This is a genomic window from Gordonia sesuvii, from assembly GCF_036350415.1.
Lineage (GTDB): Bacteria > Actinomycetota > Actinomycetes > Mycobacteriales > Mycobacteriaceae > Gordonia > Gordonia sesuvii.
This window is the reverse complement of record NZ_JAZDUF010000004.1, coordinates 115,344-230,409: the sequence shown is the minus strand read 5'-3', so window position 1 is coordinate 230,409 and position 115,066 is coordinate 115,344. Positions and strand designations below refer to the sequence as shown.

The window sequence follows — 115,066 nt, the reverse complement described above, 5'->3', positions numbered from 1 at the left end:
CACCGCGGCCCTCGCTCCCGCATCGAACTTCGAGGACCTGATCCCACTGATGCGGCCCGGCATCCCCCTGCTGCCGCGGGCGATGTCGGGACCGTTCGCGGCGATCCTCGCCGGGCTGTCCGCCAATCAGCGTGACGTCGACGTCACGTCCTACCTTTCCTCGTTCGGCAAGCAGGTCGTGGCGGAGGTGGGCCGGTCGTGTGGTCCGGAGTGGGAATCGATCCTCGACGGCGCCCGACCGGACAAACTGGTGTCGAAATCGCTCGGCGACGACGCGTTCCGGTCGGCGCTCCGCAGCTACATGGAGGTGCCGGCGGCCGACCAGGGCGGCCCGATCCTGGTCGTCCACGGCCTGCGTGACGTCACCGTACCGATCCCGATGACCTATCGGTTGCTGTCCGAATTCCGCGAGGCCGGAACCGATTACGAGTTCGAGACGATCAACACCGATCACACCGACCTGCGCGCCGACGGCGGTATGGACGACGTCCTGCGATTTCTCGAGCGCGTCATCCCGTCGGGCTGACGTCAGCGCAGCGCCTTCGCCTTGAGCGCCGCGTACTCCTGCTCGTCGATGACACCGGAGTCGAGAAGGGACTTCGCGTCGGCGATCTGTTCGGCCGACGACTTCCCCGCCACAGACCGGATGTAGTCGTCGGACTGTTGCTGCATCTCGACGCGGGTCACCTCGGCGCGGCGCGACATACCCGGTCCACGGGCGATCAGGTACACCAATGCCGTCAACCACGGGACGAAGATGAGAAACACCATCCACACGGCCTTCCACCAACCCGACAGCTCCCGGTCCCGGAACAGGTCGGCGATGATCCAGAAGAGCATCATCAGGTAGGCGACGAAGATGAAGATCACCACCGTGTACCAGATGAAGTCCCAGAACGAATCCCACATGTCATCTCTCCCTTCGCCGGCGGGCCTCGACACGGCGGCCCGCACCTCAACGGTTGGCAACATCATGCGCGACGACCTGTGACCGTGGCTCACCTGGAACGGATGACTTCGCCGTGGCCTCGGCATTTCATCCCGACCGGATGATGCCGCGGTCGACGACATGTGCGACGGTCAGGGAGTTCGCCGACGAGTCCCGCCGCGCCGTGCGAAGATTCGCGGTGGCGTCGAGAAGATCGGAGGCATGGGGTGAGCGGACCGACCGAAGGTGATGACATCCGTCCGGCGGAGGCGAGTGACCCTCGTCCACTCGACGCGGACGAGCGCGCCGAGCTCGAGCGCCTGCGGGCCGAGGTCGCCGCGCGGTCCGCGCAACCGGAACGGAAGATGCTGGGGCGCCGCATCGTCGCCGTCACGCTGGTCGTGCTGTGCGCCGTGCTCACGTTGCTGTCGGTGACGACGAGGTATGTCCGCGGTGAGCTGCTCGACACCGAGCACTACCTCACGACGGTGGCGCCCCTCGCATCCGAACCGGCCGTGCAGGAGCAGGTCACCGACGCCATCACCGACGAGATCAACGCGCAGGTCGACATCCAGCAGATCACCGAGCAGGCGCTGCAGCAGATCGTCGACCTCACTCCCGCCGAGCGGCCGCGCATCGACCAGACCGTGGTCGGATTGGCGCCCGTCCTGGCGAACCAGGCGGAATCGTTCATCCAGCAGACGGTCAGTCGTTTCGTGGAATCCGACCAGTTCCGCGAACTCTGGGTGACGGCCAACCGTGCCGCGCACCGGTCGGTGGTGGCCGCGCTGACCGGCGACACCGAGCGCGGGGCCATCGAGATCGACCCCGACGGTTCCATCAGCATCCAACTCGGACCCGTCATCGACCAGGTCAAACAGCAACTCGCGGATCGCGGATTCGCGTTCGCCGACAAGATTCCCGAGGTCGACAAGGAATTCGTGGTGTTCCAGTCGCCGCAACTCGCCGACGCGCAGCGGTGGGTGGGTGCCCTCGACAAGATCGCCGACGTCCTGCCGTGGCTGGCCCTGGCCGCCGCGATCGGTGCGGTGCTGGTGATCGGCGCGGGGCGACGTCTGCGGATGACAGCGGCCGTTGCCATCTCGATCGTGGTCGCGATGCTGCTGTTGGCCATCGGGCTGCTCATCGGACGAGCGGTGTACATGAGCGAGATCCCCGCCGACGTGCTCGCGCCGGACGCCGCCCGCGTCATCTTCGACACCGTCGTCAACCCGTTGCGACTGGCGTTGCGTGCGGTGGCGGTGCTGGCGCTGGTGGTGGCGATCGTGGTGTTCTTCGCCGGTGGGTCCCGGTCGGCCAAGGCGGTCCGGCGCGGCTTCACCGGTGGCGTCGGTGCCCTCGATGCGCGGCGGAAGCAGCGTGATCCCAACGCGTTCGAACTCGCGCTGTATCAGGCGCGGATACCGGTGCGGATCGCGGTCGTCGTGGGCGCGGCGCTCATCCTGATGTTCTGGTCGTATCCCACCGGGCTGGTGGTGATCTGGACGGTGGTGATCACCTGTGTGGTGCTCGCTGCGCTGGAGATCGCGATGCGCCCGGCGCGTCGGGAGGTGGCGGGAGCGGCACTTGTCGATGAGGCGCCGAGCGCCGGGTGATCCGGGGTCAGTGATCCGGGCGGTCGGCGGCGCGACCGTCCCGATCCTTCCGTCGCGCAACCCCCTGGGCCAGCAGCGCCGCGGAGTCGGCGGGGGCGGGCGATCGAACCACCGGATGACCGATGACCGCCCTCCGGCTGATTCGGCCGTGTCGCATCGGCATGAGCACACCTTCCGGAGAATTCATCCTGCAGCCACTTGCTGTCCTCGATGGTGACAGACGTGCGCGACACTGTCGTCCTCCGAGCCGGATGACCGACTGCCCGATGGTCGCCGGGCCATTATCATTCTCGGAGATCTCCCGAATCGGGTCGGGAACGTCGCAAGGTGGGTACCGGGTGAACTCGACGAGCGGACGGCTGGCGCCAAGCCTTCGGTTACGGGCGTCGCGACCCGTCCTGCCTCCCGGGTACGTCCACCTTTCCCGGGTGGGTGCCGCGCTGGATCGATGCCCGCCCGGTGGGCTCGCGGTGGTGTCCGCCGGCGCCGGGTACGGCAAGACGCTGGCCGTTGCGGGCTGGGCCGGCGCTCACCGTCCTGCCGGTGCCACCGCCTGGCTGACAGTCGACGATGCCGATGGCCTGCGGTCGTTCTGGAATGACGTGCTCGGCGCCCTCGCCGCCGCGGACGCCCTGTCGGAACCGAGTGGACTGCGGGACATCGCGCCGGCATCGGGATTCGCCGAACCCGAGGTCGACCGGATCATCGACGGACTCGCGGACTCGCCCACACCGATCACCTTGGTCCTCGACGACGTCCACCGCATCACTGCCCCGGAGGTGCTGAGCAGCATCCGGCGCCTGATTCGCCGACAGCCCCCGACGCTGCGACTGATCGTCATCACCCGGACGGCGGCGGCCCTGCGCCTACAGAAGCTGCGGCTCGACGGTCGGCTCGTCGAGATCACCACGGAAGACCTGCAGTTCACCCGCGACGACGTCGTCGAGTTCTGCGACCGCGCAGGTGTCGACCTGCGCGACGACGACATCGATGCCCTTCTGGGGCGGACACAGGGCTGGCCGACCGGCCTGCGGCTCGCGGTCCTGAGCGGCCGCGGCACCTCCGGCGATGTCATGCATCGGGTGACCGGACAGAACGAACTCGTGGCGGCATACCTGCTGGAGGAGGTGCTCGAGGAGCTCGCTCCGTCCGACCGGCGGTTCCTGCTCGCCACGAGCATCGTCGACACCGTCAGTGCCCCGCTCGCCCGCGCGCTGGCCGGACGCGCCGACAGTCGCCGTGTGCTCGACGATCTCGTCGCGAACAACGTGCTGACCGTTCGGCTGTCCGATCGGCCCGACTGGTACGCCTACCACCCATTGTTCCGTGAGCTGCTGATGGACCGGCTGGACGCCGAGAATCCGGACGCCGCAGCCGAACTGCACCGTCGGGCGGCGGAATGGTTTGCCGCGAACGACGACCCGGTGGCGGCGGTACGCCATTACGGCCGGGCACGCGATTGGCCGGCGATGACCGACCTGCTCGGCGGCGTGGCCGCGCCGTTGGTGCTGTCGACGCAGGCATCGGCGCTGGCCGCTGCGCTCGAGCCGGCGGCCGCCGAGGCGGAGGCGCGGCCGACCGCGGACACGCTGGTTGCGGCCGCGATACTCTGCTACCACCGCGGCGACTTCGTCGCGATGGATCGCAACGCCGAGGACGCCGCCCGGGTTCTGGACCCTGATCGGCCGTCGGCGACCATCGGCTCGCGCATCCTGATCGCGTTGCTCCGCATGGTCACCGCCCGCACCAGCCGCCTGTCCGACGTCGTCGATCGATGCGACGACATTCTCGCGCTGGTGGCGCAAGCGCCCCGCACGGTGATCCCCGCCGCGCCCGCCTATGCGATCATGGCGCGCAACAACCGCGCCATCGGCCTGTTTCATCGTGGTGAGATCGACACGGCAGCAAGGGAACTCGTGGTCAGCCGGGCCGGAGCGGAGGAGGTGGGGCTGAGCCTGGTGGCGATGGCGGCCGATACCTACCTGGCCCTGACGGACCTGGTACGCGGTGATCTGCCCGAGGCCGCCGTGCGGACCGCCGCCATCGGGGTCCTCGCAGAACGCCGGGGCTGGTCTCGTCAACCACAGACGTTGGCGCTCTACGCCGCTCGAGCGCTGATGTACCTCGAGTGCAACGATCTGGAGGCGGCAGATCGTGCCGTCGACATGGGGCGTCGTGCGGTGGCCCACGGGTCGGACACGGCGGCGTGGCTGATCATCGAGGCGGCGGCGGTCGGCATTGCGGTCGTGCGCGGCGACGTCTTCGCCGCGCGCACCGAGTTTCGGCGATTGGAGGCCGCGCGGCGGTCGTCGACCACGCTGCCGGCGTTGCTCGCCGGCCTGTACGACGCGACGGCAGCCGAGGTTCAGGTGCTCTCTGGCGACGCGGAGGCGGTGATCGCGGTCGGCAGCGACCGAGCGCTGCCGGCGCCGTACGCCACTGCGCTGAACCGCATCGTCCTGGCCAAGGCGCACCTCGCCGCGAACAACCCGGCCGACGCGATCGAGGCCCTCGGCATCACGGCAGGCTTTGCGCCGTACCGACTCCAGGCGACCGAGGCCGAGGTACTGGCCGCGGTGGCGTCGGCGCGGCTGCATCGGGACTCCGCGGCGCTCGAGCATCTGGCGTCCGCGGTCCGGCTGGCCGCGCCGGTGGGGCAGATCCGTCCATTCGTCGTGGCGGGTCCGGTGGTCGGTGTACTGCTGACACGACTGCTCCGGGTGACCGACGGTGATCAGGCTTTCGTCCGCGACCTGCTGGCCGCGTGTGGAGGCGAGCAGCCCGGAGTGGCGGCGACCCCATTGCTGCCCATCGAGTCGTTGACCGACCGCGAACTGATGGTGCTGCGCTACTTGCCGACGATGTACAAGGCGGCGGAGATCGCCGCGGATCTGTTCGTGTCGGTGAACACCGTCAAGACCCACCAGCAGTCGATCTACCGCAAGCTCGGGGTCACCACGCGTCGCGACGCCGTTGACCGGGCCAGGGAACGACACCTCATCTGAGGTGCACGCCGGGTCCCGGTGCTCCGACCCTCAGCGATCGGGTTCGTCGTCCGCGCGCAACGTCGCGACGATGGCCTGTGTCGGAATCCGCCCCTGCGCGACCAACTTTCCGCCCGAGGCACGTGCCGCGGCAGCGAACGATGCCGCGCTCAGGTACTCCCAGACGATCACCGCGGCGCGGCGTCCGGGCGTGATCGCGCTGGACAGGTTCTCCACATCCTCGGCGGCGAGGATCTCCACGAGCTCCGCATCCATGTTGTGCAGCCGCGGATCGGGGAGGTCTTCGAACTCGGTGACCGCGAGTTCGCCCGACTCGGCGCGCTCGATGATCAGAAGATCGAGCAGCCGAAGCGTCCCGCTCTCGACCGACACCCGAATCTGATCGGCCATGTCGACGGTGAGAGATGTTGCGCCATCAGGGAGTTCGACGACCACATAGTCGATGGGGCCCAGCTCGGTCAGGTCCGGCCCGGTCGGGTCGCCCATCGGTTCTCCTCGCGTCGAGAACGGTCCACGTCTGCGGTGGCGTGGTTCATTGTCGACCGGGCATGAGTGCGTGGAGTCATCCGGTACGGGTGATTGGTGCGAGACGTGAGAATGGGCCGGAACCCAGTGGCAGGGATCGCCCGCCGAGCGTGGGTTCCGGCCCAGTCTCTGACACGATGCACGCGGAGGTCGTCCGGTGATCGTGAGTCCGTGCACGGCCCGGGCTGCGGCCGTGTGTGAGGGAGGAAGTGCGTGGTTACGGCGCCCAGGTGCGCGGCGCCGTCGCCCCGTCGTCGGCCGCGAGATCCGCTCCGGCGACGCGGTGGGCGCGGTTGACCGCGGAGACCACGGCGCGCAGGCTGGCCGTCGTGATCGACGATGCCACGCCCACACCCCAGACCGTCTCGCCGTTGACCTCGGTCTCCACGTAGGCCGCCGCGCTGGCGTCGCCACCGGAGGTCAGCGCGTGCTCGCTGTAGTCGAGGACGCGGACGTCGAAGCCCACCGTCGACAGCGCGTCGACGAACGCTGCGAGGGGCCCGTTTCCGGAGCCGGCGATCTCGCGCTCGGTTCCGTCCACCTTGACCACCGCGGTGATGCTGTCCTCGCCGCCGTCGATCTCCGCGGCGTCCACCTTCTGGCGCATCCGCTCGAGCGGCCGGATCGGGTTGAGGTATTCGTCGGCGAAGACGTCCCACATCTCCTTCGGATTGACCTCACCGCCCTCGCCGTCGGTGATCTTCTGGATCTCCTTGCTGAACTCGATCTGCAGCCGGCGCGGTAGGTTCATGCCGTGGTCGGCCTTCATGATGTAGGCGACACCGCCCTTGCCGGACTGGCTGTTCACGCGGATCACGGCCTCGTAGGTGCGGCCGACGTCCTTGGGGTCGATCGGCAGATACGGCACCTGCCACAGGATGTCGTCCATGTCCTGGTCGGCCGCGTCGGCGTCGTACTTCATCGCGTCGAGGCCCTTGTTGATCGCGTCCTGGTGGCTGCCGGAGAACGCGGTGTACACCAGGTCGCCGCCGTAGGGGTGGCGTTCGGGCACGTTGAGCTGGTTGCAGTACTCGACGGTGCGACGGATCTCGTCGATGTCGGAGAAGGTGATCTGCGGGTCGACGCCCCGGCTGAACAGGTTCATGCCCAGGGTGACCAGGCAGACGTTGCCGGTCCGCTCGCCGTTGCCGAACAGGCAGCCCTCGATGCGGTCGGCACCGGCCTGGTAGCCGAGTTCGGCTGCCGCGACCGCGGTTCCACGGTCGTTGTGCGGGTGCAGGCTCAGGAGGATCGAGTCACGGCGCGCCAGGTTGCGGTGCATCCACTCGATGGAGTCGGCGTACACATTCGGCGTGGCCATCTCGACCGTCGCCGGGAGGTTGATGATCATCGGGTTCTCCGGTGTGGGAGCGATGATCTCGGTGACGGCGTCGCACACATGCTTGGCATAGCTCAGCTCGGTGCCGGTGTAGGACTCCGGCGAGTACTCGTAACGCCACTGGGTGTCCGGGTACTTCTGCTGCTCTTCGAGGACCTTGTGTGCGGCGTCCGTGGCGATCTTGGTGATCGCGTCCTTGTCGGCGCGGAACACCACCCGGCGCTGCAGCACCGACGTCGAGTTGTAGAAGTGCACGATCGCCTTGTTGGCGCCGCGGCACGCGTCGAAGGTGCGCTCGATCAGTTCCGGTCGGCACTGGGTGAGGACCTGGATGGTGACGTCGTCGGGGATGGCGCCGTCCTCGATGATCTCGCGGACGAAGTCGTAGTCGGTCTGGCTCGCCGACGGGAAGCCGACCTCGATCTCCTTGTAGCCCATGCGGACGAGGAGTTCGAACATGCGCCGCTTGCGGGCGGGGCTCATCGGGTCGATCAGCGCCTGGTTGCCGTCACGCAGGTCGACGGCACACCACAGCGGAGCGGTGGTGATGGTCTTGTCGGGCCAGGTGCGGTCGGGAACCGACACGTTCTCGACCTCGTCGGCGAACTGCCGGTAGCGGTGCACGGGCATCGCCGAACTGCGCTGGGTGTTCCAGACCGGCTGTCCGGTGGGGATGGGTCCGGCGGGCTCGACGATGCGGCTCGTGCCAGAGGTGAAAGAGTCTGCTGCTGCCATGATGGTCATTCTCCGTGGGTGGGAACTCGGGGGAAGATGACCGGCGCGTGAAGGCCCCGCGACGGAGGGCCGGTCGAATCAGACCCCGCCGCGGCAACCGAGAAGGAGTGCACGCTGCATGTGCTGGACTGTACTCCCCGCACCGAGCGGCGATCAAATGGCGTCGGTCTGTCGGCCGACGCGTGGGCGAGCGTGTCAGCCCTGGTCGCCGACCGTCTGATCGTCGGGCATTCGGGGGTTTCCCCAGCGCTCGGCGAAGGCCACCTCGCGCAGAGGGAGGCGGGTACGGGGCCGCTCGTCGCGCTCTCGGATCTCGGGCGCCACGGTCTCCGGGTCGGCGATGCGTCCGATGCCCAGGAGGACGAGGGGCCGGTGATCGTCGGGGATGGCGAAACGCTCCCGCGCGCCGTCCGGGTCGAAACCGGCCATCGGATGGCCGTTGTACCCGGACGACGCGGCCTGCAGGATCATCTGCGACACAGCCAATCCCACGTCCACAGCCGAGTAGGTGCGGGCCTTCTCATCGTCGGCCTGGGTGGTCGTGCAGACCAGGACGAGCGCCGCCGACGCCGGAGCCCAGCCCGCGTTGCCGCGGGTCAGGATCTCGGTGAGGCCGGTGAACGTCGCGTCTCCCCGCACGCCGACGATGAAGCGGACCGGCTGCATCCGACCCCACGTCGGCGCCCACCGGCCCGCCTCGAGGATCTCGGTCAGGACGTCGGCGGAGATGGTGGCGTCGGCGGCGTAGCCACGGGCACTGCGTCGTCCTTCGATGAGTTCGTGCACGCGGCCAAGGGTAGTGCGGACCCCGGCGCCGGTTCCGTTGGCGAGGTCGGCGTCTCGGCGATCGGCCGGGGCCGCAGGACCACGGTCAGCACGACCGCGAGCACGGTGAGTGCGATGGCACTCGCGAGTGACGCGGCGTGCACTCCGTCGACGAAGGCGCTGCGTGCGGCACCCGCCAGTTCGGTTCCGCTCTCACCCATCTCGAGTGCCCGGCGCAATGTGTCACCGAGTGTGTCGCCGAAGCTCCAGCCCTCCGAACGCGCCCGGAACACCACCGTGGCCAGTGAGCCGAGCAGTGCCAGCCCCATCGCGGTGCCGAGTTCGAAACTCGTCTCCGAGATCCCGGAGGCCGCACCCGACCGTTCGACGGGCACCGATCCGACGACGACGTCGGAGACCAGGCTGAACACGATGCCGTAGCCGACACCCGCGATCGACGTGAACAGCAGGTAGATCCACAGCGGACTGGTCGTCGACAGCAGCAACAGGCCCAGGTTGCCCAGCGCCGCGGACGACACCGCCCCCACGAACGCGAACCGCAGTCCGACCATCGACACCACCCGCGAGGCGCCGATGGAGAACACCGCCACCGCGACCGCCATCGGCAGACCGGCCAACGCCGCGGTCAGCACGTCGAGCCCGCGTGCGGACTGCAGGTAGACGCCGGTCAGATAGGACATTCCGCCGAGCGCCATCATGCCGACCAGCGCGGCGGACACCGCCGCACTGAACTGCGGATTGCGGAACAGGGACAGATCCAGCAGTGGTGCGGGCGTCCGGAGCTGGTGCGCCAGGAACATCGCCAGCATCGCCACCCCGAACAAGCCGATGACGACGATCGATGCGTCGAGGCCGTCGGCGGCGACCGTCTTGACCGCGTACACGACCGGCAGGATGCCGAGCAGCGAGAGGACGACGCCGAGGACGTCGAACGGCGCGACGTTGGGCGCCCGGTACTCGGGGACCAGTCGCGGGCCGGCGACGAACAGGACGGCCAGCACGGGGACGTTGATCAGGAAGACGACGCCCCACCAGAACTGGTGCAGCAGCAGACCGCCGACGACCGGCCCGATCGCGCTGCCGCCGGCGAACGCCGCCGTCCACACGCCAATCGCCTTGGCCCGCTGGCGGGCGTCGGGGAACATGTTGGCGATCAGGGACAGGCTCGACGGCAACAGGGTCGCGCCGCCGACGCCCATCAGCGCACGGGCCGCGATCAGCACTGCCGCGTTCGGGGCGAAGGCGGCCACGACGGACGCGACGCCGAACAGGGCGGCGCCGGCCAACAGGACGCGGCGTCGGCCGATGCGGTCGCCGACGTTGCCCATGGTGATGAGCAGGCCGGCGATCAGGAACCCGTAGATGTCGAGGATCCACAGTTGTTCGGCGGCGGTCGGGGTGAGTGCGTCGGTGATCGCGGGGATCGCCAGATAGAGCACCGAGAAGTCCATCGAGACCAGCAGCACCGGCAGGGTCAGCACCGCGAGTCCCCACCACATGCGTCGATCGGCGCCGGCGGGGGACCGGTGCTGATCGGGCGATGGTGTGACGACGGACATGACGGCTCTCCTGGCTTCTGGTGCGGACGATGCTTCGACGGCGGTGGCAGCGAGGCCGCGTACGCCGTACGCATCGACGGTACGGACATGGGTACGCTGTACGCAACCGAAATATTCCCGCAGGTCCGGTGCGTGCGGACGATCGACGAGAGGAGTGGCGGGTGGCGCCTGCCGACAGGGGCTCTGCAGGCCTGAGGCTGACCCTGGAGGCGATCGTCGATGCGGCGATCGCGGTGGCCGACCGTGACGGCATCGGTGCGTTGTCGATGCGCCGGATCGCCGACGATCTCGGCGTGGGTGCCATGTCCCTGTACCGCCACGTCGACGACAAGGACGCGTTGCTGCAGGAGATGTCCGAGGAGATCGGCCGCCGCTTCCCCTATCCGGTCACCGACACGAGACCGTGGACGTGGCGGGAACGGGTGCAGGTCGTGGTCGACATCGACTGGGAGTTGTATCAGCGCCACCCCTGGGTGGTCCTGGCCTACTCGTCGCCGCGGCACAGTTTCGGCGACGAATCACTGCGCTGCCTGGACTGGTTCGCGGCCGGCTTCCTCGACCTCGGTGTCGACCTCGTCGAGGCCACCGGTATGGCGCTGACGGTGTGGAGTCACGTGCACGGCGTCGCGCTGGTCGCGGTCAGCGACGACCTGCTCCGCGCGGAGAAGCCGTCCGAGGGCCCCGACGGGTTGGCGGATCTGATCGGCGGACGATCCAAGGATCTCGCTCCGCACCTCTCCGCACTGTCGCAGACGACGGCTGCCGCACGGCTGGTCGATCCGCGAGCCCGACTCGACGATGGCATCGCCTACCTGTGTGACGGGTTCGAAGCGCGAGGCCACGCGAACGGTGACTGAAAACCGCACCGTGAGGGCCAACCGAGGGGTTTATCCCCTCGGAGTCGCCTGAGGATGCCGATTCTGGTCACCGACGCCGATCACATCGCGTGCGGATACACCGTCAGCATGTGCGCGCCGAACCAGGCGCTGCCCATGACGATCGGCACCAGCGTCGCGATGGCAACTCCTCGACGCCACCGGGCCATCGCCATCGCCAGCGGAATGAGCAGCACGAAGGCCGGCAGCAGCAGACGGGCCCGGGACATCATCAGCCCGCTGGACAACACGATCGAGGCGACCACCAACACGCCGTACAACAGCACCGGCCATGGCATCCGCGACCACACCGCCACCATCAACATCCCCAGCGTGGCGATGATGATCCACGCCGTCGCGACCGGGGCGACCTCGCCCGAATGCACCAGTGCATCGTTGACGAAGTCGAACGTGGCCCGGCCCATGTCGAACTCGGTGCCCCAGCCCTCGGTCTGGATGCGGAACCACCCGGTCGGTGACCCGGTGTGGGCCCACACCACCGCCAGGTAGCCGAGGTAGCCGAGCGGACTGATGGCCACCGCAGCCCAGGCCCGCCATCCGTCCCGCCGCGCGAGGATCGCGGCCAGCATGACCACGCCGATCACCACCACCGCGGTCGGCCGGCTCGCCCCGGCCAGGAGCGCGCAGATCCCCGCGAGCAGCCACCGTCGTTCGAGAACACCGACCAGAGCCCACGCCGCCAGTGCGCAGAACAGCGCCTCGGTGTAGGCCATGTTGAGGACCACCGACATCGGGGTGGCGGCGAAGAGTGCGGCGAGCAACAGTCCGGTCCGCCGCGGATCGGCCGGCCCGATCGGCGACCGATCGGCCATCATCCGGGCGCAGATCGCGCCGATCCGGGCGGCGCCCACGGCCGCCACACAGCCGAGGACCACGTTGACCGTGATCGCCGCCCCGTACGGAGTGATGAGCGGAAGTTTCGCCACCGCGCCGACCAGCATCGGGTAGCCGGGAAAGAAGGCGTAGGCGGTGTCGGGGGTGTGCAGTCCTCGTGCGTCGGTCTGGGTGAACGGAACGTGGCGGTAGCCGTACTCGGCGATCGCGATCATCCACTGGCCGTCCCAGAGCCCGAGGGAATCCCCGAGCGTGGTCTCCCGCAGCTGGGCGAATCGCGCGAGCATCGCGATACCGATGGCGCGGATCACCAGGAAGACGACGATGGGTTCGACCCACGCGCGCACCGCCGGGCGCGCGCTCAGGTCGCGGATCCTTGCGCCGACGGTGGCCGGCTCGGCAGGTGCAGTCCGGGTGCGCCGCGGCGCGCGCCCGTCGCGTGCGGATGCACCGACGTCGGTTCCGGTGGCCACCTCAGCGATGGTAGGGCGACGCGTGTAGTTGCGACCACCACACCCGCCGGGCGGAGGAGAACCGGTCACATCCGGCCCGAGGAAATCGCCGTCGAACCGCGTCCTCCAGGCCCGCGAAAATGTGGCCACCGTCACCGCGCAGCCGGTGGCCGATTCGGGCAAGAAGGTCACCGACGGTAAGGTGATCCCCGCTAAGGTTCGCCCCGACGCTCAACGTCGAGCGACCCCGAACTGGGGCGATGCACTTTCCGACAACCCCCGAAAGGTGGTCGACGTGGCACTCGTTGTGCAGAAATACGGCGGTTCCTCGGTCGCTACGGCCGAGCGGATCCGCCGAGTCGCCGAGCGCATCGTCGAGACCAAGAAGCAGGGCAACGATGTCGTCGTGGTGGTCTCCGCCATGGGCGACACCACCGATGAACTCCTGGATCTCGCGCAGCAGGTCAACCCGACCCCGCCGCCGCGGGAGATGGACATGCTCCTCACCTCGGGTGAGCGCATCTCCAACGCTCTGGTCGCGATGGCGATCAGCTCGCTCGGCGCGCAGGCGCAGTCGTTCACCGGTTCGCAGGCCGGTGTCATCACCACCAGCAGCCACGGCTCGGCGAAGATCATCGACGTCACGCCGGGCCGCGTCCGCAGCGCGCTCGACGAAGGCAAGATCGTTCTGGTCGCGGGCTTTCAGGGCGTGGCGCAGGACACCAAGGACATCACCACGCTCGGGCGCGGTGGGTCCGACACCACGGCGGTGGCGCTCGCGGCGGCCCTCAAGGCCGATGTCTGCGAGATCTACACCGACGTCGACGGTGTCTACTCCGCCGACCCGCGCATCGTGCCCGATGCCAAGCGTCTCGAAACCGTCTCCTTCGAGGAGATGCTCGAACTCGCCGCCTGCGGCGCAAAGGTGTTGATGCTGCGTTGCGTGGAGTACGCGCGCCGCTACAACACCCCTGTTCATGTGCGCTCGTCGTACTCGACAAAACCCGGCACACTGGTGGCCGGATCGATGGAGGACATTCCCGTGGAAGAAGCCATTCTCACCGGCGTCGCCCATGACCGCAGCGAAGCCAAGATCACCGTGGTCGGTCTCGACGACAAGCCCGGCTACGCGGCCAAGGTCTTCCGCGCGGTCGCCGACGCCGAGATCAACATCGACATGGTTCTGCAGAACGTGTCCAAGGTGGACACCGGCAAGACCGACATCACCTTCACCCTGCCGCGCGAGCTCGGCCCGCTCGGCGTGGAGAAGCTCACCAAGCTCAAGGACGAGATCGGCTTCACCGATCTGCTCTACGACGACCACATCGGCAAGGTGTCGCTCGTCGGTGCGGGCATGAAGAGCCATCCCGGCGTCACCGCCACCTTCTGCGAGTCGCTGAGCAACGCGGGCATCAACATCGAGCTCATCTCCACCTCGGAGATCCGCATCTCGGTGCTGTGCCGCGACACCGAACTCGACGACGCCGTGCGGGCTCTGCACGCCGCCTTCGATCTCGGTGGCGACGAGGAAGCCGTCGTCTACGGCGGAACGGGGCGATAGACATGACCACCATCGGAGTTGTCGGCGCGACCGGTCAGGTCGGTGGCGTCATGCGAACCCTGTTGGCCGAGCGCAAGTTCCCCGCCGACGAGGTGCGGTTCTTCGCGTCGTCGCGGTCGGCGGGCAAGAAGCTGCCGTGGGGCGACGGCGAGATCGTCGTCGAGGATGCGGCCACCGCAGACCCCTCGGGACTCGACATCGCGCTGTTCTCGGCCGGCGGGACCATGTCCAAGGAGCAGGCACCGCGATTCGCGGCCGCCGGCGCCACCGTCATCGACAACTCGTCGGCGTGGCGCAAGGATCCCGATGTGCCGCTGGTGGTCTCGGAGGTCAACGGTGAGCTCGCGAAGAACCCGCCCAAGGGCATCATCGCGAACCCGAACTGCACCACGATGGCCGCGATGCCGGTGCTCAAGCCGCTGCACGACGCGGCCGGACTGCAGCGCCTGATCGTGTCGAGCTACCAGGCGGTGTCCGGTAGCGGACTCGCCGGTGTCGAGGAACTCGCATCGCAGACCCGCGCCGTGGTCGGAGACGCCGAAAAGCTGGTCTACGACGGCAGTTCCGTCGACTTCCCGGCGCCCGACAAGTACGTCGCGCCGATCGCGTTCAACGTGCTCGCGATGGCCGGCTCGCTGGTCGACGACGGTTCCGGCGAGACCGATGAAGATCAGAAGCTGCGCAACGAATCCCGCAAGATCCTGGGGCTGCCGGAGCTACTGGTGAGCGGCACCTGCGTGCGCGTGCCGGTGTTCACCGGACACTCGTTGTCCATCAACGCCGAGTTCGCCAACCCGATGTCGGTGCAGCAGGCGCAGGAGATCCTCGGCGCTGCAGCGGGAGTGGAACTCTCCGACGTGCCGACCCCGCTGGCGGCGGCCGGCAAGGACAACTCGCTCGTCGGCCGAATCCGGCAGGATCCGGGTGTTCCGGACGGACGTGGTCTCGCACTGTTCGTCAGCGGCGACAACCTCCGAAAGGGCGCTGCGCTCAACACGATCCAGATCGCCGAACTGCTGGTCTGACGCCCACTGCCGCTCCCTGAGGCGTCACGAAGGGCCACAACCGCTCCCTGAGGAGCCTCGTGAGGAACGAGCGAGGCGTCACGAAGGGCAGCCCGAAAGGTCGACGATGACCACGCCCATCACGACACCTGTTGTCGTGATGGGCGTTTCGGGTTCGGGCAAGTCGACCGTCGGTCGGGCTCTGGCGCAACGCCTGGCCGTCGACTTCATCGACGCCGACGATCTGCATCCGCCCGCGAACGTCGCGAAGATGAAGGCGGGCCACCCGCTCGACGACACGGACCGATGGCCATGGCTCGACGATGTCGGGCGCAGGCTTGCCGAGCCCGGAGGAGGGGTGGTGGCGTGCTCTGCCCTGAAACGCGCCTACCGCGACCGACTGCGCGCCGCCGCGCCGACGACATGGTTCCTGCATCTGTCGGGGTCACGGGAACTCATCGGCCGACGACAGGCGGACCGGACCGGGCATTTCATGCCGACAGGTCTGCTGGCCTCACAGTTCGACGATCTCGAACCCCTGGCCGCCGACGAGCCGGGTCTGACCCTCGACGTCGCGCTCGACGTCGGCGAGATCGTGTCGGCGGCACTCGAGGCACTCCTCACTGATTGAGATTGTCGAAAGCCATGACCCCGGTCACGCGTCCAGGTTACTGTGCGGTAGCTTACTGACTCATGAGACAAAACTGGGGGAACATTTCTTTGGGTCGGCGCCGACCCGGAACGGTTCGGCGCCTGGTTGCCACGGCGACCGGGATGGTGCTCGTCGGGGCCGGCCTGGTGGCCATGGCTCCGACAGCCGGCGCCGCAGGCGATTTCTACACACCGCCCGCGCGATTCGCTTCCGAGCCCGGATCGGTCATCCGCAGCGAAGCCAGCCCGCTGCTGCTCCAGATTCCCGGTGTCGGCAATCAATGGCCGGGCACGGCGACCCGGGTCATGTACACATCCGAGTACCAGGACGGAACACCCGCTCCGGTGACCGGCACGCTCGTCGAGCCGACGGCGCCCTGGCAGGGCGGCGGGCAGCGCCCGACCGTGGTGCTGGGCCCCGGAACCGTGGGCCAAGGTGATCAGTGCGCCGGATCGAAGATGATGAACTTCCCGCTGGCCATCGATCCCACCAAACCCAGTATCGCCGTGAATTACACGGCTCTCGAGCTCAATCTGATGCTGATCAACGGTGTGCGGGTGTTCATCACCGATTACATCGGCATGGGTACCCCGGGCGTCCACACCTATGTGAACCGTCGCGAATCCGGCGCCGCGATGCTCGACGGTGCCCGCGCGGCGTTGCGTCTGTCCGGCGCCCCGGCTGATGCGCCCGTTGGATTCTCGGGCTATTCGCAGGGAGGCGGCGCGGCCGCATCCGCCGCCGAGATGGCCGAGACATACGCACCCGAATTGAACGTGCGGGCCACGTACGCGGGTGCACCGCCCGCCGATCTGGCGAAGGTGACGAAGGGCATCGACGGCACCTTCATCGTCGGCGGCATCGGGTACGCGATCAACGGCCTGACGGCGCGTTACCCCGCCCTGCGACCGGTGCTCGACCGCGAGACCACGCAGGAAGGCCGGCGGGTGCTGTCGCAGGTGGCGACCCAGTGCATCGGCGACACGGGACTCGCCTTCGGGTTCCAGAGCACCACCCGGTGGACGCGCACCGGCGAGTCGCTGTCGGCGGTCATCGATCGGACACCCATTGCGAAGAAGGCGGTGGCCGATCAGCGGATCGGTCGGCTGAAGCCGAACGCGCCGGTGTTGCTCGAGGGTGCCATCAGTGACGACGTCATTCCGTACGGCCAGGTCAAGCAGCTGTATCAGGACTGGCGTGCCCAGGGTGCCGACGTGGCAATGGTGACCAATGAGATCCCGCCGATCTTCCCGGGCCTGGTCGTCAATCATGCGCTACCCATGCTGACCACACTGTTGCCGGCGACCAACTTCCTGCTGGGCGAGTTCCACCGGTAGCCACGGGCCGATCGTCCCCGGCCGGTTCCACGCGAGGGATATCTCGGTGTGGACCGCCCGGGGACGAGTCGTCGGCGGGGCCGGCTATTCGGTGATGAACATGCCCGACACCGTGCACCACTTGTCGTTCCCGGTACCCGGGCACGCGTAGCGCACTACGTAGATTTCTCAGTTTTTTCTCAGCGAGAGAAGAAAGCCCGGTTCGGGCTCGCGTAGTCGCGGGGACGTGATGGGATGACCGGGTGGGGTGGATGCGTCGTGGGGCGGTTGTCGGTGTAGTGGTCGGGGCGGTGGCGGCCGCAGCGTTGTGCCTGGTGGCGGCGCCGGCGCAGGCTCAAGGCGCGCTTGGCCCTCCCGGAACGAGCCTGATGCACGGCGACCTCGCCTCGACCGATTCGACGCCGTTCCCCGGACCGGGACGGCAGGCACATCTGGCTGCATCGTCGGTGCCCGGCGGTGCGTGCGCTGCAACGTTTGTCGGACGTGACGGGATGCCGGTGTCGTTGTGCACACAGTTCGTCGGGACGTCGCCGCCGCAGGTCGTGGTGCCGACGGTGACGTTGTTCGACCCGGCCACGGCGGCGCCGCTGGCTCGGCTGCAACTGGCCAAGGGCGGGTTGCTCGGCGGCGTGTACGGCTACCTCGACGGTCGCGACCGGGTCGTCGTCGCCGACGGTTCGGGCGCGATCCTGCGGGTGGCGCATCGGCGGACCGCCGAGGGGTGGCAGGTGTACGTCGACGACCGGGTCGATGTCGGCAGGCACATTCCCGAGGGGGACGCGATCACCGGGCTCGCTCCCGACGAACGGGGACGGGTGTGGTTCGCGACCACCCGGGGCGTCGTGGGAACGGTGGATGCGGCGAAGCGGGTCAGGTCGGCGCGACTGCCCGCGGGTGAGGAACTCGGCAACGGGCTGTCCATGCGCGGCGACAACGCGTCGGTGCTGACGACGCACGCGCTCTACGAGATGACGGCCGCCGACGACGGTGTGCCGCGGACGGTGTGGCGACGCACCTACGACCGGGGCGACGCGCGCCGACCCGGCCAGCTGACCTGGGGTTCGGGAACCACGCCCACCTATTTCGGGCCGGGTGGCGATGCGTGGGTGGCCATCGTGGACAACGCCGATCGGCCCGATCTGATCGTCTACGACAGCGACACAGGCGCGACCGTCTGCCGAATGCCGGCGTTCGGCACATCGGGGCAGGGCACCGAGAACTCGATCATGGCCTGGGGCGATTCCCTGGTCATCCCCAGCACCTACGGCTACCAGTACCCGCCGATGGCGGTGACCGGCCCCAGCGTGCCCGCAACCGCGCCGTTCACGGGTGGCTCGACCCGCATCGACGTCTCCGAGCAGGGCTGTCGTCGGGTCTGGGAGAACTCCGACCGCATCTCGACGCTGCCGCGCCTGTCGCGCGCCGACGGCCTGATCCACGCGCTGGGATATGGGCCCTACGTTCCTGGTTCGATCCAGCAGGTCGGCCCGATCTTCTACGTGGCCACCGATTTCGCCACCGGCAAGCGGGTCAGGACGCTGAAGGTCGGCGACGGCCCGATCGACGAACCGCTGGAGCTGACGGGGACGATCGCGCGCGACGGCACTCTGTGGCAGGCGACGGTCGGGCGGATGCTGAAGATCGCCCGGTGAGGTCCGTGGGACAATCGGGCACATGACCGACCCTGACGACCCGGATCGGATCCCGACCCAGGCCGAACTCGACGCCGAGGACATGGCGGCCATCGAGCGCACCTCCCGCGACCGCGACGACACGAATCTGTACCCGCCCCGGCCCGGAGAGCCCGGCCCGCCACCGGTGGCGCTGAGCCTGCACGCGCGGGTGGCGTGGTGGGGTGCCGCGGCCGCGGGGCTCGTCAGCGTGGTCTACGGCTTCGTCAACCTCGGGATGATCACGGACCTACTGCGGGCCCGACTGCTCGAGGGTGTGGTCGCCGACCCCAACAATGCGAGCCCCGAGGAACAGGTCGACTCGCTGGCCGGCTTCTTCCCGCCGTTCATGCTGGTCATGATCGTGGTGTTCCTGGCGACCGAGTACGCGCTGCTGGTCGCCGCCGCGACGCAGCACAGTCGCACTTGCCGCAACTTCTTCCTCGCCGCAGTGGTGATCAACCTGCTCTGCATCCCGATCGGCATCGATCTGCTCTTCGAGTACCCGGAGGTGTGGTCGGCGATGCCGGTGATCGCCTGGCTGCAGTTCGGGCTGCTGATCATCGCGGGGCTGTTCACGGTGCGGCGCGGCGTGAATCAGTGGTTGCCCGATTCGACGCGCATGCGCCCGACGAAGATGTTCCGCGCGCGGTAGGTTTCGATACGCGTCGCTACTCCGTGGATCGAGTAGCGGCGAACGGAGTGAGTCGCGTATCCGCCGGATCGAGCTTGTCGAGATTGAGATCAACCAGCGGAGGAACCCCCGAGTGCGAGAAGCTCCTTCGTGAACTCGGCCTCGTCGATGCGCGTGCTCCGGCCGTCGGCGACCACCACCTCGCCGCCGACCATCACGGTGTCCACGATCCGCGGCGAGCCCGCGGTGAGCAGGGACGCTCCCGGATCGCGGACCGGCAGGGTCGCGTAGTCGCGGTCGAACCGGACGAGCGTCAGGTCCGCGGGAACACCGGTGCACACCCCACCGATCACCTCGGGCAGGCCGAGCGCGACGTTCGCGCCGCCGCAGGCGATGTCGAGCATCTCGCCGAAGCCCAACAGATCTGCCCGCTTGTGCACCGCCCGTTGCACATAGGCGGCGATCCGCAATGTCTCCAGCATGTCCTGGGTGTCGTTGCTGGCCGCGCCGTCGACCCCGAGCCCGACCATCATGCCCCGGTCCAGCATCGCCGGGACGGGGGCGACCCCACTGCCGAGCCGCATGTTCGACAACGGGTTGTGCGAGATCGCCACACCGCGATCGGTGAGGATCTGTTGCCCGACGTCGTCGAGTTCCACACAGTGCACCGCGAGCACGCGGTCCCACAGGAATCCGTTGCCGTCCAGGTACTCCACGGCGCCGACACCGGCGTGTTCCAGGCACATCCGGTCGTCGGTGGGGGTCTCTAGCAGGTGGATGGAGACCGGGAGGTCGCGGCTCTGGGCGAACTCGCGCAGTGTCGTCATCCCGTGCTCGGTCACCGACCGCGGGTTGGGGACGGCCAGCGCCATCGCGATGCGGGAATCGGCGACCTGGGCACGCAGATGGTCGACGTGCTCGAGGACGTCACCGAGCGGCTGCATCAACCGGGGCTCGAATCCCCACTTCCGGGTGGCGTCGGGTCGGTCGGCGACGCCCCGGCCGAGCAATGCCCGGATTCCGGTGTCGCGCAACGCTTGGACGACCGCGCCGTGCACCTCTGGGGACGGGTGCGGCCACATGTGCTCGACGACGGTGGTGGTGCCCGACCGCAGTGCCTCCAGCGACGCGGCGACCGCGGCGAGATAGGCCCGCTGCGGGGTGATCGCCACCGACTCTTCGCCTACCGCGAGAAGCCATTCGAGTAGCGGCGTGCACTCGGCGATACCGCGCATCAGCGACTGCTGCAGGTGAGTGTGGGTGTTGACGAAACCGGGGATCAGGTAGCCGTTGCCGTCGCCCGGGTGGGCCGCGTCGGTGATGGCCGTGACCACCCCGTCGGCGACATGGACATCCTGATGAGCGAGCCAGACGCCCCCGGTGTACACCGTGACGTCGGCGAAGGCCGGGGATGTGGACAGGTCGGTACGGACAGGGGTGGTCACGGTGTCCACCTACTTGCCGTAGTTGGCCGCGACGCGCTGCGCGATGTAATCGGCTGCGGTGATGGGTGGGTAGGTGCCGGCGGCGCTCTCGATGAGCACGTCGGTGTTCGCCTGCGCGAAGTAGGCGATCGTGTAGCGCGGTCCGCTGTACTCGCCGCGACGTGGCGCCCGCACGCGGTGGAAGTTCGACGGCAGTCGGTCGTCGGACCAGCGCATCAGCATGTCGCCGATGTTGCAGGTGATCGCGTCGTCAGAGGGCTCCACCGGCGTCCACGCCTGGCCCTGTGCCTCGGCGCCCGGCAACACCTGGAGTCCACCTTGGCCAGAGCGCTGGAACAGCAGCGTCAGGGCATCGAAATCGGTGTGTGCGCCGGCCCGCCAGGCGGTGTCCTCGTCCAGCAGTTCGTCGGGGAACGCGTAGTAGTGCAGCAGCCGCAGGGTGCTCTGGTAGGTGCTCGACGACGGGTCGTGTGCGCGGGTGAAGAAGTCCCGGTCGAGGCCGAGATTGTCGGCGAAGCAACTCAGCAGATCCATCGCGAGACGCCAGCACTTGTGCTCGAAATCCTCGATGGTGGCGCGGAATCCGGCCAGCTCGTCCTCGCTCGGCCAGAGGCCTTCCATGCGCGGCCGGGTGAGCTGGTAGGACTCCTTCTGGTCCGGGGTGCCGACCGACGGGCGGACCTGACTCATGTACTCCCAGCCCGCGTTCTGCCCCTTCTTGAGCGGATACTGCGCCTTCGTGTCCGTCGGCAGGGCGAAGAACTTCGCCGACATCTCGAACGCATGGTTCACCTCGGCCAGGTCGATCCCGTGGTCGACGACCTGGAAGAACCCGATATCGGTTGCCGCGGACCAGAGCTCGTCGGCGATCTGTCCCCGCCGGGCATCGAAGTCGGCCAGGCTGATGCGGCGCACCTCGCGGTCGGTGGTCTCGGTTCCCAATCCACCCATGGCGCGCTCGCGGTGCAGCTCGGTCATCTCCGCTGCGCCCTCGGAGCGGTCGTCGGTGACGGTGGTGATGTCGGACATGGCTATCTCTCTCGTGACGATGAGCCCGCATGCGCTTTTCGACGCGACACCTGAGAGAGAGGACATCGCGGACGCGAACAGCGGGACTCTGACCCGCTGCTACATACGGCCTCGTGCAGTCGAGCATAGGCGACACCCACCGACCGCGCGAACCGAGCGCGCAGGTCAGGCTCACCTAACTTTTCTGGAAGCCCTCCATTTTCTGGACTAGTTCCAGAAAAGGCGTTATGGTGGAGCCATGTCGGACAGCCATCAGTTCCATCGACGGCTCCGCGAGGCGGGGATGCGGGTCACCGCGCCACGCCTGGCGGTGCTCGAGATCCTGGATGCGCATCCGCACTCGACGGCCGATTTCGTCGCTACCGGGGTGCGGGAGCACCTGGGCGGGGTCTCGACGCAGACCGTGTACGACGTTCTGCGTGCATGCACCAATCGTGGACTGCTGCGCCGAATCGAGCCGGCGGGTTCGCCTGTCCGCTACGAAACCCGGACCGGCGACAATCACCATCACCTCATCTGCCGGGAGTGTGGCGAGATACTCGACATCGATTGCGCTGTAGGAGAAACCGCGTGCCTGGTGCCTGATCGCGATCACGGCTATCAGGTCGACGAGGCGGAGGTCATCTTCTGGGGCCGATGCCCGAAGTGTCTGAATTCAACACTCGCCGAAGCGAGTTCGGCGTCCGTCTAGTCGACTCACGGAGAGGATGTGACCAAGGAGACTGTTCTCGGAGGAATCATCGAATCATCTAAGTCGTTGTAGAGACAGTAGATCCGAAGAACCAAAAGCATCGGCGTGACCATCGCCGATCCGCTACCTGAGGAGACACCACATGGCAACAATCGATCCCGTCTACACCATCGCTTCCACCGCGACCGGAGGCGGCCGCGACGGACAGGTCGTGTCGCAGTCCGGCCAGATCGACCTCGACCTGCAGCCGCCGAAGGAGATGGGCGGCAGCGGAGACGGAAGCAATCCGGAGGAACTGTTCTCGGCCGGATATGCCGCGTGCTTCCTCGGAGCGCTGCGCGCCACCTCGAAGCAGGCCGGTTCGCCGGTCCCCGATGACTCGACGGTCACGGTCGCCGTCGGGATCGGCAAAGACGACTCGGACGGCGGATTCGGGCTCGTCGCGACGATCGAGACGTACATCCCCGGCGTCGACGAGGCCAAGGCCAAGGAACTGACCGAGAACGCGCACGCCTTCTGCCCGTATTCGAAGGCGACCAAGGGGAACATCCAACACAACATCACGGTGCGGGTCTGACCCACGCCGTCGCGTACAGCCCACGCAACGAAAGGAGTGGTTTTTCGATGACCACCAGCACACCCATCACCAGCACCCTCACCGAGGAACAGAAGACGGTCACCGGAAAGGCCTTGCAGGACACCGTCGTCGACCTCATCGACCTGACGCTGATCGCAAAGCAGGCCCACTGGAACGTCATCGGGCGCCAGTTCCGTTCGGTACACCTCGAGCTCGACGAACTCGTCGCGGTGAGCCGTGAGTTCACCGACGCCGCGGCCGAGCGCGCCACCGCGATCGGTGTGAGCCCGGACGGGCGCGCCGAGACCGTCGCGAAGACGGCCAACACCAAGGGCTTTGGTGAAGGCTGGACCAAGGACGACGACGTCGTCACGGCGGTCATCGACAACCTCCAGGCCGTCATCGCCGGACTTCGCGAGCGGATCGAGGCCACCGAGAAGACCGACCCGGTGAGCCAGGATCTCCTCATCGAGATCGCCTCCAAGCTCGAGCAGCTCCACTGGATGTGGCAGGCCCAGTCCGTCTGACCTGCCCCGCGCAACGCCGACACGACCGACAGCCCCGGTCGTGTCGGCGTTGTCATTTCGAGCTTGCGAGCATTCTCCCTTCGTGACGATCCTCCGCTAGCGCTCCGGATCTCCTAGTAATAGGGCGTGGAGGTTGTTGCTGGAGGGACATCCTTCTTGCTGTGGTTGACGGGCTTGGTGTCCCAATGCACAGAAAGAAGGATGTCCGTGTCTCAGAGTAGAGGGTTGAGTCGTGGCGATCGGCGCCGCAATGAGCAGTTGAAGCGGTTGCGGTCGATCGTCTCGCGTGAGCGTGCGGTGTTGGCGGTCGATCTGGCCAGCGACAAGCAGGTGTTCGTGTTGACCGACCATGACAGCACAGTGTTGGCGCGTAAAACGTTTCGGTGTAGCCCCTGGAAGCTGGACGCCGCGATCTCCTGGGGCGCCACCCAGGCGGCCGCGGCCGGTCACCGCGGGATCGTGCTGGCCTGTGAACCCACCGGCAATCGGTGGCTGATCGTGGCCGAGTTGGCGGTGGCCGCGGGGGTGGAGTTGGTGTGTGTGCAGCCGATGCTGGTCGCGCGGGCCCGGGAGGCCGAAGACTTCACCCGCGACAAGTCCGATGACAAAGACGCCCTGATCATCGCTCGGCTGACCACCCAGCTGCACGTGTACCTGCCCGAATGTCCCGATCAGCGATGGGCCCGGCTACGGCATCTGGGTCGACGCCGCGTCCAGCAGATCGTCGCGGAAACCGCAGCACGCCAACAGGTTCGTGACCTGCTCGAATACGTGTGGCCGGCCGGGCTACGCGCGGCTGCGGATCCGATGCGCGCCAAGACCTGGCTGGCCGCGATGAGCGTGGTGGGCTGTGACCCGGCCGCGGTGCGCGGCTACGGCACCGGAGCGGCCGGTCGGGCCGCGTTCGGCCGGGCAGTCAGCGCCGAGATCGGCCAGTGGGGCGCCACCCGAGTGTGCTGGCGGATCATCGATGCCCTCATCGCTGCTGCCGACGATTCCCACGCGGTGGCCGCTCACCGTGCCGGTGCGCTCGAACGAGCCGCGTTCGCCCTCGGCGACCTGCGCTTGGCGCGTGCCGGCCGCGCCGAGGCCGACACCCGCATGCGCACGGTGATCGACGAGTTGGGCTACACCGAGTTGATCGACACCATCCCCGGAGTCTCGGTGATCTCCGCAGCAGCGATCCTGGCCGAAACCGGCGACCTGACCCGTTTCGACTCGGCCCGCGCCCTGGTCAAACACGCCGGCCTGTGCCCCCGAGAGAACTCCTCAGGCCGCTACCGCGGCACCACCACCATCAGCGGCCGCGGCCGCCCCCTGCTGCGGGTCGCGACCTGGCGTGCAGTGTGGGGAGCATTGGGCCACAACGAGATACTCACCGCCCGCCACCACCACCTCACCCACCGCGACCACAACAAACTCGCCGACAACCAAGCCCGCGTCGCCGTGGCCGGCTCGCTGCTACGTCAACTGCACGCCGTGCTGACCACCCGCACCCCCTGGGACCCCACCATCGCCGCCGGCGGTCTCACCCACACCCGACAGGAGGCCGCCTAACGACCCACACCCACAGGACCGGGGACAAGCTCGCATCTCCTGGGGAACAACCCGCACCTGAGCATGAGCAGTCCCTGCCACCGCGTGAACAAGCTCGAATGAAGGCCGTTGGGCACCACAGCCCGATTGAACGCTAGGTAGAGCACACGCGACCGGCACGACCCCCGCGTCCACCACCCACCGAACACCCCGAACAACCCGCGGAGCACGCCACATCGAAACACCGCCCGCGGGCAAGTACCCCATGCCCCAACCCGCAAAACACCCCCTTGACAACAAACCTCATAGGCCGCTCAGGGATCGGGGGTCCCCCCGCTGGTCGAGTAGCCACGTGCGAGCTTGCGAGCCCGAGGCGTATCGAGACCCCCGCACCCGCGAATGTGACCGGGCACACTCGGCCACGACGGCCGCATGTAGCGTGTCAGCGTGGACAGTTGGGCAGTGGTAGTGGGGTTGGGACTGCTCGCGGCGGCCATCGCGGTCATCGCGTTCGTCAGATACCGGCAGGGCGAGACTGCGACGCTGCAGCGCGACGCCGCCCTCGCCCGGGAACTGCGGGAGCTCGCCGGGGGCGACGAGGTCCGCCTGGCGTCGGTGGACGAGTTCGAGCTCGCCATCTATCAGCGACTCTTCTATGCATCGGTGGTCGGCCCCCGGATTCGTAGCGCCGCCTGGGCGCTGCTGGGCGTCACCCTGTCGGTCGCCGCCGCCGTGGCGGCCGCGGCCGGCGACGGTGTGCTGCACACCGTGGTGCAGATCGCCGCGCTCGTCGTCGCCGCGATCTTCGCGCTGGCCACCCTCACCTACGTGGGCATGGCGATCGTCCACGCTGCGACGACACCTCGTGTGTCGTTTGCCGAGTCCTACGCCGCCGCGGAGGAACGTGCCACCGAGGCCTGATGTCGCGAATGATCGGCGGCGCTGATCAGCGCGCCGCGAAGCGGCGTCGATACGCGGTCGGAGTCACCCCGACGGCGATGTTGAAGTGATGGCGGAGCAGAGTCGCCGAGGCGAACCCGACGCGGGCGGCGACGTCCTCGACCGGCAACGTGGTCGTCTCCAGGAGTCGACGCGCGTGCAGCACGCGCTGTTCGGTGAGCCAGCGGTGGGGTGACACCCCGACCTCGTCGACGAACCGCCGCGCAAAGGTGCGCGTCGACATGTGCATCCGTTCCGCCAGCTCGTCGACCGTGATGTCGGAATCGAGGTGTTCCACCATCCAATCCAGCACGGCGGCGAAGCCGTCGGATTCGCACGCGGGTATCGGCGCCTCGACGAACTGCCGCTGACCACCGTCGCGATGCGGCGGCACGACCATCCGGCGAGCGATCTTGTTGGCGACCTCGGGCCCGAACTCCTCGCGCACGAGGTGTAGCGCGGCGTCGATCCCGGCGGCCGTTCCCGCGCTGGTGGTGATCGGACCGTCGTCGACGAACAGGACATCGGTGTCGACGATCGCCTTCGGATACATCCGCGCCAGTTCGGGACCGAATCGCCAGTGCGTGGTGCACCGGCGGCCGTCGAGGAGGCCGGCCGCGGCGGCGGCGAACGCCCCCGAGCACACGGTGAGCACGCGGCCCCCGTTGTCGACGACGGTGTTCAGGGTCTTGAGCACCTCGGGTGGGAAATCCGGGCCGACACTGCCGCCGGGGATCGCGACCAGGTCGGCGTCGAGGCAGTCGTCGAGCGAGTGCGGCGGCACCACGGACGCTCCATGCCCGATGCTCAGTGCGACCCCGGGTTCGGGCGACGCGATCAAGAACTCGAACGGCGGGACCCCGTCGTCGGTGCGATCGAGGCCGAACACCTCGTTGATCACGCCGAACTCGAACAGCGCGACCTTGCGATAGAGCAGCACGGCCACCTTGGAAAGCACGTTCACCAGTATGGCGGAAATTTTGCGAGCATTGTCAATCAAGCCACTTATGGCGCGAAGTTTTCGGGAACATACTTTCTGTCATGACAGCTCTCATGCTTCTCGCACTCCTGATCCTCGTCCTCTCGCCGATCGCGATCCGCATCCAGCGACCCGCTTCGCGGCCGGCGGATCTCCTCCACCCACGGTTCGACCGCGCTACCGGGGCGCAACAATTGCACGACGACGTCGTCCTGCATCATCTGCAGCACCGCGACAGCGCCTGATCGGCGGATCCGGCTGCGAACCGCCTGTCGGGGTGCAAGAATTCGGTTCACCCAGGACACCCCGACGTTCACCCCGGTGTAGCGCAGCAATGCACTGCCGTCGTCGCGCGTCTTCAGATGACCAGGAGGACCGCGATGACGATGGCCATGGACGATCTGGCGACCGGCCCCAATCCGGCGAACCGCGCCGACCCGATCGACATCCTGCTTGCTCAGGCGCAATCGCGTGTGGCCGAACTGATTCCGGTCCGCCATGCCCGGATGTCGGCGACGCCCTTCACGTTCTATCGCGGTGCGGCAGCGGTGATGTCCGCCGACCTCGCGGCCACCGCCCACTCGGGGGTGATGACCCAGCTGTGCGGCGACGCGCACCTGAGCAACTTCGGGGTGTTCAACACGCCCGAACGACGGATGATCTTCGACCTCAACGACTTCGACGAAACGGCGCCGGGGCCCTTCGAGTGGGACGTCAAACGACTCGCGGCGAGTTTCGTGGTCGCCGGACGGCAGAACGGGTTCGGCGAGAAGGCCACCCGCAAGCATGCGCGCGAGGTCGCCAAGTCCTACCGGAAGTGGATCGCCGCGAGCGTGCAGCAGTCGACCATGGACTGCTGGTACGCACGGATCGACACCCAGGAGATGATCACCGAGATAGGTTCCATGCTCGACACATCGCGTGAGGAACGCGCGGTGCGCGGACTCCGGAAGGCGCAGCACCGCAACAGTGTGCGATCAGTGAGCAAGCTGTGCACCATCGGCGACGACGGCACGGTCCGGTTCCGCAGCGACCCGCCACTGCTGGTCCCGGTCAGCGAGATCTTCAACGGCCCACACGCCGACGTCCTCGCCGACCGAGTCGATCAGCGGCTACGGGACTACCGTTCGATGTTGCCCGACCACATCCGAGCGCTGTTCGACCAGTTCGCGATGGTGGACGTCGCGCGAAAAGTGGTCGGGGTCGGCAGTGTCGGCACCCGGTGCTGGGTCGTCCTGTTCCACGGCGCCCGCAATGACGATCCATTGTTCCTGCAGGTCAAAGAAGCGCAGAGGTCGGTGCTGGACGACTTCATCCCCACGCAGCAATACCCGAACCAGGGTCAGCGCGTCGTCGAGGGACAACGGCTGCTGCAGGCCGCCAGCGACCTCTTCCTGGGCTGGACATCCGGGTTGGACGAGAACGGCGAGAAGCGGGACTTCTACGTCCGGCAGTTGCGGGACGGCAAGGGTTCGGTGGTCATCGAGGCGCTCACCGAGGAGGAGATGAAACTCTACGCGCGACTGTGTGGTCGCACGCTCGCACAGGCGCACGCGCGCACCGGCAGTCGCCTCGACATCGCCGACTACCTCGCCGGGGCGAAGGCCTTTCCCGACGCGATCGCCGACTTCTCGCTCGCCTACGCCGATCTCAACGAGCGCGACCACGCCACGATGCTCGACGCCATCCGCAGCGGCCGGATCGAGACACGCGACCTCGTCTGAGTCGTGACAAGGTGTGGTGGACAGCTCCGCCACGAGAGTCCGACACCGAGAGGCGCACATGACCGACGATGCTCTCCGCGAACGGGTCCAGGGTCTGATGCCGCAGGCGCAGTCCGAACTCGCCGAGATGGTGGCCTTCGAATCCGTCTACGACCCCACCGGGACACCCCCCGAGGACTGCGACCGGATGGTCGACTGGCTCCTCGACACCTTCGGCGAACTCGGTTTCGACGACGTCGAGTCCCACGTCACCGCCGACGGCAGCAAGGCGGTGACCGGGCATCTGGCGGGGCCCGACGACGCGCCGACGGTCCTGCTGTACTTCCACCACGACGTGCAGCCGCCGCTCGGGGCCGACGAATGGGATTCGCCGGTATGGGAACTCACCGAACGCAACGGTCGCTGGTACGGGCGCGGCGCCGCCGACTGCAAGGGCAACATCGCGGTACACCTCACCGCATTGCGCGCCCTCGGGGGTGACCTGCCGGTCAACGTGAAGATCGTCGGCGAGGGCTCGGAGGAACAGGGCAGTGGCGGGATGGAGGACTTCGTCCCCCGCAACCCCGACCTGCTACGCGCCGACGCCATCATCGTGGCCGATTCGGGCAACTTCGAGATCGGGCGGCCGAGTCTGACGACCAGCCTGCGTGGTGTCGCCAATGTGATCGTGACCGTCGAAACCCTCGCCTCGGCAATGCATTCGGGCATGTTCGGCGGTGCCGCGCCGGATGCACTCGCCGCCCTGATCGCCATGCTGGCCTCCCTGCGTGACGAGAACGGCAACACGACGGTCCGCGGTCTGGATTCCACGGAGACCTTCGACGGTGTCGAGTACCCGGTCGACGCCTTCCGCAGGGACGCCGGCGTACTCGACGGTGTCGACGTCATCGGCTCCGGGAAAGTGGCGGACATGGTGTGGGCGCGGCCGGCAGCGACCGTGCTCGGCATCGACTGCCCGCCGGTCGTCGGGTCGTCGGCGGCGGTGCAGCCCCGGGCTCGTGCGCGCATCAACCTGCGGGTGCCGCCGGGCATGGACGCCAAGGTGGCTCAGCAGGCGCTGATCGACCATCTCACCGCGGTGGCCCCGTGGAACGTCCGGGTCACGATCGAGCCGGAGGCCTCCGGTTCGCCGTTTTCCGGGACGACGTCGGGGCCGGGGTACGACACGATGGTCGACGCGATGCAACGAACCTATGGTTCCGAGGTCCTGCTGATGGGTCAGGGCGGGTCGATCCCGCTGTGCAACGTCTTCGCCGAAACCTACCCCGAGGCGGAGATCATGCTGCTCGGTGTGGAGGAGCCGTCGTGCCTCATCCACGCGCCGAACGAGAGCGTCGATCCGGGCGAGATCGAGAACATGGCGATCGTCGAGGCGATGTTTCTCAGGGAGTATGCGCGTCGGGCCGCGCGCTGAATCGTTCGACGAGAAGGTCTTTCAACTGCGGGCGGCTCGCCGCCACCAAGGTGAACATCGCCTCGCGGGCCAGCCGCTCGGGGTGAGCACCGCGGAGCAGTCCGCGCCCGCCATCGGCCGCGATGAGGGCCGCTGCGGCATCGACGGCGAGTTGAGCACCGGCGGCGCGTGCGTCGATCAGGGCGTCGTGGTCGGTGATCGCGGCATCGAGGCGGACGCGCACCGCGCTGCCGCGTTCCCGCAGTCCTCGAGCCGCGGTCGAGTGCCCGATCTCGTCGAGGATCGCGGTGCAGCGCCGCACGAGGCCCAGCGGTAGCGTGCCGTTGATCCGGAGCCCGATGTTCTGGGTGGCGAAGAAATCAGCGTGGCCGACCCGGCTGACGATCCGGTCATCGGGCACCACCAGGTCGTCCACCGCGAGCGCCACCGTTCGGGTCGCATCCGCGACACCGAGATGCAGGGGAGTCATCGCGATCTCCGGCGACGGCTGGTCGACCGGCAGGATCGCGGCGATCACATCGTCGGAGTCGACATCGCGTGCGGAGATCTGGAGCAGATCGATGACGCCCCACCCACTGACGAAGGGCGCATACCCGTTCAGTCGCCACCCGCCGTCGACCCGCGTGGCGCGCATGCGCGGTGGGGTCGGCACCGCGCCCGCGTAGGCGACCCCGGCACGCAGCTCGCCGGTCATCGTCGGCGCGAGCAGTTCGTCACGCAGCAGGGCGTTCGGGGTGCCGGCCAGCGAGATCACCACGCCGTGATGCTGCAGCCAGGTGAACACGGTGGGCAGGCACCCGCTCGCCATCACCTCCTGGATCTCGAGCACCTGATACAGCTCGAGGCCGGGGCCGCCGGACTCCACCGGAGCCGCGATGCCGAACAGCCCGGCGTCGGCGATCGCGGTCCAGTGCGAGTCCGGGATGGACCCGGTGCGGTCGACCTCGGCGGCGGCCGGGAAGAGCACGTCATCGGCGATGCGGTACGCGCTCTCGACGAGCTGCGCGCGGCGCGCCTCGGGGTCGATGCTCACCCGGCCAGCCTACGGGCCGGGCAGGGTCAGATCGTGCAGAGCGGCGAGTAGTCGGTGCGGCCGCCGGTCGTCGGGGAGACCAGGAAGATGCACGAGTTGAACCCGGCCTTCTCGACCTCACCGCGCAGCATCTTCAAAGTCGCCGTGGACACGACCGGCTCGCGGGAGAGCACGAAACCGGACAGGCGTGACGGGTCGCCGACGATCGCGAACTCATACGGATCGGTCGGGGTGTCACCCTCGCCGACCCAGGTGACGATGTAGTTCGGGGCGCCACCCGGATTGATGCTCACGGGAACCTGCGGGAACGACACCGACAGCTGGGCGTTGGTCACCGGGTCGACGACGTCGGCCTTGCCCTTGACCCCGTTGGTCTGGCCGGTGAACGTGGTGCAGGTGTTCTCCACGCCGATGGTCGTCGCATCGATCACCGTGTAGTTGGCCTTGGTGTCCTTGGCGCAGTTCAGATTGAAGAACGCCGGGATCGCCGCGAGCTGCCACCACGAACCGAGATACCGCTCGGTGTCGAGTTTCGGAATCGGCTGCAGCGGGGCGGCCGACGCAGCGCCGCTGCCGGCGACCAGCGCGCCGATGGCGAGGCCGATGGTGACGAGCACGGTGAACAGGGGTCGGATCGTGCGGGTGATGCGCATCTTGCGGCTCCGTTCGGTCAGTGGATGAACGCTGGCCATTCGGAGCGACCCTGTTGTCGGATGGGTCTTCTGTTCCTCGGTGATCGAGTAGGTGACGAGCGGCAGCGAGGAGCCGTATCGAGATCTCGTACGGTGCGCCGCTACTCGATCAAAGGGAGGGCGTCAGTCGACGTTCGACGGCTTCCAGGTCGCGACCGCCCAGATCACGATGAGGTCGAGTGCGATGATCAGGATCGCCCACAGCGGGTAGTAGGGCAGCCACAGGAACTGGGCGATGATCGAGATCGACGCGATGACGATCGCCGAGATCCGGGCCCAGTCGGCTCCGACGGCGAGACCGCCGGCGACGATGATCGCCAGGATGCCGATGATCAGGTGAATCCAGCCCCACGTGGTGAGATCGAACTGATAGACGTACTCGGCGCCGACGACGAACAGCTCGTCGTTGGCCAGTGCGGAGATCCCCTGAAACACCGCGACGAGGCCGGCGACGAACAGCAGCGCGGCCGCGACGATGGAGATGCCGAACGCAAAGCCTTCCTTGACGCCGTAGTCGATGTCCTGGTCAGGCGTGCTCATGGCGTTTCCTTCCGATACGGGTGATGAACCTGAGGCCGATGTGTCGGAAGACAACTGTAGTGGGCTGAGTTCGACGGAAACCCAAAAACGCGCATACGGGGCGTAACGGCTTCGTCACGGTGTGATGCCCCCGATGGCCCGCTGACCAGCCGATTTAGCCCCGCAGGGGGCGTGGGGGTAAGCTATCGCAGGCTACACACGGGGTGTGGCGCAGCTTGGTAGCGCGCTTCGTTCGGGACGAAGAGGTCGTGGGTTCGAATCCCGCCACCCCGACGCAAGGTTGAGATTGCAGAAGAAGCCCTGACCAGGGATTACCCGGTCAGGGCTTCCTCGTCTGAGCGGTCAGGGACGGATCTCGTACACCGCGTTGAAACCGGTCTGCGCCGCCTGTCGGAAGCGGGTGAATCCGGCGTCGACGGCGATCTCTCGAACCGCACTCTCCCCGGCTTGTGCCCCGAGGGTGTATCCGCCCGGCTGGGACAGACTGTTGGGCAGGCACAGGAAGGTCGATGCGCTGTAGAACAGCCGACCGGCCGGGTTGAAATTCTCCTCCACCACATCGGATGCGTACGGCTCCACCAGCAGCCACGTGCCGTCCGGCGCAAGAGCCTCCCGCACGCGACGGGCCGCGCCGAGCGGATCGCCCATGTCGTGCAGGCAGTCGAACATCGCGATCAGGTCATAGCCGTAGCCGGTGAACTGCTGTGCCGTGGCGATCTCGAAGCTCACCTGGCTGGCGAGTCCGGCATCGGCGGTTCGTTTGCGCGCCAGGGTGATCGACTCGGTGTGGTAGTCGAAACCGACGAATGTGCTCATCGGGTACGCGGCGGCCATCAGCCGTGTCGACGATCCGAGGCCGCAACCGATGTCGGCCACTCGCGCGCCCGCCAGCAGCTTCTCCTCGACACCGTCGAGGGCCGGAATCCAGGTCGGCACCAGGTCGGCGACGTAACCGGGGCGATAGAAGGCGTCGCACCCGACGAAGACGTCCTCGTGGTGCTCGTGCCATCCGACCCCGGCGCCGGTGCGGAACGCCTCGGTGATCTTCGGTTCCGCGCGCAGCGTTCCCATCGCGGTGAGGAAGGCCGCAGGCACGTTCGGACCGTCCGGGTCGGCCAGGCAGAACGCCTGTTCGGCGGTCAGCGAGAACCGGCCCGAGGGCGGGTCGTAGCTGACGTAGCCGCCGGCCGCCTGCCCGCGTAGCCATTCGGTGAGATACCGCTCGTGACAGCCCGTCCGCGCGGCGAACTCGGCCGGGGTGGCCGCGCCGTCGGCGAGTGAGCGGTAGAGGCCGAGCCGCTCACCGATGACGACCGATCCGGCAGCATCGGTTGCCGCCATGTCGGCAACCACTTGATTCATGAATTCATGCACCTTGTCGGGGTCCATGTCCTTCTCCCTTCGCGTCGCCGATCGTTGTGGGTGGCGACGGAATGCAACGATGCGCACCGCCCCTGTCATGGCGCTGCCATCCGCTATCGTCAGACTCGCACCAAGGCATTCGCCCTGGTCAGTGGATCGCTGAGAAGTGGGGCCGTGATGGCAGGCGGACGCATCGGGTCGCTGCGCGTCGGGCTGCTGGGTCCCCTGCGCGTGATCGTCGACGGCGACGTGGTCGACATCGTCGGCCCGAAACGCCGCGCCGTCCTCGCGATGCTGGCGGTGGCGGAGGGGCGCGTCGTCCCCGTCGGGGATCTCCTCGACGCGCTCTGGCCCGCGGACCTACCGGAATCAGGCCGACAAGCCCTGCAGAATCACGTCTCTCGGCTTCGTGGACAACTCGGTCCGGCCGCCGACCGCCTGGAGACCCTGCCGTCGGGCTACCGGCTGGTCCTTGCCCCAGACGAACTCGACGTGACGCAGGTCCGTGCCGCGCTCGAGTCCGCTCGCGAGACGCCGGCCGAAGGCTTTGCGGTCCTGCGAGTCGCGGACGAACTCTGGCGGGGACCCGTGCTGACCGACCTCCTCGACGTCGAGCCGATCGCCACCGCGGCAACAGGTTACGAGCTACTTCGCCGTGACATCGGTGACGCACTGGTCGCCGGTGGCCTCGCAGCAGACCGGGCCTCCGACGTCCTGTCCCGCGCTGCGGCCGCCGCCGCAGCCGAACCCCTCCGCGAGCCGACCGCAATACTGCACATGCGAGCCCTGGCGGCCACCGGCGATGTGCCCGCTGCACTGGAGGCGGCCCGCTCGTTCCGACGACGGCTTGTCGACGAAACCGGTCTCGACCCATCGCCCGCCCTGCGCGAGGCCGAGAACGAGATCATCTCGGCAGCTGCCGGTTCCGCCGAGTCGCAGCCGAGACCGCCGCGAACACAGGCGCGACTGATCGGGCGGACTGCACAGGTGAACAGCCTGCAGACATTGCTCGGTCGAGAGCGGCTGGTGAGCATCGTCGGTCCGGGCGGGATCGGCAAGACCAGTGTGGCAAGAGAAATCGTCGCGCACAGAACCGATGCCGCAATCGTTCTGCTGGCGTCGGTCACCGACCCGACATCCATTCCGTACGCGTTGGCGGAGGCGTTGAACGTGAAGGTGGAGCGTGGCGACGTGCTTTCCGCATGTCTCGCCGTGCTCGGGCAGCAACCGGCATTGCTGGTCATCGACAACTGCGAGCATCTGCTCGATCCGGTGCGTGACACGGTGTCCCGAGTCCTCGAGACATGTCCCGAGACAACGGTTCTCACCACCAGCCGGGAGGCGCTGGGCCTCCCGGTCGAGTATGTGGTGCGACTCGCACCCCTGACCCTGCCGAGGCCCGACGAGGATCCCACGGCCGCACCGTCGGTTCAGCTGTTCATCGAACGAGCGCAGCGGGTACGTCGCGGCGCCACACCGACATCCGAGCAGGCTCGCACCATCGCCGACATCGTCGCGCGCCTCGACGGGATGCCCCTGGCCATCGAGCTCGCGGCGGGGCGACTGTCGACGTTCTCCCTCGACGATTTGTCCGCACGACTGGACCGGTCGCTCGATCTGCTGGGTGGCGGTCGTCCCACCGTCGACGCACGCCACCGGACCCTGCGCGCCACGGTGGCGTGGTCCTACGACCTGCTCGGAGAGAATGAACGTGCGTTGTTCCGGCAGCTCTCCGTCTTTCCCGACGGGGTGGGCTTGGAGACAGCGGAACAGCTGGCAGACGACCTCAACCTGTCGGCAGGCGCCGACGAGGTCCTCGCCCGGCTGGTCGAGACATCGATGCTGGAGGTGTCCTTCGACGGCCCGACGCGGTACCGCATGCTGGAGACGTTGCGCGCCTACGGCATCGACCGCCTCGACGCGGAAGGGGAGATGGAGACGGCCGTCGAGAGTTGTCGGCGCTGGGCGGTCGAGCTGTGCGCGAGGATCGGGAGCCTGATCGCGTCGGACCAGGAGAGCGCCGGCGACGCGACGTTACGTCGTGAGCTGGCCAACCTGCGGGCCGCCTGGCAGTCGGCGCGCACGTCGTCGACGGTGGACGACGCCGCCGCCATGGTGATCCCTCTCTACGATGCCATCGCCTACCGCGACCTGATGGAGCTGCGGCAATGGGCTCTGGAACTCGCGGATGATCCTGCGCTGTCCGGAAATCCACGCGCCGGGGTCGTGGTCGCTGCTGCCGCCGAAGCCACCTACCACCAGGGTGACTTCGTGCGCGCCGAACAACTCGCCACGTCGGCGCTGACGGCCGCAGACGGAGCCGACAAGTGGGTCGGACTCGCGGTGCTGTCCGTCGTCGATCTGGCCCGGGGAGCATGGGATGACTGTGTCGAACACGCGCTCGCCGCGGCGGCGCTGACCGACGGCAGAGATCTGCTGGGAATCGCCGCGCTGGCACGGGCGTACTCCGGTGACCTGGCCGGCGCCCGGCGACTGAACGCACGCGGTGCGGCCAAGGCCGTGTCACCGTCGATGCGTTCCTGGGCCGCGTACGTCGACGGGGAGATCGCCGGGTGTGCGGGTGACGGCGACGCCGCGCAGGCGTACTACCTGACGTCGATCGACCTCGCAGAACAGTGCGGCGCAACGTTTCTCGTCGGAGTGGCATCGGTGGGGTTGCAGTCCGCGCGCGCCACATCCGGGCGCACCGACGAGGCCCTGCGCGGATACCGCGACGTGATCGACTACTTCACCAGGACCGGCAACTGGACCCATCTGTGGACCACGCTGCGCAACCTGGCCGGACTGCTGCACGACCTCGGCGACGCGACCACCGCATCCCTGCTCCTCGACGCCGCCGACACCGCACCCGATGCCCCGACCGTGGCCGGTGCCGAGCAGAGAACCGCACCGCCGAAAGCAGTTACCGACCGTACTGCAATTCTGCGTGCTGCCCGCGAATCCATCGATCGGCATCTGCGTCACTCGTGACCGGCAGATCGGGGATGGTCCCCGCCCCGTATACACGGTGGTCGACATACGTCTCCTCGGCGATCCACGCCGCGTACTGCGCATCACCCAGTTCCTCGATGAGAGCGGACGTCTGGGTCTCCTGCGCCGCCAGCGCCCGGACCTTCAGCTCCAGGACGTCGTCGTCGAGCGGCAGGTCCACGGCGAGGCTCTCGGAGGGGTGAACCACCGGAAAGCCGGGCAGGTAGACACCGAGCCGCTCGTTGAGCTCGCCCCAGCGCGCGTTCCGGTTCTCCGACACCGCCGCATACATGAGTCGTGTACCCGGTGCAGCCGCGCGGTCGAAAGCCGCAGTCGCCCAGGATGAGACGGTGCGGTGATCCGGATGGCCGGTGAATCCGTCCGGCCCGAACGTCAGGATGGTGTCCGGCCGGACATCGTCGATGATCTCGCACAGTCGTGCCACCGCTGCGCCCTGATCTGCCGCGGCGCAGCCACCGTCGCGGTAGGCAAGCCAGTGATGTTCGGTGACCCCGAATACTGCCAGGCAGCGGACCAGTTCATCGGTTCGGGTTCTTGCGAGTCGGAGTTTGGGCCATCGCAGGTTGTCGGCGGTGCCGAGCTCGCCGCGGGTGGCGGTCACACAGACCACCCGGGACCCGGCGCGTCGTGCGATGGCCATCAGGCCGCCGGCCAGGTAGGCCTCGTCGTCGGGGTGCGCCCAGATCCCGAGAATGGTGCCGAGTTCGGTCACCCGGGAAGTCGTGTCGATCATCGTTCCTCCTCGATCAATCGGATGCCCCGATCGTCGAGGTGCGTGCTCGCACGGTGCTAACGCTGCGCTGTCATCGTCACATCGAAACGATCACCGGGGTGATCCGCCGATGACGGATCACCCCGGTGATCGCGATGCTGTGCCGGCGCGTTCAGGCGTCGGCGGAGGGATTCGTGTTGGTGCCGCCGTCGGAGACCTCGAAGTTCTTCCACTCCCCGTCGTCGAGGACCTGCATCGCAACGCCCAACTGGTCGTCGGGCGCCTCGACGGTCTTCAACCAGTCGTACGCGCCGGTCGCGTCGGCGAACTCCTTCGACTCGATGACGTCGCCGTCGGCATTGACCACTCGGTACTGCGCCATGTGCATGCTCCCATCGACCTCGGTTGTCACTCGCCACGGTGTCGACATCACCGCGTCCTCGTCGCGTACCCACTTCAGGAGGCGGTCAATCACGCCGGCGTCATCTCGGCGACCGGCGCGGGTGTGTACTTCTCCCGGTGGATGTGACGTCCCGGCATGCGTCGTCGCTTGCAGGCCTTGACGCCAGCTTCGACCATCGCGGGAGGCCCACACAGGTAGGCCACGTACCCGCGCAGACTGTCGAAGTCCGCGACCACGGCGTCACCGACATAGCCTGACCGTCCCGGCCACTCTTCGCGGCTGACGCACGGGTTGTAGTGCACGTTCGGATGGGACTCGCGCAACTCCGACCAGAAGTCGACGTCGTAGAGGTCACCTCGATGTCGGACCCCGTGGTAGAGGTGGATCTCGCGGTCGGGTGTCTGATCCAGTGCCTCGAGGGCGATCGACTTCAACGGAGCCAGCCCGGTGCCGCCGGCGAGCAGGATCATCGGCGCGTCCGTGTCGGCGCCGTGGACGAAATCGCCCCACGGCCCGCGCATCTCGATGGGATCGCCGGGTTCCAGGGTGTCGAAGATCCAGCGATCGGTCGCGGCGCCGTCGGGGACGCGCCGGACGTGGAACTCCAGACGGTCGGCGCTGCTCGGCGGATTTGCCATCGAGTACTGGCGAATCTGCCCGCTGCCGGGCACCACGAACTCCAGGTACTGGCCCGCCGAGAAGCTCAGCGGCTCATCGATGCCGACACTCAGCGCCACCGTGTCGTGTGCGAGTTCGCGGATCTCGTGCACGGTGCCCTGCAGGTCCCGCAATGGGTGCGCGGGCCCGGAACCGGCGTCGAGGGGAACCTCGATCTCCGCGTCTGACGTCGGCGACGACTGGCAGGCCAGCACGAACCCCGATGCCTGGTCGTCGGCGCTGAGCACGGTCTCCGACACCGCGGGCTGATCCACGGTTCCGCTGCACAGCTTCACCTTGCACGTCCCGCAGGTGCCCTGATTGCAGGAGTTGGGCAGGTAGACACCACTGCGCAGGAATGCGTCGAGCAGGGTCTGCTCGGCACCGCAGTCGACGGTCTTGTCCGCAGAGCCGACGACCTTGACCGAATGCTGCGTGGTCATGTCACACCTCCCACGTCACGTGCAGCGACGTCGGGCCGCGGAAGCCCCAACCCCAGAACTCGACGTCGTCGGAGGTGTCGCGCTCGAGGTTCGGGATGGAGTCGAACAGTTCCTCCAGCCCGATCCGGCACACGTGGTTGGCGAAGTAGATCCCGGCGCACGCGTGGTTGCCTGCGCCAAATGCCAGGTGCGGCAGCGGAGGTCGGGACAGGTCGTAGTCCGAGGGCGCGTCGTAGAGTGTGTGATCGTGGTTGGCCGATCCGTAGGACATCAGGACCACCGACCCCTCCGGTAGGGACACTCCGGCCACCTCGACATCGGTGGTGCTGATGCGTGCGGTGGCCGACCAGATGGGTGAGGTCCAGCGCATGCCCTCGGAGATCGCGCGAGGGATGAGACCAGGCTCGTCCACGACCTGTTCCATCTGGTCGAGCCGGGTGAACAGTCCGACGAGTGTCGAGGCCATCGCGTGGCCGGGCTCCTGCATGGCACCGAGCAGGTACACGTACAGCGTCGGGTAGATGTAGTCGCGGTCGCGGGTTTCGCCCTCGGGCATACCGTCGTGCAGCCAGTGGCTGATGGCGCTGTCGTCGGGGTGGGTGATCCAGTGATCGATCAGCGGGTCGACGATGGCGCGGATCTCCTCCTTGGCCTCATCGCCCTCGCGAAAGCCCTCCGGGTTGGTGAACTCGCCGTTCTCGTCGACGCCGGCGTTGGTGAACGACCGCGACAGCTTGTGGAACCATTCGCGCAGCTTGTCGGAGCTGACATTCTGCAGCCCGAGGAGATCGCCGAGTGCACGGACGGACACCGGTTCGCAGTACTGCGCAACGAGTTCGGCGCTGCCGTCGTCTTCGAACTGCTCGAGGTAGCGGCGGGCGATCGGGCGGACCAGATCGTCGATCCAGCGGTCGACCTCCTGCGGTTGCAGGGCCGGGTCGACCATCGATCGCAGATCATCGTGGATGTCGCCGTTGACGCCGATGACCGCCGGGTGACCGAAGGTGCGACCGCCGGCTTTGGTGATGATCGCCTCGAAGTCATCGCTGGTGGCGACCTCGCGGCATATCTCGGCAGTGCTGGCCACGTAGGACCCGAGAACGGGCACGTAGGCGAGCGGCGCCTCGCTGCGGAGTCGTTCATAGACGGGGTAGGGATTGCGCTCGAGTTCGGTCATGGTGATGTCGTCGAGCCAGGAAACCGTGGTGGTCATGAGCTGCTCCTTCGCGGTCGGATGTCCGGTGTCGAGACACGTTAGGAGTCGTGGATGAGCTGATCGACACCGATTGCGCGGCGGCGACACCGATCGCGCGGAAGAAATGTGAGCTACATCGCACAAGATGTCGGCGATGCGGTAGAACACAAGAATCATGGCCGGATCGAAGCAGCTCATGGACACACGGGACTGGAACACAGCACATCAGGCGGTCGCCGATGTGTACTTCCCCCACGAACTGCGCGCCCTCGATGAGCGTGACGACGTAAACCTCACCATGCGCACCGTGGAACTCGGTGGGGTGACCATCGGTCGGCTGAACTGGGGGACCTCGGTGTCCATCGCCTGCGACTATCCCGGCGCACACGAGGTGAACATCCCGGTGTCCGGGCGGCTGCATTCACGCAGCGGATCCACCGAGATTGTCTCGGTTCCAGGAACCGGGACCATCTTCACGGCCGGACGGCCGTCGCTGATCAGCGAGTGGACGGCCGACTGTCACGTCATCGGGGTGAAATTCGACGAAGAACACCTCGAGCGCGAGGCCGACCGGATTCGCGTCGCGCCGGTGCGAAGCCGGCTGCGCCTGCCCGATCAGATCGACCTCACCAGCGAGCAGGGCGCCGCTTGGCTGGGTTTGCTGACGGCGTTGTCTGCGCAGATCCGTGACCCGGTGGACCTCTTGGCCAATCCGCTCGTCGGACCGCAACTCGCCAGCGCGGTGACCACCGCGTTCCTGCTGGCCGTGACGCCCGAGACCGCCGAGGTCGACGGTCGGCTGCGACCCGGCATGGTCAAACGAGTACTGGATGCTCTCAACGACGATCCTGCGCACCCGTGGACGCTGGCCGAGATGGCGGCGATCGGCGACACGAGTGTGCGCCGTCTGCAGGAGGCGTTCGCCGACTATGTGGAGACCTCGCCGACGCGAGCCCTCGCGGACATCCGGTTGGATCGTGCTCACGCCGAGTTGGCGCGCGGCGCGACCACCGTCGCCGATGCCGCATCGCGCTGGGGGTTCAGCAGTCCCAGCCGGTTCGCCGCGGCGTATCGGCGCCGGTACGGTTCGAGCCCGTCGCACACGCTGCGCGGCCGCGCCTGACGATGCGCGACCGCGGCGCGTGTCGCGTCGTCAGACGTTCCGCCAGGTCGCCACGGCCCAGATGATGACGATGTCGACGGCGATCACCAGGATCGACCACCACGGGAAGTAGGGCAGCCACAGGAAGTTCAGGATGATCGACAGGGATGCGATGCAGATGGCCCCGACTCGGGCCCAGGCGGCGCCGGTGAACATGCCCACCGCGATGGCGATCGCGATGATGGCGACGACGATGTGGATCCATCCCCAGGTGGTCAGGTCCATCTTGTAGACGTATTCGGGTCCGACGACGAACAATTCGTCCTCGGCCACCGCCGAGATGCCCTGGAGTAGTTCGATGATGCCGCCGACGAGCAGCAGGATGGCGGCCCCGATGGTGCCGAAGGCGGCAAACCCCTGCTGCACCCGGTGCTCGGATTGTTGTGCGGTCATGCGCGTTCGCTTTCTCTCAGACGATTTCCACCACGCATCGTCGCCGTGACCATGAGGCCTTCACATCACCCTTTGCGGGTGATTGACTGTGCCCGTGAGCATCACTTCCACATTGCTGCATACGCGATGGTTGGTGAGGGCGCCGATCTGGTTGTTCCGGGCGCGCCTGGGATTCCTGTTCGGCGGCCGCATGTTGCTCCTGGAACACACCGGCCGGACCACGGGCCGGCCACGATATGTGGTGCTCGAGGCGGTGGAACACCCGGCGCCGACGCGAGTCGTCGTCGCCTCCGGCTTCGGAATCCGGTCCCAGTGGTTCCAGAATCTCCAGGCCGACCAACGGTGTCGCGTATCGATCAGGCGTCTACATCAGGTTCCCGCCATCGCGCGCACGGTCACCGACGAGGAGCGGGCCGCCATCGTCGCCCGCTATCGCAGTCATCACCCGCGCGCGTACGCCGAGTTGTCCGGTGTCACCGAGGAAACCGTCGGTCTCCGAATCGACGAGGTGCCTTACGTGGAACTGACGCTGCGCTGACCGGAGCAGCCCAGTTGTTCGGCCAGATCCGTGAGATCCGTCGCGTGGATGTCGTTCTCGGGTGAGCCGGTGTCGTCCTTGCGATCCGGTCCCGCATCGGGGCCCCACTCCAGCGGTCGCTCGACGAAAGCCGTTCGCAGACCGAAGCTTCGGGCGGCATCCAGGTCGCTCTGATGGGTGGCGACCATCATCACCCGTCCCGGTTCGACCTCGAGCAGATCGGCCAGGCCGCAATAGGTTTCGCGGGCCGGCTTGTAGTGGTGCCACAGGTCGGAGCCGCCGATGACGTCCCAGTCGAAGCCGTTGTGCTTGGCCATGTCGGTCAGCAGGGCCACCGAACCATTGCTGAGTGCGCAGACGATGAAGTCCCGTTTGAGGCGACGGATGCCGGGGGCGGCGTCGGGCCAACCGGGGATGGTGCGCCACGCACGAACGAGCGTCTCCGTCTCGTCGTCGGTGAGCGTCACGCCGAAGGCCTTCGCGACGCCGTGCAGGGTATCGGTCTGCAACTCGTCGAGCCGCCGCCAACCCCACTCGCCCGATTCCACGCGGGCGAGGGCGGGCGCGTAGCGGCGTCGCCAGTCCCTGGCAAAGGCGCCGGCGTCGACATCGGGGACCGTCGTTTGAACCACCGAGGAGATGCCGGTGAACCAGTCGGTGACGGTGCCGAAGGTGTCGAACGCCAGCACTCGGACCCCGGCGATCGACGACGAGGTCACGTGATCTCGGTGGCCAGCTGGGGCAGCGAATGATCCTCGGCGAAGGCGGCGTCGCCGTGGGACACGGGCGTGAGGGTCAACAGACTGGCTTCCGGGCGGCAGCAGAACCGTGCCGGCGCATACGGCGAGGTACCGAGACCGGCGCTGACGTGCAGCTTCATCGCCGATCCCCAACTGGAGACGCCCTTGACCCGCGACCGGTCGAGGTCGCAGTTGGTGACGAGCGCGCCCACGAGCGGCAGGCACAGCTGGCCGCCGTGGGTGTGGCCGGCCATCACCAGGTCGTAACCATCGGCGGCGAAACGGTCCAGCACACGCGGCTCGGGGGAGTGGGTGAGGCCGAGACGCAGATGAGCCAGCGGGTTGGGCCGGCCGGCGACCGTGTCGTAGCGGTCCCGTTCGATGTGCGGGTCGTCGACGCCGGCCGCGACCACCCGTACTCCGCCGACCTCGAGTTCGCGGACGGTGTGCGTCGCGTCGAGCCACCCGCGTTCGGTGAACGCCGCGCGCAGATCCTGCCAGGGCAACGGCTCACCGAAGGTGCGGGTGTGGTCGGTCTTGAAGTACTGGAACGGGTTCTTCGGCTTGGGGCCGAAGTAGTCGTTGGACCCGAACACGAACAGTCCGGGCCGCGACAGCAGTCCGCCGAGGGACTGGATCACCGCCGGGACGGCCTGCGGATGAGCGAGGTTGTCGCCGGTGTTGACGACCAGGTCGGGTTCGAGGGCCTCGAGCTCCGACACCCAGGCCTGCTTGAGCCGTTGGTTGGGCGTCATGTGCAGATCGCTGATGTGCAGGACCCGCAGCGGTGCCGCACCCGGTTCCAGCACGGCGAGAGTGTTGTGCCGCAACGTGAACGCGTTACGTTCGATCACCGTCGAGTAGAAGAGGCCCGCGGCCGCCAGGCCGGCCAGGCCCCCGACTGTCCGGGTGGCCGCGACGCGGCGGGTGAGGGCGTTGTCGAGGTGGACCATTCACCCAGGATACGCAGATCCCGGCGTGGTCCGCCTCCGGGTTTCGCCCCCTACCCGCCGGTCACCCCGGAAGTTGGATGACCACCGGCCCGACACCCGGAACCTGCACGGTCGTCTCCGTGGGACCAGGGTTGTCGTCGTCGCCTCGGCGGCCGTTGCTGACGTAGATGGTCACCACGCTGCCGGGCATCGCCGAATCCGACGGTGCGGTGAACACCACCGTGCCCTGCGGGCGGGCGCTGTCGACGTCGAGCTGATTGACCTTGAAGCCCTCGGCCTGCAGCCGTGACGTCGCGGCGCTCGCGGGCATGCCGCTCACCCGGGGGATGCGGCCGCTGTCGGTGCCGCGCATGTACCGCGGATCGGTCGGTGGTAGCCGGACCGGTCCGAACTCGGTGGCCACCGGTTGGACGGCCTGGAACCAGGTGCGCGCCGGTTCCATACCGCCGAACAGTGTGCCGTCATAGCACTGCCGCAACGGGCTGCTGCAGATCCCGGTCGGGTTCGGGCCGTCGTTGTAGACGTAGGACGAACCGGCGATCTGGTTGGTGAACCCGATGAACGCCGACGAGCGGTGCGACTCGGTGGTACCGGTCTTGCCCGACATCGGCAGGGTCCAGCCGGCCGATCCGGCCGCACCGGCCGCGGTGCCGGCACCCAGGTGATCCTGGCCCATCGCAACCGCCAGGGTGTTCGCGAGACCCTCCTCGACGACCTGTTCGCACTTCGGCGGGTCGAACGGGATCGCGGTCAGTGCGGGCTCGTCGTTCTCGGTCATCACCGGGTTGCCGTAGGCATCCCGTTTGATGCGGCTGATCGACGCGATCGGATTCGGCGGGCACCACATGCCGCCGGACGCGAGGGTGGCCCCGACGTTCGACAGCTCCAGGCCGTTGACCGGCAGCGGACCGAGGGTGAACGAACCGAAGTTCCCGTCCTTGACGTACTGCGCCATGCTCTTCTCGCCGTAGCCGGATGAGCCCGGCACCGTGTAGGACCGCAGTCCCAGCCGGACGGCCATGTCGACGGTCGGCTTCACCCCGGTCTGCTGCAGGAGCTGGACGAACGCGGTGTTCGGGGACTGTGCCAGGGCCTGTGTGACGGTCATCGACCCGGGGTAGCGCCCGGCGTTGCGAACACAGTAGGCGTTCTCCGGGCAGCCGGGGGTGCTGCTGTTACCCATGCCCTGAACGGCGACGGACCCGGGCACGGGGAGGTTCGACGCGACGCCGAGCCCCTTCTCCATCGCCGCCGCGGTCGTGAAGATCTTGAACACCGAACCGGCGCCGTCGCCGACCATGGAGAACGGCTGTGGCTGCACCGTCTGGCCGGCCCTCAGGTTCAGCCCGTAGCGACGGCTCGACGCCATCGAGAGGACGTCGTGCGATTGCTTGCCCGGCCGGATCGTGCTCATGACGTTCGCGACGCCCTCGGCATCGGGGGAGGCCTGGGTGCGGACCGCGCGGATGGTGGACCGCTGGGCCTGCGGGTCGAGGGTGGTGCGGATGATGTAGCCGCCGCGCATCACCGAGTCCCGCGAGATCCCGTTCTCGGCGAGGAACTGCAGCGCGTAGTCGCAGAAGAATCCGTTGGCGTCGGCGCCGATGCAGCCCTGGGTCGGCGTCTGGGGGTCGGGGATGACACCGAGCGGCGCCTCCTTGGCCGCGACGAGTTCCTCGCGACGCTCCGGGAAGTTCTCGATCATCGTGTCGAGCACGGTGTTGCGGCGGCTCGTCGCCGCTTCGGGATTGGTGTACGGATCGAGTGCCGAACTCGACTGCACCATCCCGGCGAGCATGGCTGACTCGGCGACGTTCAGGTCGCGTGCGGGCTTGCCGAAGTAGGTCTGTGCGGCGGCCTCGATGCCGTAGGAGTTGTTCCCGAAGGGCACCACGTTGAGGTAACGGGTGACGATCTGCTTCTTGGCCTCCTGTTTGGCGGCGGCGTCGTCGAGCCCCTTGTCGCGCTTGGCCTGGTCGATGAGCGACTGCTCCATCGTCAGGGCCATCCGGACCTCACGCAGTTTGCGTGCCGGGGTGACCTCGATGGCTGCCTGACGATCGGCCTCGGTCCGCGCCAGGACCAGGAGCTGATAGTTCTTGATGTACTGCTGGTCGAGCGTCGACGCACCCTGCTGCACCTCGCCCGACGACGAGTTGGTGAGGGCGGCGCGGATGGTGCCTCGCCAGTCGACGCCGTCGTGCTCGAGGAAGCGTCGGTCCTCGATCGAGATGATCGCCCGGATCATGTCGGGAGAGATGTCGTTGTAGCCGACCTGATAGCGGTACTGGTCGAAGAGACGCGCGATCGGGTTGCCGGCTGCGTCGGTCATGGTGGTGACCTCCGGCAGCGTGCCGTTCAGCAACTCGGATGACACGTTCTCAACCGCGGCGGCGGCGCGGTTGGACACCACGCCCAGTCCGCTGGCCACCGGGTACAACAATCCGGCCACGAGGACGCCGGCCAACAGGCAGGCGCCGCCCAGCGACCACAGCTTCTTCGACTTCGGCACACGGACAGGATACGTGCGCATGCGCCGAGAACGTCTGAGCGCGCGCAACGGGAAGGTCACGATGGCCGAGGTTCCCTCCTCGCGCTTCTGACCTGCGCAGACACGGGAGGTTTGGACGATGGTGCCATTTTCTTTGCTCCAGGGCTTGCGCCGTCATGCACAGATCCTTAAATTGAGTGCAGAATGTGACTCACTTAACAATGGGCCAGCGAATGTGAACCGTGGCTAGCGAGCCGGTGAACACAGGTCGGTTGCACGACCAGGTGAGCGCATTCGGGTCAGGACCGCCGGACCGGTGCGGAAACGCCGGTGGGTCCGGCGAGACGCAACGACAGACAGGGGTCGGCGGAATGGCGATGGCGGCAGTGTCCACCGGAGACGATGCTCGATTGATGTGGGTGTCACAAGCTCGATGCCGGGGCGGAGACCCCGATGAACTGTTCGTCCGAGGTGCGGCGCAGCGCAAGGCCGCGACCATCTGCCGGCACTGCCCGGTACAGCTCGAATGCGGCGCCGACGCCCTCGACAACCGCGTCGAGTTCGGCGTCTGGGGCGGAATGACGGAGCGTCAGCGGCGGGCGTTGCTCCGGCAGCATCCCGAGGTCACCTCGTGGGCCCAGTTCTTCGAGGCCCAGCGTCGTCGGCAACGCGCCGACGCGGTGTGACCTGACACGCACGAACACCAGGCATGGCCGACCCGATGGGTCGGCCATTGTCGTTGCGGGGGCGGGATCTCGATACGCGCCGGGCTCGCAGGCTCGCACGCCGCTACTCGATCAGCGGTTGGGGACGCGGCGGGCTCGCAGGCTCGCACGCCGCTACTCGATCAGCGGTTGGATACGCCCCACGATCCGGCCGTTCCCCAACCGCTGGTCGAGTAGCCGACGAGCGGCAGCGAGGAGGCGTATCGAGACCCCGCAACCCCACGACGGCCCCGCGCACCGACCGCTGGACCCTCAGCCGCGCCCGGTGATCTGCTCGGCCACCGCGCGCAGGGCGACGACGTCGGCGACCTCGAACGGCAGGGACGGCACGCCGACGATCGGCACCGCGGGATGCGCGGCGGTGAATCGTTGCAGCAGGTGGAGCTCGCGTTTTCCGGTCGACGCACGTTCGGCGTGGATCTCCAGGACCCCGCGGCTCAGTTCGTCGTCGATGTGCTCGAGCGCGGCCCGCGCCGACGACTCCGAGATCGAGGTCAGGTTCGGATGGGTGCGATTGAGGATCAGACCCGCCAGCGGCATCTTCTCCTCCGACAGCCGATCGACGAAGAACGCCGCCTCGCGTAAGGCATCCGGCTCGGCCGCGGCGATCACCGCGAACTGGGTGCCCGGCTGTTTGAGCAGCTCATAGGTCTTGGTGGCGCGATCCTGGAACCCGCCGAACATCGAGTCCAGCGACTGTACGAAAGTCGCGACGTCGCGCAGCATGTCGCCGCCGATGATGGTGGAGACACCACGCATCGCCAGGCTCATCGCGCCGGTCACCATCCGCCCGACGCCTCGGCCGCCGCCGACGAGCATCTTCATCAGACGTCCGGACAGGAACGAACCCAGCCGCTGCGGCGCGTCGAGGAAGTCGAGGGCGTTCCGCGACGGCGGGGTGTCGACGACGATGAGGTCCCACCGGTCCTCCTCGATCAGTTTCCCCAGCTTCTCCATCGCCATGTACTCCTGCGTGCCGGAGAACGACGACGCCATCGTCTGATAGAAGGAGTTCTCCATGATCGCGGCGGCACGGTCCGGCGACGAGTACTCGAGCACCATCTCGTCGAAGGTGCGGCGCATGTCGAGCATCATCGCGTCGAGCGACCCCGGACCGCCCTCCCCGAGTGAGCCGAGTTCCACCGGCTGCGGATCGTTGGTGAGTTCCGACATCCCCAGTGACTGCGCGAGCCGGCGGGCCGGGTCGATGGTGAGGACCGCGACCTTCCGGCCGTGTTCGGCGGCGTACATCGCCATCGCCGCGGCGGTGGTCGTCTTGCCGACACCGCCCGCACCGCAGCAGATCACCACGCGCGTGGCGGGGTTGGTGAGCACCGAACCCATCTTGAGGTCGACCGGCATCGTCAGGCACCTGCCTTCTGCAAGAGGTTGGCGAGCTCGTAGATCGACCCGAGATCGACGCCGTCGCCCAGCGCGGGGAGCTCGAGGATGGGCAGTTCGGCCTCGTCGAGCTGAGCCTTCGCGACCTGCTGCGCCTGCAGTCGGGTGGCGTGCTCGATGGTCTCCGTGAGCAGCCCGGACAGGTCATCGTCGGACAGGGTGAGGCCGGCCCCGGACAGGTGCTCGACCACCCGCGGTGCGTCGATCCGGCCTTCGGCGATGTCGTCGATCGAGCCGACGGGCAGGTGCGTCGGACTGACCCGGTTGATGATCAGGGTGGCGACGGTGAGGCCCTTGGCGTGCAGTTCGTCGATGGCCTCGATGGTCTCCTGGATCGGCATGGCCTCGAGCAGGGTGACCAGGTGGACGACGGTGTCCTCAGAGTGCAGCAGCTTCACCACGCCGTCGCTCTGGCTGCGGATCGGGCCGGTCTTCGCCAGGTCCGCCATCGCCTTCGTCACGTCGAGGAAGCTCCCGATCCGACCGGTCGGCGGGGAGTCGACCACCACCGCGTCATAGACGCGACGCCCCTGCTTGTCGGTGTGGATGATGCGTTCCTTGATCTTGCCGGTGAGCAGGACGTCGCGCAGGCCCGGCGCGATCGTCGTCACGAAGTCGATCGCCCCGATCCGCTTCATCGCCCGGCCGGCGAAGCCGAGGTTGTAGAACATGTCGAGGTATTCGAGCAGGGCATGCTCGATGTCGATGGCCAGCGCCGACACCTCGCCGCCGCCGGATGCGGTCGCGATGCGGGTGTCGGTGGGTGGCAGCGGCGGGATGTCGAAGAGTTGCGCGATGCTCTGGCGCCCTTCGCATTCCACCAACAACACCTTCTTGCCGTCGGCGGCGAGGGCGAGCGCGAGAGCCGCCGCGACGGTGGTCTTGCCGGTGCCGCCCTTTCCGGACACGAAGTGCAGTCGTGCACGTCCGGCGGCCTGCGGCCATTCGTTGGTGTGCCCGGAATCGTCGGGCGGTGTCACGTTCACCACTGCATCACCATATCGACAACGGTGTACCCACTACTCTCTAGACCATGAGTGAAACGACCGCATGGGAATACGCGACGGTGCCGTTGCTGACGCACGCCACGAAGCAGATCCTCGATCAGTGGGGTGCCGACGGCTGGGAGTTGGTGACCGTCCTGCCCGGCCCGACCGGTGAGCAGCACGTCGCGTACCTGAAGCGTCCGAAGGGCTAGGCGATGGCAACGTCGTGGTCGCAGCGGTTGGTCGAGTTGGGCATCACGCTGCCTGAGGTGGTCGCCCCGGCCGGCAGCTATGTCCCCGCCGTCCGCACCGGCAATCTCGTCTACACCGCAGGTCAGCTGCCCATCATCGACGGCAAGCTCGAGGTGCCCGGCAAGGTGCACGAAGGCGCCGAGGGGGTTGTGAAGCCAGAGCAGGCCAATCGCGCCGCCCGTCAGTGCGCGTTGAACGCGCTGGCGGCCGTCGACGGGCTCGTCGGTATCGACGCGATCGTGCGGGTCGTCAAGGTCGTCGGGTTCGTGGCCTCCGCACACGGGTTCACCGGTCAGCCCGCCGTGATCAACGGCGCCTCCGATCTGCTCGGCGAGATCTTCGGCGATGCCGGTGTGCATGCGCGGTCGGCGGTCGGTGTGGCGGAACTGCCGCTCGGATCGTCGGTCGAGGTCGAGCTGATCGTCGAGGTCGCCTGACCGCGACCACGCGGTAGATGGACATCGCGCTGCTGCTGACCGCGGCCGCTGCAGCCGGATGGGTGGACGCCGTCGTCGGCGGTGGCGGCCTCGTCCTGATCCCGGCGCTGATGATCGCGTACCCGGGGCTCGCGCCGGCCACCGCTCTGGGCACCAACAAACTGGCCGCGATCTTCGGGACCGCGTCGGCGGCGTTCGCCTACGCCCGTCGGCTGACGGTCGACGTCCGACGGCTGATGCCGGTATTCGTCAGCGCCGTCGTGTTCGCAGGCCTCGGCGCCTTCACGGCGAGCCGACTGCCCGCCGAGGTGTTCACTCCGATCGTGCTGTGCCTGCTCGTCGCCGTCGGGTTGTTCGTGGCGCTCAATCCCGGGTTCGGCTCGGGTCTCGCGGTAGCCAGGCCGCGATGGTCGGTGCTGCTCGGTCTGGTTCTGGCCGGGGTGGTCATCGCGTTCTACGACGGGGTGATGGGGCCTGGGACGGGCACGTTCCTCATCGTCAGCCTCACCGCGCTGGTCGGAACCGGGTTCCTGGAGAGCTCGGCGATGGCCAAGGTGATCAACACCGGCACCAATCTGGGGGCGCTGGCCGTGTTCGCGTGGCAGGGAAACGTGCTGTGGCTGTTGGGACTCGGCCTGGCGGTCGCCAACATCGCGGGCGCGCAGGTCGGCGCGCGGATGGCCATCGGCCGCGGCAGTGTGTTCGTCCGGTGGGTGCTGCTCGCGGTGGTCGTCATGATGGTCGCCAGCCTGGGCTATGACCTCGTCTCCGACGGAGTGTGACGGTCAGTGCGAGCGAGGCCGGAAGTTGCTGCGGTAGGCGCTGGGCGACAACGACATACGTTTGTGGAAATGGGTCCGTAGCGACTCCGGTCCGAGCCCGACCGCGGCCGCGACCTGATCCACGGGGTCATCCGTGCGTTCCAGGAGCGCGGCCGCCGCACGCACACGCTGCCCGGTGAGCCACGCGCCCGGGCCCATCCCGTAGGTGTCGACGAACCGACGGTTGAACGTACGCAACGACATCGACGCATGGTCGGCCAGATCGCGGGTCGTCAGGGTCCGATCCAGGTTCCGGACCGCCCATGCAGTGGTCGCGGCGAGCGCGGGAGTCCCCGTCGATGAGGAGGCCTGCGCCTCCAGTCGCGTTCGGTCGCGGGCGATCTCGTCGACGGCCTCGTCGTGCAGACTGTTCCCCGGCGGCATGAACTGGGCCTGGCCGCCCGGGCGGTGAAACGCCACGACGGTCCGTCGGGCGAAGTCTCGCGCGACATCGCCGCCATGATCGCGTTCGACCAGGTGCAGGCACAGGTCGATGCCTGCCGCCAGCCCGGCGCTGGTGAGCACATCGCCGTCGTCGACATAGAGCACCGACGCATCGACCTCGATACGCGGATACCGTGTCGCCATTGCATCCGCATCCAGCCAGTGCGTGGTCGCGCGCCGGCTGTCGAGCAGGCCGGTCTCGGCAAGAGTGAAGGCCCCCACGCAGATCGACACGAGCCGCGTGCCTCGACGATTCGCCCGGATCAGTGCCTCCACGACCGCCGCTGACGGCGTACGCCGCGCCGCGTCGTGATAGCCCGGGATCACCACGGTGTCCGCGTCGTCGAGGGCATCGAGTCCGTGCTCCACATGAATCGAGACTCCGGCACACGTGGTCACCAAACCGGGTCTCTCGGCGCAGGTGGTCAGCGAATAACGGGGTGGCCCGATGTGCCCGAACATCTGAACGGGAGCCGCCATGTCCATGAGGACCAACCCGTCGGTGACCAGCACAACCACTCGATGGACGGCCGACTCATCTGGCATGAAATCAGGGTATACCGGCATTGATGCCACTGGTGTGGACGCCGTTGACGGGTCACGCTGGGCAGGTGACCGAACGAATCTCACCCGACCGGACGCCGGCCATTCCGGCCGACGCCCGACGTCGGGTGCAACGCCGCACGATCGCGCTGCTGTGCCTCGCGCAGGTTCTCGGCGGGCTGGCCATGGGCGCCTCGCTCGCACTCGGCGCGATCCTCGGTGAGCGACTTTCCGGGACCGAATCACTGGCCGGATTGCCCACCACGGTGCTCACCCTCGGCGCCGCGGCCGCCGGTCTGCCGCTGGCCGCGCTGGCGCAGCGCTCCGGGCGACGGCCGGCGCTCGCCACCGGCTTCGTGATCGCCGCTGCCGGCGCAGCAGTGGTGGCGATCGCCGTCGACCTGGGCTGGTTCCCGTTGATGCTCGTCGGTATGGCCGGGGTGGGTAGTGGCACCGCGGTGAGTCTGCAATCCCGTTTCGCCGCAACCGACCTCGCCGAACCGCGGACTCGTGGCCGCGACCTGTCGTTGGTGGTGTGGACGACGATGGTCGGCGCGGTCGCCGGACCTGCCCTGCTGCCGCTCGGCGCCGACCTCGCCGACCTCGCGCACATCCACGAGTTGGCTGGTCCGTTCGTGATCGGCGCGGTCGGCAGCCTGACCGCGGCAGCGGTGCTGTGGGCGGGGTTGCGCCCGGACCCGTTGGTCCTGGCCGCCGACGATGCCGCTTCGGAGAATCGTGCGAAACCCTCACTGGCACAGGGATGGCAGACGATCCGGCAGACCGCCGAGGCGCGCAACGCGGTGATCGCCGTCGTATCCGCGCACGCCGTCATGGTTGCGGTGATGGCGCTGACCCCGGTCCACATGACCCACGGCGGGGCCAGTCTCACGCTCGTCGGTCTCTCGATCAGCGCGCACATCGCCGGCATGTACGCCCTGGCGCCGGTGATGGGGATCCTGACCGACCGGCTCGGTCGGGTCCCGACCATCGTCGTCGGACAAGGCCTGCTGCTGGCCTCGTGCGTCGTCGGTTTCGCATTGCAGCACAACCAGTCCGGGCTCGTCGTGGGGCTGGTCCTGCTCGGGCTGGGGTGGTCGGCGACCACGGTGGCGGGGTCGACCCTGCTCACCGAGAGCGTTCCGTTGGCCCTGCGTCCGCGTGTGCAGGGCATCTCGGACACCGCGATGAGTCTCGCCGGAGCGGTGTCCGGCGCTCTGGCCGGTGTCGTCGTCGGACTGTTCGGATATCCGGTCCTGGTGCTCTCCGCGGGGGCGATCAGTGTGCTCGCGGCCGCGTACGTGCTGACCGATCGACCGGGCTGACCGTGACGACCGGCCGGTAGCGTTGAGGCTGGACGGAACAGGGGGCGGGTCATGATGATCGGGACGACGGGTGTGGTGACGATCGCCGTCGGCGGCGGCGACTCGCTCGGCGAGGTCGAGCTGTCGCTCGCCGGCGGCACCGAGCGTTTTCTCGCCGTCGCCGCCGTGCCGGTCGCGGTCGACGCAACCGTGCTCGTGGTGGAGGTCCGTCCCGGACGCATCGTCGTCGTCGAACCGTGGGTGCCGATGCCGTCCTGAGCGCGGGCGGCTGCGTCGTCCGAACGGATGATCGCGGGAACCGCGCCGTAGGATCACGCGTCAAACATGTGATGACTGGCTTGTGCGACGAGACGTCGTGCGGCAGACGCGATTCAGGAGGCCCCATGCTCGGCTACCACGTTCCCGAACCCGACGAGGCGATGCTCATCTCGGGCAAGAAGACACACGAGGGCGGGCCGTTCGACGTTGTCGTCGGTCACGGTCGGTGGGTGATCCCGCTGTTCCGCAAGGTGCGGTTCCTGTCGATGGCGATGCACGAGGCCCAGATCCGCGAGGTGTGTGTGACCACCCAGGGCATCCAGCTCGACGTCCGCGCGGTCATCGCCCACAAGGTCGGCGGCGATGTCGCGTCGATCGTCAACGCCGGTCAACGGTTCATCTCGGAGCAGGAGAACGAGATGAACCAGCTCACGGGTCAGATCTTCTCCGGCCATCTGCGCTCGATCGTCGGGTCGATGACCGTGGAACAGATCATCCGCGAACGCGACACCCTGGCGCGTCAGGTGCTCGAGGCATCCAAGCGGGAGATGGGGTCGATCGGTCTCGTAGTCGACTCGTTCCAGATCCAGTCCATCGACGACATGGACTCCGGCTACATCACCGCGCTCGCCGCCCCGAACATCGCGAAGGTGCAGCGTGAGGCCGCCGTCGAGCGGGCCCGCGCCGATCAGGAGTCGGCGAAGGCGCAGCAGGAATCGTTGCGCAATCAGGCCGACTACGAACGTGAGACCGCGATCAAGCGTGCGCAGATCAAGGCGGAGACCGACAAGGCCGATGCCGAGGCTGCGCAGGCCGGGCCGCTCGCCGAGGCGCGCGTGAATCAGGAGATCATCCGGGAGCAGTCGGTGCTGGCGCAGGCGGAAGCCGATTTGCGCGAACAGCAACTGATCTCCGAGGTGGTCAAGCCGGCCGAGGCCGAGGCGCGGCGCACGCAGATCATCGCGGAGGCCGATGCGCGGGCGGTCGAGATCCAGTCGGCGGCCGCCGCCAAGAACAACCGCATCGCGCTCGATCAGCAGATCATCGAACAGCTGCCCGCGTTGGTCGGCGAGATCGCGAAGGGACTCGGCTCGTCGAACCTCACGGTGTTCAACGGTGCCGAGGGCGTCAACGAGGTGATGACCGGTGTCGTCACGCAAGGGGCCGCGTTGCTCAAGAGCCTGCAGACGGAGTTCGTGCCGAAGGTCGTCGACGAGGTGGCCGACGACGTCGACGAACGATCGGCGTGACCTGAACCACTGACGATGTTCCCGCCTGGGTAGTGTCGGACGGTGTGACCGACAGTGTGGACCGAAGCGCCGACAACGACACCACCGAGAACGACAGCGCGCGAACCACTCCGACACACCCGGCGTACGGGGTCGTCCGTGAGGTGACCCCGTTCGCTTCGGTGTTGCTGTGCAACAACCCGGGCTCGATGGAGCTCGACGGGACCAACACCTGGATATTGCGTGCGCCCGGCCATCCCGAGTGCGTCATCGTCGACCCGGGGCCGCCGAACAAGAAGGGGCATGTCCGGCGGATCGCGGAACAGCCGGGGATCGCACTCGTACTGATCACCCACCGCCATTTCGACCACACCGGAGCCATCAAGCGGCTACGCAAACGGGTCGACGCGCCGGTGCGCGCCCGGTCGGCGAAGTTCACCCATGGAGCGTCGACGCTTGCCGACCGGGAAGTGATCGAGGCGGCGGGATTGCGGATCACGGTGATACACACACCCGGTCACACCGGCGATTCGTTGAGTTTCCTCGTGGAGTGTGACGGGCAACGTGCGCTGCTGTCCGGCGACACCATCCTCGGAAGCGGCACCACGGTCATCGACCCCACCGACGGCACGCTGCGCGACTACATGAACTCGTTGAACCGGATCATCGTCGAGGGTGAGGACGCCGTCCTCCTACCCGCCCACGGACCCGACCATCCGCAGGTCGGACCGGTCGCGCGGTACTACAAGGCACACCGGGAGGAACGCATCGACCAGATCGTCGCCGCCCTCGACGAACTCGGTGTCCCGGCCAGGAAGGCCAAGCCGATGAAGGTGGTACGCAAGGTGTACGCCGACGTCGACAAGAAGCTGTGGCCGGCGGCCCGGATGTCGGTCAAGGCGCAGCTGGAGTACTTGCGGGAGGGCTGACCCCTTCGTGACGCGACCCTCGTTCCTCGGGTGCTCCTCAGGGAGCGGGGGGCCGACCCTCGTTCCTCGGGTGCTCCTCAGGGAACGGGAATTAGATCTGATCCCTGAGGAGGCCGGAGCTTGCGGAGGCCGTCACGAAGGGCCGTCGAACACCTAGCGCGCGCGACGTGCCAAACGCTCGGAATCGGCGATGAGGACGCTCTTACCCTCCAAGCGCAGCCAGCCGCGCTGTGCGAAGTCGGCGAGTGCCTTGTTGACCGTCTCGCGTGACGCACCGACGAGCTGGGCGATCTCTTCTTGGGTGAGGTCGTGGGTGACACGGAGCGCGCCACCCTCCTGGGTGCCGAAACGCTGCGCGAGCTGCAGCAACTGCTTGGCGACACGGCCGGGAACATCGGTGAAGATGAGGTCGGCGAGGTTGTTGTTGGTGCGGCGCAGGCGGCGGGCGAGAACCCGCAGCAGCTGCTCGGCGATCTCGGGACGGTCCTTGATCCAGGCGCGCAGGGCGTCGCGGTCCATCGAGACAGCACGCACCTCGGTCACGGTGGTCGCCGACGACGTACGCGGGCCGGGGTCGAAGATGGACAGCTCACCGAACATGTCCGACGGGCCCATGATGGTGAGGAGGTTCTCCCGACCGTCAGGGGAGCGACGTCCGACCTTCACCTTGCCGGACAGGATGATGTACAGCCGATCGCCGGGTTCTCCCTCGTGGAAGATCACGTGCCCGCGGGGAAAATCGACGGGTTGAAGCTGCTTGGTCAGCGCTGCGACGGCGGAGGGCTCGACACCCTGGAATATGCCCGCCCGCGCCAGTACGTCCTCCACCTAAGGAACCTTTCTCGTCCTAACCACACTCGCCTGGCAACCACGCGCCGGAAACCATTCTCCTACCGGCGGCAGCCATGTTGCCTCGTGCAACGCTACTCTCGCCCCCAGCATATGTGTTGAATGGGTCACTGGCCGGACCATTGCGGCGAGTCGGATGAGCGGTGTCTGTTGAGCGCTGTCGGGAACCCACGCTCAGCTGGCGCGCTGCGGGGACGTCGAGAACACGTCGTCGGCGTCCGTGTCAGCCGAACCCGGACGGGTGCGGCGACTGCGGAATTCATCGAGCGCGGCCGGAAAACCCTCCTTGGCCAGCGTGTCCACCTGAGCTGCGTCGGCCGACTCCAGGAACTCTTCCACGTGATCCCGGGAGACCGCGAGACGGTCGATTCGGGCCTGAACCTTCTCCATCGCGAGTGCGAAGAGCATCAGCACAGCCGGGAACAGCAGCGCGGCGAGACCTTGCATGGGGACCAGTAAACACAATTCGAACTGCGTCCCGCCAACCAGAGAGACCGGCTTCACTGACTTGTTACCAAGGCGAAGCTTGTTGCGGACCGGTCGTTCACAGACCCCCCTCACCTACTCCGTGGGCTCCTCTGGGGCGACGTCGCTAACCTGAGATGCGTGAGTGCACGTAAGACCGCCGACGCCGCCCGGGCGCCGGAACCGAGGACGACGGTGCGCGACGGCGCCGGGCGTCGACGGAAGGTCGAGACCCGTCTCGGGTTGGTGCGTCGTGCACGCCGGATGGATCGGACCCTGCAGATCGCGTTCCCACACGTGTACTGCGAGCTGGATTTCACAACGCCCCTGGAACTCTCGGTGGCCACCATCCTGTCGGCCCAGTGCACCGACGTGCGGGTGAACCAGGTCACGCCCGCGCTGTTCGCGCGCTACCCGAGCGCCCGGTCGTACGCGGAGGCCGACCGCACCGAGCTCGAAGAGATGATCCGCTCGACCGGCTTCTACCGGAACAAGGCGAACTCGATCATCGGGCTCGGGCAGGCCCTGGTGGAGCGGTTCGACGGAGAAGTGCCGGGCACGTTGAAAGAGCTGGTCGCGCTGCCCGGATTCGGTCGCAAGACCGCCAACGTGGTTCTCGGCAACGCCTTCGGTGTGCCGGGTATCACCGTCGACACCCACTTCGCCCGGTTGGTGCAGCGGTGGGAATGGACCGAACACACCGACCCGGTCAAGATCGAACACGCGGTCGGGGAACTCATCGAACGCAAGGAGTGGACCGACCTCTCCCATCGCGTCATCTTCCACGGCCGCCGCGTCTGCCATGCCCGGAAACCGGCATGTGGGGTGTGCATCCTCGCCAAGGATTGTCCGGCGGCGGGCACCGGACCGATGGACAAGGCGGAGGCGGCGAAGCTGGTCAAGGGCCCCGAGACCGAACATCTCCTCGATCTGGCGGGGCTGTCGGCGCAGTGAATCAGACCCCGACGAGTGCGGAGTCGAGCCCTGCCGAGGACGACTCCGACAACGCCCCACCCGGCCCGCGACGCGGCGGCAGGTTTCCCGCCGCCGCGCGGTGGACCATCGTCTTCACTGTTGTCATCCTCGCCCTGGTGGTGGCGATCTGGCCACGTGGAGACGACCGCGATAGCGGCACCGAAGCGCCGCCGACGGCGACCGGGGTGAACGTGACCGACGCCCCCGTCGACGACGCGCAGTTGGCGCAGGCTCGAAGCGACGCCGCGTTGCCGCCGTGCCCGGAGACGGGCCTGCCCGCCGGACCGCAGGCCGCGCTGGCCGGTGTGACCGTCCCGTGCCTCGCCGACGGCGCCGACTACGACATCGGCGCCGGCACCGCCGGCCGCCCGACGGTGATCAACATGTGGGCGGTGTGGTGCCTGCCGTGCCGTCGGGAACTGCCGGTGGTCGACGACTACGCCCAGCGCGCCGGCGACCAGGTGAACGTTGTCGCCGTCCACGCCCAGGAAGGTGCACAGAACCCGTACATGGCGTTGCGCTTCCTCCACGAGAACGACGTCCGGCTGCCGTCGGTGCTGGACACCGACGCCGAGATCGCCGCAGCGCTCGGGGCGCCCCGGGTGTTCCCGTCGACGATCCTCGTCCGCGCCGACGGCACGGTCGCGAAGGTGCTGCCGCAGGTATTCCACCAGCCGGACGAGATCGCCGACGCCGTCCAGCAGTACCTCGGGGTGACGACATGAGCGGGGTGACGACATGAGCGCCGACCACGCCGGCGGCCCGACCCTCGGACCGCTGGTTCCCACCGAACAGATCCCACCGTGGATGCGTCGACTCACCGAAGACGTCACCGCCGTCACCGAGGCGGTCCTGCGGCGGGGCGGCGACCGGACCCGCTGGGCGTCGTTGCTCGACCGGAACCGTCGCGACGCGGCCGTACTCGTACTGGTCGCGGGCTCGTGGCACGAGGCGTTCGACCATCCCGGCGGACTTCCGGCCGACGCCGAGATCCTGCTCACCGAACGGGCGCCGACGTTGCGCCAGCACAGCGGGCAGGTCGCGTTCCCGGGCGGCGGCCTCGACCCCGGCGACGATTTCCCGGTCGGCACCGCGCTGCGCGAGGCCGCGGAGGAGACGGGCCTCGTTCCCGAAGGCGTCGACATCATCGCCAACCTGCCGTCGTTCCCGGTGCCGGTGTCGAGCTTCGACGTGACACCGGTGCTGGCACATTGGCGCGAGCCCGGAGAGGTTCGCGTCGTCGACACGGGGGAGACGGCGCGGGTGGCGCGGGTCAACCTGCGGTCGCTGCTGGCGCCGGAGAATCGATTCCAGGTGCAGCGCAGCGTGCTCGGTGCGCGCGCCTACCGTGGCCCCGCGTTCATGGTGGACGGACTGCTCGTGTGGGGCTTCACCGGCGGACTGATCGCCGCGATGAGCGAGGTCGCCGGCTGGGATGTGCCGTGGGACAAAGACGACGTCCGACCGCTCGACGAGGCGATCGAGGCGGCCGGTAGCCCCCAGACGATCGGGCCGTCGGCCGTCCTGCCCGCATCCATGCGCCGCGACGGTGACGAAGGCGGGGTTCGGTGACCGGATCGGGGTGGGTGGATCTCATCGTCGTGGTGATCGCCCTGCTCGCCGCGGCCAGCGGTTTTCGCCAGGGTGCGGTCGCGTCCGCGCTGGCCTTCCTGGGTGTCGTGCTCGGCGCCATCGCCGGCATCCTGCTCGCGCCGCATGTCATCTCGAACTTCGACGATCGCACCACCCGGCTCCTGGTCGGGGTGGTGTTGCTGGTCGGCTTGATCATCATCGGCGAGGTCTCGGGCATGATCCTCGGGCGCGCCGCGCGCAGTGGCATCCGCTCACGCGGGGTGCGTCGGGTCGACAGCATCATCGGTTCCGGTCTGCAGGTCGTCGCGGTGCTGATCGCCGCGTGGCTGCTCGCGATCCCGCTGAGCAGTTCGTCGGAGACCCAGGTGTCCACGGCCGTCCGCGGGTCCAAGGTCCTCAGCGGCGTCGACGAGGTCGCGCCGCAGTGGTTGCGAGACCTCCCCAAGGACTTCAGTGCGCTCCTCGACAACTCGGGCCTGCCGCAGGTCATCGGTCCGTTCGGGCGCACTCCGGTCGCGGAGGTCGGGCCGCCCGATCCGCAGGTCCTGCAGCTTCCGGTGGTCAACCAGACCCGGCCGAGCGTGGTCAAGATCGAGGGCACGGCACCGAGCTGTCGACAGGCCCTCGAGGGCAGCGGGTTCGTGATCTCGCCCGAGCGGGTGATGACCAACGCGCACGTCGTCGCCGGCACCCGGCGGCTCACCGTCACGTCACCCGCCGGACAGCAACTGCCCGCGCGGGTGGTGCTGTTCGACAGCGACAACGACGTCGCGGTGCTCGACGTCCCGGGGCTGACCGCGCCGGCACTGGATTTCGCCGATGGGGAGGCAGCGACCGGTGAGGACGCGATCGTGCTCGGCTATCCGGAGGCCGGACCGTTCGCGGTCAGCGCCGTCCGTGTGCGCGACAAGATCAACCTGTCCGGTCCCGACATCTATCGGACGGGGCAGATCCTTCGTGAGGTGTACACCGTTCGTGGAGTGATCCGGCAGGGCAACTCGGGCGGGCCCATGATCAACTCCGCCGGTCAGGTGGTCGGCGTGGTGTTCGGCGCGGCCGAGGACACCACCGACCAGACCGGATTCGTGCTGACCGCCGAACAGGTGCGCCAGAACTTCACCGACTCCGAGGCGCGGTCGGCGCGGGTCAGCACACAGACGTGCGTGCACGCCTGATCGGGGCCGAGCACTGGTCCCTGAGGAGGATGTCACCACCCGATCCCTGAGGAGGCCGGAGCTTGCGGAGGCCGTCACGAAGGGGCGCCCTTCGTGACCCTTCGATACGCTCGCGAGCTCGCCACTCAGGGCGGCGCGCTCGCAGCTCGCTCCCAGCCTGGATCCGTGGAGAGACGCGCGTTCCTCAGGGGCCGCCTATTCCGACAGCAGCCCCAGGAGTCGTTCGGTCACCGCATCGGGTTGTTCCTGGTGGACGAAATGCGCGGCGTCGTCGATCTCCCGGTACTCCAGGTGCGCCGACCACCGATGACTGGCGGCCATCACGTGATCGAGGATGTAGGGGTCGTCGCCGCCGCGGAGTGCCAGGACCGGAATGTGCAGCCGTTGGTTCATCAGGTCCATGAACCGGGAGCCGTCCGGGCGGAACTGGGACCGGAACGCCCAGCGCCGGTACTCGAGACTGGAGTGTGCGACATAGGGGATCTGTATCGCCGACCGGTTGAGTTCGACGGCCTCGGCGTAGTCGCTGGTGCCCTGCCACGATGGCGCGGCGCGTTCGGCGAAGTACTGCGCGATGTAGGCCCCGTCGCGTTGCGCCAGACGTCGTTCGCCCAACCGCGGAAGCTGATTGTGCAGGAACCCGGGGAGGAAGGCGCTGCGTTGACGCCGATCCCGGATGACGGCCCGGCGTAGCGCGCGGGGATGTGGCGACGCGATCACCGCGACCCGGCTGACCACGCGCGGATGGAGCGTCGCGGTGGCCCAACAGACCAACCCGCCGTCGGCGTGGCCGACGAGCGTGGCGTCGGAGTGCCCGAGCGCCCGGATGAGTCCGTTGGTGTCGCCGGCAAGGGTCCAGCCGTCGTAGCCGCGCGGGGGCTTGTCGGAGTCCCCGTATCCCCGCAGGTCAACGGCGACGGCGCGGAACCCGGCGTCGGTGAGTGCGGGAATCTGGTGGCGCCAGCTCCACCAGAACTCACCGAATCCGTGCAGCAGGAGGACGAGTGGTCGATCGGCCGGTTGCGGTCCGGGCGCCTCCACCGCGTGGAAACGGAGACCGTTCGCGCGGACGTCGAAGTGATGCCAGTCGCCGGAGACGCGGACGCTCGACGGATCAGGCGGTCCGGCCAAGACTCATCCCTTGGCGGGATCGTGCGCGCGCGGCAGCTCCGGGTGCTCGCCGTCGGCGGTGCGCTTCGCCGGGCTCGACGACGACCCCGAGTGGCCACCGGGCAGCACCGTCGGCACTTCCTTGACGCTTGCGATCGTCTTCTTCGGTCCGCGTACCTTCCGGAACAACACATAGCCGACGAACGCCATGACGACGGTGATGAACACCAGGATCAGGAAGACGATCAGGAATGCCAGCCACCGCGGCATCCAGTTGTCGAGCAGTTCGGCGAGGAAGAAGAAAAAGAAGAAACTGGAGTACAGCGCCATCACACCGGCGACGACCAGCAGCCCGGTGCCGGCGCCGGCCTTCTTCGCCTCGCCGACGAGTTCGGCCTTCGCCAGTGCGACCTCGGACCGGAACAGTGTCGAGACGCTCGCCGAGGCGTCCTTGACCAGGTTCCCGATGGACGGCTCGCCGTTGCGGCCGTGCGTGGGATCCGACAGCGGGATCGACGGGGCCGATCCGGCGTCCTGGGTGGTTGGGCCGGGCTCGTTGCGGCTCACAGAATCCTCCGTACCTCGGTGTCGAGATCATGTTGCCATGCCTCCGGCCGAGTCGGTGTTGGCGGGCGCAGGATTTCTCGTGTCGAGTGGGCGCCGTTTTCCGTCGAGTGGGCGCTACTTTTCGTTGAATGGGCGTGAGTCGATGCCCATACGCGCCCACTCAACGGAAAACGACGCCCACTCGACCGCCGTCAGGCGAGTTGGGTGCCTCGGCTCACCGCCGTCAGGCGGGTTGGGAGCCTCGGGTCGCCGCCGTCAGGCGGGTTGGGAGCTTGGCTCACCGCCGTCGTGCCTCGGGTCGCCGCCGTCGGGCGGGTTGGGAGCTTGGCTCACCGCCGTCGGGCGAGTGGGTGCCGGAACTCGCCGCCGCTGTCTAGGCCTTCTTCTTGCGGATGGCCTCGAAGACGGACGGGTCGACGAGTGTGGAGGTGTCGCCGAGTTCGCGGCCTTCGGCGACGTCCTTGAGCAGGCGTCGCATGATCTTGCCGGAACGGGTCTTGGGCAGTTCGGGCACGACGTTGATCTCGCGGGGTTTGGCGATCGGCGAGATCTCGATCGACACCTGTTCACGCAGTTCCTTGACGAGTGCCTCGCCGGTGTTCTCCACACCTTCGCGCAGGATGACGAACGCGACGATGCCCTGGCCGGTGGTCTCGTCGGCGGCGCCGATGACGGCGGCCTCGGCGACCCCGGAATGTCCGACCAGTGCGCTTTCGACCTCGGCGGTGGAGATGCGGTGGCCGGAGATGTTCATGACGTCGTCGACGCGGCCGAGGACCCAGAGCGCGCCGTCGTCGTCGTAGCGGGCGCCGTCGCCGGCGAAGTACCAGCCCTGCTCGGCGAACCGTGACCAGTAGGTCTCCCGGTAGCGGTCCTCGTCGCCCCAGATGCCACGCAGCATCGACGGCCATGGCTCGTCGAGCACCAGGTAGCCCTGCTCACCGTGGGCGACGGGTTTGCCCTGATCGTCGACGATGTTGGCGGAGATGCCGGGCAACGGCTTCATCGCCGAACCCGGTTTGGCGGCGGTGACGCCGGGCAGCGGGGAGATCATGATGGCGCCGGTCTCGGTCTGCCACCAGGTGTCGACGATGGGCGCGGTGTCGCCGCCGATGACCTCGCGGTACCACTTCCACGCCTCGGGGTTGATCGGCTCACCGACCGACCCGAGCAGCCGTACCGACGACAGGTCGTGGGCGTCGGGGATCTCGCGGCCCCACTTCATGAAGGTGCGGATCAGTGTCGGCGCGATGTAGTAGATCGTCACCCCGTACTTCTCGATGATCTCGAAATGGCGATGTTCGTTGGGGGAGTTGGGTGTTCCCTCGTACACCACTTCGGTGGCGCCGTTGGACAGTGGACCGTAGACGAGGTAGGAGTGGCCGGTCACCCAGCCGATGTCGGCGCCGCACCAGAACACGTCGCGGCCTTCTTTGTGATCGAAGACGTTGTGGAAGGTGTAGGACGCCTGGGTGAGGTATCCGCCGGAGGAGTGGACGATGCCCTTGGGCTTGCCGGTGGTGCCGGACGTGTAGAGCAGGAACAGCGGGTGCTCGGCGTCGAACGCCTCGGGCTCGTGGGTGTCGGACTGCTCGTCGACGGTGTCGTCCCACCACACGTCACGACCGTCGACCCAGTTCAGATCCGGGTCGTGGTTGGTGCGACGCACCACCAGGACCTTCTCCACCGACTTGGCGGCATCGTCGCCGGTGCCGAGAGCTTCGTCGACGGCGGCCTTCAGCGGTGCGGGCTTGCCGCGACGGTACTGGCCGTCGGTGGTGATGACCAACTTCGCCTCGGCGTCATCGACACGCGAACGCAGTGCGCCCGAGGAGAATCCGGCGAACACCACGGAGTGGGTCAACCCCAGTCGGGCGCACGCGAGCATCGACACGATCGCCTCGGGAACCATCGGCATGTAGATCGCGACCCGGTCACCGGCGACCAGGCCGATGGCGGTGAAATAGTTTGCCGCCTTGGATACTTCGGCCTGCAGCTGCGTGTAGGTGAGGTCGCGGGTGTCGCCGGGCTCGCCGACCCAGTGAATCGCCACCCGGTCGCCCTTGCCCGCGGCCACATGCCGGTCCACACAGTTGACGGCGACATTCAGCTTTCCGCCGATGAACCACTTCGCGAACGGCGCGTCCGACCAGTCCAGCACCTGACCGAAGTCGGTGTCCCATTCCAGGCGGCGGGCCTGCTCGGCCCAGAACTCAAGACGGTCCGCGTCCGCGCGGTCGTACATCTCGGCGGTGGCGTTGGCCTGGGCAGCGAATTCCTCCGACGGCGGGTAGCCCTGCGCAGAAGTGGTGGTGGCGGGAGACATCGGTCAGGTGTGCCTTTCACTCTCGACGACATTGGCGTGACGTGCATGCATGCCAGTTCTGATTGTGAGGGTAGTCACGTTGGAACCGTGTTGCAGGTGCCGATCGGCCGGACCATCGGACATCCGCGACGAGTGGTCCGATGGGCACGACGAGCGGCACGCTCATTATCGTGGGTAGGCGTGAGTTCGGATCCGCTGGCACCACTGTTGGAGCTCCCCGGCGTCGCCGATGCCGCCGACCGGGCGCGGGATGCCCTGAGCGCCGTGCATCGACATCCCGCCAATCTGCGGGGCTGGGACAAGACCGCGACCGAGGCGTCCTGGCGTGCCGGACGGTCGTCGGCGGCGATCGATGGTGGCAGCGTCGAGTTGCGGCGCGACGGCGACTTCGACGATCCGGTGCTGGCCGGCTCGATGCGGGTGGCCCAGGCCCTGGACGGCGACGCCCTCGAACAGTTGACGAGCGTGTTCCGCCGGGCGCCGGCTCAGGCGTTCGCCCGACTGCACATGCTGGCCGCGGCCGACCTCGTCGACGATCCGGATCAACTCGGTCGCCCCAGCGCCTCACCGGGCGTCGCCGGACGACTCGATCTGCTCGGTCAGTTGATCACTGGGGCCACCTCGGCGCCGGCCCCGGTTCTCGCGGCTGTGGTCCACGGCGAGTTGTTGGGGGTCGCGGCATTCCCGACGGCCAACGGTGTGGTGGCGCGCGCGGCGTCGCGTCTTGTCTGCACGTCCACCGGACTCGACCCACACAATCTGGGCGTACCGGAGGTGACATGGCTACGACGTCACGACGAGTACCGGAAGTTGTCGGCCGCCTTCGCCGACGGTTCGCCGGACGGTGTCGGCGGCTGGATCGTGCTGTGCTGCGAGGCATTGGAGGCGGGGGCCGCCGAGGCCCGCTCCATCGCCGACGCCGCCCGCGCGGGTTGACCGTGGTCGCTCGGCGTGTCGGCCACTCGGCTCGTTCGTCCCCCTGAAATATCAAGGAGGGGATCTGATTTCAGGGCGAGGGACCGGATCAACTGGGGCCATACAACGCACTGCGGGCGGCCGTCCGGCCGGTGATCCGGCCAGGCTGCCGCCCGCGTAAGCACGGACGCAAGTTACCAAGCGTGCTGGGTGGGTTGTGGGATCGCCTCGGCGAGGGAACGAGTGCCGGTCGGTACGCCCCGGTATGAACCAACATCGAATTGCGGTGCCGCGCAATGGTTCGGGCTTGTTCGGATCGATTCGTTCCGTCTGGCGAACCCAGGGGGTTCACTTCCACCGGATCGATTCGTCCGGGCCCAGCAGGGATCCTTCGTGTCCCGTTCTACGGCCCGCTGTTGGTTACCGGCTTGCCCGTGTCGACCTACGATGTCGCAGGCGCACAACGCTTTTGCCTTATGCGGCGCGCTCCGCGTGGGTGCTTGCCGCCCGTGCTGGGAAGTGCCCGGCGTGGGGGTCCGCTCCTTCTCTTCCGGGGCGGACTTTGCCTTCCGGGATTCCGTAACCCCTTTTGTACACCGTGACCGCGGTCACATCAAGGGTCTTTCGAACCAACATCTGTTGGAGCCGTCGTGCGGCTTCAGGCGCTCCGGGTGCGCTGCCTGCGTTGCAGAATCGAGTGCACGCCGACACCGCTGACGGCGGCCACTCCGGCGCCCAGGGCCAACGCGGCGGCCATCCTCGACGACGGTGTGGGGATGCGGGCCCGCAGTGGCACCGGCCGGTGGAATCCGAGGACCGGCCATCCGGCCTCGACGGCCCGCCGGCGCAGTTGCCGATCCGGGTTGACCGCATTCGGGTGACCGACCACCTCGAGCATGGGTAGGTCGGTGATCGAGTCGGAGTAGGCGAAGCACGACGCGAGGTCGTAGCCGTAGGTCTCGGCCAGATCCGTGACCGCGGTCGCCTTCTCTGTTCCGTAACAATAGAATTCGAGGTTTCCGGTGTAATGTCCGTCGACGACCTCCATCGCGCTCGCGGCGACGTGGTCGATGCCGAGCATCCGGCCGATCGGTTCGACCATCTCACGGCCGGAGGCGGAGACCAGGATGACGTCGTGACCGCGGGCCTGATGGTCGGCGATGAGTTCGGCGGCTTCGGCGAACACCAGCGGGTTCACGACGTCGTCCAGGGTTTCTTCGACGATCGACCGCACCTGCTCGACATCCCAGCCGCGGCACATCTCGGTGACGTGGCGACGTAGGTTCTCCACCTGATCATGGTCGGCCGCGGTGACGAGGAAGAGGAACTGTGCGTAGCTGGACTTGAGCACCGACCGTCGGTTGATGAGGCCTTCGGCGAAGAAGGGTCGGGTGAACGCCAGGGCGCTGGACTTCGCGATGACCGTCTTGTCGAGGTCGAAGAATGCGGCGACACGGCGTCGTGCGGTGGAGGATGTGGTCGAGTCCGGTCCGCGGGAGTCGGTCGACGAGGTGTCCGTCACACCGTCAGAGTAGCGTTCCGCACCGAGCGACCGATAGGTGTCGATGCAACGTTGATGCAGCGTGAAAGCCCAGGCAGCGATATGAAAACGTGACCTCCGCGCCTGGATGATTGTAGTTGCAATCGTCGAAAACCCGTGTGTATAGTCGGCCTTAACCGGTTGATACCGGTGCCTTTCAGCCCGACCCCCCGGGGCTGAAACGCGATGACCCCGGCCTCCTCCCCCCCTGGCCGGGGTCGTCCTCTATCTACAGCCTTTTTCTGGCTTCTCACCTGGATCGCGTCATCATGTTGCGCCGGAAACCGGGACGATCGACCCACCCTGTTGCTAGTTTCCGACGCGGGGCACTAGCTTTCGAAGAAGGTTCGACGATGTGGTCGAAGGGGGAGGCTCGTATGTCGTTCAACAGACGAATCCGGACGCGCGCGGGGTGGGCGGCGCCGATCGTGGTCGCTATCGCCTGTGTGCTGGCGGCGGGGACCGCCCCGAATGCCGACGCCGCACCGCGGGCACCCCTGCCCGAGACGTACAACTTCTTTGCCGGCATCCCCGCCGAGATCGCCGACCCCGGCGGCTCCCTGCCCGGGTCCAACGACTTCGGCTGCCGACCGACGCCGCGACATCCGCGCCCGGTCGTCCTCGTCCACGGCACCGGCGGGTCGAAGCAAACCAACTGGGGCGCCTACGTCGCCATGCTCGCCAACCGTGGCTACTGCGTCTTCGCGCTCACCTACGGCGCGCTGCCCGGCGCACCCTGGCCGATCTCGGCGATCGGCGGGATGACCCGGATGGAGACCAGCGCGGCACAACTGTCGCGATTCGTCGACCGGGTGCTCGACTCCACCGGCGCAGAGACCGTCGATCTCGTCGGGCATTCGCAGGGAACGTACATGCCCACCCACTACCTCAAGCAGCTCGGTGGTGCACCGAAGGTCAGCAAGTACGTCTCACTCGCACCACTGTGGCGGGGATCGTTCGAGGGCGCCCCGTTCACCGAGTTCACCGATCGACTGCTGGGTGGTGCGGACCTGCCGATCTGCGCGGGATGTGGCCAGATGGCCGCGGGATCGCCGATGAACCGGATGATCTGGAGCGGCGGCAGCCCCTATGTACGGGGCATCGACTACACCAACATCTCCACCCGCTACGACGAGTTCGTGGTGCCGTACACGGCCGGTCAGGTCGACGGGCGCGACGGCGAGAGCGTCCGCAACATCGTCGTGCAGGACGGCTGCGAACAGGACCACAGCGAACACATGGCCATCGCCGGGTCGCGGCGGGCCGCGTTCATGGTGCTCAACGCACTCGACCCCGCCCACCCGGTGCGGGTTCCGTGTGAGTACGTGCCGCCGTTCACCGGCTGATCTGTCCCGGCTCGGTTGTCCCCAGCCGCACCAGTTCTCCACAGATCGTCGACAAATCGGGCTCGAGGCCCCAGCGCAGTCGGACCGTCGGACACGATGGCCCGGTGACCGATGAACTCCTGGCGCTCGTGGGGCCCGAGCTGTGCGACGACGTGGCCCGATGCGCGGCCGCGGCCGGCTACCGGATCGTGCACGCCTCGCCCACCGACTGTCGTCGAGAATGGTTGCGGGCCACAGCGGTTGCGATCGACGGCGACGCACTGACCGTCCTCGCCGAGGCCACCCCGCCACGGCGCTCGGGCATCGTGATGGTCACCGCGGGTGAGCCACCGCCCGACACGTGGCGGTCGGCGATGACGCTGGGCGCGGAATACGTCGTGTCCTTGCCCGCAGAGGAGTCGGGTCTGGTGGGGTTTCTCACCGATCTCCGTGTCCCTCAGGTGGGCTCGTCCACCGCCGTGGCGCTGGTCGGTGGGCACGGCGGCGCCGGCGCCACCACCCTCGCTGCCGCCGTCGCGCTCGTCGCAGCGGATCGGTCACGTGTGTTGTTGCTCGACGTCGACGACCTCGGCGCCGGGATCGATCTCACCCTCGGCATCGAGGACCGGTCGGGACTGCGCTGGCAGGACCTCACAGTCGCGGGTGGGACGATGCGTGCGCAGTCGCTCCACGACGCACTGCCCAAGGTGCATGACCGGCTGTCGGTGTTGGCACCGCGCCGTGACGATGCCCAGCCGATCACCGCCGACGCCGTGATCGCCACACTCGATGCCGGACGCGCGGACGGCGACATCGTCGTCGTCGACCTTCCCCGAGCGACCGGACCGGTGACTGAGGCGGTCCTGGACAGCGTGGACCTGGTCGTCGTGGTCACCACGGCCACGGTGCCCGGGGTCGCCGCGAGTCGCTCGGTCGCCACGCGGATGCTGCCGTCGGCCGTCCCCGCCGGACTCGCGGTGCGCGGACCGGCGCCCAGCGGCCTCCGTGCGGCGCACATCGCGGACGCGGTCGGACTGCCGCTGGTCGTCTCGTATCGGCCGGACCCCGGCCTTCCCGGGCGCACCGATGCCGGACCGCTGCAGGTATCGGCGCGCAGCCCCCTCGGGCGGGCGGCGCGCGCCGTGCACCACGCCGCCGACCCCACGGAACGGTCGGCCGCGTGACCGCCGACGACGCGCTGCTCGAACGTGTCCGTGACCGGCTCGCCGCCGATGCCGCCGAGCCCACGCCCGCAATCATCGCCGACGCGATCCGCGTCGAGTCCCGTGGCATGCTCGGCGACACCGATCTCCTGGCCGCACTGCGGTTTCTGCAGACCGAACTGATCGGCGCCGGAAAGCTCGAGCATCTGCTGGCCGAACCCGACATCGCCGACATCCTCGTCGTCGGGCCCGACCACGTGTGGGTGGACCGGGGAGCGGGACTGCAGCTCACCGATGTCCGGTTCACCGGTGAGGCGGCGGTGCGACGACTCGCGGGTCGGCTCGCGCTCAACGCGGGCAAGCGTCTCGACGACGCCCAGCCCTGGGTCGACGGCCAGCTCAGCGGCGTCGGACGACGGGGGCACACCGTGCGCCTGCATGCGGTGATACCGCCGGTGGCCACCGACGGCACGTGTATCTCCCTGCGGATTCTTCGCACGGCGACTCGCAACTTCGACGAACTGGTGTCGCTCGGCGCCGTTCCCACCGAGGTCGTGGATGTGCTGCGTGGGATTCTGCATGCGCGGCTGGCATTCCTGATCGTCGGGGGCACCGGATCCGGAAAGACCACGCTGCTGGGTTCGCTCATCGGGGAGATGGCCCACACCGAACGAATCCTCTGTGTCGAAGACGCCCTCGAACTGGATCCACCGCACCCGCACGTCGTTCGGCTCGTGGCGCGCACGGCGAACGTCGAAGGCGCGGGAGAGGTCCCGGTACGGGCATTGGTCCGGCAGGCCCTGCGGATGCGGCCGGACCGGATCGTCGTCGGTGAGGTGCGCGGCGCCGAGGTGATCGACCTGCTGACCGCGCTCAACACCGGGCACGACGGATGCGCGGGCACCTTGCATGCGAACTCGACGGCCGAGGTCCCGGCGCGCATGGAGGCGCTCGCCGCGCTCGGGGGCATGGAACGGTCCGCATTGCACAGTCAGCTCGCCGCGGCGGTGCAGGTGGTGCTCGGCGTGGATCGGACCCCGGGCGGTGCGCGTGGCCTGGCCGAGATCGGCATGGTCGCGCGCGGCGCCGACGGGTTGGTTCGGATTCGGCCGATATGGTTGCGCGGAAACGGATTCACCGATGGCGCCGACGGCCTCAACGAGCTGATCCGGAAAAGATCGCGGTGACGTCGGTGCTTCTCGCCGCCGCGGTCGGCGTGCTGTGGTGGCCGTCGACGCGTGCGGAGCACCGTCTGGCCCGACTCGCGGGGGCGTACGGCCGTGGCCCGTCACTGCCGGTCCGTACCGTGATCGCCGGGTTCGTGCCGGTCGCCGCGCTCGTCACCGTCGGTTTGGCGGCCGCGTCGTCGGCGGCGATGGTCTCGGCAGCCGTGATGTGGCATCTGCGTCGCACCAGGCGATCCCGTCGGCACGACCGTGAGGTCGCCGACCTGCTGCGGGCCTTGTCGGTGATGATCGCCGAACTCTCGGTCGGCGCGACTCCGCCGCGGGCGTGCGCATCCGCCGCAGCGGAATTGCGTTCCACCGACGGGCATTCCGACGCCGTGGCCGAAGGTCTGGCGGCGATGGCGAGCCGTGCCGAACTCGGTGGTGATGTGGTGGTCGATGCACGTTCCGGGCACGACCTCGCGTGGCGTCGCATCGCGGTGTCGTGGCAGATGGCTGACCGGCACGGTCTGCCGATGATCGACCTGTTGGAGTCGGCACGGTCGGATCTGTTGGCGCGCCAGCAGTTCGCGGCGCGCACCAGGGCCGGCCTCGCGGGTCCGCGCGCCACCGCAACGGTGCTCGCCGGCCTGCCCGTCGTCGGCGTGATCCTCGGTCAGATGATGGGTGCCGACCCCCTGACCGTACTTCTCGGCGGTGGTCTCGGCGGCATCCTGTTGGTCGTGGGAACAGTGCTGTCAATAGCAGGATGGGCGTGGTCGCAACGGATCACGGACCGAGCGGCGACCCGATGAACCCCTGGACCGTGGTTGCTGCGACGTTGATCGCGATGGCGTTGTGGCTGCTACCGGGGCCCGCGTGGACGCTGCACCGGGTCCGTGCGATACCCGATCAGCCGCAGCCCGCCACATCCAGTCGATCGCCGGACGATCCGTTTGCCGTCGCATCGGCGATCGATCTCTTCGCGGTGTGTCTCCGAGCCGGCCTGCCGGTGGGTCCGGCCGCCGCCCTCGTGGCAGAGGCGGCACCTCCCGGACTCGCGCGACCGCTCACCGTCACAGCCGATCTCCTCGCCCTCGGTGCGGATGCCGACTACGCTTGGCGACGATTCGAGGCGAACGGGGGAGGCGAGGAGTCCGCTCGTCGCGAGGGCGTCGATGTCGAGCGTTTCGACGCCTTGGCCACGTTGGCCCGCCGGTCCGCGCGGGCCGGGTCGTCGTTGGCCGGCGGCCTCACCGAGCTCGCGGACGGCATCCGCCGCCAAGCCCACGACGACGCCCTCGCCGCCACCGAACGGGCCGGCGTCGCGATCAGTGCGCCGTTGGGATTGTGCTTCCTCCCGGCATTCGTGTGCCTGGGCATCGTGCCGGTGGTTCTGGGTCTGGCCGGATCGGTACTCGGTGGGTGACGCCCCCTCCACGACAGCCGATTTCCACGAGGATGGATCCGAATCGGCCGCTGATGCGTCTAAGAACCAGAGGACGCAGCGGGCGTCCGGAGGAGGTCAGAACTCATGATGTACACCGTGTTTCGCCGACCGGTCGAGCGGGCGTCGGCAGAACTTCTGCGGCTGATGACCGACGACGAGGGGATGAGTACCGCCGAATATGCCATCGGCACAATAGCTGCCGCCGCATTCGGCGCGATCCTCTACACGGTCGTGACCGGCGACAACATCGTCAGTGGCCTCACCGGGATCATCGGCAAAGCACTCAACACGTCGGTGGGCTGAGATCGATCACGGGGGGCGACATGCGACGAGTCATCGCCGATATCAAGCGATCCTGTCGGGACGACCGCGGAATGGTCACCGTCGAGGGCGCCTACTCGATCGCGGCCATCGTCACCACCGTCGTCATCGGAGTGGGTGCGGTCGCGGGAACGACCGTTCAGGTTCGCTGTACTGATGCCGCCCGGGAGGCTGCGAGGCTCGCGGCCATCGGCGATGCCTCGGCGGTGCAGGTGGCCACTCGGATCGCGGGCTCCGACGCGCGGATCAGTCTGCAGGACAATGGGTCACAGGTGATATCCGAGGTTCGGGACGACGTTCCGCTGCTGCCTGCGATCGAACTGTCTGCGCGCGCCGTGGCGGCGAAGGAGCCGGATAGCGAACCCACGGGGGACGGTGTGGCGACGGACGACGTTGCGGGTGACGGCGAGGTCGAGTCCGAGGAACCGCCCTGATGCGACGATGGTGCGACGACCGGGGTTTCGCAACGGTTCTCGGCGCCTTCGCCATCGCGGCGGTCACGGCGATCGCGGTGGCGGTGCTGTACGTCGGGGGTGCCGTGGTGGCACGCCATCGCGCACAATCGGCGGCGGACCTGGCCGCGTTGGCGGCAGCCCGGCAGCATGTGATGGCCGAGTCCGATCCGTGCGTGGCGGCGCGGGTGATCGCCGACGCCCAACGCGTCGGAGCGCGGATCGAGCACTGCCGTGTCGACGGAATCGACGTGGTGGTCGTTGTCGCGGTGCAGGTGCACCTGGGCCCGTTCGGGGTCCGCGATGCCCGGGCGTCGGCGCGGGCGGGTCCGGTGCAGTGAACGAGGCCCGCTCGGCGAGCCCCGTCCGCCGAGCCCCGTCCGTCGCACTCTTGTCCGCCGCCCGCTCGACATCTACCGTTCGTGATCAGCAGAGATTTCGCAACCGCTCGACGCGGAATCGTCCGTAGTGCAGAACAGGGGTGTGGCGTGGCAGAGGCTCGATCGCTGGACGAACTCGGGTACTACCTGTTGGCGGGTGCGGGCGGCGACGGGCCGGCGTCCCTCGTCGAGGAGACCCGGCAGGGGGAGTCTCTCGGCCTGGGGACCGCGTTCATCTCCGAACGATGGAACGTCAAGGAGGCGGCGTCGCTCACCGGTGCCGCGTGCGCGGTGAGCGAGCGGATGCAGATCGCGACGGCGGCAACCAACCACAACACCCGTCACCCCCTGATCACCGCATCGTGGGCGACCACCATGCACCGGCTGTCCGGCGGCCGGTTCACGCTCGGGCTCGGCCGTGGCATCGCGGCGATGTACCAGGCCTTCGGCGTGCCCGCCGTCACCACCGCACAGATGGAGGACTTCGCGCAGGTCATGCGCCGGCTGTGGCGCGGCGAGATGATCTTCGGTCATGACGGTCCGATCGGCACGTACGACCTGCTGTACCTGGACTCGGATTTCGACGAGGACATCCGGTTGGCGCTGGTGGCGTTCGGCCCGCAGACACTCGCACTCGGAGGTCGGCGGTTCGATGACGTCATCCTGCACACGTTCTTCACACCCGAGACCGTCCGGCGCAGCGTGGCGACCGTCAAGCGGGCGGCCGAGGAGGCGGGCCGCGACCCCGACCAGGTGCGGGTCTGGTCGTGCTTCGCGACGGTCGGTGATCACCTGCCGGAGGAACTGCGGTTGAAGAAGACCGTGGGGCGGCTGGCCACGTATCTGCAGGGATACGGCGACTTGTTGGTCCGCACCAACGACTGGGATCCGGCCGTGCTCAAGCGGTTCCGGGACGACCCGGTGGTCACGTCGGTGCCCGGCGGCATCGACCACAAGGCCACGGCGGAGCAGATCGAACACATCGCCGGTCTCATCCCCGACGAGTGGCTGGAACCCGCCGCGACCGGCTCACCCGACAGGTGTGCCGAACGCATCCGCGGCGAGTTCGACCACGGCGCCGACGCGGTGATCATGCACGGCGCCACCCCCGCCGAACTCGAGCCCGTGGTGACCGCCTACCGCAGCCAGAACGGCTGACGCCTGCCACAGCAGTCAGTTGTCGGCAGTCAGTTGTCGGGGTCGACCACGATCCGCTGGGGGAACACGCGCCGGGACTGCAGCGGCGAGAACCAGATGTGGCCGAAGTCGACGCCGTCGTCGCCGAGGTAGGCCAACTCGAAGGGCGCCGCCGTCGGCCCGGTCGGCATGTAGCGGGTGGCCGTCCGGACGAACGCGGTCCAGTGGATCAGTTCGCCCTCGGTGAGAAAGCCGCCACCGACCGCCCGACGACCACCGAGCGGATCGGATGACGCCAGGTACACCTGGCCGAGTCCCGGCGTCACCTGCGGTCCGATCATCGCGCTCTGGAGATACCACTGCGCACCACGCACGGCCTCGGCGTGATAGCCGCCGCGTTGCGCCGCGCACCACGCGTAGTGCAGGTCGAGGGCGTCCATCGCGGTCGCGCCGTCGAAGAACACGTCCTGCTCCCCGATGGTGGCCGGCAGGTCGTCGGCGTTCTGGGTCGGACGTGCGAGCAGGAACCACGCGGGGCGCACGGAGGTGATCGTGTGCCCGAAGGCCGCGTCGCCGTCTGCGCGGTCGTCAGTCATCTTCCGAGTATCGCCGACCGAGTAACCCGAGAACCCGGATCGCCCCATCTTTGTCGAGCGGATCGTTACCGTTACCGCACTTCGGAGACTGCACACAGGACGGACAGCCACTCTCGCACCGGCAGCTCGCCACCGCGTCGCGGGTGGCGGCGACCCAGGTTCCGAATGTGGCGAATCCCCGGTCGGCGAACCCGGCGCCACCCATGTAGCCGTCGTAGACGAACACCGTCGGGAGTCCGGTGTCGGGGTGCTGGTTGGTCGAGAGCCCGCCGATGTCCCAGCGATCGCACGACGCGACCAACGGCAGCAGTCCGATCATGGCGTGCTCCGCGGCGTGCAGTGCACCGGGGAAGTCGCCGATCGTGACCCCGGCATCCTCCAACGACTCCGGGGTGAGGGTGTACATCACCGCGCGGGTGCTCAGCGTCTGCGGCGGCATGTCGAGTTCCACCGCATCGAGCACCTCCCCGGAGAGCATCGTCCGCAGGTACCCGATGACCTGATGGGTCACGTCCACGTCCACCAGGGACACGGTCAGGTCGCCGTGCTCACTGCGCGCCACCACGTCGGTGATCGCGATGTCGGTGAGTTCCCGAGCCGACGTCGTCCAATCGGGTTCCTCCGGATGGGCAAGGGCCAGACCGTCGGTCAGGTCGAGCTCGTCGACGACATAGGAGTCGCCCTGATGGATGTGCAACGCACCCGGGTGCACCGTCGACATGGCCCGTCCGGAATCGACGGTGCCGAGCAGCTGCGACGTCGTGCTGTCGACGATGAGCACCTGACCGCCGATGCCGCCACGGATGTCGATGTCGGCGTGCGGTTCGATACCGGCCGCCACATACCAGCCGGCCTTGCGCTTCTTGAGCATGCCCGCCGCCGTCAGCTCCGCAACCGCCTCGGCGGCATCCCACGCCTCGATCTCACTCTCGCGCAACGGGTACTCCGCCGCGGCGCACAGGAGATGCGGCTTGAGGATGTACGGGTTGGTCGGATCGGTCACCGTCGCCTCGACCGGACGACCGAGCAGCGCCTCGGGATGATGCACCAGATAGGTGTCGAGCGGATCGTCGCGCGCGACGAGCACCACCAACGAATCCCCCGACGTCCGTTGACGTCCTGCTCGTCCGGCCTGCTGCCAGAACGATGCGACGGTCCCGGGGTACCCGCCGACGATGACCGCGTCGAGCCCGCTGATGTCGACGCCGAGTTCCAGCGCGTTGGTCGTCGCGACGCCGACCAGGTCGCCGTCGGAGATCGCCTTCTCCAGGCGACGACGGTCGTCGGCGAGGTACCCGGCACGGTAGGCAGCCACCCGGTCGACGAGCTCGGGTGCCGTCTGCGCCAACAACTGCCGGGCCTGCCGGGCGGTCAGCTCCACGCCGCGACGACTTCGCTGGAAGCACAGGGTGCGTGCCCCATCGACCACGAAATCGGCGAGCAGACGCGCCGATTCGGCGCCCGCCGACCGGCGTATCGGTGCCCCGTTCTCACCGGTCACCGCCGGCAGGAAGTCGGGCTCCCAGAGGGCCACCGTCCGCTCACCCCGGGGCGAACAGTCCTCGGTGACCGCGACCGCGGGCTCCCCGATCAGCCGGGTGAGGGCCTCGGCCGGCGCCGCCATCGTCGCGCTCGTACCGATCACCACGGGATTCCCGCCCGCCGAGCGCGCGATGCGCAGCAGTCGGCGTAGCACGAGCGCGGTGTGTGAGCCGAACACCCCGCGGTAGTGGTGGGCCTCGTCGACGACGATGTAGCGCAGATGACGAAAGAAATGCCGCCAGCGCGCATGGCCGGACAGGATGCCGATGTGGAGCATGTCCGGGTTGGTGAAGATCCACCGCGAGTGGGCGCGGGCCCACTGTCGGATCTCCACATCCGTGTCGCCGTCGTACGCGCACGGTTGCAAATGGGTGAACTGCCGTTGAACACCTGCCGCGGTGTCCGGGGGCCCCGCGGGTGATGCGCTGAGTACCGATGCGACCGAACGGATCTGGTCGGCCCCGAGGGCCTTCGTCGGCGAAAGATACAACGCCGTCGAATTCGGATCCTTCAACAGCGTGGTCAAAATGGGTATTTGATACGCCAGGGATTTTCCGGAGGCGGTTCCGGTGCAGAGGGCGACGTGTTGTCCGTCGAATGCCAGTTGGGCCGCATCGACTTGATGCGCCCACGGCTTGTCGATTCCCGAATCCTCGAAGGCCGCCACCAGTTCCGGCGGCATCCACGACGGCCAATCCGCGAAAGTCGCTGTCCGTGAGTCGATCACGGACATGTGTGTGAGGGGTGATGTGGTCGGGTCGGTCCCTGCCATGCTGCGTCGGAGCAGCTCGGACCCGAAGGTGATTTTCTGCATTTCGGTAAGTCAATCGTTGCGCGCCGGTCGGCGGCGTAGGTCTCGATGTTACTGCCGGATGTCGGGGCGGGGAAAATCACGTCCTTTTACAACCACGTTGGTTGGGGTGACTATCGCGCGGGCCCCGAACGTGATTGACTATTGGACGGTCGCAGCTTTCGTGAGCCGCCGGGACCCCGGTGATCTCCCGAGATCGTGTTGTGGCCGTGGTACTGAGGCTGGTTTGCGGGGGCTCCTGTTGGAAACTCACCGCCGAGAACGAGGTATGGCGGTCGGAACCGACCACGACACGAGACCGTCGTGTCGCGTCTGTTGGAATGTCAGTAAAGGATTGCAGTAATGGCACAGGGAACTGTGAAGTGGTTCAACGCGGAAAAGGGCTTCGGCTTCATCGCGCCTGATGAGGGGTCCGACGACGTGTTCGTCCACTACTCCGAGATCCAGGGGTCGGGCTTCCGCACCCTCGAGGAGAACCAGCGCGTCGAGTTCGAGGTCGGCCAGGGAACCAAGGGCCCGCAGGCCACTGGCGTTCGCGCCGTCTAGGAGTCGGCTCCTGCAAGCTGCGAAGCACGCTTGAGCGAAGTTGCTCCCGGTCACCACAGCGGTGACCGGGAGTAACTTTTTTGGCTGAGTACTTTTGGCCGGGACACTAGGGTTCTGTGTACCGCCGCGCGCGGGGAGGTACACAGTAACCTCGGTGTGTGGGCCAGTTGTCGTTTTTCTCGGCACAGATCGACCAACCCGCGTACGACGATCTCTCCGGGCTGTTGGCCGCCCACGGCCAGGCATCCCGCTCAGATTCCGGTACGCGGGTCTCAGTGGTCGTGACCGAGGTGTGGCGCGCCGAGGCCCTCGTGGACGAGATCACGGCCACCGGCGCCGCCGCCGAGGTCGTGTTCACCGACGAGGGCAACCCGATCGCGCGGACCACGCACAGCCACGAGCTCGACGACCTGCACCGACGCTGGTCGTCGGGAGCCGTGAAGTCCATGCCCACCGGCTGGGTGCCGTCACCCCGGGCGCTACGCCTGTGGACGATCGCGGCCGGTGAGCGTGACGGTGACCGGTTCCTGCTGGGCCTCGACCCGCACGCCCCCGACACTCATCCGGCGCTGGCGACGGCGTTGATGCGGGTGGGTGTGGCGCCCACGCTGGTCGGCACGCACGGGCGCGCGCACGCCCTGCGCATCGCGGGCAAGCGGCGGCTCACTCATCTGCTGGAGTACATCGGGGAGCCGCCCGCCACATCCGAAGCGGCTGCGCATTGGCCGGCGGTCGTCGGATTCTGAGCCGTTTGGTCAGGACCACGACGCACCCCGCTGACCTGGGATTTTCTGACTTCTTATGATCAATTTGTCACACTGGCCCTTTGCGAAGGGAATCTGAGTGTGCAGACGACGCTATATATAAGGTACAAACCTCATCGAGCGCCGTACGTTCGACGAGGCCGTTCCCTTCTACGACGCAAGAGCGAAGCACAGTAAGGACGCCCGGTGGCCGATACCAGCACCGCAACTCCCAGCACGGGGAGATCGACCCGGCGACTCGTCATCGTCGAGTCGCCGACCAAGGCCCGCAAGATCGCGGGGTACCTCGGGGCGAACTACGTGGTGGAGTCCTCCCGTGGCCACATCCGTGACCTGCCGCGCGGCGCGGCCGACGTGCCCGCGAAGTACAAGGGTCAGCCGTGGGCCCGTCTGGGCGTCAACGTCGACGACAACTTCGAGCCGCTCTACGTGGTGTCGGCGGACAAGAAGTCCACGGTCACCGAGCTCAGGTCGCTGATGAAGGATGTCGACGAGCTCTACCTCGCCACCGACGGTGACCGCGAGGGGGAGGCGATCGCCTGGCACCTGCTGGAAACCCTGAAGCCGAAGATCCCGGTCAAGCGGATGGTGTTCCACGAGATCACCGAGTCGGCCATTCAGGCCGCCGCCGAGAACCCCCGCGACCTCGACATCGACCTGGTGGACGCGCAGGAGACCCGCCGCATCCTCGACCGCCTCTACGGCTACGAGGTGTCGCCGGTGCTGTGGAAGAAGGTCATGCCGAAGCTGTCGGCGGGCCGAGTGCAGTCGGTCGCCACCCGCATCATCGTGGACCGCGAGCGCGAGCGGATGGCGTTCGTCTCCGCCGAGTACTGGGACATCGCCGCCACCATGGATGCCGGCGCCGACAGCGACTCGACCCCGCGGACCTTCTCGTCCCGCCTGGTGTCCGTGGACGACGCCAAGGTCGCCACGGGCCGCGACTTCGACGCCCGGGGCGTGCTGAAGAAGGCCGACGGGGTGCTCGTCCTCGACGGTGAGCGTGCCACGAGCCTGGCCACCGCCCTCGACGGGGCTGATATGACCGTCACGTCGGTGGAGGAGAAGCCGTACACCCGGCGCCCGTACGCCCCGTTCATGACGTCGACGCTGCAGCAGGAGGCCGGCCGCAAGCTGCGCTTCTCGTCGGACCGCACCATGCGCATCGCGCAGCGGCTCTACGAGAACGGCTACATCACCTACATGCGTACCGACTCGACGTCGCTGTCCGAGTCGGCCATCAACGCCGCCCGCAGCCAGGCTCGGGAGCTGTACGGCGAGTCGTTCGTCCATCCGACTCCGCGTCAGTACAACCGCAAGGTGAAGAACGCCCAGGAGGCGCACGAGGCGATCCGTCCCGCGGGCGAGACGTTCCGCACCCCGGGCCAGGTCGGCGGCCAGCTGGAGGCCGACGAGTTCCGGCTGTACGAGCTGATCTGGCAGCGCACCGTGGCATCGCAGATGGCCGACGCCAAGGGCACCACGATGAGCCTGCGGATCACCGGGACCGCCACATCCGGTGAACGCTGCACGTTCGCCGCGTCGGGTCGCACCATCACGTTCCCCGGCTTCCTGTCGGCGTATGTGGAGACCGTCGACGAACTGGCCGGCGGTCAGGCCGACGATGCCGAGAACCGCTTGCCCAACCTGACCGAGGGCCAGCGCCTCACCGCGACCGAACTCGACGCCGACGGTCACTCGACGAACCCGCCGGCGCGGTTCACCGAGGCGTCGTTGGTCAAGGTGCTCGAAGAACTCGGCATCGGCCGACCGTCGACCTACGCGTCGATCATCGGCACCATCCAGGACCGCGGGTACGTGGTGAAGAAGGGCAACGCGCTGGTCCCGTCGTGGATCGCGTTCGCCGTCGTCGGGTTGCTGGAGGCCTACTTCCAGAGCCTTGTCGACTACGACTTCACCGCCACCCTGGAAGACGACCTCGATCAGATCGCCACCGGGCAGGCCAATCGCACCCGGTGGCTGAGTGACTTCTACTTCGGGGACACCGCGGCCGACGCCGAGAGCGTCAAGTCGGAGATCGCCAAGTTCGGTGGCCTCAAGAAGCTCGTCGGCGTGAACCTCGAGGAAATCGATGCGCGCGAGGTCAATTCGATCCGGCTGTTCGACGACGAGGAAGGCCGCCCGGTCTTCGTGCGTGTCGGGCGCTACGGGCCGTACCTCGAACGCAACGTCGCCGGGCCGGACGCCGAACCGGATCTCAAGCGCGCCAACCTGCCGGCCGACATCACCCCCGACGAACTCACCCTGGCGGTCGCGGAGAAGCTGTTCGCCACCCCGCAGGAAGGTCGTTCGCTCGGCAACGATCCGGTCAGCGGCAACGAGATCGTCGCCAAGGAAGGACGATTCGGCCCGTACGTCACCGAGATCCTGCCGTCTGACGACGACGATGACGACGGCAAGGCTCCGGCGACGGTGCCGGCAGGCCCCACGCCACGCGACGGTGGTGGCGCCGGCAGTGGCGGCGACGGCGATGTCGTGCCCCTCGACGACGCCGAAAGCGGCGGCACGGCAACGAAAACCGCGGCCAAGAAGGCCGCAGCCAAGAAGACCGCGAAGAAGGCGGCCAAGAAGGCCGGCCCGAAGCCGCGTACCGGGTCGCTGTTCAAGTCCATGGACATCTCGACCGTCACCCTCGACGACGCGCTCAAGCTGCTGTCGCTGCCGCGTGTGGTCGGCGTCGACCCGGAGTCCGGCGACGAGATCACTGCGCAGAACGGTCGCTACGGCCCATACCTGAAGAAGGGCACCGACTCTCGCTCGCTGACCAGTGAGGATCAGATCTTCGGCATCACCCTCGAGGAGGCACTGAAGATCTATTCAGAGCCCAAGCGACGGGGTCGGCAGGCGGCCGCGCCGCCGCTGCGTGAGCTCGGCAAGAACGATCAGGTGTCGGACAAGCCGATGGTCATCAAGGACGGCCGCTTCGGGCCCTACGTGACCGACGGCGAGACCAACGCCAGCCTCCGCAAGGGCGACGAGGTCGCCTCCATCACCCCGGAGCGGGCGATGGAACTGCTGGCGGATCGTCGTGCTCGCGGCCCGGCCAAGAAGTCGGCGAAGAAAGCCGCCAAGAAGGCCCCGGCCAAGAAGGCTGCCAAGAAGACCGCCGCCAAGAAGGCGACGGCGAAAAAGGCTGCGGCAAAGAAGAGTACGGCGAAGAAGTCGGAGTGATCTCGATACGCCTCGGGCTCGCTGTCGTTCGCACGTGGCTACTCGATCAACGGGTGGGGGGCGACCCTTCCCGCCGGTTGAGTAGCCCGGAGCGCTAGCGGAGGGCGTATCGAAACCTGCATCCGATCAACGGGTGGGGGGGGGGTGCTCCTTCCCGCCGGTTGAGTAGCCCGGAGCGCTAGCGGAGGGCGTATCGAAACCCCGTGTGCTGCAACATTCTCACGCCCCCGCAGGAACCACGTACCCGATGTGCACCCGATCGATCGTGCCGTCGAACGCGAAGGGCATCTTGTCGACGTAGGCACGCGACACCGCACCGCCGTAGGCCCGGCCGATGTCGAGGCAGTCGTTGGCGCTGAACAGCAGTGCGGCACTGACCGGTACGGTCCCCGAGGCCACGTCGGTGCCGTCCACCCGGATGGTCACCGCGAGCGGCCCGCCCGGCCTCGCCTCGACATACGTTGTCGCGACCTCCACGGTGTGCTCACCGGCCGCGAGCGGTGTGTCCGCGACGATCCTGGTCCGCTGGATGAGAAACAGGTTGTATTCGTAGGTCAGCACACCATCGAGCACGAAACACGTGAGCCCGCCCCCGGCGCCGCCGAGTTTGTAGAGCACACCGCTCGCGCCATCCCCGACGGTGAGGTCGATGCGGACCGTGTTCGGGCGATTGCCGAGCGAGGGTGCGCAGAACTCCGGTACCCGCACCGTGTCGCCGCTCATCTCCCATTCCGAATACGGTGGGGTGATTCGTTGATCGGGGTGGGTGAGCACCCACAGGCCGCCGCCGATCGGCAGGGCGTCGTTGCGCGCCGCCTCGATCGCGAACAGCTCCTTGAGTTCGGCGAGCTTCTCCGGGTTCTGCTCGGCGATATCGTGGGCCTGGCTCCAGTCCTCGTCGAGATGGTAGAGCTCCCACCGGTCCTGATCCGGTGTCCAGGTGGTGATCCCGGGAGGCGAACCCGGCACCCAGGGAAGCCGCGGCCCGAGGGCCGACGCCATCCACCCGTCGGCGTAGATGGAACGACTCCCCATCACCTCGAAGTACTGCGTGCGGCGCGGTTCGGCCGCCGACTTGTCGTCGATCGCGTAGGCGAAACTCGTGCCGTCGATCGGATCCTGGGGGATGCCGTTGACCGTGTCGGGGTGCGAGATGCCCAGGATCTCGTAGATCGTCGGCGCGAGGTCCACGACGTGGGTGAAGTGCGTGCGCGGATCGGGATCCGCGTCGATCCGGCCCGGCCACTGGAGGACCATCGGATTGCGCGTTCCGCCGAGATGGGACGCAAGCAACTTCATACCCTGATACGGGGACGAACCGGCCCACGCCCACGCAGCGTGATACTGGTTGTCCGTCGCCGGGGAGCCGAGCACATCCAGCCCGCCGAGTTCGTCGAGTGCGGCGATGTGCTGGTCGACGGTGCTGGGGATCTGGTTCTGCGCCAGCAATTCGCTGATGGTCCCGTTCTGGCCTTCCCCCGACGAACCGTTGTCACCCCAGATGTAGACGACGACGGTGTCGTCGCTGTAGCCGAGCCGTTCCAGCTCGTCGAGCAGGCGGCCCGCCTGGACGTCGGCATGTTCGCCGAAGCCGGCGGCCACCTCCATCAGCCTGCGCTGGAACGGCTTCTGGTGCTCAGGGATCTCGTCCCATCCGGCCAGGCTCTCCGGGCGGGGCGTCAGTTCGGTGTCCTGCGGCACCCACCCGGCGGCCTTCGCGCCGTCCAGCGCTTCCTCGCGGTAGACGTCCCACCCGTCGTCGAACGTGCCGGCGTACTTGTCGGCCCACTCCTTCATGATGTGGTGCGGGCCGTGCAGACAACCTGTGGCCCAATACATGAAGAACGGCTTGTCCGGTGACAACGCCTTGTGATCACGCAGCCAGCCGATCGCGTCGTCGGCGATGTCCTCGCTGAGGTGATACCCCTCCTCCGGCGACTTCGGCGGCAGTACCGAGGTGGTGTTGCGGACCAGGTTCGGCTCGTACTGGGAGGCCTCGCCGGCGAGGAAGCCGTAGAAGTATTCGAAGCCGACGCCGGTGGGCCAGTTGTCGTAGGGGCCGGCCTTGGTCGTCTCCTCGGCGGGCGTGTTGTGCCATTTGCCCCAGGCGGCTGTCGCGTACCCGTAGTTGCGGAGCACCTCGGGCATCGTCGCGCTGCTCTTCGGGATGCGGCCCGAGTACCCGTCCCAGTCGTTGGCCAGCTCAGCGATCTGACCGTTGCCGACGCGATGGTGGTTGCGGCCGGTGAGCAGGGATGCCCGGGTGGGTGAACACATCGCCGTCGTGTGGAAGCGGTTGAACCCGATCCCGTTCTCCCGCACACGATCCAGGGTGTCGGTTTGGATCTTGCCGCCGAAGGTCGACGGCAGCGCCGGACCGGCGTCGTCGATCAGGATCACCAGGACGTTCGGTGCGTTCTCGGGGAGATGGCGTTCCGGGGGCTTCGGCGAGTAGGTGGACTCCTGCATCGTCCGCCCGGCGATGCTGCCCGACTGCTTGGGTGGGAACGGCAGAGTCCGGGTGGGCGGAAGGGGGCTTCCGATGACCGAATTCCTGTCGCCCATGGCTTCCTCGATCCCGTCGTCGTTACCGGTGACGCCCCGAAGCTATCGGTCGCCGACGAGCCGGGGCATCACCCAGATCGTGTGATCGCCCCGTCAGACACCCATCGGCTCGAGAAGCGGCCGTGCGAGCAGGGTCTCGATTCCCCGACCGCGCAGCTCCACACCCTCGCCGATCTCCCAGTGCTCCGCCTCGGTTTGGGAGGCGAGGAACACCGCACGCGCCGAGCCCAGGACGCGGGTCGGTTCGTCCTTGGCGAGTTCGGTGAGCCGCGCGGCCTCGTTCACGGGATCGCCGATGACGGTGTACTCCAGGCGCTGTTCGGAGCCGATGTGGCCGGCGATCGCCTTGCCCGCCGACACGCCGATCCCGATGTCTGTGTCGCCGAGGGTTTGATACAGCTCCGTGCGCAGCTCCCGGGCCGATGCGAGCGCCCGGCCGGCGAAGTCGTCGAGGTCCAGCGGGGCGCCGAAGATCGCCAGCGCCGCGTCACCCTGGAACTTGTTGACGAACCCGCCATGGCGTCCGACCACGGCCACCACCACCCGGAAGAACTCGTTGAGCAGTTCCACCACCTCGCGCGGCGGCCGGTTCACCGCCAGTCGGGTGGAGCCGACGATGTCGACGAACAGCACCCCGACGTAGCGTTCCTCGCCGCCGAGTTCGGTGCCGGTCTCGATGGCCCGGCGCGCGACGTCCTCGCCGACGTACCGGCCGAACAAGTTGCGCAGGTCCTGTCGTTCTCGCAGATCGGCGACCATGTCGTTGAAGCCGGCCTGCAGCAGGCCGAGGTCGCTGCCGTCGTAGATCTTGACGGCCACGTTGAGGTTGCCGGCACTGACCTCGCTCTGCGCTTTCCGCAACTGCTTGATCGGGTCGTTGATCGCAGCGACCACGCGCACGATGGCGATGACGCTGAATGCCAGCGCCGCGCCCGACATCCAGAGGATCGGGCGCTGCAATCCCTCCGGGTCCGTCTCGATCCAGCCCAGCCGCTGCAAGAAAATGAGTCCGATGATGACCGCCAGCGGAGCGACCACGCTGACCACCCAGAACACCGCGATGCGGGCGGTGACGCTCGGGGCCACTGCCGCGTCGGGTTCGTTGGCCATCGCCGCGACGGTGATGGGCCGCAGCACTTTCTCGGCCTGCAGGTAGGAGAGCACACAGGTCACCAGCGCGCCGACCGCGCTGGCCATGGCCACGATGAACGCATTCTTGTGTGAGACGGAGAAGTTCACCATCGTGAACAACACGCCGCCGACAGTCCACAGCCCCAGGTTCACCACCGACAACACCAGTGGGAGCTTCAACGCGCGGCGGCGCGCGTTCTCGTTGTCCAGCCGCGTTCGTCGCCGGTGCCAGACGAGGACCGGCAGGGAGAGCTGGATACTGAGGAAACCACCGACCAGCATCGCGCCGACCAGATAGATCGCGAAGATCGCCTGGTTCAACGCTGTGATCTCGTCGAGGCTGATGGAATCCTCGAGCGGCATACCGAACCGGAGGAACGCGAAGGTGAACAGCGCGCCGACGACGTTCGCGCGGAGCATGTCGAGGGCAAGGATCGGCCACGGTGTGTGCACCAGCCATCGGCCCAGGTGCAGGGCCTTTGACCACCGGGACCGACGTTCAATCACGTAACAACGGTAGCTGGCTGCTTGCAGTTGTTACACACGCGGCGGTCCGCCGGTGGTGTCTGAACTGCGCATTACGCTGGCGGTGTGACAAATGTCTTCGATCGTTTGACCGGGCAGGCGGCGGTCGCCGACGAATTGCGTGCGGCGGCGCGTGCTGCCCGCGGTGTCGCGGCACGCCTCGACGAGGGCGCGGCGGGCGCGACCTCGCTGTTCGCCGGGGCCGACGAGACCGGGCCTGACCAGTTCGAGGGCGCCCTGCGTGCCTCGATGACGCATGCCTGGTTGTTCACCGGACCTCCCGGCAGTGGGCGTTCGGTGGCCGCCACATGCTTTGCCGCCGGACTGCAATGTCAGTCCGACGACGAGATCGGCTGCGGGGAGTGCCGTGCCTGCGTGACGGTGATGGCGCAGACGCACGCCGATGTGCGTCACGTCGTGCCGCAGGGGCTGAGTCTGTCGGTGCTGGAGGCCCGCGACGTGGTGCAGGCGGCCGCGCGCAGGCCGGGTACCGGGCGGTGGCAGATCGTCATCGTCGAAGACGCCGACCGGCTCACCGAGCAGGCTGCCAACGCGTTGCTGAAAGCGGTCGAGGAGCCGCCGTCGCGCACTGTGTTCCTGCTGTGCGCGCCGTCGGTCGATCCCGAGGACATCTCGGTGACACTCCGCTCCCGTTGCCGGCACATCGCGCTCGCCACGCCCGCGGTCGCCGACATTGAACGCGTGCTCATTGAGCGCGACGGCATCGACCCGGAGCGAGCGGCCTGGGCGGCCGGTGTGTGCGGCGGACATGTGGGCCGGGCCAAGCGACTGGCCACCGACGACGAGGCACGTGCCCAGCGCGAGAAAGCCCTCGGTCTGGCACGGGCCGCGACCCGCGACTCCACCGCCTATGCGGCGGCCGAGGCATTGGTGCGGTCGGCCGAGGACGCGGCCAAGGCGATCAGCGCAGAGCTCGACGAGGCCGAGACCGAGGAGATGAAGACCGCCCTCGGCGCGGGCGGCACCGGCAAGGGCACCGCACGCGCGCCGCGCGGCACGGCCGGGGCGTTGAAGGAACTGGAGAAGCGGCAGAAATCCCGGGCCACCCGCGTCTCGCGGGACATGCTCGACCGCGCGCTGGTCGATCTGGCCGCATTGTTCCGGGACGCGCTGGTTCTCGCGGTGGGTGCGCAGGTGACCGCGATGCATCCCGACAAGACCGACGACATCGCCGTGCCGATGGCCGCCTACGCCGCCCCCGAACAACTGTTGCGTTGTGTCGAAGCGGTGCTCGAATGCCGCACCGCGCTGGATGTGAACGTGAAGCCCAAGTTCGCCGTCGATGCGATGGTCGCGACCATCGGGTTGGCGATGAACGACCGGCGCGTCACCGCTCGCTGAGGAGCCCCGCAACCCCCGCTCCGTGAGGAGTCCCGCAACCCCCGCTCCGTGAGAAGCCCCGCAACCCCCCCGCTTCCTGAGGAGCCCCGCAACCCCCCCGCTCCCTGAGGAGCCCCGGAGCTTGCGGAGGGGCGTCACGAAGGGGCATCCCAGGCGGCCCTTCGTGACGCTCGGCTAGCGCCTCGCTCCTCAGGGATCGGGGGCGGCTAGCGCCTCGCTCCTCAGGGACCGGGGCGGTTACCACTGCTCCTCAGGGACCGGACCGGGGGTCGCTCGCAAGCTCGCTCCTCCGGGGCCGGGCGACCTCAGGTGAGCGGTCCCGTCGGCAACAGGCGGCGCACCAGCTTGCCGGTGGGGTTGCGGGGGAGGTCGTCGACGAAGACGACGTCGCGGGGCACCTTGTAGCGCGCGAGGTTCGTCTTCACGTGCTGCTTGAGGTCCTCGATCTGCGGGTCGGCGCCCTCGCTACGGACAATGAAAGCCCTTAGGCGCGTGCCGAATTCGTCGTCCTCGACGCCCACCACGGCGACGTCGGCGACATGCGGGTGTTCGGCGAGCAGGTTCTCCACCTCGAGGGGGTACACGTTCTCCCCACCGGACACGATCATGTCGTCGTCGCGGCCCTCGATGAACATCAGGCCGCTCTCGTCGAATCGGGCCATGTCGCCGGTGGACATGTAGCCGTCGATCACCTGCTTCTGGCGGCCGTCGGTGTAGCCCTCGAACGGTGCGCCGTTCTTGACGAACAGTCGCCCACGGACGCCGTTCTCCGTGATGCGCTGGTCCTTGTCGTCGAACAGGGCGAGGTGACTGCTCACGGGTGCTCGACCGACGGTGCCGGGTGCCTGCCGCAACTCGCTCGGGGTCGCCACCGACGCCACCGCCACCTCGGTGGAGCCGTACAGGTTGTAGAGCACGTCACCGAAGGCGTCTTGGACCGCCTCGGACAACGTCGGCGACAACGCCGATCCCGCGATCACGATGATCTTCAGCGACGACAGGTCGTACTTCTTGATCACGTCGGGCCCGAGCGCAACCATCCGGTGCAGCATGGTCGGGACCGCGACGAGCATGTCGGCACGGTTGTCGGCGATCGCAGCGAGGGTCTTCTCCGCGTCGAAACGACGCATCAGCACCGATTTGTTGCCCAGCGCGGTGCCCACACCCCACAACGCGAAACCGGTGGAGTGGAACACCGGCGAGACGATCACCATCGTGCCGCGCTCCGGGATCGGGATGCGGTCGAGAAGCAGGGCACTGGTGAACGGTGAGACCTTGCCGCGCTGCGCACCCTTCGGCAGACCGGTGGTGCCGCTGGTGAGGATCACCAGCCCGGCCCAGCTCTCCGGTTCCGGCGGCGTGCTGGTGTCGCCGTTGGTCACCACGTCGTCGAGCACCTTCACGCCCTCGGGTACCGGACGTTGTCCATCGACCCACGACAGATACCGGGGCAGGCCGGTGGGCAGTCCGTCGACGATGTCGGCGAACTCCTCGTCGTAGAGCATCGCCGCGATCTTCTCGCGCGCAGCCACTTCCGTGAACTGGGTCTGGCCGAACCCGGTGTTCATCATCGCCAGTCGCAGGCCGGCCCGCCCGGCGCCGTTGAGGGCCGTGATGAGTCCGCGGTGATCGCGGGCCAGCACGCCGATGACGCTGCCCGGGGCGACTCCCGCCGCGAGCAGTTCGTTCGCCAATGCGTTGGACTGCTGGTCGAGTTCGGCGAAGGTGAGGGTTCCGCGCTCGTCGGTCAGGGCCGGTGCGTCGGGGTACTCGTCGGCTCCGTGCATCACGATGGCTGCCGGTGCACCCACCGTCTCGTTGCGCTTGACGGCCTTCACGACCTCGCGCGGCTTCTTGAAGTCCAGCGCACCCGCGCGTTGCAGGACACGCATGGCACCGAACGTGTCCGAGAGTGTCTGTAGATGGTCGCGGATCGATGCCATTGCCGGCTGCCTCCTGTTGTATCTGTCACACACCACGTGCTCTGGCTGCCACTCTAGGCGGACTGACACACGGTGTGTTCAGATTGGTCCGGGCGGGTCGCCGGACCGACCGTCCGTCGAACAATCCTTCGGGTGCGGTCACTGATAATTCAGCGGTAATCAGCAAGCAACACCTGGCTCCTAACGTCACGCTTCATGAGTGCAGCCGATTCGCGGCCACCGGGGACCGGCATCGACATCTCCGGTCTGACCAAGACCTTCTCCACCCGATCGATACGCGGTGGATCGTCGGTGACCGCACTGGACGACGTCACCATCGCGACATCCGAGGGCGCGTTCCTGTCGCTGCTCGGTCCGTCGGGTTGCGGCAAGTCGACGGTGCTGCGGATTCTCGCGGGGCTCGACGAGCCGACGTCGGGGACCGCGCTGATGAATGGGCAGTCCCCGTCGGAACTGCAGGGCGATCATCAGCTCGGGATCGCTTTCCAGGATTCGGCACTGCTGCCGTGGCGGTCGGTGGAGGCCAACATCAAGCTGCCGTTGCAGGTCGGCGGGATGCCTGCCGACGACGACCTGGTCGGCGACCTCATCGAACTCGTCGGCCTGTCCGGGTTCGAGAAGTCGAAGCCCGCCACGCTGTCCGGCGGTATGCGGCAACGTGTCTCGATCGCACGGGCGCTGGTGGTGAAACCGACCGCGTTGCTGCTCGACGAACCCTTCGGCGCCCTCGACGACATGACGCGGCAAAGACTCAACGTCGAACTGCTGCGTATCTGGACCGAGAAACCGGCGACGACGCTGATGGTGACCCACGGCATCGCGGAGGCGGTGTTCCTGTCCGACGTCGTCGCGGTGATGAGCCCGCGGCCCGGCAAGGTCGTCGAGATGGTGACGATCGATCTGCCGCGTCCCCGGGTGCCCGACATGATGCGCACCCCGGAGTTCCACGCCATCCACGATCACCTGTCCGGGCTGCTGTTCGGCACCAACGCCGACGACGGTCCCCGACAGCCCGCCGAGGCCACACGTGGCTGACCTCGGCGGCGCCAACCGCTGGTACGCCGGGCTCATCGGCATCGCCGCACTGATCGGTCTGTGGTGGCTCGCCGGTGCGCTCGAATGGTTCAGTGGAACCATTCCCACTCCGGGAGCGGTCATCTCGACCATCGCCGACACCGGCACCGCGTTCTACATCGACAACTTCTCGTCCACGGTCGAACTGGCACTGCGCGGCTTTCTCTGGGGCAACGGCTTGGCCATCGCGTTGGCCGTGCTCGTCGTGCTGATCCCGCCGATTGAAGGGCTCGCCACCCAGCTGGCCATCATCTCCTACTGCACTCCGATCATCGCGGTCGCGCCGATCATCCAGGTGGCGTTCGCCGAGGTGCAGACGATGATCGTGTTCCTCGCGGCGATCTCGGTGTTCTTCACCACGATGATCGGCACCCTGAGCGGGCTGCGGTCGCCGCATCAGGGCAGCCTCGACCTGGTCAAGGTGTACGGCGGGGGCCGGTTCGCGCAGCTGTGGCGGGTCCGGTCGGTGTCAGCGTTGCCCAACACCCTTGCCGCAGTGAAGATCGCGGCACCCGCGGCGGTGCTCGGAGCGGTCCTGGGCGAGTTCCTCGCGATGCCCGATACGGGCGCCGGACCGGCGATGATCGTTGCCCAGCAACGCGGCGACATCCCCGAGGTCTGGGCGATCGCGTTGATCAGCGGTGCGATCGCCGGCGTCGGCTACGCGGTGATCAGTGTCGTGGCTCGCTTCGCGACGCGGTGGTCGTCGGGGCTGGCGGTGTTGCGATGACCGCGGCCGGATTGTGGAGCATCGGCCGGTTCCTCGGGTCGTTGCTGTTGTCGTTCGTTCTGATCCTGGTGATCTGGTGGCTGTTCCTGCTCGCCTTCCCCGACATCGGGCCCATCATCGGCCGCACCCCGGTCGATGTGTTCGGGTACCTGTTCACCGACCCGGACGCCGCCGCGTCACGCGCGGAGATCCTCGACAATCTCTGGATCACGTTGACCGACGCGGCGATCGGGTTCGTCGTCGGTATGACCGCGGCCGTCGCGACGGCCGCGCTGTTCGTGCTGTCGCGTCCCGCCGCGCAGACGTTCATGCCGATCGCGATGCTGCTGCGGTCGGTGCCCCTGGTGGCGATGACACCGCTCATCACGCTCATCGTCGGACGCGGTGTGGCCGTGGTGGCGGTGATGGGTGGCATCGTCGTGTTCTTCCCCGCCCTGGTGATGATCATGACCGGACTCGCCAACGCGCCCAGGCAGATCAACGACGTCATCACCGTGTACGGCGGGTCGAAGATGACCGCGCTGCGGATGGCAGCGATTCCGGCGGCGGTGCCGTCACTGTTCAGCGCGGCGAAGGTGTCCGTTCCGGGCGCGATCGTCGGCGCCACGGTCGCGGAATGGCTCGGCACCAACGAAGGGCTGGGAGCCACACTGCAGCAGGCACTTCCGGCCGCCGCCTACGACGAGCTGTGGGCGTCGGTGCTGGTGATCACCGTCGCCTCGATCGTGGTCTACGCGTTCGTCGGTGTCGCCGAAACCATCGTGCTCGCCCGAATGGGCATGCAGCAGAACTGATCTTCCGGATCGGATTCCGGGGGGAGAGAAAGGGAACACATGAGCAACTCGATGCGCCGCGCCACATTCGACCGGCGGTCCTTCCTGCGGTACTCACTGACGGCCGGGGGCGCGATCGGAGCGCTCGGTGCCACCGGGGCGCTCGCGGCGTGCAGCAGCGGCAACGGCGAGTCCGGGGGGTCGGGCGCGTCGTCGATGAATCCGAAGGTGCAGCTTTCCTGGCAGAAGAACATCGAATTCGCCGGCGAATACTGGGCAATCGAGAACGGATACTACGAGGCGGAAGGCCTCGGGACACCGGAACTGCTGACCGGGGGCGGCGCCGGGACCGGCGTGGAAACCGGCCTGACGTCGAACAAGGTGTGGATCGGTATGACCGCCCCGCAGCTCACCGCGCCGGTGATCCTGCAGGGTGCCGCGCTGATGACGGTGGCGGCGACATTTCAGAAGAACCCTTTCTGCATCGTGTCGTCGGCGGAACGGCCGATCCGGACGCCACAGGAGATGGCCGGGCGAAAGATCGGCGTCCAGGCATCCAACGAGAACGTCTTCAAGGCGTTGCTCACCGCCAACAACATGGCCGAGTCCGACGTCGAGAAGATCACCGTGCAATACGATCCGACGCCGTTGACCACCGGCGACGTCGACGGCTGGGTCAGCTACGTGACCAACGAGCCGATCATGTTGCGGTTGAACGGCTTCGAGAACGCCAACTTCCTGTTCGCCGACTTCAACCTCCCGCTGGTCGCCGAGACCCTCGTGGTGCGCCAGGAAACCATCGACAACGAACGCGACAAGGTGAAGGCCTTCCTCAAGGCCGACATCCAGGGCTGGTACGACGCTGTCGCCGATCCGGCGGGATCGGCACGGCTGGCGGTCACCAAGTACGGCGCCGACCTCGGGCTCGAAGAGGCCGAGCAGACCGAGGAGGCCATCGCGCAGAACGGGCTCGTCGTGTCGGAAGAGACGGATGCCAACGGGCTGCTCACGATGTCCGACGCACTCATCGAGGAGAACATCATCGCGCTCGAGAAGGCCGGCTACTCGATCAAGCCGGAGCAGATCTTCGACATGTCGCTGATCGAAGAGGTGTACGCCGAGAACCCTGATCTCAAGCGCTGAGATCGGTTGTGCTGCGACCGGTCTGACGGGCGATGTCGAGCAGGTCACGCGCCGGCCCGCGCAGCCGGATGTTCGACGACCACACGGCGCGCAATGGCCGGATCATCCGCAGGCCGGTCACATCCACCCGCACCAGGCGGCCCGCTTCGATGTCGTCGTCGACCGACAGGCGGGACAACACCGCCACCCCCGACGACGTCAGGACCGACGATCGGATCGCGGTCACCGACCGTAGCTCGATGAGCGGCTCGGTCGGGGTCGCACCCGAATCGGCCAGTGCGGCTTCGTAGGTGACGCGTGTTCCGGACCCGGGTTCGCGCTGGATGAGTGGTGTCGCGGCCAGTTCGTCGACCGTGACCGTGCGTTCCTGCGCCCACGCATGGCCCGGCGCGACGACCACGACCAGTTCGTCGCGGGCCACCACCGCACCGTCGAGATCCCCTGTCGAGCCCGGGCTCTCGATGAATCCGAGGTCTGCATCACCGTGATGGACGGTGTCGACTACCTCGGCGGAGTTCATTGGGCGCACCGAGATTCGTACGTCGCTGTGATGGGTGAGTGTCGTGATCCAGCGCGGGACCAGGTATTCGGCGACCGTCTTGGACGCCGCCACCACCAGGGTGGCATGGCGCGCGTCGACCAGGGAGTCGACGCCGGCCATGAACTGCGCTGCGCGTTCCACCAGAGCGTTGGCCCATTCGAGCACGGCCATCCCGTTGGCGGTGACGTCGACCCCGCCGGCCGAGCGGATGAAGATCTCCACGCCGAGTTCGCGTTCGACACTGCGCACCCGCGCGCTGACGGCCTGCTGACTGATGCCGAGATCTCGGGCGGCCGCACCCATGCTGCCGAGACGGGCGACGGTGACGACGATGTCGAGTGCCGCGATGTCGGGCAGGCGGCGGGCGACCACGCGATCTACTCCTCGACCGGGGTCCCGCCGCCCTCGGTGTCGTCGGAGGGGGTCTCGTCGGTGGTGTCGTCGGTGTCGGGTCCGGGGTCGCTCTGCTCGTCGGACGTCTCGTCCTCCTCGCGCAGCGGATCGTAGCCGTCGACACCCTCGAGAACCGTCAGCTCCTGGTCGATCGCGGCGGAGACTGCCTTGGCTTCTTCCTTGATCTTGTTGATGAAGTCGGACATCGTCTTCTCCTCTGCTGCCGGTGGCAACGCCGCGGACCGGTGACCCTCCTTCCACTATAGGAGGCGGTGCCGCAGCCCCGGGGGAGTGAGTGTCTGACCCTTCGTGACACCCCTCCGCTAGCGCTCCGGGGTTCCTCAGGGATCAGATAGGAACCGGTCCCTGAGGAGCGAGCTTGCGAGCGTCACGAAGGGCCAGATAGGCGGTCACCCAGGCGCGATGTTCTGGTTGAGCCGGAACAGGTTGGTGGGGTCGTAGCGGTGTTTGACCTGCGCGAGGCGCTCATAGTTGCCGCGATAGGCGGCCCGGACACGCTCGTCACCCTCGTCCATCATCATGTTGACGTAGCCGCCACCGGCGGAAGTGGGATGCAACTGCTCCCAGTACTCGCGGGCCCACGCCGAGATTCTCGGCAGATTGGCCGGCGACGGATCGATCCCGGCGATCACCCCGTTCCATCCTCCGCGCCGATAGGCGAACGCGGTCGCGTCCTCGGGGACCCGGGCGGCCGCTCCACTGATGGGGTACAGGTGCATGGTCGACAGAGGCGTCGGGATGTCCTCGCCGAACCGCCGGTGCACGGCGATCGCGTCGTCGGTGATCTCCTCGTAGATGTCGGCCTTCCAGTACCACTGCAGGCCGGACGGCAGCAGCCCGTCGAAGGCCTGCTGCAACATGCGGTAGGGCATCGGCGCCACACCCGACAGCAACGGCGATCCGAACTCGCGGACCGGCCTCAGGATCTCGTCGGCATCCGCGCGTGATCCCGAATAGCACCAGACGATCCCGCAGACCCGACGCCGCCAGAGCTCCTCGGGAAACGGTGCCGCCGACGGGACCTCGAGCACGCCGATCCAGCCGTTGAGTTCGTCGGGCAGCGACGGGAGGATCTCGCGGTACCAGCCGAACACCTCGTCGGCATCGGCGATGTCGTAGAGCACCGGCCCGCCGATGATCTCACCGTCGTCACCCATGCGGTGGCAACGGAACGTGAACGAAGTGACCACCCCGAAATTGCCGCCGCCCCCACGCAGGGCCCAGAACAGATCGGGATGCGATCCGCTGCTCGCCCGGACGAACGTCCCGTCGGCGAGGACCACGTCAGCCGACAGCAAGTTGTCGATGGTAAGTCCGAAATGTCTTGTGAGATAGCCGGTGCCACCTCCCAGAGTGAGTCCGGCCACGCCCGTGGTGGAGACGAATCCCGACGGGGTCGCCATCCCGAACGTGCCCGTGGCGTGGTCGACATCGCCCCAGGTGCATCCGGCGTCGACCTGTACGGTCGCTGCCACCGGGTCGACTGTGGTCGATCGGCGATCCCGGAAGTCGATGACCAGGGCGTCGTCGGCGACGCCGAAACCTGCTCCGTGATGGCCGCCGCCGCGGACTGCGAGCGGCATCGCGTGGCGGCGGGCGAAGTCGACGCACGTGATCACGTCAGCGACGTCGGCGATCCGGACGACTGCGGTGGGATGCCGGTCGATGGCGCCGTTGTACACCTTGCGGACGTCGTCGTAGTCGGTATCGCCGGGACCGATCACCGGACCTCGGACGGCCGCGCGTAGTTCGTCGGCGACGGTGCCGCCACCTAGTTCGACTGTGGACATGATCGGCTCCTTCTCTGGGGTGCCCGCCGGTGGGAGAATGGCGTGGGACGCGGTGTGCAAGCGACGCTACGGAGATCGGGTCTGTGCCGGAATGCCCTGGCTACCGGGGGTCTTGCCCGTTCGTCCGGGATCGCCCCGGCGTCGGCGGAGGTGCGTGATGGACGTGTTGTCCGATGTGCTGCTCGCGGTGCGCATGACCGGAGCGGTGTATTACGACATCGACGCGCGGTCGCCGTTCGTCGCGCAGAGTCCACCGACCGACGCGATCGCGTCGAAAGTGGCCGCGGATGCCGAGCATCTGATCGCATTCCATGTCCTCACGTCGGGTAGCTGCTGGGTGGAGGCCGTCGAGGAGCCGGAGCCCGCAGCGTTGCTGCGGGCAGGGGAGATCGTCATCTTTCCGTCCGGGGAAGCGAACATCCTGTCGTCGTCCCCGGGCATGCGGGGGCAGCCGGACATGTCGCAGTACTACCGGCCGGTGAGTGAGGCGCTGCCCTTCGTGATCGACATCAACGGGGACGCCGACGCCGAGCGATGTCGAATCGTCTGTGGCTACCTCGCCTGTGACAGCGGGCCTTTCAATCCCCTGCTGGATTCCTTGCCCCGGATGATTCTGGCGCCGGTGTCCAGTCGGAGTTGGGGATGGATGACGTCGTTGTTGGACACCGCGATCGCTGCGAGTGCTGATCGGGACGCCGGTCAGGAGGCGATGCTGGCGAAGTTGTCCGAGCTGATGTTCCTGGAGGCCATCCGCTCGCACATCGACGGGTTGCCGCCGGAGGCGCGGAGCTGGGTGGCCGGGCTGCGTGACCGGGATGTCGGTGCCGCCCTTCGGCTCATGCACGGCCGATTCGCCGAGCAGTGGACCCTCGACCGGCTCGCCCGCGACGTCGGGATGTCGCGGTCGGCGTTCGCCGATCGATTCACCGCCTACGTCGGTGTGCCGCCGATGACCTATCTGTCGCGGTGGCGTCTCCAGCTCGCGGCTCGGCTACTGCAGTCGGGGGCGACGACCGTCGCATGTGCGGCGAATACTGTTGGATATCAGTCGGAGTCGGCGTTTCACCGAGCGTTCAAGCGGCACGTCGGGGTGGCGCCCGGGGCGTGGCGGCGTGGAGTCGTTCGGGTGAACGACGGCGTGTCCGGTGCGCCGGAATCCACCCATCGGGCGCGATGAAGCACCATCGACCTCCGACTGCTTGTGCCGTTTCCCTACTCTGGTGACATGCGTTTCGTCATCTTCGGGGCCGGCGCGATCGGCGGCGTCGTCGGCGGTCGGCTGTTTCGGGCCGGGATTCCGACGACCCTGATCGCACGTGGCGCCCACCTCAACGCGATCCGCGACCGTGGGCTCACCCTGGACCTCGCCGAGGGCGCCGAGACGCTCGCCGTGCCGGCCGTGGCGCATGCGTCGGACATCGACTGGACGCCCGACACAGTGGTGTTGATCTGTGTGAAGTCGCAGCACACCGCGTCCGTGCTCGACGACCTGCAGGCACACGCCCCACTGGCGACTCCGATCGTTTCGGCCCAGAACGGCGTAGCGAACGAGTCCGCGATCCTACGACGATTCCCGAACGCCTACTCGATCTGCGTGATGCTGCCCGCGCTGCACCTCGAACCAGGTGTCGTCGTGCAGGGATCGTCGGCGACACCGGGCATCCTCGACATCGGCCGCTACCCCGTCGGGACCGACGACATCGCCGCGGAGATCTCCTCGGACTTCGCGGCGGCCGGGTTCGAATCCGTGCCGCGTGACGACATCATGGCCTGGAAGTACCGCAAGCTCGTCCTCAACCTGGGCAACGGTGTCGACGCCACGTACCGGCGTGACGGCGACGCCACCGCCGAACTGATGCGGCGCGTACGGGACGAGGGAGAAGCAGTGCTGGTCGCCGCGGGAATCGACGTCGTCAGTGACAAGGCGGACCGCGAACGACGCGGCGACCTGATCGTGCGCCGCGACAGCGGCGAGGACAGCATCGAGAGCTCCACCTGGCAGAGCATCGCCCGGGGTGCCCCCGACAGCGAGATCGACTATCTGACGGGTGAGATCGTGTTGCTGGGCCGGCTACACGGGGTTCCCACTCCGGCGAACGAACTCGTCCACATGGAAACGGCTCGTCTGATTCGCGATCAGCTTGCTCCGGGCAGCCTGGATCCGCGGGCGGCGCTCGCGAGTATTGATCAGGAGTAGCGGTGAGACCGCGGTGGAGCCGCCCAGGGGAATCGAACCCCTGACCTATTCATTACGAGTGAATTGCTCTACCGACTGAGCTAGGGCGGCGTGCTGCGCGCGGCAGCGCACACGAGTGTAGCGAGCGGGGTGGTGAGCGACCAAACCGGCCCGGCGCGGTGCCGGGCCGGGTCAATTGTCCGGTTGTGAGGTCCCGTGGCCGAGGCGCAGGAGCAACGCCCTCCCGCGCGGCGACAACTCGTAGCCCACGTCCAGGCTGTGGGTCAGTCCGAGCTTCTTCAGCTTGCGCACGTCCAGCTTGAATTCTGCACGTTCCCTGCCGAGTTCGGCGGCGAGCTCGGTGGACACGACGGCAGGGCGTCGCGCGATGACGTCGAGGGTCGCCCGGGTCCACGGTCCGGATGAAGCGCGGGCGTCCAGGCGGTCCAGACGTGTGACGAGATCGTGGACATCGTCGTCGGAGAGGTCGGCGTCCGCCCGCAGCGCGATCCGCGGGTCGGGCCCCGCCCATCGCAGCCCGACCCGGAAGATCGGGTCGTCGTTCTTGCGGAGCTTCGAGATCACCTCCGCAGGTGACGCGAATCCCGCTCGACGTGCGTCGTCGTCGGTGATGTCGGCGGCGTCGGCCGGGTCGACGGTGACGATCTCGATGACCCCAGCAGAACTGATGAACGTCGAACCCGGCTTGACCCGCGGCGTCTTCCACCGGCGGAAGGCCAGGTCGATCGACCCGTCCGCCACACCTTGCGCGGTCGGCACCGGTAGCAGCACATCGTGAGGGTACCCAGGATCGGTCGGCGTCCGTAGGGTCGAGTCATGACCGGATCCAGTGGAACACCAGTCAGCGCTGCCGCGGCGACCGAGGCACTCTCCGACCCGTGGCGGGTGATGGCCGACACCGCCTACGCCGCATTTCGTACCAAGAACATGGTGCGGGGAGGTGAGTTCGTCGCCAAGATCATCGAGGCCGCGGAGGCGGCCGGACACCATCCCGACGTCGAACTGCGGTATGGCTCAGTCCACCTCGCGCTCACCACGCACAGCGCGCATCGGCTCACCGAGGCCGATGTGGCGTTGGCCAACCAGATCTCGGCGATCGCGAGTGACCTCGACCTCGAACCCGCGGCGGCGCCACCGGCTCGGTTCGAACTCGGTATCGACGCACTCGACATCGACAAGGTCCGCCCGTTCTGGAAGGCGGTCCTCGGCTACGACGACGAGCCGGAGGAGACGTCGATGGACCTCTCCGACGGCGCGGGCATCCTGCCCAGCGTGTGGTTTCAGCAGATGGACGAGCCGCGCCCGGAACGCAATCGGGTGCACGTCGACCTGTGGGTTCCCCACGACGTGGTGGAGGAACGGATTGTTGCGGCGATCGGTGCGGGCGGCAGTCTGGTCTCCGACGAATTCGCGCCCGAATGGTACGTACTCGCCGACGCCGAGGGCAACGAGATCTGTCTGTGCACGTGGCGCGGCCGGGAGTGACCGAAATCTGCGTGCTCAGGCCTCTCCGAGGGGATATATCGGGCTGTTGCGAAATGGCCGTGGGGATTCTGCGGCCATTTCGGCTTGTCAGCGGGTGTTTCTGACTGATTGTGGCCGATAATGTGTTGGTGGCCAAGGGGTATCGACCGGTTGATCGCGATCAGGAGTTCTTGCTTCCGCCGAGTATGCGGGGGTGGTTGCCCGATGATGATCCGGTGTGGCTGGTGATTTCGCTGGTCGAGCGGATCGACACGTCAGTGCTGGATCGGTTACGCAAGACCGGCGGGGTGGGGCGGCGTGGGTATGACCCGCAGATGATGTTGACCCTGTTGATTTGGGGGTGGGCGCACGGGCAGCGGTCGTCTCGGCAGTTGGAGCGGCTGTGTCGGCGTGATATCGCGTTCCGGGTCATTTGCGGGGGCGATGGTCCTGATCATGTGAACCGTCCTGGACCCGGTGGAGACCTGGGTTTAGGCCACCTCCGGGATGGAGGCGACGGTGTCACGGTAGCGCGTCTCGTACTCGACCGGTGGTCGGTAGCCGATCGATGAGTGCAGCCGCTCGGTGTTGTACCAGTGGACCCAGGCGGCCGTTTCGCGTTCGACCTCGGCGCGCCCGGACCATGATTTCTGCCGACCGACGAGCTCGGTCTTGTACAACCCGATCGTTGATTCCATCAACGCGTTGTCGAGCGCGTCACCGACCGAACCGATGGATCCGGTGATCTTCGCGTCGTAGAGCGCCTTGGTGAAGGCGATGGATGTGTACTGACTGCCCGCATCGCTATGATGGGCCAAACCCGTTGCGGTAAAGGAGAAATCGGTTCTGCGGCGAGTAAACAATGCCTGCTCGAGGACGCTGCTCACCAGGGGCGTCTCCTTCGACGTCATCACTCGCCACCCCAGAATCCTCCGGGAGTACACGTCCACCAGAAACGCCACGTACACGAACCCGGCCACGGTCCATACGTAGGTGAAGTCCGCCACCCACCACTGGTCGGGCCGGCTCGGTGTGTGCCATTGCCGATCAACATGATCTGCAAACCGTTCGGCGTTCTCGTCACGCTGGGTGGTGCGGGTGCGATGGGAGCCGCGCACCGACCCGGAGATCCCGCAGATCCCCATCAGTCGGCCGACCTGATCGCGGCCCATTGTGTGCCCGGCGCGCCACATCGCATGCTGCATCTTGCGCACCCCGTACACACCGCGTTGGCGGACAAACTCCTGGTAGACGGCGTGCGCGTCGTACGCCTCGGCCAGTTGCGCCGCCGAGACCGGGCCCGCCTGCTTGCGGGCGTAATAGGTGGACGGGGCGATCTGCACGCCGTACTCGGCGAGTACTCGACAGATCGGATCGACCCCGAACCGGTCGCGGAAAGCGTCGATATACTCGACGATCAGCGCAGTCGGCGGTCGATCTCCGCCGCCGCGAAAAACGCGGACGCAGTCTTCAAAATCTCATTCGCCCTACGTAACTCGGCGTTCTCCTTACGCAACTCCGCCAACTCCGCCACCGGGTCCCCACCACCAGACTCCACCCGCGGTGCCGACGAGTAGCGGTCCTCGACCCAATTCCGAAGAGTCGCCTGATTCACCCCCAACAACTCGCCGACATGCCGGCGCGCCGCGAGCTTCGACTCCCCATGCTCCCGCAACCGGTCCTCATACAAACGAACCGCCTGCGCACGCGTCTCGTCGTCGTACTTCCGCACAGCTCCCATGACCACATTCTCCTGGTGCGTTCACGGTCTCCACCAGACCCAGGACGGTTCAATGTGACGATCGCCCGGTTTCGCGTGGATGCGGCACCGGTGATGGCGGAGTTGTTCACTCAGGTGTTGGTGGCGTGTGCCCAGTTGGGGTTGGGCAAGCTCGGGGTGGTGGCACTCGACGGGGTCAAGATTGCCTCGGATGCGTCCGCTTCAACTAATCGCACAGAGAAAGGACTGGTCAAGGCCCGTGAGGCCGAGTTGGCGCGGTTACGTCGGCAGCTGAGTGGCACCGCTGAGGCCGCCGCACGTGAGCATGCACTCAACGACGACATCGACGACGATGATCAGTCGGTGCCGCCGCAATTGTTGGGGTCGGATCGGCTCGACCGCATCGATGAGGCACTGCAGTCGGCCCGTGCACACAACAGTGCGGCCGCCCGGGCGCAGCCGGCGGCCGATCCGAACGCTGCCGCGAAACGGCGGGAACTGCGCGCTCAGCAGCGTCAAGAGTTCCTCTCCGATTGGCTCGACCGCTGGGATTCCGGAGTGTTGTCACGGAGTGCTACGGTGCCGATCGAGTTGCGGGTGGCCATCGCCGAACGGCTGCTGGCCGAGGCGATCGATACCCAGCAGGCCAAGATCGACCGGCGCACCGCCGGGCAGCGGGGGCGGCGACCGAAACCGATCGAGCAGGCCAGCGAGGTGATCGCGGCCCGCGCCCGCCTGGCCCATGCCCACCAGCTCACCGACCGGTGGCACGCAGCCCAGGCCGACCGGGTGGCGCGGGTCGAAGCCGCCGAGGCGGCTGCAACACCGCCGGCCGCGCGCAAGCCGCACCGTGCCAGCACCGACACCCGACGCAACATCACCGACCCTGACTCCAGGCCGATGCCGCTGCGTGGTGGTGGGTGGCTTCAGGGCTACAACTGCCAGGCGGTGACCAGCGAGGACGGGTTGATCCTGGCGACCAGCGTCGGTAACGGCGTCTCCGACTGCCCCGAGTTCGTGCCCATGCTCGAGCAGGCGGTGACAGCCGCCGACCTCATCACCACCCATCAACCCATCTCGCCCGATGATCCCGCGGTTCGCGGGATCGGGACGATCCTCGCCGATGCCGGATACCTGTCACAGGCCAACATCCTCGCCGAGGGCCCCGACCGGCTGATCGCCACCAGCAAGTCCCACAAACTGCCCCGCGTCAGCAGCGATGCGCCGCCACCCGAGCCGGACGCCGACGCCGGTCCGATCGCGGCAATGACCTACCGCCTGGCCACAGACGAAGGCCACCACCTCTATCGCCGACGTAGCCATATAGCCGAAACGCCATTCGGTAATGCCAAGCACAACATGGGATTTCGCAGATTCACCAGCCGCCGACTACCCCGCGCACAAGCCGAGTTCGCCTTCCACGCCATCGTCCACAACATCATGAAAGCCATCACCGGCCAGCACCTGGCAACCACCTAGAGCAGCCGGGGGCCGGCCCGGACCTCACATCAGGATCCGGACCGGCCAACGACCGCGGCAGGTAAATCGCAACAGCCCGATATTCCCCTCGGACCGACCTGACAGGGCCGATTTCAGTCACGCAGCGAGTTTGCTCAGGCGACGCCCTCAGCCTTGGCGGCCTCGGCGACCGCGGCTGCCACGGCGGGGGCCACCCGGCCGTCGAGCGGGCTCGGCACGATCTTGTCGGTGCGCAGATCGTCTGCCACAACCGAGAAAATCGCTTCCGCCGCAGCCAGTTTCATGCGCTCGGTGATGCGGCGGGCACCGGCGTCGAGGGCGCCGGCGAAAACCCCGGGGAACGCGAGGACGTTGTTGATCTGGTTCGGGAAGTCGCTGCGCCCGGTCGCGACGATCGCGGCGTGCTTGGACGCGACCTCCGGGTGGATCTCCGGATCGGGGTTGGACAGCGCGAACACGATCGAATCGTCGGCCATCGATGCGATCAGCGATTCGTCGATCTTGCCCGCGGACACACCGAGGAACACATCGGCCCCGGACAGTGCCTCTGCCGGGCCACCGGACAGGCTACGCGGGTTGGTGCGTTCGGCCAGTTCCTGCTTGACCTCGCTCAGGTCGTCGCGGTGGAAGCTGACGATGCCCTTGGAATCCAGCACCACCACGTCGGTCACGCCGGCGTGTTCCAGGATGTTGGCGCAGGCGACACCTGCGGCGCCGGCGCCGGAGATGACGACCTTGAGATCACGCAGGTCGCGCTTCTGCAGTGCCATGGCGCCCTTGAGGGCGGCCAGCACCACGATGGCGGTGCCGTGCTGGTCGTCGTGCATCACCGGGCAGTCGAGCGCCTCGATGACCCGGCGCTCGATCTCGAAGCAGCGCGGCGCGGAGATGTCCTCGAGGTTGACCGCGCCGAAGCTGGGGCGCATGCGGACCAGTGTCTCGACGATCTCGTCGGGGTCCTGGGTGTCGAGGACGATGGGGATCGAGTTCAGCCCGGCGAAGGTGCGGAACAGGGCGGACTTGCCCTCCATCACGGGCAGAGAGGCGCGCGGGCCGATGTCGCCCAGGCCCAGCACGGCCGAACCGTCGGAGACGACGGCCACCAGCCGCTCGGTCCACGTGTACTTGTTCACCAGTGCCGCATCGTTGTCGATCGCGCGGGACACCTGGGCCACACCGGGGGTGTAGGCGATCGACAGATCGCGCTGGGTGTCGATGGGCGAACGCAACTCCACCGACAGCTTCCCGCCGACGTGTGCCATGAAGATCTCCTCGTCGGTGATCGGCACTTCGTCGAGATTCGGCTCGTTGAACGGAGCCTGGCGGTGGGTGGGGACGTTGTCTGCCGTGCTGGCCACGGTGTTCCTCCTGGATTACCCGCGTCGGACAGCGGGTGCCTACGGTGGCGCCACGGCGGTGGGGCGCCCCTACAACTGCCGGTCCTGAGAGCAGAGCGGTGTGAGCTCCGCCACTAGAGCGAACCGTCACGGCCCGGATCACGGTTTTGTCCCGGGCGCGGAACTCGCTCAGTGTCGCACCGTCTCCGCGGGGCGGGCAAGGTGCCCCCCGATTGATCGCTCGGGTCGATAAGGTACAACTTGTATCTATGTCGTGGGCAACCGGTGAATCGGCAGCTGAGCGCGTATATCGCGAGGTCAAGGGGCAAATTCTCACAAACGAGATCCCTGGCGGTGAGCTGATCAGTGAAGGTGACATCGCCACAAAGTGTGATGTGAGTCGCACCCCGGTCCGCGAGGCGTTCCTCCGACTGGAGACAGAAGGCTGGATGCGGCTCTACCCCAAACGGGGAGCCCTGGTGGTGCCGGTGTCCGACCGCGAGGCGCGCGATGTCGTCGACGCCAGGACCCTGCTGGAAGTACACGCGGTGCGGGTGGTCGTCGACGACGCGGATTCACGAGGTGATCTCGTGGCGCGGCTCGAACGCAACCTGGCCGCCCACCGTGCCACCGACCCGGCCGACGTCGCGGAGTTCTCCCGCATCGACGCGGAGTTCCATCAGCTGATCGTCGCAGCCGGCGACAACCCGCTGCTCGCGGACTTCTTCGTCAGTCTGGGGGAGCGGCACCGACGGATGACGACGACCAGCGTGCGCCGCGACGACGCGGTGCCGTCGCGCATCCTCGACGATCACCGCGAACTTCTCGACGCGCTCGCGCGCGGCGACGCCGACGCATTCGCCGACGGCCTCGCCGCCCACCTATCCGCCGTGCACGATCTGCGAAGGACACCTTCGTCATGACCCTCGACGTCACCGAACGCTCCTCCGTTCCCGAAACCGTCGGGCGCGCGGCGAGCTGGATGCCGATCGCGGCGGCGATGTTCACGGCGGCCTGGGGCGGCAACGAGTTCACCCCGCTGCTGGTGATGTACCGCCAGGAAGGGAACCTGTCCGCGGTGGCGGTGGACAGTCTGTTGTTCACCTACGTGCTCGGCATCATTCCCGCGCTGCTGATCGGTGGACCGCTCTCGGATCGCCACGGCCGCAAACTGCTGATGGTGCCGGCCCCGCTGTTCGCGGCCCTCGGGTCGCTGCTGCTGGCCCTGGGTCCACATTCGCTCGGCCTACTCACCGCGGGCCGGGTGGCGAGCGGAGTCGCGCTCGGCCTCGCGATGGCTGTCGGCGGGAGTTGGCTCGCCGAGGTCAGCCGACGCAACGGCGACCGCACGGGTGTCGGCGCCCGCCGCGCGGCGATGAGCCTGACCGCCGGCTTCGGCGTCGGCGCGGGTGTGGCGGGCGTCGTCGCTGAATGGGGCCCGTGGCCGACGGTGACCCCGTACGCGATCAACATCGTGCTGGCAGTCGGCGCGACGGTCGCCCTCACGCGGGTGCCCGAGACGCGGGAAGGCGCGGCGTCTCGTGGGCGGCTCATCGACGATCTGCGGGTCCGGGGTGCGACGAACCGGCGGTTCCTGCTGGTTGTCGTCCCGGTGGCTCCGTGGGTGTTCGGTGCCGCGGCGTCGGCGTATGCCGTGATCCCGGCGCTGATGTCGGCACGCACCGCCGGCGCACCGATCGCGTTCGCGGCGTTGTGCTGTGTGCTCGGTCTGGGCGCCGGCTTCGGCATCCAGTCGCTCGGCCGGCGGTTCGACGATCCTGCCCGCGCCCGCGGTCCGGTCCTCGCGCTGGTCATTCTCGCGGTCGGGATGGCGCTCGCTGCGGTTGCCGCCCACATGCTCACGATCTGGATGTCGCTGCTCGCGGCGACCGTCCTGGGGTGTGGCTACGGCATGGCGATGATCGCGGGATTGCTGGAGGTCCAGCGCATCGCGAATCCGCGCAACCTTGCGGGTCTCACTGCTGTGTTCTACAGCGTGACCTATCTCGGCTTCGCGGTGCCGGTCATCCTCGCGTGGCTGTCCGCGACATACCCCTCGATCACCTATCCGATGATGTTCGGGGTGGGCGTCCTCGCCGCGCTGATCTGCCTGTCGATCGTCGTCGCGGGGCATCGGACAGGTCGGCGCCTTACGTCCTAGACGGCACCGACCGGTAATCTCGTCGGGGTTCGACACGACGCGGGAGGTTGCGGGCGATGGTGCTGGGGGCGTGGGTCACCGTGGTGACGGCCCTGATGCTGGTGGTGCCCGGCGCGTTGATCGGGCGCCGTATGTTGCTGCCATGGCCGGTCGCCATCGCCGCCGGACCACCGATCACCTTCGCCATCGTCAGCGTCTTCACAGTGCTCTACTCCGCGATCGGGTTCGAGTGGAACATCATCACCGCATTGCTCGCGCTGGTGGTCACGCTGCTGTTCTCCTGGGCCTACGCCGCGATCCTCGCCCGCCGACGATTCGCCGGTCTGGTACCCGCGCCGGCCCCTGACGACGACCCGCCGTTGCGGTGGCGTTCGACGGCCCCAATGGTTGCCGGGATCGGGATCGGCACCGTCATCATCGCCATCACCTGTATCCGACCGTTGATCAAGAACACCTTCGCGGGTCTGGGCAACATCTCGCAGGTGTGGGATTCGTTGTGGCACGCCAGTTCACTGCGCTGGATCGACGAGACCGGCATCGGTTCGGCGCTGCGCATGGGTGAACTGATGAACTACGACACCCACGGATTCAACTACTACCCGAACACGTGGCATGCGTTGGGCGCCATCCTGTTCCCGGTCACCGGTGCCGATCCGGTCGAGCTGTACAACACGTATTCGCCTGCCGTGCTGGCGATCACCGTCCCGTTCGGTGTCGCATCACTGGCATATTGGTTCGCGCGGCACCGCTTCGGCACGTCGCGGTCGGCGATCTCGGCCGGAGCGGCCGGTGCGGTGTCGGCGTTGTTCCCGTCGCTGCCCTACGTCGAGGTGCAACTGACCTCGGTGCCGAACGCGGTGGGCGTGTCGATGGCGCCCATCGCCGCGGTACTGGTCATCAGTTGCGTGCGCGATCGTCGGCGGGTGCTGGCGGCGGCCGCGGCCATGTCCGGCGTCACCGCGACACACCCGTCGGGGCTGATCCTGGCGGGCGTGATCATCGGCCTGTGGCTGCTGTTCGAGGGCCTGTGGCGTCCGGCCTACGGGCGGATGCGCGACCTGGGGACACTCGCCGTGGCCGGACTGATCACCGTCGTCGGCATCGCGCCCGTCGTGTACGGCACCATCAAGGTCGCCGACACCAACGAACTGCCGTTCTTCGACTTCCGCGAGGAAGGCGTCGGTGTGCTGACCGGCCTCGGGCAGGCAGCGTTCAACGGCACGATTCCGCTCGAAGACCACTACCCGATCTGGGGTCTGATCCTCCTCACCCTGCTGGGCCTCGGAGTCCTCGCGTGGATGCGGTGCTGGGCCGGGCTCGCGGCATGGATCGTGTTCGTGCTGGTCACGGCGAATTCGGTGGTCGCACTGGGTGTGTTGTCATACCCGCTCGGTGCCATCGGCGGCTATTTCTACAACTCGCCGCATCGACTGACGTTCGTGGTGGCGATGTTCTCGGCTGCTGCCGTCGGCTGCGCCTTGGGAGCGATGGCGGTCACTGTCGCCGACCGGATCGCCGGGCGCTCGCAGACGACGACGCGAGTCCACCGCTGGGCACTTCCCGCCACGGTTGCGGTGCTGATGGTGCTGATCGCGGGCGCCGGCGTGCTGCGCTACCCGGCCGATGCGCAGATCGCGTCCAAGGAACGTGGCGGCAAGTTCATCGGACCCGACGATCTCGCCGCCTACCAGTGGCTCGCAGACCAACCCGACGCCGACGACGTGCTGGTGCTCAACAATCTCGACCAGGGCACCGGATGGCTGTACCCCGCCACCGGCGTCACCCCGATGTTCCCCTTCTACCGGGCCAACGACTTCTCGCAGCGGCAGCGCGACCTGTTCTGGGGGGTGTCGCAGATCGGCGCCGACCCGTACATCGACGGCATCGTGCGAGACATGAACGTGCACTACGTGATCGACAGCCCACCGAGTTATTGGGAGTTCCAGAACGGGGTGCCCGACCCGGAGAACGGCATCCAGGGCGACCCGTTCCTCGCGCTGCGCCAGAACGGCGCGCCCGGCCTGACGCCGGTGTTCCAGCAGGGCAACGTCACGATCTATCGGGTCGACGAGCCCGCCGCAGCCGGGTGAGCTGCCCCGCCGCTGGTTGAGTAGCCTCGTGCGAGCTTGCGAGCCCGTGGCGTATCGAAACCTGGTGTGCGGGATCTCGATACGCGACTCACTTCGTTCGCCGCTACTCGATCATCGGGTGGGGAGTCGCTGGTTGAGTGGCCGGTCGTCCCGCCGCTGGTTGAGTAGCCTCGTGCGAGCTTGCGAGCCCGTGGCGTATCGAAACCCGTTGCGCGGGATCTCGCTACTCGATCATCGGGTGGATAAGCGACCAGCGGCGAGCGTTCACGCGTCCGGAAACCCCTTCGGGTTCTTCGACTGCCACCGCCAGGTGTCGGCACACATGTCGTCGATCGTCTTGGTGGCGCGCCAGCCGAGATCTGCGTTGGCCCTCGACGGATCGGCATAGGAGGCGGCGATGTCGCCGGCACGGCGCGGGGCGATCTCGTATGGAATAGACCGACCGCTGGCCCGCTCGAAGGCCTTGATCACCTCCAGCACCGAAACTCCCTGTCCGGTACCGAGATTCCACACGGACATGGGATCTTTGCCCGCGCTGACGGTGTCGAGCGCGGCCACGTGCCCGGCGGCCAGATCGTCGACGTGGATGTAGTCGCGCACGCCGGTGCCGTCGACGGTGTCGTAGTCGTCGCCGAACACCGACAGCTTCTCCCGACGACCGACCGCCACCTGTGCGACGAACGGCATCAGGTTGTTGGGAATGCCGCTGGGGTCCTCGCCGATATCACCGCTCGCATGCGCACCCACCGGGTTGAAGTAACGCAGCGCGGCGATGCGCCACCGGTCGTCACTCGCCGCCACATCGCGCAGCACCTGCTCGATCATCACCTTGGTCCAGCCGTACGGGTTGGTCGCCGACGTCGGCAGATCCTCGGTCATGGGTAGCTTCGGCTCGGCGCCGTACACCGTCGCCGACGACGAGAACACCAGCGTTCGCACATCGTGGCGGCCCATGGCACGCAGCAGTGCGAACGTCGATCCGAGGTTGTTCTGGTAGTAGTCGAGCGGCTTGCTCACCGACTCGCCGACGGCCTTGAACCCGGCAAAATGGATGACCGCGTCGATCTGCTCGTGGGCGAAGAGGTGTTCGGTCTTGTCGACGTCGGCGAGGTCGATCGCGTGAACCGGGATCGAGGTGCCGGTCAGTGCCTCGAGGCGGCCGATCACCGTGGGTTTGGCGTTGCTGAAGTCGTCGACGACCACGACGTCGTGGCCCGCCTCGACGAGATGGATGACGGTGTGGGAGCCGATGTAGCCGGCGCCGCCGCTGACGAGAACTCGCATGGCTCCACAGTATGGGCCGATCCTGGGGATCGGCCCCGGGGATCCTGTGTTGTCCGCCTCATATCCAGCGGATACGGTCGGCGTGTGACGCGGGCGGATGTGGAGTTCAGGTCGGGACCCGACCGATGCCGGGGATGGCTGTACCTGCCGGACACGGGCCGGCCTGCGCCGATCATGGTGATGGCCCACGGTCTGGGTGCGGTCAAGGAGATGCGGCTCGACGCGTTCGCCGAACGCTTCTGTGACGCGGGGTACGCCTGCCTGGTGTTCGACTATCGGCATTTCGGGGCCAGCGACGGCGAACCGCGTCAGCTGCTGTCCATCCGGCGCCAGCTCGACGACTGGGCCGCGGCGATCGCCTACGCGCGCACGATCCCCGGCGTCGACCAGCGGCGCGTCGTGCTGTGGGGAACGTCGTTCGGCGGCGGGCACGTCATGGTGGCGGCGGCCCGTGACGGCGACATCGCAGCGGTGATCTCGCAGTGCCCGTTCACCAGCGGGACGGCGTCGGTCCTCGCGATGGACCCGATGACCACGGTCAAGGTGACGGCACGCGCTGTCGCCGACCTCGGGGCCGTGGTGTTGCGCCGCAAGCCGGTGATGGTCGCGCTGGCGGGCGAGCCCGGAGACGCCGCGCTGATGACGGCTCCGGACGTCGTGCCGGGCTACCTGCCCTTGGTTCCGGAGGGCCATCCGTTCACCAACGAGGTCGCGGCGCGGGTGGTGCCGACCATCGCACGTCACCACCCCGGCCGGGCCCTGGCGAACCTCACCTGCCCGGTGCTCATCTGCGTGTGTGATCAGGATTCGGTGGCGCCGCCGCGGCAGACGGTGCGCTACGCCCGGCGCGGACCGACGACACGTCTGATCCGGTATCCGGAGGGGCATTTCGACATCTATGTGGGCGACGCGTTCGAAGAGGTCGTCGCCGACCAGGTGGACTTCCTCGATCGGGTGGTTCCGCTGGAGTGACCCTTCGTGACGCATCCTCGCAGGCTCGGAGGCTCCTCAGGGGTCGGGTGGTGCGAGGGCCTCAGCCGATGACCTTCTCGGTGGTGGCGTAGGTCTGTTCGACGGCCTGCTTGTGTGGCTGCCACCAGTCGGGGTGGTCGCGGTACCAGTCGATGGTCGCCGACAACCCCGCTCGGAAGTCCACATATTGTGGCCGCCAACCCAACTCGGTGCGCAGGCGGGTGGAGTCGATGGCGTAGCGCCGGTCGTGCCCGGGTCGGTCGGTGACGAAGTCGAAGGCGTCAGCGGGTTGGTCGAGCAGCTCCAGGATGGTCTCGACGACGGTCCGGTTGTTGACCTCGCCGTCGGCGCCGATCAGATAGGTCTCGCCGATCTGACCGCGCTCGATGATGGTCCACACCGCGTCGTTGTGATCGTCGACGTGAATCCAGTCGCGCACGTTGAGGCCATCGCCGTAGAGGCGGGGACGCACCCCGGACAGCACGTTGGTGATCTGGCGGGGGATGAACTTCTCGATGTGCTGATACGGCCCGTAGTTGTTGGAGCAGTTGGAGATCGTCGCACGCAGCCCGAACGACCGCACCCACGCACGGACCAGCAGGTCCGAGCCAGCCTTGGTGGAGGAGTACGGGCTCGACGGGTTGTAGGCGGTGGCCTCGGTGAATCGGGCCGGGTCGTCGAGGTCGAGGTCGCCGTACACCTCGTCGGTGCTGATGTGGTGATAGCGCACATCGTGGCGGCGGACCGCTTCCAACAGCGCGAACGTGCCGACCAGGTTGGTGTGCACGAACGACGACGGGTCGGCCAGGGAGTTGTCGTTGTGCGACTCGGCCGCGAAGTGCACCACCACATCGGTGGCGGCGATCAGCGAGTCGACGAGATCGGCGTCGGCGATGTCGCCCTTGACCAGGTCGATCCGGTCGGCCACCGGCTCGAGCGTTGCCGGGTTGGCCGCATAGGTGAGCTTGTCGAGCACGGTGATCTGCACATCGGGCCGCTGCTGCAGGGTGCGCAGCACGAAGTTGGCGCCGATGAACCCGGCACCCCCGGTGACCAGAACCCGCATGACCCGTTCCCTTCCCTCGGACGCCGATCACTGTACCGGGGCGTCGTGCGGGTGCACCTCTCGTCGCCGGCCCGGAGGTGCCACTAGGGTGTGGGTATGCGCGGCATCATCCTGGCCGGGGGTACGGGGACCCGCCTACACCCGATCACGCAGGGTGTCTCCAAGCAGCTCGTGCCGGTCTACGACAAGCCGATGATCTACTACCCGCTGTCGACGCTGATGCTCGCGGGCATTCAGGACATTCTGATCATCACGACCCCGCAGGACAGTGCCGCGTTCCAGGGGCTGTTGGGCAACGGTGAGCAGTTCGGCATCAACCTGTCCTACATCACCCAGCCCTCCCCGGATGGCCTCGCCCAGGCGTTCGTATTGGGGGCCAATCACATCGGCGACGACTCGGTCGCACTCGTCCTCGGCGACAACATCTTCTACGGTCCGGGCCTCGGCAGTCAGCTGCAGGGTTTCGAGAATGTCGACGGTGGCGCGATTTTCGCCTACTGGGTGGCCGATCCGAGCGCCTACGGGGTGGTCGATTTCGATGACAGCGGAACTGCGATCGCCCTGCAGGAGAAGCCTGCTCAACCTCGTTCGAACTACGCGGTGCCCGGCCTGTACTTCTACGACAACGACGTCGTGGATATCGCTCGCAACCTGAAGCCCAGTCCCCGTGGCGAATACGAGATCACCGACATCAACGCCCATTACCTCGACCAAGGTCGACTCGCCGTCAAGGTTCTTCCGCGCGGGACCGCGTGGTTGGACACCGGCACCTTCGACTCGCTCCTCGACGCCGGCAACTTCGTCCGTACCGTCGAGCAACGGCAAGGACTCAAGATCGCCGTGCCGGAAGAGATCGCCTGGCGACGCGGGTTCATCGGCGACGACGAATTACGTTCGCGTGCAGAGAAACTCCGCAAGTCGGGGTACGGCGACTATCTACTCGAACTGCTCGAACGCGGGAAGGGTTTCTGAATGAAGCTGCGGCCATTGTCGATCGACGGTGCGTGGGAGCTGACACCCGTACAGCATGGAGACGATCGAGGGCTCTTCGCGGAGGTCTTCAAGGCCGACCTGCTGGCCGAGGCCATCGGGCATCGACTCGACCTGGCGCAGGTGAACCTGTCGGTGTCGGCCGCAGGGGTGCTGCGCGGCGTGCACTTCGCCGACGTGCCGCCCGGTCAGGCCAAGTACGTGACGTGCCCGTCCGGCGCGATCCTCGACGTCATCGTCGACATCCGGGTCGGCTCACCGACATTCGGGACCTACGACACCGTGCTGCTCGACGACGTCGACCGGCGCGCGGTGTACCTGTCCGAAGGTCTGGGCCACGCGTTCTGTTCGCTGGCCGACGGTTCGACCGTCACCTACCTGTGCTCCACGGGCTACAACCCGACAGCAGAACACGGCATCAATCCGCTCGATCCCGAGTTGGGAATCGAGTGGCCGACCACCGCCCGGGACGGGTCGGCGCTCGAGTACGAACTGTCCGCCAAAGACACCACGGCGCCGGGGCTGACGGAGGCGCGGGAGTCGGGGCTGCTGCCGTCTTACAGCGCGGTGACCACTTATCTCCGCGACCTCGCAACGTAGTTACGCGTCGACGGAACTCCGTTTCACGTCGACAGAACCCGAGAATTCGCCGAGAGAACCCAGAGTTTGTGGGCCAGCAACCGATCGGGAGATGGCTGGGTTCTCTCGACGAATTCTCGGGTTCTGTCGACCGCCGTGACAAGACTTGGGTGCCTAGTGTTTCTGTTGGTTTTCCGCGTCGCGGAGCGCTACGGCGCGGGCCAGGCGCGCGTACTTGATCTCCAACTCGCGGAACCGCAGGTAGGTGGAGACCGTGGTGAACGCGAACGCGACCACGAGTAGGAACAGCACCAGGTCCAGGCCGCGCTGGATGCCGACTTTGTTGGCGAGCCAGGTGATGTCGTCTTGGCGGAGCATCGCGTACAGACCGAACGCCACGAACGCGACGAACAGGATCTTCACGCCCGCCGAGGCGCGGGCGGTGCCGCGATTGACCACGAAGAACGCGACCAGTGCCACCAGGCCGACGATGGTGAGGATCTGGAACCAGATCATCGAGCGCTCACTTCCTCATTCGCGGGTGCAGCAGACCGTCGGCGACGATGTTGACGCCGTTGATCAACGATTGCCCCTTCGCCCGCGAATAGTCGGTGTACAGGATGGTGACGGGCTGTTCGGCCACGCGCCAGTCGTGGTGATCGATGAGCGCGACGAACTCGGATGCGTGACTCATCCCGGCCATCACGAGGTCGAGGTCGTCGGCGACCTTCTTGTTGAAGGCGCGTAATCCGTTGTGCGCGTCGGTGAGTCCGAGACGTCGGGTGCGGGGGCTGAAGAACACCACGGTCCGCAACGCCATGCGGCGGAGCAGCGGGACCGACTCGCTGCGGCCCTCGGCGAACCGGGTGCCGACGATGATGTCGACGGGTTCGGTGCGCAGTCGCTCGATCATCGCGACGACGTCGTCGACCTGATGCTGGCCGTCGGCGTCGAAGGTGACGAAGAACTTCGCGCCGGGTTGTGCGCGGGCGTACTCGACGCCGGTCTGGATGGCCGCGCCCTGACCGAGGTTGACGGGGTGCCGCACCAGGCGGACCCCGGCCGCGCGGATCTCGGCGGCGGAGCCGTCGCGGCTGCCGTCGTCGACGCAGACGATGTTGGGGAACGTCTTCGCCGCGGTCGCCGCGACCTCCCGGATCACCTCGGCCTCGTTGAAGACGGGTATCACCAGCCACACGTCATCGTTGCTGGTGGAGCCCGAGGTCATGTCGGTAACACTAGTAGTGCACCCGACCGCCGGCCCGTGACCCCCACGCCGGGTGTCCTAGGCTGGGCGGGTGCCGAT

107 protein-coding genes, 2 tRNA genes, 1 pseudogene and 1 other annotated feature (2 of these 111 only partly in view) are annotated in these 115,066 nt (G+C 67.6%); of the genes and pseudogenes, 64 read left to right on the top strand and 46 right to left on the bottom strand.

All coding sequences use genetic code 11. The features are described from left to right. A protein-coding gene (locus tag VZC37_RS14870) for an alpha/beta hydrolase family protein (RefSeq protein WP_330433349.1) crosses the window boundary here: on the top strand, window positions 1-526 show its 3' end. It extends 617 nt beyond the left edge of the window; 526 of the gene's 1,143 nt are visible here — the last part of the coding sequence; the start codon falls outside the window, past its left edge; the stop codon is at window positions 524-526. 2 nt (window positions 527-528) lie between these two features. Here the strand turns inward: VZC37_RS14870 and VZC37_RS14865 are convergent, their stop codons facing one another. Then, entirely contained in the window at window positions 529-909 is a 381-nt protein-coding gene (locus tag VZC37_RS14865) for an SHOCT domain-containing protein (protein WP_330433348.1), read from the bottom strand. A gap of 246 nt (window positions 910-1,155) precedes the next feature. On the opposite strand from VZC37_RS14865, the gene VZC37_RS14860 reads away from it, so the two are divergent. Next, a complete protein-coding gene (locus tag VZC37_RS14860) occupies window positions 1,156-2,544 on the top strand; it encodes a hypothetical protein (RefSeq protein WP_330433347.1) in 1,389 nt (462 codons plus the stop codon). A 338-nt stretch (window positions 2,545-2,882) separates the two neighbouring features. After that, on the top strand, window positions 2,883-5,549 hold the full coding sequence (locus VZC37_RS14855) for a winged helix-turn-helix domain-containing protein (protein ID WP_330433346.1): 2,667 nt from the start codon (window positions 2,883-2,885) through the stop codon (window positions 5,547-5,549). 30 nt (window positions 5,550-5,579) lie between these two features. Here VZC37_RS14855 and VZC37_RS14850 read toward each other — a convergent pair whose 3' ends face one another. From VZC37_RS14850 to VZC37_RS14835, 4 genes are all read right to left on the bottom strand, one after another. Next, window positions 5,580-6,035: a DUF6325 family protein gene (locus VZC37_RS14850; RefSeq protein WP_330433345.1), complete on the bottom strand. Its 456-nt coding sequence runs from the start codon at window positions 6,033-6,035 to the stop codon at window positions 5,580-5,582. 256 nt (window positions 6,036-6,291) lie between these two features. Continuing rightward, entirely contained in the window at window positions 6,292-8,148 is a 1,857-nt protein-coding gene (gene leuA / locus VZC37_RS14845) for a 2-isopropylmalate synthase (protein WP_330433344.1), read from the bottom strand. Window positions 8,149-8,343: 195 nt separating this feature from the next. Beyond that, a complete protein-coding gene (locus tag VZC37_RS14840) occupies window positions 8,344-8,934 on the bottom strand; it encodes a nitroreductase family protein (RefSeq protein WP_330433343.1) in 591 nt (196 codons plus the stop codon). Next, entirely contained in the window at window positions 8,859-10,493 is a 1,635-nt protein-coding gene (locus tag VZC37_RS14835) for an MFS transporter (RefSeq protein WP_330433342.1), read from the bottom strand. The genes VZC37_RS14840 and VZC37_RS14835 overlap by 76 nt, the downstream gene beginning before the upstream one ends. A gap of 161 nt (window positions 10,494-10,654) precedes the next feature. Here VZC37_RS14835 and VZC37_RS14830 point away from each other — a divergent pair, with 161 nt between their 5' ends. Next, the gene (locus VZC37_RS14830) at window positions 10,655-11,350 is read left to right on the top strand and encodes a TetR/AcrR family transcriptional regulator (RefSeq protein ID WP_330433341.1); all 696 of its coding nucleotides are present in this window, start codon (window positions 10,655-10,657) and stop codon (window positions 11,348-11,350) included. A gap of 80 nt (window positions 11,351-11,430) precedes the next feature. On the opposite strand, the gene VZC37_RS14825 is transcribed toward VZC37_RS14830, so the two are convergent. Further along, a complete protein-coding gene (locus VZC37_RS14825; RefSeq protein WP_431309417.1) occupies window positions 11,431-12,696 on the bottom strand; it encodes a glycosyltransferase 87 family protein in 1,266 nt (421 codons plus the stop codon). 274 nt (window positions 12,697-12,970) lie between these two features. Here VZC37_RS14825 and VZC37_RS14820 point away from each other — a divergent pair, with 274 nt between their 5' ends. The 6 genes from VZC37_RS14820 to VZC37_RS14795 all read left to right on the top strand — a co-directional run bounded on the left by VZC37_RS14820 (window position 12,971) and on the right by VZC37_RS14795 (window position 19,554). After that, window positions 12,971-14,236 carry an aspartate kinase gene (locus VZC37_RS14820; protein ID WP_330433752.1) on the top strand — a complete coding sequence of 422 codons (1,266 nt, stop codon included), beginning with the start codon at window positions 12,971-12,973 and terminating at the stop codon, window positions 14,234-14,236. A 2-nt stretch (window positions 14,237-14,238) separates the two neighbouring features. After that, on the top strand, window positions 14,239-15,261 hold the full coding sequence (locus VZC37_RS14815; protein ID WP_330433340.1) for an aspartate-semialdehyde dehydrogenase: 1,023 nt from the start codon (window positions 14,239-14,241) through the stop codon (window positions 15,259-15,261). A gap of 118 nt (window positions 15,262-15,379) precedes the next feature. Next, on the top strand, window positions 15,380-15,871 hold the full coding sequence (locus tag VZC37_RS14810; RefSeq protein ID WP_330433750.1) for a gluconokinase: 492 nt from the start codon (window positions 15,380-15,382) through the stop codon (window positions 15,869-15,871). Between the two features lie 62 nt (window positions 15,872-15,933). Beyond that, entirely contained in the window at window positions 15,934-17,229 is a 1,296-nt protein-coding gene (locus VZC37_RS14805) for a lipase family protein (protein ID WP_431309416.1), read from the top strand. A gap of 251 nt (window positions 17,230-17,480) precedes the next feature. Beyond that, window positions 17,481-18,881 carry a hypothetical protein gene (locus VZC37_RS14800; protein ID WP_330433338.1) on the top strand — a complete coding sequence of 467 codons (1,401 nt, stop codon included), beginning with the start codon at window positions 17,481-17,483 and terminating at the stop codon, window positions 18,879-18,881. Window positions 18,882-18,903: 22 nt separating this feature from the next. Next, the gene (locus VZC37_RS14795) at window positions 18,904-19,554 is read left to right on the top strand and encodes a hypothetical protein (protein ID WP_330433337.1); all 651 of its coding nucleotides are present in this window, start codon (window positions 18,904-18,906) and stop codon (window positions 19,552-19,554) included. 89 nt (window positions 19,555-19,643) lie between these two features. Here the strand turns inward: VZC37_RS14795 and VZC37_RS14790 are convergent, their stop codons facing one another. Together VZC37_RS14790 and VZC37_RS14785 are read right to left on the bottom strand one after the other, a co-directional pair. Further along, on the bottom strand, window positions 19,644-20,978 hold the full coding sequence (locus VZC37_RS14790; protein WP_330433336.1) for an amidohydrolase family protein: 1,335 nt from the start codon (window positions 20,976-20,978) through the stop codon (window positions 19,644-19,646). Between the two features lie 9 nt (window positions 20,979-20,987). Beyond that, window positions 20,988-22,007, bottom strand: a complete 1,020-nt coding sequence (locus tag VZC37_RS14785) for an isopenicillin N synthase family dioxygenase (RefSeq protein ID WP_330433335.1) — start codon at window positions 22,005-22,007, stop codon at window positions 20,988-20,990. A gap of 238 nt (window positions 22,008-22,245) precedes the next feature. Here VZC37_RS14785 and VZC37_RS14780 point away from each other — a divergent pair, with 238 nt between their 5' ends. From VZC37_RS14780 to VZC37_RS14760, 5 genes are all read left to right on the top strand, one after another. Continuing rightward, on the top strand, window positions 22,246-22,698 hold the full coding sequence (locus VZC37_RS14780; RefSeq protein WP_330433334.1) for a Fur family transcriptional regulator: 453 nt from the start codon (window positions 22,246-22,248) through the stop codon (window positions 22,696-22,698). Between the two features lie 142 nt (window positions 22,699-22,840). Next, window positions 22,841-23,275, top strand: coding sequence for an organic hydroperoxide resistance protein (locus VZC37_RS14775; protein ID WP_330433333.1), 435 nt, complete (start codon window positions 22,841-22,843; stop codon window positions 23,273-23,275). Window positions 23,276-23,322: 47 nt separating this feature from the next. Further along, window positions 23,323-23,802 carry a Dps family protein gene (locus VZC37_RS14770; RefSeq protein WP_330433332.1) on the top strand — a complete coding sequence of 160 codons (480 nt, stop codon included), beginning with the start codon at window positions 23,323-23,325 and terminating at the stop codon, window positions 23,800-23,802. Between the two features lie 207 nt (window positions 23,803-24,009). Then, entirely contained in the window at window positions 24,010-25,359 is a 1,350-nt protein-coding gene (locus VZC37_RS14765; protein ID WP_330433331.1) for an IS110 family RNA-guided transposase, read from the top strand. A 426-nt stretch (window positions 25,360-25,785) separates the two neighbouring features. After that, the gene (locus VZC37_RS14760; RefSeq protein ID WP_330433330.1) at window positions 25,786-26,259 is read left to right on the top strand and encodes a hypothetical protein; all 474 of its coding nucleotides are present in this window, start codon (window positions 25,786-25,788) and stop codon (window positions 26,257-26,259) included. Between the two features lie 25 nt (window positions 26,260-26,284). Here the strand turns inward: VZC37_RS14760 and VZC37_RS14755 are convergent, their stop codons facing one another. Continuing rightward, window positions 26,285-27,235: a GlxA family transcriptional regulator gene (locus VZC37_RS14755; protein ID WP_330433329.1), complete on the bottom strand. Its 951-nt coding sequence runs from the start codon at window positions 27,233-27,235 to the stop codon at window positions 26,285-26,287. Window positions 27,236-27,318: 83 nt separating this feature from the next. Between VZC37_RS14755 and VZC37_RS14750 the strand changes: the two genes are divergently transcribed. The 3 genes from VZC37_RS14750 to VZC37_RS14740 all read left to right on the top strand — a co-directional run bounded on the left by VZC37_RS14750 (window position 27,319) and on the right by VZC37_RS14740 (window position 30,394). Next, window positions 27,319-27,501: a hypothetical protein gene (locus VZC37_RS14750; RefSeq protein WP_330433328.1), complete on the top strand. Its 183-nt coding sequence runs from the start codon at window positions 27,319-27,321 to the stop codon at window positions 27,499-27,501. Between the two features lie 135 nt (window positions 27,502-27,636). Next, window positions 27,637-28,980, top strand: a complete 1,344-nt coding sequence (locus VZC37_RS14745; RefSeq protein WP_330433327.1) for a DUF2252 domain-containing protein — start codon at window positions 27,637-27,639, stop codon at window positions 28,978-28,980. Window positions 28,981-29,038: 58 nt separating this feature from the next. Beyond that, entirely contained in the window at window positions 29,039-30,394 is a 1,356-nt protein-coding gene (locus VZC37_RS14740) for a dipeptidase (RefSeq protein ID WP_330433326.1), read from the top strand. Here VZC37_RS14740 and VZC37_RS14735 read toward each other — a convergent pair. From VZC37_RS14735 to VZC37_RS14725, 3 genes are all read right to left on the bottom strand, one after another. Next, window positions 30,363-31,421, bottom strand: a complete 1,059-nt coding sequence (locus tag VZC37_RS14735) for an acyl-CoA dehydrogenase family protein (RefSeq protein WP_431309428.1) — start codon at window positions 31,419-31,421, stop codon at window positions 30,363-30,365. The two genes, VZC37_RS14740 and VZC37_RS14735, sit on opposite strands and share 32 nt — an antisense overlap. 32 nt (window positions 31,422-31,453) lie before the next feature. After that, window positions 31,454-32,080: a lipocalin family protein gene (locus VZC37_RS14730; RefSeq protein WP_330433748.1), complete on the bottom strand. Its 627-nt coding sequence runs from the start codon at window positions 32,078-32,080 to the stop codon at window positions 31,454-31,456. A 162-nt stretch (window positions 32,081-32,242) separates the two neighbouring features. Next, window positions 32,243-32,659 carry a DUF7144 family membrane protein gene (locus VZC37_RS14725; RefSeq protein ID WP_330433324.1) on the bottom strand — a complete coding sequence of 139 codons (417 nt, stop codon included), beginning with the start codon at window positions 32,657-32,659 and terminating at the stop codon, window positions 32,243-32,245. Window positions 32,660-32,858: 199 nt separating this feature from the next. On the opposite strand from VZC37_RS14725, the gene VZC37_RS14720 reads away from it, so the two are divergent. Continuing rightward, window positions 32,859-32,932 (top strand) — tRNA-Pro (locus VZC37_RS14720). Window positions 32,933-33,001: 69 nt separating this feature from the next. Here the strand turns inward: VZC37_RS14720 and VZC37_RS14715 are convergent. Then, window positions 33,002-34,021, bottom strand: coding sequence for a class I SAM-dependent methyltransferase (locus tag VZC37_RS14715; protein ID WP_330433323.1), 1,020 nt, complete (start codon window positions 34,019-34,021; stop codon window positions 33,002-33,004). A gap of 177 nt (window positions 34,022-34,198) precedes the next feature. On the opposite strand from VZC37_RS14715, the gene VZC37_RS14710 reads away from it, so the two are divergent. Next, window positions 34,199-37,012, top strand: coding sequence for an AfsR/SARP family transcriptional regulator (locus tag VZC37_RS14710; protein WP_330433322.1), 2,814 nt, complete (start codon window positions 34,199-34,201; stop codon window positions 37,010-37,012). On the opposite strand, the gene VZC37_RS14705 is transcribed toward VZC37_RS14710, so the two are convergent. The 4 genes from VZC37_RS14705 to VZC37_RS14690 all read right to left on the bottom strand — a co-directional run bounded on the left by VZC37_RS14705 (window position 36,945) and on the right by VZC37_RS14690 (window position 40,461). Beyond that, window positions 36,945-37,766 (bottom strand): PIG-L deacetylase family protein, encoded by an 822-nt coding sequence (locus tag VZC37_RS14705; RefSeq protein WP_330433321.1) that lies wholly within the window; start codon window positions 37,764-37,766, stop codon window positions 36,945-36,947. The genes VZC37_RS14710 and VZC37_RS14705 overlap by 68 nt on opposite strands. Before the next feature lie 151 nt (window positions 37,767-37,917). After that, window positions 37,918-38,127, bottom strand: a complete 210-nt coding sequence (locus VZC37_RS14700; protein WP_330433747.1) for a hypothetical protein — start codon at window positions 38,125-38,127, stop codon at window positions 37,918-37,920. 89 nt (window positions 38,128-38,216) lie between these two features. After that, window positions 38,217-39,248 (bottom strand): 2Fe-2S iron-sulfur cluster-binding protein, encoded by a 1,032-nt coding sequence (locus tag VZC37_RS14695; RefSeq protein WP_330433320.1) that lies wholly within the window; start codon window positions 39,246-39,248, stop codon window positions 38,217-38,219. A gap of 1 nt (window position 39,249) precedes the next feature. Beyond that, window positions 39,250-40,461 carry a cytochrome P450 gene (locus tag VZC37_RS14690; RefSeq protein ID WP_330433319.1) on the bottom strand — a complete coding sequence of 404 codons (1,212 nt, stop codon included), beginning with the start codon at window positions 40,459-40,461 and terminating at the stop codon, window positions 39,250-39,252. Between the two features lie 157 nt (window positions 40,462-40,618). Between VZC37_RS14690 and VZC37_RS14685 the strand changes: the two genes are divergently transcribed. Next, window positions 40,619-41,566, top strand: a complete 948-nt coding sequence (locus tag VZC37_RS14685) for an AraC family transcriptional regulator (RefSeq protein WP_330433318.1) — start codon at window positions 40,619-40,621, stop codon at window positions 41,564-41,566. Window positions 41,567-41,596: 30 nt separating this feature from the next. On the opposite strand, the gene VZC37_RS14680 is transcribed toward VZC37_RS14685, so the two are convergent. Then, window positions 41,597-41,998 (bottom strand): DUF7144 family membrane protein, encoded by a 402-nt coding sequence (locus VZC37_RS14680; RefSeq protein ID WP_330433317.1) that lies wholly within the window; start codon window positions 41,996-41,998, stop codon window positions 41,597-41,599. 94 nt (window positions 41,999-42,092) lie between these two features. Between VZC37_RS14680 and VZC37_RS14675 the strand changes: the two genes are divergently transcribed. Beyond that, window positions 42,093-42,536, top strand: coding sequence for a nitroreductase family deazaflavin-dependent oxidoreductase (locus tag VZC37_RS14675; RefSeq protein WP_330433316.1), 444 nt, complete (start codon window positions 42,093-42,095; stop codon window positions 42,534-42,536). Here the strand turns inward: VZC37_RS14675 and VZC37_RS14670 are convergent. From VZC37_RS14670 to VZC37_RS14660, 3 genes are all read right to left on the bottom strand, one after another. Next, window positions 42,512-43,255, bottom strand: a complete 744-nt coding sequence (locus VZC37_RS14670; protein ID WP_330433315.1) for a haloacid dehalogenase type II — start codon at window positions 43,253-43,255, stop codon at window positions 42,512-42,514. The two genes, VZC37_RS14675 and VZC37_RS14670, sit on opposite strands and share 25 nt — an antisense overlap. Next, a complete protein-coding gene (locus VZC37_RS14665) occupies window positions 43,252-44,229 on the bottom strand; it encodes a metallophosphoesterase (RefSeq protein ID WP_330433314.1) in 978 nt (325 codons plus the stop codon). The genes VZC37_RS14670 and VZC37_RS14665 overlap by 4 nt, the downstream gene beginning before the upstream one ends. Before the next feature lie 61 nt (window positions 44,230-44,290). After that, a complete protein-coding gene (locus VZC37_RS14660; protein ID WP_330433313.1) occupies window positions 44,291-46,762 on the bottom strand; it encodes a penicillin-binding protein in 2,472 nt (823 codons plus the stop codon). A gap of 329 nt (window positions 46,763-47,091) precedes the next feature. On the opposite strand from VZC37_RS14660, the gene VZC37_RS14655 reads away from it, so the two are divergent. Continuing rightward, entirely contained in the window at window positions 47,092-47,406 is a 315-nt protein-coding gene (locus VZC37_RS14655) for a WhiB family transcriptional regulator (protein ID WP_330433312.1), read from the top strand. A 291-nt stretch (window positions 47,407-47,697) separates the two neighbouring features. Here the strand turns inward: VZC37_RS14655 and bagB are convergent, their stop codons facing one another. Together bagB and bagA are read right to left on the bottom strand one after the other, a co-directional pair. After that, window positions 47,698-48,807, bottom strand: a complete 1,110-nt coding sequence (gene bagB, locus VZC37_RS14650) for an ArsA family ATPase (protein WP_330433311.1) — start codon at window positions 48,805-48,807, stop codon at window positions 47,698-47,700. A gap of 2 nt (window positions 48,808-48,809) precedes the next feature. Further along, window positions 48,810-49,835, bottom strand: a complete 1,026-nt coding sequence (bagA, locus tag VZC37_RS14645; protein ID WP_330433310.1) for an ATPase BagA — start codon at window positions 49,833-49,835, stop codon at window positions 48,810-48,812. 44 nt (window positions 49,836-49,879) lie between these two features. Here bagA and sp36 point away from each other — a divergent pair, with 44 nt between their 5' ends. From sp36 to VZC37_RS14630, 3 genes are read left to right on the top strand one after another with little or no spacing between them, the layout of a single operon-like run. Next, window positions 49,880-50,044, top strand: coding sequence for a Sp36 family protein (sp36, locus tag VZC37_RS14640; RefSeq protein WP_330433309.1), 165 nt, complete (start codon window positions 49,880-49,882; stop codon window positions 50,042-50,044). Window positions 50,045-50,047: 3 nt separating this feature from the next. Further along, a complete protein-coding gene (locus tag VZC37_RS14635; RefSeq protein ID WP_330433308.1) occupies window positions 50,048-50,521 on the top strand; it encodes a RidA family protein in 474 nt (157 codons plus the stop codon). Window positions 50,522-50,538: 17 nt separating this feature from the next. Then, window positions 50,539-51,303, top strand: coding sequence for a TSUP family transporter (locus VZC37_RS14630; RefSeq protein WP_330433307.1), 765 nt, complete (start codon window positions 50,539-50,541; stop codon window positions 51,301-51,303). Between the two features lie 3 nt (window positions 51,304-51,306). Here VZC37_RS14630 and VZC37_RS14625 read toward each other — a convergent pair whose 3' ends face one another. Further along, complete coding sequence (locus VZC37_RS14625) at window positions 51,307-52,332, bottom strand: GlxA family transcriptional regulator (protein ID WP_330433306.1); 1,026 nt, start codon at window positions 52,330-52,332, stop codon at window positions 51,307-51,309. A gap of 65 nt (window positions 52,333-52,397) precedes the next feature. Here VZC37_RS14625 and VZC37_RS14620 point away from each other — a divergent pair, with 65 nt between their 5' ends. The 4 genes from VZC37_RS14620 (at window position 52,398) to VZC37_RS14605 (ending at window position 56,070) form a co-directional block, all read left to right on the top strand. Beyond that, the gene (locus VZC37_RS14620) at window positions 52,398-53,654 is read left to right on the top strand and encodes an MFS transporter (protein ID WP_330433305.1); all 1,257 of its coding nucleotides are present in this window, start codon (window positions 52,398-52,400) and stop codon (window positions 53,652-53,654) included. Between the two features lie 54 nt (window positions 53,655-53,708). Further along, window positions 53,709-53,912: a hypothetical protein gene (locus VZC37_RS14615; protein WP_330433745.1), complete on the top strand. Its 204-nt coding sequence runs from the start codon at window positions 53,709-53,711 to the stop codon at window positions 53,910-53,912. A 125-nt stretch (window positions 53,913-54,037) separates the two neighbouring features. Further along, the gene (locus VZC37_RS14610) at window positions 54,038-55,162 is read left to right on the top strand and encodes an SPFH domain-containing protein (protein ID WP_330433304.1); all 1,125 of its coding nucleotides are present in this window, start codon (window positions 54,038-54,040) and stop codon (window positions 55,160-55,162) included. Between the two features lie 56 nt (window positions 55,163-55,218). Continuing rightward, a complete protein-coding gene (locus VZC37_RS14605; RefSeq protein ID WP_330433743.1) occupies window positions 55,219-56,070 on the top strand; it encodes an MBL fold metallo-hydrolase in 852 nt (283 codons plus the stop codon). Between the two features lie 153 nt (window positions 56,071-56,223). Here the strand turns inward: VZC37_RS14605 and VZC37_RS14600 are convergent, their stop codons facing one another. After that, window positions 56,224-56,898, bottom strand: coding sequence for a Crp/Fnr family transcriptional regulator (locus VZC37_RS14600; RefSeq protein ID WP_006330855.1), 675 nt, complete (start codon window positions 56,896-56,898; stop codon window positions 56,224-56,226). Window positions 56,899-57,093: 195 nt separating this feature from the next. Further along, entirely contained in the window at window positions 57,094-57,366 is a 273-nt protein-coding gene (locus VZC37_RS14595) for a hypothetical protein (protein WP_330433303.1), read from the bottom strand. A 159-nt stretch (window positions 57,367-57,525) separates the two neighbouring features. Between VZC37_RS14595 and nth the strand changes: the two genes are divergently transcribed. The 4 genes from nth to VZC37_RS14575 are packed head-to-tail and all read left to right on the top strand — an operon-like array spanning window position 57,526 to window position 61,127. Then, window positions 57,526-58,338, top strand: a complete 813-nt coding sequence (gene nth / locus VZC37_RS14590; RefSeq protein ID WP_330433302.1) for an endonuclease III — start codon at window positions 57,526-57,528, stop codon at window positions 58,336-58,338. Then, on the top strand, window positions 58,335-59,084 hold the full coding sequence (locus VZC37_RS14585) for a TlpA family protein disulfide reductase (RefSeq protein WP_330433301.1): 750 nt from the start codon (window positions 58,335-58,337) through the stop codon (window positions 59,082-59,084). Before nth ends, VZC37_RS14585 begins: the two co-directional genes overlap by 4 nt. A gap of 13 nt (window positions 59,085-59,097) precedes the next feature. Then, window positions 59,098-59,931: an NUDIX hydrolase gene (locus VZC37_RS14580; RefSeq protein ID WP_330433300.1), complete on the top strand. Its 834-nt coding sequence runs from the start codon at window positions 59,098-59,100 to the stop codon at window positions 59,929-59,931. Beyond that, complete coding sequence (locus VZC37_RS14575; RefSeq protein ID WP_330433299.1) at window positions 59,928-61,127, top strand: MarP family serine protease; 1,200 nt, start codon at window positions 59,928-59,930, stop codon at window positions 61,125-61,127. Before VZC37_RS14580 ends, VZC37_RS14575 begins: the two co-directional genes overlap by 4 nt. 195 nt (window positions 61,128-61,322) lie before the next feature. Here the strand turns inward: VZC37_RS14575 and VZC37_RS14570 are convergent, their stop codons facing one another. From VZC37_RS14570 to acs, 3 genes are all read right to left on the bottom strand, one after another. Further along, window positions 61,323-62,258, bottom strand: coding sequence for an alpha/beta fold hydrolase (locus tag VZC37_RS14570; RefSeq protein ID WP_330433298.1), 936 nt, complete (start codon window positions 62,256-62,258; stop codon window positions 61,323-61,325). A 3-nt stretch (window positions 62,259-62,261) separates the two neighbouring features. Then, a complete protein-coding gene (locus tag VZC37_RS14565; protein WP_330433297.1) occupies window positions 62,262-62,804 on the bottom strand; it encodes a phage holin family protein in 543 nt (180 codons plus the stop codon). Between the two features lie 373 nt (window positions 62,805-63,177). Beyond that, window positions 63,178-65,130: an acetate--CoA ligase gene (gene acs, locus VZC37_RS14560; RefSeq protein ID WP_330433296.1), complete on the bottom strand. Its 1,953-nt coding sequence runs from the start codon at window positions 65,128-65,130 to the stop codon at window positions 63,178-63,180. A 180-nt stretch (window positions 65,131-65,310) separates the two neighbouring features. Here acs and VZC37_RS14555 point away from each other — a divergent pair, with 180 nt between their 5' ends. After that, on the top strand, window positions 65,311-66,066 hold the full coding sequence (locus VZC37_RS14555; protein ID WP_330433295.1) for a Fic family protein: 756 nt from the start codon (window positions 65,311-65,313) through the stop codon (window positions 66,064-66,066). Window positions 66,067-66,703: 637 nt separating this feature from the next. On the opposite strand, the gene VZC37_RS14550 is transcribed toward VZC37_RS14555, so the two are convergent. Beyond that, entirely contained in the window at window positions 66,704-67,567 is an 864-nt protein-coding gene (locus VZC37_RS14550; RefSeq protein ID WP_330433294.1) for an HAD family hydrolase, read from the bottom strand. A 395-nt stretch (window positions 67,568-67,962) separates the two neighbouring features. Between VZC37_RS14550 and VZC37_RS14545 the strand changes: the two genes are divergently transcribed. The 9 genes from VZC37_RS14545 (at window position 67,963) to VZC37_RS14505 (ending at window position 75,000) form a co-directional block, all read left to right on the top strand. Then, the gene (locus VZC37_RS14545; protein WP_330433293.1) at window positions 67,963-68,931 is read left to right on the top strand and encodes an esterase/lipase family protein; all 969 of its coding nucleotides are present in this window, start codon (window positions 67,963-67,965) and stop codon (window positions 68,929-68,931) included. 104 nt (window positions 68,932-69,035) lie between these two features. Then, a complete protein-coding gene (ssd, locus tag VZC37_RS14540) occupies window positions 69,036-70,094 on the top strand; it encodes a septum site-determining protein Ssd (RefSeq protein ID WP_330433292.1) in 1,059 nt (352 codons plus the stop codon). Beyond that, window positions 70,091-71,260 carry a TadA family conjugal transfer-associated ATPase gene (locus VZC37_RS14535; RefSeq protein WP_330433291.1) on the top strand — a complete coding sequence of 390 codons (1,170 nt, stop codon included), beginning with the start codon at window positions 70,091-70,093 and terminating at the stop codon, window positions 71,258-71,260. The genes ssd and VZC37_RS14535 overlap by 4 nt, the downstream gene beginning before the upstream one ends. Next, window positions 71,257-72,054 carry a type II secretion system F family protein gene (locus VZC37_RS14530; RefSeq protein WP_330433290.1) on the top strand — a complete coding sequence of 266 codons (798 nt, stop codon included), beginning with the start codon at window positions 71,257-71,259 and terminating at the stop codon, window positions 72,052-72,054. The genes VZC37_RS14535 and VZC37_RS14530 overlap by 4 nt, the downstream gene beginning before the upstream one ends. Continuing rightward, entirely contained in the window at window positions 72,051-72,668 is a 618-nt protein-coding gene (locus VZC37_RS14525) for a type II secretion system F family protein (RefSeq protein WP_330433289.1), read from the top strand. Before VZC37_RS14530 ends, VZC37_RS14525 begins: the two co-directional genes overlap by 4 nt. Before the next feature lie 108 nt (window positions 72,669-72,776). After that, a complete protein-coding gene (locus tag VZC37_RS14520; RefSeq protein WP_330433741.1) occupies window positions 72,777-72,992 on the top strand; it encodes a DUF4244 domain-containing protein in 216 nt (71 codons plus the stop codon). 20 nt (window positions 72,993-73,012) lie between these two features. Beyond that, entirely contained in the window at window positions 73,013-73,444 is a 432-nt protein-coding gene (locus tag VZC37_RS14515; protein WP_330433288.1) for a TadE family type IV pilus minor pilin, read from the top strand. Next, complete coding sequence (locus VZC37_RS14510; protein WP_330433287.1) at window positions 73,444-73,803, top strand: Rv3654c family TadE-like protein; 360 nt, start codon at window positions 73,444-73,446, stop codon at window positions 73,801-73,803. The genes VZC37_RS14515 and VZC37_RS14510 overlap by 1 nt, the downstream gene beginning before the upstream one ends. Before the next feature lie 147 nt (window positions 73,804-73,950). Then, on the top strand, window positions 73,951-75,000 hold the full coding sequence (locus VZC37_RS14505) for a TIGR03857 family LLM class F420-dependent oxidoreductase (protein ID WP_330433286.1): 1,050 nt from the start codon (window positions 73,951-73,953) through the stop codon (window positions 74,998-75,000). A 29-nt stretch (window positions 75,001-75,029) separates the two neighbouring features. Here VZC37_RS14505 and VZC37_RS14500 read toward each other — a convergent pair whose 3' ends face one another. Further along, window positions 75,030-75,575, bottom strand: coding sequence for a hypothetical protein (locus VZC37_RS14500; protein ID WP_330433285.1), 546 nt, complete (start codon window positions 75,573-75,575; stop codon window positions 75,030-75,032). Then, window positions 75,568-77,931 (bottom strand): DEAD/DEAH box helicase, encoded by a 2,364-nt coding sequence (locus VZC37_RS14495; protein ID WP_330433284.1) that lies wholly within the window; start codon window positions 77,929-77,931, stop codon window positions 75,568-75,570. Before VZC37_RS14495 ends, VZC37_RS14500 begins: the two co-directional genes overlap by 8 nt. Window positions 77,932-78,270: 339 nt before the next feature. On the opposite strand from VZC37_RS14495, the gene VZC37_RS14490 reads away from it, so the two are divergent. The 3 genes from VZC37_RS14490 to topA all read left to right on the top strand — a co-directional run bounded on the left by VZC37_RS14490 (window position 78,271) and on the right by topA (window position 82,430). After that, a complete protein-coding gene (locus VZC37_RS14490; RefSeq protein ID WP_004022110.1) occupies window positions 78,271-78,474 on the top strand; it encodes a cold-shock protein in 204 nt (67 codons plus the stop codon). A gap of 158 nt (window positions 78,475-78,632) precedes the next feature. Continuing rightward, entirely contained in the window at window positions 78,633-79,220 is a 588-nt protein-coding gene (locus tag VZC37_RS14485) for a hypothetical protein (protein ID WP_330433283.1), read from the top strand. A gap of 204 nt (window positions 79,221-79,424) precedes the next feature. After that, window positions 79,425-82,430 carry a type I DNA topoisomerase gene (gene topA, locus VZC37_RS14480; RefSeq protein WP_330433282.1) on the top strand — a complete coding sequence of 1,002 codons (3,006 nt, stop codon included), beginning with the start codon at window positions 79,425-79,427 and terminating at the stop codon, window positions 82,428-82,430. A 219-nt stretch (window positions 82,431-82,649) separates the two neighbouring features. Here the strand turns inward: topA and VZC37_RS14475 are convergent, their stop codons facing one another. Further along, complete coding sequence (locus tag VZC37_RS14475; RefSeq protein ID WP_330433281.1) at window positions 82,650-84,995, bottom strand: arylsulfatase; 2,346 nt, start codon at window positions 84,993-84,995, stop codon at window positions 82,650-82,652. Between the two features lie 93 nt (window positions 84,996-85,088). Next, a complete protein-coding gene (locus VZC37_RS14470; RefSeq protein ID WP_330433739.1) occupies window positions 85,089-86,546 on the bottom strand; it encodes an adenylate/guanylate cyclase domain-containing protein in 1,458 nt (485 codons plus the stop codon). Window positions 86,547-86,717: 171 nt separating this feature from the next. Here VZC37_RS14470 and VZC37_RS14465 point away from each other — a divergent pair, with 171 nt between their 5' ends. After that, on the top strand, window positions 86,718-88,013 hold the full coding sequence (locus tag VZC37_RS14465) for a DNA polymerase III subunit delta' (protein WP_330433280.1): 1,296 nt from the start codon (window positions 86,718-86,720) through the stop codon (window positions 88,011-88,013). Between the two features lie 305 nt (window positions 88,014-88,318). On the opposite strand, the gene VZC37_RS14460 is transcribed toward VZC37_RS14465, so the two are convergent. Continuing rightward, entirely contained in the window at window positions 88,319-89,956 is a 1,638-nt protein-coding gene (locus VZC37_RS14460) for an acyl-CoA synthetase (RefSeq protein ID WP_330433279.1), read from the bottom strand. 195 nt (window positions 89,957-90,151) lie between these two features. Between VZC37_RS14460 and VZC37_RS14455 the strand changes: the two genes are divergently transcribed. The 4 genes from VZC37_RS14455 to VZC37_RS14440 are packed head-to-tail and all read left to right on the top strand — an operon-like array spanning window position 90,152 to window position 93,676. After that, the gene (locus VZC37_RS14455) at window positions 90,152-90,991 is read left to right on the top strand and encodes an ABC transporter ATP-binding protein (protein WP_330433278.1); all 840 of its coding nucleotides are present in this window, start codon (window positions 90,152-90,154) and stop codon (window positions 90,989-90,991) included. Further along, complete coding sequence (locus tag VZC37_RS14450) at window positions 90,984-91,760, top strand: ABC transporter permease (protein ID WP_330433277.1); 777 nt, start codon at window positions 90,984-90,986, stop codon at window positions 91,758-91,760. The genes VZC37_RS14455 and VZC37_RS14450 overlap by 8 nt, the downstream gene beginning before the upstream one ends. Continuing rightward, window positions 91,757-92,554 (top strand): ABC transporter permease, encoded by a 798-nt coding sequence (locus VZC37_RS14445; protein ID WP_330433276.1) that lies wholly within the window; start codon window positions 91,757-91,759, stop codon window positions 92,552-92,554. Before VZC37_RS14450 ends, VZC37_RS14445 begins: the two co-directional genes overlap by 4 nt. A 39-nt stretch (window positions 92,555-92,593) precedes the next feature. Next, complete coding sequence (locus tag VZC37_RS14440) at window positions 92,594-93,676, top strand: ABC transporter substrate-binding protein (protein WP_330433275.1); 1,083 nt, start codon at window positions 92,594-92,596, stop codon at window positions 93,674-93,676. On the opposite strand, the gene VZC37_RS14435 is transcribed toward VZC37_RS14440, so the two are convergent. From VZC37_RS14435 to VZC37_RS14425, 3 genes are all read right to left on the bottom strand, one after another. After that, complete coding sequence (locus VZC37_RS14435; protein ID WP_330433274.1) at window positions 93,666-94,589, bottom strand: LysR family transcriptional regulator; 924 nt, start codon at window positions 94,587-94,589, stop codon at window positions 93,666-93,668. The two genes, VZC37_RS14440 and VZC37_RS14435, sit on opposite strands and share 11 nt — an antisense overlap. 5 nt (window positions 94,590-94,594) lie before the next feature. Continuing rightward, a complete protein-coding gene (locus VZC37_RS14430) occupies window positions 94,595-94,816 on the bottom strand; it encodes a hypothetical protein (RefSeq protein WP_330433273.1) in 222 nt (73 codons plus the stop codon). Between the two features lie 204 nt (window positions 94,817-95,020). Then, window positions 95,021-96,421 (bottom strand): FAD-binding oxidoreductase, encoded by a 1,401-nt coding sequence (locus tag VZC37_RS14425; RefSeq protein ID WP_330433272.1) that lies wholly within the window; start codon window positions 96,419-96,421, stop codon window positions 95,021-95,023. Window positions 96,422-96,578: 157 nt separating this feature from the next. Here VZC37_RS14425 and VZC37_RS14420 point away from each other — a divergent pair, with 157 nt between their 5' ends. Together VZC37_RS14420 and VZC37_RS14415 are read left to right on the top strand one after the other, a co-directional pair. Then, window positions 96,579-97,598 (top strand): AraC family transcriptional regulator, encoded by a 1,020-nt coding sequence (locus tag VZC37_RS14420; protein ID WP_330433271.1) that lies wholly within the window; start codon window positions 96,579-96,581, stop codon window positions 97,596-97,598. A 48-nt stretch (window positions 97,599-97,646) separates the two neighbouring features. After that, window positions 97,647-98,618: a ketopantoate reductase family protein gene (locus VZC37_RS14415; protein ID WP_330433270.1), complete on the top strand. Its 972-nt coding sequence runs from the start codon at window positions 97,647-97,649 to the stop codon at window positions 98,616-98,618. Window positions 98,619-98,632: 14 nt separating this feature from the next. Here VZC37_RS14415 and VZC37_RS14410 read toward each other — a convergent pair. Next, window positions 98,633-98,708: transfer RNA gene (locus VZC37_RS14410), tRNA-Thr, on the bottom strand. Between the two features lie 81 nt (window positions 98,709-98,789). Continuing rightward, window positions 98,790-99,389, bottom strand: a complete 600-nt coding sequence (locus VZC37_RS14405) for a hypothetical protein (protein WP_330433269.1) — start codon at window positions 99,387-99,389, stop codon at window positions 98,790-98,792. Between the two features lie 45 nt (window positions 99,390-99,434). Between VZC37_RS14405 and VZC37_RS14400 the strand changes: the two genes are divergently transcribed. Next, the gene (locus VZC37_RS14400; RefSeq protein ID WP_330433268.1) at window positions 99,435-100,103 is read left to right on the top strand and encodes a 4a-hydroxytetrahydrobiopterin dehydratase; all 669 of its coding nucleotides are present in this window, start codon (window positions 99,435-99,437) and stop codon (window positions 100,101-100,103) included. Window positions 100,104-100,231: 128 nt separating this feature from the next. Then, a pseudogene (locus tag VZC37_RS14395) lies at window positions 100,232-100,543 on the top strand (transposase); the annotation flags it as partial. A 30-nt stretch (window positions 100,544-100,573) separates the two neighbouring features. Here VZC37_RS14395 and VZC37_RS14390 read toward each other — a convergent pair. Beyond that, a protein-coding gene (locus tag VZC37_RS14390; RefSeq protein WP_330433267.1) for an IS3 family transposase occupies window positions 100,574-101,823 on the bottom strand; the annotation gives its coding sequence in 2 pieces (ribosomal slippage) (window positions 100,574-101,529 and window positions 101,529-101,823; 1,251 coding nt in all). Continuing rightward, window positions 101,411-101,542 (bottom strand) — a sequence feature (AL1L pseudoknot). It overlaps the preceding gene by 132 nt. A gap of 54 nt (window positions 101,824-101,877) precedes the next feature. Between VZC37_RS14390 and VZC37_RS14385 the strand changes: the two genes are divergently transcribed. Beyond that, entirely contained in the window at window positions 101,878-103,281 is a 1,404-nt protein-coding gene (locus VZC37_RS14385) for a transposase (protein WP_330433266.1), read from the top strand. A 134-nt stretch (window positions 103,282-103,415) separates the two neighbouring features. Here the strand turns inward: VZC37_RS14385 and VZC37_RS14380 are convergent, their stop codons facing one another. Then, entirely contained in the window at window positions 103,416-104,639 is a 1,224-nt protein-coding gene (locus VZC37_RS14380) for an NAD(P)-dependent malic enzyme (protein ID WP_330433265.1), read from the bottom strand. 248 nt (window positions 104,640-104,887) lie between these two features. On the opposite strand from VZC37_RS14380, the gene VZC37_RS14375 reads away from it, so the two are divergent. Genes VZC37_RS14375 through VZC37_RS14365 form a run of 3 tightly spaced genes read left to right on the top strand, consistent with a single transcriptional unit; the run spans window position 104,888 to window position 108,869 of the window. Further along, entirely contained in the window at window positions 104,888-105,541 is a 654-nt protein-coding gene (locus tag VZC37_RS14375; RefSeq protein WP_330433264.1) for a GntR family transcriptional regulator, read from the top strand. Continuing rightward, window positions 105,538-106,779 (top strand): MFS transporter, encoded by a 1,242-nt coding sequence (locus tag VZC37_RS14370; protein WP_431309415.1) that lies wholly within the window; start codon window positions 105,538-105,540, stop codon window positions 106,777-106,779. The genes VZC37_RS14375 and VZC37_RS14370 overlap by 4 nt, the downstream gene beginning before the upstream one ends. A gap of 56 nt (window positions 106,780-106,835) precedes the next feature. Further along, window positions 106,836-108,869 carry a DUF6541 family protein gene (locus tag VZC37_RS14365; protein WP_330433263.1) on the top strand — a complete coding sequence of 678 codons (2,034 nt, stop codon included), beginning with the start codon at window positions 106,836-106,838 and terminating at the stop codon, window positions 108,867-108,869. A gap of 264 nt (window positions 108,870-109,133) precedes the next feature. Here the strand turns inward: VZC37_RS14365 and galE are convergent, their stop codons facing one another. Next, the gene (galE, locus tag VZC37_RS14360; RefSeq protein ID WP_330433262.1) at window positions 109,134-110,153 is read right to left on the bottom strand and encodes a UDP-glucose 4-epimerase GalE; all 1,020 of its coding nucleotides are present in this window, start codon (window positions 110,151-110,153) and stop codon (window positions 109,134-109,136) included. 84 nt (window positions 110,154-110,237) lie between these two features. Here galE and VZC37_RS14355 point away from each other — a divergent pair, with 84 nt between their 5' ends. After that, complete coding sequence (locus tag VZC37_RS14355) at window positions 110,238-111,125, top strand: alpha/beta hydrolase (RefSeq protein WP_330433261.1); 888 nt, start codon at window positions 110,238-110,240, stop codon at window positions 111,123-111,125. Window positions 111,126-111,186: 61 nt separating this feature from the next. On the opposite strand, the gene rfbB is transcribed toward VZC37_RS14355, so the two are convergent. After that, window positions 111,187-112,191: a dTDP-glucose 4,6-dehydratase gene (gene rfbB / locus VZC37_RS14350; protein ID WP_330433260.1), complete on the bottom strand. Its 1,005-nt coding sequence runs from the start codon at window positions 112,189-112,191 to the stop codon at window positions 111,187-111,189. 96 nt (window positions 112,192-112,287) lie between these two features. On the opposite strand from rfbB, the gene rfbA reads away from it, so the two are divergent. Further along, the gene (rfbA, locus tag VZC37_RS14345) at window positions 112,288-113,163 is read left to right on the top strand and encodes a glucose-1-phosphate thymidylyltransferase RfbA (protein WP_330433259.1); all 876 of its coding nucleotides are present in this window, start codon (window positions 112,288-112,290) and stop codon (window positions 113,161-113,163) included. Then, a complete protein-coding gene (locus tag VZC37_RS14340; RefSeq protein WP_330433258.1) occupies window positions 113,164-113,781 on the top strand; it encodes a dTDP-4-dehydrorhamnose 3,5-epimerase family protein in 618 nt (205 codons plus the stop codon). Window positions 113,782-113,934: 153 nt separating this feature from the next. Here the strand turns inward: VZC37_RS14340 and VZC37_RS14335 are convergent, their stop codons facing one another. After that, window positions 113,935-114,276 carry a DUF2304 domain-containing protein gene (locus tag VZC37_RS14335; RefSeq protein WP_330433257.1) on the bottom strand — a complete coding sequence of 114 codons (342 nt, stop codon included), beginning with the start codon at window positions 114,274-114,276 and terminating at the stop codon, window positions 113,935-113,937. A 7-nt stretch (window positions 114,277-114,283) separates the two neighbouring features. Next, complete coding sequence (locus tag VZC37_RS14330) at window positions 114,284-114,988, bottom strand: glycosyltransferase family 2 protein (RefSeq protein ID WP_330433256.1); 705 nt, start codon at window positions 114,986-114,988, stop codon at window positions 114,284-114,286. A 70-nt stretch (window positions 114,989-115,058) separates the two neighbouring features. Here VZC37_RS14330 and VZC37_RS14325 point away from each other — a divergent pair, with 70 nt between their 5' ends. Then, window positions 115,059-115,066: the 5' end (the start) of a glycosyltransferase family 2 protein gene (locus tag VZC37_RS14325; protein ID WP_330433255.1), read on the top strand. Its footprint extends 859 nt past the window's final position; the window shows 8 of its 867 coding nt (coding positions 1-8); its start codon is at window positions 115,059-115,061; the stop codon falls past the right edge of the window.

Excerpts from the sequence above, each read along its gene's own strand:
- VZC37_RS14680 (WP_330433317.1), bottom strand. The coding sequence starts at position 41,998 with ATGACCGCACAACAATCCGAGCACCGGGTGCAGCAGGGGTTTGCCGCC.
- VZC37_RS14615 (WP_330433745.1), top strand. The coding sequence starts at position 53,709 with ATGATCGGGACGACGGGTGTGGTGACGATCGCCGTCGGCGGCGGCGAC.
- VZC37_RS14545 (WP_330433293.1), top strand. The coding sequence starts at position 67,963 with ATGTCGTTCAACAGACGAATCCGGACGCGCGCGGGGTGGGCGGCGCCG.
- VZC37_RS14415 (WP_330433270.1), top strand. The coding sequence starts at position 97,647 with ATGCGTTTCGTCATCTTCGGGGCCGGCGCGATCGGCGGCGTCGTCGGC.
- VZC37_RS14475 (WP_330433281.1), bottom strand. The coding sequence starts at position 84,995 with ATGGGCGACAGGAATTCGGTCATCGGAAGCCCCCTTCCGCCCACCCGG.
- VZC37_RS14625 (WP_330433306.1), bottom strand. The coding sequence starts at position 52,332 with ATGCCAGATGAGTCGGCCGTCCATCGAGTGGTTGTGCTGGTCACCGAC.
- VZC37_RS14865 (WP_330433348.1), bottom strand. The coding sequence starts at position 909 with ATGTGGGATTCGTTCTGGGACTTCATCTGGTACACGGTGGTGATCTTC.
- leuA (WP_330433344.1), bottom strand. The coding sequence starts at position 8,148 with ATGGCAGCAGCAGACTCTTTCACCTCTGGCACGAGCCGCATCGTCGAG.
- VZC37_RS14635 (WP_330433308.1), top strand. The coding sequence starts at position 50,048 with ATGGCAACGTCGTGGTCGCAGCGGTTGGTCGAGTTGGGCATCACGCTG.
- VZC37_RS14595 (WP_330433303.1), bottom strand. The coding sequence starts at position 57,366 with ATGCAAGGTCTCGCCGCGCTGCTGTTCCCGGCTGTGCTGATGCTCTTC.
- VZC37_RS14370 (WP_431309415.1), top strand. The coding sequence starts at position 105,538 with ATGACCCTCGACGTCACCGAACGCTCCTCCGTTCCCGAAACCGTCGGG.
- VZC37_RS14425 (WP_330433272.1), bottom strand. The coding sequence starts at position 96,421 with ATGTCCACAGTCGAACTAGGTGGCGGCACCGTCGCCGACGAACTACGC.
- VZC37_RS14515 (WP_330433288.1), top strand. The coding sequence starts at position 73,013 with ATGCGACGAGTCATCGCCGATATCAAGCGATCCTGTCGGGACGACCGC.
- VZC37_RS14630 (WP_330433307.1), top strand. The coding sequence starts at position 50,539 with ATGGACATCGCGCTGCTGCTGACCGCGGCCGCTGCAGCCGGATGGGTG.
- VZC37_RS14775 (WP_330433333.1), top strand. The coding sequence starts at position 22,841 with ATGGCAACAATCGATCCCGTCTACACCATCGCTTCCACCGCGACCGGA.
- VZC37_RS14685 (WP_330433318.1), top strand. The coding sequence starts at position 40,619 with ATGGCCGGATCGAAGCAGCTCATGGACACACGGGACTGGAACACAGCA.
- VZC37_RS14785 (WP_330433335.1), bottom strand. The coding sequence starts at position 22,007 with ATGTCCGACATCACCACCGTCACCGACGACCGCTCCGAGGGCGCAGCG.
- VZC37_RS14795 (WP_330433337.1), top strand. The coding sequence starts at position 18,904 with ATGACCGACCCTGACGACCCGGATCGGATCCCGACCCAGGCCGAACTC.
- VZC37_RS14730 (WP_330433748.1), bottom strand. The coding sequence starts at position 32,080 with ATGCGCATCACCCGCACGATCCGACCCCTGTTCACCGTGCTCGTCACC.
- VZC37_RS14710 (WP_330433322.1), top strand. The coding sequence starts at position 34,199 with ATGGCAGGCGGACGCATCGGGTCGCTGCGCGTCGGGCTGCTGGGTCCC.
- bagB (WP_330433311.1), bottom strand. The coding sequence starts at position 48,807 with ATGCCGGTCGACCTCAAGATGGGTTCGGTGCTCACCAACCCCGCCACG.
- acs (WP_330433296.1), bottom strand. The coding sequence starts at position 65,130 with ATGTCTCCCGCCACCACCACTTCTGCGCAGGGCTACCCGCCGTCGGAG.
- VZC37_RS14400 (WP_330433268.1), top strand. The coding sequence starts at position 99,435 with ATGACCGGATCCAGTGGAACACCAGTCAGCGCTGCCGCGGCGACCGAG.
- VZC37_RS14800 (WP_330433338.1), top strand. The coding sequence starts at position 17,481 with ATGCGTCGTGGGGCGGTTGTCGGTGTAGTGGTCGGGGCGGTGGCGGCC.
- sp36 (WP_330433309.1), top strand. The coding sequence starts at position 49,880 with ATGAGTGAAACGACCGCATGGGAATACGCGACGGTGCCGTTGCTGACG.
- VZC37_RS14750 (WP_330433328.1), top strand. The coding sequence starts at position 27,319 with ATGACAGCTCTCATGCTTCTCGCACTCCTGATCCTCGTCCTCTCGCCG.
- VZC37_RS14510 (WP_330433287.1), top strand. The coding sequence starts at position 73,444 with ATGCGACGATGGTGCGACGACCGGGGTTTCGCAACGGTTCTCGGCGCC.
- VZC37_RS14770 (WP_330433332.1), top strand. The coding sequence starts at position 23,323 with ATGACCACCAGCACACCCATCACCAGCACCCTCACCGAGGAACAGAAG.
- VZC37_RS14500 (WP_330433285.1), bottom strand. The coding sequence starts at position 75,575 with ATGACTGACGACCGCGCAGACGGCGACGCGGCCTTCGGGCACACGATC.
- VZC37_RS14665 (WP_330433314.1), bottom strand. The coding sequence starts at position 44,229 with ATGGTCCACCTCGACAACGCCCTCACCCGCCGCGTCGCGGCCACCCGG.
- VZC37_RS14455 (WP_330433278.1), top strand. The coding sequence starts at position 90,152 with ATGAGTGCAGCCGATTCGCGGCCACCGGGGACCGGCATCGACATCTCC.
- rfbB (WP_330433260.1), bottom strand. The coding sequence starts at position 112,191 with ATGCGGGTTCTGGTCACCGGGGGTGCCGGGTTCATCGGCGCCAACTTC.
- VZC37_RS14375 (WP_330433264.1), top strand. The coding sequence starts at position 104,888 with ATGTCGTGGGCAACCGGTGAATCGGCAGCTGAGCGCGTATATCGCGAG.
- VZC37_RS14780 (WP_330433334.1), top strand. The coding sequence starts at position 22,246 with ATGTCGGACAGCCATCAGTTCCATCGACGGCTCCGCGAGGCGGGGATG.
- VZC37_RS14660 (WP_330433313.1), bottom strand. The coding sequence starts at position 46,762 with ATGCGCACGTATCCTGTCCGTGTGCCGAAGTCGAAGAAGCTGTGGTCG.
- VZC37_RS14715 (WP_330433323.1), bottom strand. The coding sequence starts at position 34,021 with ATGAATCAAGTGGTTGCCGACATGGCGGCAACCGATGCTGCCGGATCG.
- VZC37_RS14740 (WP_330433326.1), top strand. The coding sequence starts at position 29,039 with ATGACCGACGATGCTCTCCGCGAACGGGTCCAGGGTCTGATGCCGCAG.
- VZC37_RS14525 (WP_330433289.1), top strand. The coding sequence starts at position 72,051 with ATGAACCCCTGGACCGTGGTTGCTGCGACGTTGATCGCGATGGCGTTG.
- VZC37_RS14470 (WP_330433739.1), bottom strand. The coding sequence starts at position 86,546 with ATGCTCCGCGCGAACGTCGTCGGCGCGCTGTTCACCTTCGCGTTCCTC.
- VZC37_RS14690 (WP_330433319.1), bottom strand. The coding sequence starts at position 40,461 with ATGACCACCACGGTTTCCTGGCTCGACGACATCACCATGACCGAACTC.
- VZC37_RS14335 (WP_330433257.1), bottom strand. The coding sequence starts at position 114,276 with ATGATCTGGTTCCAGATCCTCACCATCGTCGGCCTGGTGGCACTGGTC.
- VZC37_RS14430 (WP_330433273.1), bottom strand. The coding sequence starts at position 94,816 with ATGTCCGACTTCATCAACAAGATCAAGGAAGAAGCCAAGGCAGTCTCC.
- VZC37_RS14365 (WP_330433263.1), top strand. The coding sequence starts at position 106,836 with ATGGTGCTGGGGGCGTGGGTCACCGTGGTGACGGCCCTGATGCTGGTG.
- VZC37_RS14580 (WP_330433300.1), top strand. The coding sequence starts at position 59,098 with ATGAGCGCCGACCACGCCGGCGGCCCGACCCTCGGACCGCTGGTTCCC.
- galE (WP_330433262.1), bottom strand. The coding sequence starts at position 110,153 with ATGCGAGTTCTCGTCAGCGGCGGCGCCGGCTACATCGGCTCCCACACC.
- VZC37_RS14460 (WP_330433279.1), bottom strand. The coding sequence starts at position 89,956 with ATGGCATCGATCCGCGACCATCTACAGACACTCTCGGACACGTTCGGT.
- VZC37_RS14440 (WP_330433275.1), top strand. The coding sequence starts at position 92,594 with ATGAGCAACTCGATGCGCCGCGCCACATTCGACCGGCGGTCCTTCCTG.
- VZC37_RS14495 (WP_330433284.1), bottom strand. The coding sequence starts at position 77,931 with ATGCAGAAAATCACCTTCGGGTCCGAGCTGCTCCGACGCAGCATGGCA.
- VZC37_RS14445 (WP_330433276.1), top strand. The coding sequence starts at position 91,757 with ATGACCGCGGCCGGATTGTGGAGCATCGGCCGGTTCCTCGGGTCGTTG.
- VZC37_RS14850 (WP_330433345.1), bottom strand. The coding sequence starts at position 6,035 with ATGGGCGACCCGACCGGGCCGGACCTGACCGAGCTGGGCCCCATCGAC.
- VZC37_RS14330 (WP_330433256.1), bottom strand. The coding sequence starts at position 114,988 with ATGACCTCGGGCTCCACCAGCAACGATGACGTGTGGCTGGTGATACCC.
- VZC37_RS14340 (WP_330433258.1), top strand. The coding sequence starts at position 113,164 with ATGAAGCTGCGGCCATTGTCGATCGACGGTGCGTGGGAGCTGACACCC.
- VZC37_RS14695 (WP_330433320.1), bottom strand. The coding sequence starts at position 39,248 with ATGACCACGCAGCATTCGGTCAAGGTCGTCGGCTCTGCGGACAAGACC.
- VZC37_RS14520 (WP_330433741.1), top strand. The coding sequence starts at position 72,777 with ATGTACACCGTGTTTCGCCGACCGGTCGAGCGGGCGTCGGCAGAACTT.
- VZC37_RS14835 (WP_330433342.1), bottom strand. The coding sequence starts at position 10,493 with ATGTCCGTCGTCACACCATCGCCCGATCAGCACCGGTCCCCCGCCGGC.
- VZC37_RS14705 (WP_330433321.1), bottom strand. The coding sequence starts at position 37,766 with ATGATCGACACGACTTCCCGGGTGACCGAACTCGGCACCATTCTCGGG.
- VZC37_RS14655 (WP_330433312.1), top strand. The coding sequence starts at position 47,092 with ATGGCGATGGCGGCAGTGTCCACCGGAGACGATGCTCGATTGATGTGG.
- VZC37_RS14420 (WP_330433271.1), top strand. The coding sequence starts at position 96,579 with ATGGACGTGTTGTCCGATGTGCTGCTCGCGGTGCGCATGACCGGAGCG.
- VZC37_RS14610 (WP_330433304.1), top strand. The coding sequence starts at position 54,038 with ATGCTCGGCTACCACGTTCCCGAACCCGACGAGGCGATGCTCATCTCG.
- rfbA (WP_330433259.1), top strand. The coding sequence starts at position 112,288 with ATGCGCGGCATCATCCTGGCCGGGGGTACGGGGACCCGCCTACACCCG.
- VZC37_RS14815 (WP_330433340.1), top strand. The coding sequence starts at position 14,239 with ATGACCACCATCGGAGTTGTCGGCGCGACCGGTCAGGTCGGTGGCGTC.
- VZC37_RS14700 (WP_330433747.1), bottom strand. The coding sequence starts at position 38,127 with ATGGCGCAGTACCGAGTGGTCAATGCCGACGGCGACGTCATCGAGTCG.
- VZC37_RS14745 (WP_330433327.1), top strand. The coding sequence starts at position 27,637 with ATGACGATGGCCATGGACGATCTGGCGACCGGCCCCAATCCGGCGAAC.
- VZC37_RS14725 (WP_330433324.1), bottom strand. The coding sequence starts at position 32,659 with ATGAGCACGCCTGACCAGGACATCGACTACGGCGTCAAGGAAGGCTTT.
- VZC37_RS14490 (WP_004022110.1), top strand. The coding sequence starts at position 78,271 with ATGGCACAGGGAACTGTGAAGTGGTTCAACGCGGAAAAGGGCTTCGGC.
- VZC37_RS14805 (WP_431309416.1), top strand. The coding sequence starts at position 15,934 with ATGAGACAAAACTGGGGGAACATTTCTTTGGGTCGGCGCCGACCCGGA.